This window comes from Pseudomonas sp. GXZC, assembly GCF_026967615.1.
Lineage (GTDB): Bacteria > Pseudomonadota > Gammaproteobacteria > Pseudomonadales > Pseudomonadaceae > Aquipseudomonas > Aquipseudomonas azotoformans_A.
The window spans coordinates 6085025-6199662 of the sequence record NZ_CP114115.1 but is presented as its reverse complement, the minus strand read 5'-3'; the positions used below and the strand labels follow the sequence as shown (position 1 = coordinate 6199662).

Annotated in this window: 99 protein-coding genes, 2 tRNA genes and 1 other RNA gene (1 of these 102 cut by a window edge); 65 read left to right on the top strand and 37 right to left on the bottom strand. The window is 59.9% G+C overall.

Translation table 11 applies throughout. The annotated features are described in order from the left end of the window. Window positions 1–45: 45 nt before the first annotated feature. The 3 genes from OZ428_RS29255 to OZ428_RS29245 are packed head-to-tail and all read left to right on the top strand — an operon-like array spanning window position 46 to window position 2107. Window positions 46–615: a GNAT family N-acetyltransferase gene (locus tag OZ428_RS29255; RefSeq protein ID WP_033897913.1), complete on the top strand. Its 570-nt coding sequence runs from the start codon at window positions 46–48 to the stop codon at window positions 613–615. A 38-nt stretch (window positions 616–653) separates the two neighbouring features. Then, window positions 654–1523, top strand: coding sequence for an acyl-CoA thioesterase II (gene tesB / locus OZ428_RS29250; protein ID WP_016976734.1), 870 nt, complete (start codon window positions 654–656; stop codon window positions 1521–1523). Beyond that, window positions 1520–2107 (top strand): HAD family hydrolase, encoded by a 588-nt coding sequence (locus OZ428_RS29245; RefSeq protein ID WP_269132093.1) that lies wholly within the window; start codon window positions 1520–1522, stop codon window positions 2105–2107. Before tesB ends, OZ428_RS29245 begins: the two co-directional genes overlap by 4 nt. A gap of 79 nt (window positions 2108–2186) precedes the next feature. Here OZ428_RS29245 and OZ428_RS29240 read toward each other — a convergent pair whose 3' ends face one another. The 3 genes from OZ428_RS29240 to OZ428_RS29230 form a co-directional block, all read right to left on the bottom strand. Further along, window positions 2187–3164 (bottom strand): alpha/beta hydrolase, encoded by a 978-nt coding sequence (locus OZ428_RS29240; protein WP_269132092.1) that lies wholly within the window; start codon window positions 3162–3164, stop codon window positions 2187–2189. Continuing rightward, the gene (gene ypfJ, locus OZ428_RS29235; protein WP_038847567.1) at window positions 3165–4052 is read right to left on the bottom strand and encodes a KPN_02809 family neutral zinc metallopeptidase; all 888 of its coding nucleotides are present in this window, start codon (window positions 4050–4052) and stop codon (window positions 3165–3167) included. It abuts the gene before it with no gap. 155 nt (window positions 4053–4207) lie between these two features. After that, window positions 4208–4624 (bottom strand): lipoprotein, encoded by a 417-nt coding sequence (locus tag OZ428_RS29230; protein WP_269132091.1) that lies wholly within the window; start codon window positions 4622–4624, stop codon window positions 4208–4210. A 178-nt stretch (window positions 4625–4802) separates the two neighbouring features. Here OZ428_RS29230 and OZ428_RS29225 point away from each other — a divergent pair, with 178 nt between their 5' ends. Next, the gene (locus tag OZ428_RS29225) at window positions 4803–5681 is read left to right on the top strand and encodes a DMT family transporter (RefSeq protein ID WP_033897907.1); all 879 of its coding nucleotides are present in this window, start codon (window positions 4803–4805) and stop codon (window positions 5679–5681) included. Between the two features lie 2 nt (window positions 5682–5683). Here OZ428_RS29225 and OZ428_RS29220 read toward each other — a convergent pair whose 3' ends face one another. Continuing rightward, window positions 5684–7018: an MFS transporter gene (locus tag OZ428_RS29220; RefSeq protein WP_016976741.1), complete on the bottom strand. Its 1335-nt coding sequence runs from the start codon at window positions 7016–7018 to the stop codon at window positions 5684–5686. Between the two features lie 210 nt (window positions 7019–7228). Between OZ428_RS29220 and quiC the strand changes: the two genes are divergently transcribed. Both quiC and OZ428_RS29210 read left to right on the top strand, forming a co-directional pair. Next, window positions 7229–9130, top strand: coding sequence for a 3-dehydroshikimate dehydratase QuiC (gene quiC, locus OZ428_RS29215; protein WP_269132090.1), 1902 nt, complete (start codon window positions 7229–7231; stop codon window positions 9128–9130). Between the two features lie 78 nt (window positions 9131–9208). Continuing rightward, complete coding sequence (locus OZ428_RS29210) at window positions 9209–9850, top strand: TetR/AcrR family transcriptional regulator (RefSeq protein ID WP_033897904.1); 642 nt, start codon at window positions 9209–9211, stop codon at window positions 9848–9850. Here OZ428_RS29210 and OZ428_RS29205 read toward each other — a convergent pair. Both OZ428_RS29205 and aroQ read right to left on the bottom strand, forming a co-directional pair. Continuing rightward, window positions 9835–10695 (bottom strand): shikimate dehydrogenase, encoded by an 861-nt coding sequence (locus OZ428_RS29205; RefSeq protein WP_269132089.1) that lies wholly within the window; start codon window positions 10693–10695, stop codon window positions 9835–9837. The two genes, OZ428_RS29210 and OZ428_RS29205, sit on opposite strands and share 16 nt — an antisense overlap. Beyond that, complete coding sequence (gene aroQ / locus OZ428_RS29200; protein WP_269132088.1) at window positions 10692–11141, bottom strand: type II 3-dehydroquinate dehydratase; 450 nt, start codon at window positions 11139–11141, stop codon at window positions 10692–10694. Before aroQ ends, OZ428_RS29205 begins: the two co-directional genes overlap by 4 nt. A 207-nt stretch (window positions 11142–11348) precedes the next feature. Between aroQ and OZ428_RS29195 the strand changes: the two genes are divergently transcribed. From OZ428_RS29195 to OZ428_RS29155, 9 genes are all read left to right on the top strand, one after another. Next, window positions 11349–11870 carry an RNA polymerase sigma factor gene (locus OZ428_RS29195; protein ID WP_028618031.1) on the top strand — a complete coding sequence of 174 codons (522 nt, stop codon included), beginning with the start codon at window positions 11349–11351 and terminating at the stop codon, window positions 11868–11870. A gap of 63 nt (window positions 11871–11933) precedes the next feature. Beyond that, complete coding sequence (locus OZ428_RS29190; protein ID WP_269132087.1) at window positions 11934–12932, top strand: FecR family protein; 999 nt, start codon at window positions 11934–11936, stop codon at window positions 12930–12932. Window positions 12933–13081: 149 nt separating this feature from the next. Beyond that, window positions 13082–15739 carry a TonB-dependent receptor gene (locus OZ428_RS29185; RefSeq protein WP_269132086.1) on the top strand — a complete coding sequence of 886 codons (2658 nt, stop codon included), beginning with the start codon at window positions 13082–13084 and terminating at the stop codon, window positions 15737–15739. A gap of 81 nt (window positions 15740–15820) precedes the next feature. After that, the gene (locus tag OZ428_RS29180) at window positions 15821–16441 is read left to right on the top strand and encodes a heme acquisition protein HasA (protein WP_033897897.1); all 621 of its coding nucleotides are present in this window, start codon (window positions 15821–15823) and stop codon (window positions 16439–16441) included. A gap of 161 nt (window positions 16442–16602) precedes the next feature. Then, window positions 16603–18339: a type I secretion system permease/ATPase gene (locus OZ428_RS29175; RefSeq protein WP_269132085.1), complete on the top strand. Its 1737-nt coding sequence runs from the start codon at window positions 16603–16605 to the stop codon at window positions 18337–18339. Next, a complete protein-coding gene (locus tag OZ428_RS29170) occupies window positions 18336–19661 on the top strand; it encodes an HlyD family type I secretion periplasmic adaptor subunit (RefSeq protein ID WP_269132084.1) in 1326 nt (441 codons plus the stop codon). Before OZ428_RS29175 ends, OZ428_RS29170 begins: the two co-directional genes overlap by 4 nt. Next, the gene (locus OZ428_RS29165) at window positions 19658–20974 is read left to right on the top strand and encodes a TolC family outer membrane protein (protein ID WP_269132083.1); all 1317 of its coding nucleotides are present in this window, start codon (window positions 19658–19660) and stop codon (window positions 20972–20974) included. Before OZ428_RS29170 ends, OZ428_RS29165 begins: the two co-directional genes overlap by 4 nt. 134 nt (window positions 20975–21108) lie before the next feature. Beyond that, window positions 21109–21537 carry a DUF4160 domain-containing protein gene (locus OZ428_RS29160; RefSeq protein WP_269132082.1) on the top strand — a complete coding sequence of 143 codons (429 nt, stop codon included), beginning with the start codon at window positions 21109–21111 and terminating at the stop codon, window positions 21535–21537. Further along, window positions 21534–22004 carry a DUF2442 domain-containing protein gene (locus OZ428_RS29155; RefSeq protein ID WP_269132081.1) on the top strand — a complete coding sequence of 157 codons (471 nt, stop codon included), beginning with the start codon at window positions 21534–21536 and terminating at the stop codon, window positions 22002–22004. Before OZ428_RS29160 ends, OZ428_RS29155 begins: the two co-directional genes overlap by 4 nt. Here OZ428_RS29155 and trmA read toward each other — a convergent pair. Next, complete coding sequence (gene trmA, locus OZ428_RS29150) at window positions 21987–23066, bottom strand: tRNA (uridine(54)-C5)-methyltransferase TrmA (protein WP_038847591.1); 1080 nt, start codon at window positions 23064–23066, stop codon at window positions 21987–21989. The two genes, OZ428_RS29155 and trmA, sit on opposite strands and share 18 nt — an antisense overlap. Continuing rightward, window positions 23063–24358, bottom strand: a complete 1296-nt coding sequence (locus tag OZ428_RS29145) for an NCS2 family permease (RefSeq protein ID WP_038847593.1) — start codon at window positions 24356–24358, stop codon at window positions 23063–23065. Before OZ428_RS29145 ends, trmA begins: the two co-directional genes overlap by 4 nt. 173 nt (window positions 24359–24531) lie before the next feature. Here OZ428_RS29145 and OZ428_RS29140 point away from each other — a divergent pair, with 173 nt between their 5' ends. The 4 genes from OZ428_RS29140 to OZ428_RS29125 all read left to right on the top strand — a co-directional run bounded on the left by OZ428_RS29140 (window position 24532) and on the right by OZ428_RS29125 (window position 28747). After that, window positions 24532–24978: a DUF4879 domain-containing protein gene (locus OZ428_RS29140; RefSeq protein ID WP_269132080.1), complete on the top strand. Its 447-nt coding sequence runs from the start codon at window positions 24532–24534 to the stop codon at window positions 24976–24978. Between the two features lie 96 nt (window positions 24979–25074). Next, window positions 25075–25581: a (2Fe-2S)-binding protein gene (locus OZ428_RS29135; protein WP_269132079.1), complete on the top strand. Its 507-nt coding sequence runs from the start codon at window positions 25075–25077 to the stop codon at window positions 25579–25581. Then, entirely contained in the window at window positions 25578–26567 is a 990-nt protein-coding gene (locus OZ428_RS29130; RefSeq protein WP_269132078.1) for an FAD binding domain-containing protein, read from the top strand. Before OZ428_RS29135 ends, OZ428_RS29130 begins: the two co-directional genes overlap by 4 nt. Beyond that, complete coding sequence (locus tag OZ428_RS29125; protein ID WP_269132077.1) at window positions 26564–28747, top strand: xanthine dehydrogenase family protein molybdopterin-binding subunit; 2184 nt, start codon at window positions 26564–26566, stop codon at window positions 28745–28747. The genes OZ428_RS29130 and OZ428_RS29125 overlap by 4 nt, the downstream gene beginning before the upstream one ends. On the opposite strand, the gene OZ428_RS29120 is transcribed toward OZ428_RS29125, so the two are convergent. After that, complete coding sequence (locus OZ428_RS29120) at window positions 28744–29985, bottom strand: MFS transporter (RefSeq protein WP_177004277.1); 1242 nt, start codon at window positions 29983–29985, stop codon at window positions 28744–28746. The two genes, OZ428_RS29125 and OZ428_RS29120, sit on opposite strands and share 4 nt — an antisense overlap. 318 nt (window positions 29986–30303) lie before the next feature. Here OZ428_RS29120 and OZ428_RS29115 point away from each other — a divergent pair, with 318 nt between their 5' ends. From OZ428_RS29115 to OZ428_RS29105, 3 genes are read left to right on the top strand one after another with little or no spacing between them, the layout of a single operon-like run. Further along, on the top strand, window positions 30304–31746 hold the full coding sequence (locus tag OZ428_RS29115; protein ID WP_033897875.1) for a cytochrome ubiquinol oxidase subunit I: 1443 nt from the start codon (window positions 30304–30306) through the stop codon (window positions 31744–31746). A gap of 1 nt (window position 31747) precedes the next feature. After that, the gene (gene cydB / locus OZ428_RS29110; protein WP_015885994.1) at window positions 31748–32755 is read left to right on the top strand and encodes a cytochrome d ubiquinol oxidase subunit II; all 1008 of its coding nucleotides are present in this window, start codon (window positions 31748–31750) and stop codon (window positions 32753–32755) included. Window positions 32756–32767: 12 nt separating this feature from the next. After that, the gene (locus OZ428_RS29105; protein WP_269132074.1) at window positions 32768–32935 is read left to right on the top strand and encodes a DUF2474 domain-containing protein; all 168 of its coding nucleotides are present in this window, start codon (window positions 32768–32770) and stop codon (window positions 32933–32935) included. 79 nt (window positions 32936–33014) lie between these two features. On the opposite strand, the gene OZ428_RS29100 is transcribed toward OZ428_RS29105, so the two are convergent. Both OZ428_RS29100 and OZ428_RS29095 read right to left on the bottom strand, forming a co-directional pair. Next, the gene (locus OZ428_RS29100) at window positions 33015–34139 is read right to left on the bottom strand and encodes a methyltransferase (protein ID WP_269132073.1); all 1125 of its coding nucleotides are present in this window, start codon (window positions 34137–34139) and stop codon (window positions 33015–33017) included. Between the two features lie 159 nt (window positions 34140–34298). Beyond that, window positions 34299–35009 (bottom strand): helix-turn-helix transcriptional regulator, encoded by a 711-nt coding sequence (locus tag OZ428_RS29095; protein WP_269132072.1) that lies wholly within the window; start codon window positions 35007–35009, stop codon window positions 34299–34301. Between the two features lie 383 nt (window positions 35010–35392). Here OZ428_RS29095 and OZ428_RS29090 point away from each other — a divergent pair, with 383 nt between their 5' ends. Beyond that, complete coding sequence (locus OZ428_RS29090; protein ID WP_269132071.1) at window positions 35393–36169, top strand: ferredoxin--NADP reductase; 777 nt, start codon at window positions 35393–35395, stop codon at window positions 36167–36169. A gap of 45 nt (window positions 36170–36214) precedes the next feature. Here OZ428_RS29090 and mscL read toward each other — a convergent pair whose 3' ends face one another. After that, entirely contained in the window at window positions 36215–36634 is a 420-nt protein-coding gene (gene mscL, locus OZ428_RS29085) for a large-conductance mechanosensitive channel protein MscL (protein ID WP_010206685.1), read from the bottom strand. Between the two features lie 287 nt (window positions 36635–36921). Between mscL and katB the strand changes: the two genes are divergently transcribed. The 3 genes from katB to radA are packed head-to-tail and all read left to right on the top strand — an operon-like array spanning window position 36922 to window position 40464. Next, complete coding sequence (katB, locus tag OZ428_RS29080; RefSeq protein WP_442964810.1) at window positions 36922–38463, top strand: catalase KatB; 1542 nt, start codon at window positions 36922–36924, stop codon at window positions 38461–38463. 58 nt (window positions 38464–38521) lie between these two features. Further along, window positions 38522–39061 (top strand): ankyrin repeat domain-containing protein, encoded by a 540-nt coding sequence (locus OZ428_RS29075; RefSeq protein WP_061434241.1) that lies wholly within the window; start codon window positions 38522–38524, stop codon window positions 39059–39061. Between the two features lie 35 nt (window positions 39062–39096). Next, window positions 39097–40464 (top strand): DNA repair protein RadA, encoded by a 1368-nt coding sequence (radA, locus tag OZ428_RS29070; RefSeq protein ID WP_016976768.1) that lies wholly within the window; start codon window positions 39097–39099, stop codon window positions 40462–40464. Here radA and OZ428_RS29065 read toward each other — a convergent pair. Then, window positions 40453–40818, bottom strand: coding sequence for a PilZ domain-containing protein (locus OZ428_RS29065; protein ID WP_269132070.1), 366 nt, complete (start codon window positions 40816–40818; stop codon window positions 40453–40455). The genes radA and OZ428_RS29065 overlap by 12 nt on opposite strands. A 174-nt stretch (window positions 40819–40992) precedes the next feature. Here OZ428_RS29065 and OZ428_RS29060 point away from each other — a divergent pair, with 174 nt between their 5' ends. From OZ428_RS29060 to yjiA, 3 genes are all read left to right on the top strand, one after another. Next, window positions 40993–43059: a carbon starvation CstA family protein gene (locus tag OZ428_RS29060; RefSeq protein WP_269132069.1), complete on the top strand. Its 2067-nt coding sequence runs from the start codon at window positions 40993–40995 to the stop codon at window positions 43057–43059. A gap of 15 nt (window positions 43060–43074) precedes the next feature. Then, window positions 43075–43272 (top strand): YbdD/YjiX family protein, encoded by a 198-nt coding sequence (locus tag OZ428_RS29055; protein WP_033901562.1) that lies wholly within the window; start codon window positions 43075–43077, stop codon window positions 43270–43272. A gap of 78 nt (window positions 43273–43350) precedes the next feature. After that, the gene (gene yjiA, locus OZ428_RS29050; protein WP_269132068.1) at window positions 43351–44310 is read left to right on the top strand and encodes a GTPase; all 960 of its coding nucleotides are present in this window, start codon (window positions 43351–43353) and stop codon (window positions 44308–44310) included. A 45-nt stretch (window positions 44311–44355) separates the two neighbouring features. Here the strand turns inward: yjiA and glyA are convergent, their stop codons facing one another. From glyA to OZ428_RS29035, 3 genes are all read right to left on the bottom strand, one after another. Continuing rightward, window positions 44356–45609 carry a serine hydroxymethyltransferase gene (glyA, locus tag OZ428_RS29045; protein ID WP_017737423.1) on the bottom strand — a complete coding sequence of 418 codons (1254 nt, stop codon included), beginning with the start codon at window positions 45607–45609 and terminating at the stop codon, window positions 44356–44358. Between the two features lie 248 nt (window positions 45610–45857). Continuing rightward, window positions 45858–49709, bottom strand: a complete 3852-nt coding sequence (locus OZ428_RS29040; protein WP_330911132.1) for a sensor domain-containing protein — start codon at window positions 49707–49709, stop codon at window positions 45858–45860. A 116-nt stretch (window positions 49710–49825) separates the two neighbouring features. Further along, window positions 49826–50437 (bottom strand): LysE family translocator, encoded by a 612-nt coding sequence (locus tag OZ428_RS29035; protein WP_269132067.1) that lies wholly within the window; start codon window positions 50435–50437, stop codon window positions 49826–49828. Window positions 50438–50596: 159 nt separating this feature from the next. On the opposite strand from OZ428_RS29035, the gene ettA reads away from it, so the two are divergent. Then, complete coding sequence (gene ettA / locus OZ428_RS29030) at window positions 50597–52261, top strand: energy-dependent translational throttle protein EttA (RefSeq protein ID WP_033901566.1); 1665 nt, start codon at window positions 50597–50599, stop codon at window positions 52259–52261. 246 nt (window positions 52262–52507) lie between these two features. Further along, entirely contained in the window at window positions 52508–53845 is a 1338-nt protein-coding gene (gdhA, locus tag OZ428_RS29025; protein WP_269132066.1) for an NADP-specific glutamate dehydrogenase, read from the top strand. On the opposite strand, the gene OZ428_RS29020 is transcribed toward gdhA, so the two are convergent. The 4 genes from OZ428_RS29020 to OZ428_RS29005 form a co-directional block, all read right to left on the bottom strand. Further along, window positions 53842–54330: a GreA/GreB family elongation factor gene (locus OZ428_RS29020; protein ID WP_269132065.1), complete on the bottom strand. Its 489-nt coding sequence runs from the start codon at window positions 54328–54330 to the stop codon at window positions 53842–53844. The two genes, gdhA and OZ428_RS29020, sit on opposite strands and share 4 nt — an antisense overlap. 70 nt (window positions 54331–54400) lie before the next feature. Then, complete coding sequence (locus OZ428_RS29015) at window positions 54401–54757, bottom strand: hypothetical protein (protein ID WP_269132064.1); 357 nt, start codon at window positions 54755–54757, stop codon at window positions 54401–54403. Between the two features lie 238 nt (window positions 54758–54995). After that, window positions 54996–56849, bottom strand: a complete 1854-nt coding sequence (locus OZ428_RS29010; RefSeq protein WP_269132063.1) for an Lnb N-terminal periplasmic domain-containing protein — start codon at window positions 56847–56849, stop codon at window positions 54996–54998. 93 nt (window positions 56850–56942) lie between these two features. Then, window positions 56943–57431, bottom strand: coding sequence for a DUF3015 domain-containing protein (locus OZ428_RS29005; protein WP_015885974.1), 489 nt, complete (start codon window positions 57429–57431; stop codon window positions 56943–56945). Between the two features lie 267 nt (window positions 57432–57698). On the opposite strand from OZ428_RS29005, the gene OZ428_RS29000 reads away from it, so the two are divergent. Then, on the top strand, window positions 57699–60137 hold the full coding sequence (locus tag OZ428_RS29000; protein WP_010206665.1) for a Lon protease family protein: 2439 nt from the start codon (window positions 57699–57701) through the stop codon (window positions 60135–60137). Between the two features lie 365 nt (window positions 60138–60502). After that, window positions 60503–60811 carry a PA4575 family protein gene (locus OZ428_RS28995; protein WP_269132062.1) on the top strand — a complete coding sequence of 103 codons (309 nt, stop codon included), beginning with the start codon at window positions 60503–60505 and terminating at the stop codon, window positions 60809–60811. A 3-nt stretch (window positions 60812–60814) separates the two neighbouring features. Here OZ428_RS28995 and OZ428_RS28990 read toward each other — a convergent pair whose 3' ends face one another. Continuing rightward, the gene (locus OZ428_RS28990; protein ID WP_269132061.1) at window positions 60815–62638 is read right to left on the bottom strand and encodes a hypothetical protein; all 1824 of its coding nucleotides are present in this window, start codon (window positions 62636–62638) and stop codon (window positions 60815–60817) included. Between the two features lie 165 nt (window positions 62639–62803). Between OZ428_RS28990 and OZ428_RS28985 the strand changes: the two genes are divergently transcribed. Then, complete coding sequence (locus OZ428_RS28985) at window positions 62804–63292, top strand: TIGR00645 family protein (protein ID WP_005791582.1); 489 nt, start codon at window positions 62804–62806, stop codon at window positions 63290–63292. Window positions 63293–63307: 15 nt separating this feature from the next. Here the strand turns inward: OZ428_RS28985 and OZ428_RS28980 are convergent, their stop codons facing one another. From OZ428_RS28980 to OZ428_RS28965, 4 genes are all read right to left on the bottom strand, one after another. Then, window positions 63308–64741 carry an ArnT family glycosyltransferase gene (locus OZ428_RS28980; RefSeq protein ID WP_269132060.1) on the bottom strand — a complete coding sequence of 478 codons (1434 nt, stop codon included), beginning with the start codon at window positions 64739–64741 and terminating at the stop codon, window positions 63308–63310. A 124-nt stretch (window positions 64742–64865) separates the two neighbouring features. Continuing rightward, window positions 64866–65891, bottom strand: coding sequence for a hypothetical protein (locus OZ428_RS28975; protein WP_269132059.1), 1026 nt, complete (start codon window positions 65889–65891; stop codon window positions 64866–64868). A 92-nt stretch (window positions 65892–65983) separates the two neighbouring features. Further along, complete coding sequence (locus tag OZ428_RS28970; RefSeq protein WP_269132058.1) at window positions 65984–66391, bottom strand: hypothetical protein; 408 nt, start codon at window positions 66389–66391, stop codon at window positions 65984–65986. Next, window positions 66388–66975: a DUF433 domain-containing protein gene (locus tag OZ428_RS28965; protein ID WP_269134233.1), complete on the bottom strand. Its 588-nt coding sequence runs from the start codon at window positions 66973–66975 to the stop codon at window positions 66388–66390. Before OZ428_RS28965 ends, OZ428_RS28970 begins: the two co-directional genes overlap by 4 nt. Window positions 66976–67381: 406 nt before the next feature. Between OZ428_RS28965 and OZ428_RS28960 the strand changes: the two genes are divergently transcribed. The 3 genes from OZ428_RS28960 to OZ428_RS28950 all read left to right on the top strand — a co-directional run bounded on the left by OZ428_RS28960 (window position 67382) and on the right by OZ428_RS28950 (window position 71374). After that, a complete protein-coding gene (locus tag OZ428_RS28960; protein ID WP_061434224.1) occupies window positions 67382–67891 on the top strand; it encodes a sigma-70 family RNA polymerase sigma factor in 510 nt (169 codons plus the stop codon). Beyond that, on the top strand, window positions 67888–68856 hold the full coding sequence (locus tag OZ428_RS28955; protein WP_269132057.1) for a DUF4880 domain-containing protein: 969 nt from the start codon (window positions 67888–67890) through the stop codon (window positions 68854–68856). The genes OZ428_RS28960 and OZ428_RS28955 overlap by 4 nt, the downstream gene beginning before the upstream one ends. A gap of 109 nt (window positions 68857–68965) precedes the next feature. After that, complete coding sequence (locus OZ428_RS28950; protein WP_330911131.1) at window positions 68966–71374, top strand: TonB-dependent siderophore receptor; 2409 nt, start codon at window positions 68966–68968, stop codon at window positions 71372–71374. A gap of 42 nt (window positions 71375–71416) precedes the next feature. On the opposite strand, the gene OZ428_RS28945 is transcribed toward OZ428_RS28950, so the two are convergent. The 5 genes from OZ428_RS28945 to OZ428_RS28925 form a co-directional block, all read right to left on the bottom strand. Continuing rightward, window positions 71417–71668: a DUF6124 family protein gene (locus OZ428_RS28945; RefSeq protein WP_061434217.1), complete on the bottom strand. Its 252-nt coding sequence runs from the start codon at window positions 71666–71668 to the stop codon at window positions 71417–71419. 382 nt (window positions 71669–72050) lie between these two features. Continuing rightward, window positions 72051–72447, bottom strand: a transfer-messenger RNA (tmRNA) gene (gene ssrA / locus OZ428_RS28940). A 104-nt stretch (window positions 72448–72551) separates the two neighbouring features. Then, window positions 72552–72830, bottom strand: a complete 279-nt coding sequence (locus OZ428_RS28935) for a hypothetical protein (RefSeq protein ID WP_033898249.1) — start codon at window positions 72828–72830, stop codon at window positions 72552–72554. 136 nt (window positions 72831–72966) lie between these two features. Continuing rightward, window positions 72967–75777, bottom strand: coding sequence for an FAD-binding and (Fe-S)-binding domain-containing protein (locus tag OZ428_RS28930; protein ID WP_269132056.1), 2811 nt, complete (start codon window positions 75775–75777; stop codon window positions 72967–72969). Window positions 75778–75834: 57 nt separating this feature from the next. Then, window positions 75835–77529, bottom strand: a complete 1695-nt coding sequence (locus OZ428_RS28925) for a lactate permease LctP family transporter (protein ID WP_038843793.1) — start codon at window positions 77527–77529, stop codon at window positions 75835–75837. 251 nt (window positions 77530–77780) lie between these two features. Here OZ428_RS28925 and OZ428_RS28920 point away from each other — a divergent pair, with 251 nt between their 5' ends. Continuing rightward, window positions 77781–78548: a GntR family transcriptional regulator gene (locus OZ428_RS28920; RefSeq protein ID WP_269132055.1), complete on the top strand. Its 768-nt coding sequence runs from the start codon at window positions 77781–77783 to the stop codon at window positions 78546–78548. Window positions 78549–78584: 36 nt separating this feature from the next. On the opposite strand, the gene smpB is transcribed toward OZ428_RS28920, so the two are convergent. Beyond that, on the bottom strand, window positions 78585–79067 hold the full coding sequence (smpB, locus tag OZ428_RS28915) for an SsrA-binding protein SmpB (protein ID WP_005791513.1): 483 nt from the start codon (window positions 79065–79067) through the stop codon (window positions 78585–78587). A 167-nt stretch (window positions 79068–79234) separates the two neighbouring features. Between smpB and OZ428_RS28910 the strand changes: the two genes are divergently transcribed. Next, window positions 79235–79669 (top strand): type II toxin-antitoxin system RatA family toxin, encoded by a 435-nt coding sequence (locus OZ428_RS28910; RefSeq protein ID WP_005791512.1) that lies wholly within the window; start codon window positions 79235–79237, stop codon window positions 79667–79669. Then, complete coding sequence (locus tag OZ428_RS28905; protein WP_269132054.1) at window positions 79662–79964, top strand: RnfH family protein; 303 nt, start codon at window positions 79662–79664, stop codon at window positions 79962–79964. The genes OZ428_RS28910 and OZ428_RS28905 overlap by 8 nt, the downstream gene beginning before the upstream one ends. Before the next feature lie 66 nt (window positions 79965–80030). On the opposite strand, the gene OZ428_RS28900 is transcribed toward OZ428_RS28905, so the two are convergent. Next, window positions 80031–80558, bottom strand: coding sequence for an outer membrane protein assembly factor BamE (locus OZ428_RS28900; protein ID WP_016976810.1), 528 nt, complete (start codon window positions 80556–80558; stop codon window positions 80031–80033). A 98-nt stretch (window positions 80559–80656) separates the two neighbouring features. Between OZ428_RS28900 and fur the strand changes: the two genes are divergently transcribed. Further along, window positions 80657–81061 carry a ferric iron uptake transcriptional regulator gene (gene fur / locus OZ428_RS28895; protein ID WP_003194220.1) on the top strand — a complete coding sequence of 135 codons (405 nt, stop codon included), beginning with the start codon at window positions 80657–80659 and terminating at the stop codon, window positions 81059–81061. A gap of 87 nt (window positions 81062–81148) precedes the next feature. Here the strand turns inward: fur and recN are convergent, their stop codons facing one another. Beyond that, on the bottom strand, window positions 81149–82822 hold the full coding sequence (gene recN, locus OZ428_RS28890; protein WP_033898255.1) for a DNA repair protein RecN: 1674 nt from the start codon (window positions 82820–82822) through the stop codon (window positions 81149–81151). Between the two features lie 254 nt (window positions 82823–83076). On the opposite strand from recN, the gene grpE reads away from it, so the two are divergent. From grpE to OZ428_RS28850, 8 genes are all read left to right on the top strand, one after another. Next, complete coding sequence (gene grpE, locus OZ428_RS28885; RefSeq protein WP_016976812.1) at window positions 83077–83637, top strand: nucleotide exchange factor GrpE; 561 nt, start codon at window positions 83077–83079, stop codon at window positions 83635–83637. 102 nt (window positions 83638–83739) lie between these two features. Continuing rightward, window positions 83740–85656 carry a molecular chaperone DnaK gene (dnaK, locus tag OZ428_RS28880; RefSeq protein WP_025857104.1) on the top strand — a complete coding sequence of 639 codons (1917 nt, stop codon included), beginning with the start codon at window positions 83740–83742 and terminating at the stop codon, window positions 85654–85656. 318 nt (window positions 85657–85974) lie between these two features. After that, a complete protein-coding gene (gene dnaJ, locus OZ428_RS28875) occupies window positions 85975–87099 on the top strand; it encodes a molecular chaperone DnaJ (RefSeq protein ID WP_016976814.1) in 1125 nt (374 codons plus the stop codon). A gap of 10 nt (window positions 87100–87109) precedes the next feature. Continuing rightward, window positions 87110–87916 (top strand): 4-hydroxy-tetrahydrodipicolinate reductase, encoded by an 807-nt coding sequence (dapB, locus tag OZ428_RS28870; RefSeq protein ID WP_033898256.1) that lies wholly within the window; start codon window positions 87110–87112, stop codon window positions 87914–87916. 258 nt (window positions 87917–88174) lie between these two features. Next, entirely contained in the window at window positions 88175–89311 is a 1137-nt protein-coding gene (gene carA, locus OZ428_RS28865) for a glutamine-hydrolyzing carbamoyl-phosphate synthase small subunit (protein ID WP_269132053.1), read from the top strand. 105 nt (window positions 89312–89416) lie between these two features. After that, window positions 89417–92638: a carbamoyl-phosphate synthase large subunit gene (gene carB / locus OZ428_RS28860; protein ID WP_269132052.1), complete on the top strand. Its 3222-nt coding sequence runs from the start codon at window positions 89417–89419 to the stop codon at window positions 92636–92638. Beyond that, entirely contained in the window at window positions 92635–93111 is a 477-nt protein-coding gene (gene greA / locus OZ428_RS28855; RefSeq protein WP_033898259.1) for a transcription elongation factor GreA, read from the top strand. The genes carB and greA overlap by 4 nt, the downstream gene beginning before the upstream one ends. 28 nt (window positions 93112–93139) lie before the next feature. After that, a complete protein-coding gene (locus tag OZ428_RS28850; protein WP_033898260.1) occupies window positions 93140–93544 on the top strand; it encodes a hypothetical protein in 405 nt (134 codons plus the stop codon). A gap of 23 nt (window positions 93545–93567) precedes the next feature. On the opposite strand, the gene yhbY is transcribed toward OZ428_RS28850, so the two are convergent. Continuing rightward, the gene (gene yhbY, locus OZ428_RS28845) at window positions 93568–93876 is read right to left on the bottom strand and encodes a ribosome assembly RNA-binding protein YhbY (protein WP_269132051.1); all 309 of its coding nucleotides are present in this window, start codon (window positions 93874–93876) and stop codon (window positions 93568–93570) included. A gap of 106 nt (window positions 93877–93982) precedes the next feature. Here yhbY and rlmE point away from each other — a divergent pair, with 106 nt between their 5' ends. The 16 genes from rlmE (at window position 93983) to OZ428_RS28765 (ending at window position 110208) form a co-directional block, all read left to right on the top strand. Next, window positions 93983–94633 carry a 23S rRNA (uridine(2552)-2'-O)-methyltransferase RlmE gene (gene rlmE / locus OZ428_RS28840; protein ID WP_032862906.1) on the top strand — a complete coding sequence of 217 codons (651 nt, stop codon included), beginning with the start codon at window positions 93983–93985 and terminating at the stop codon, window positions 94631–94633. 200 nt (window positions 94634–94833) lie between these two features. Further along, window positions 94834–96744, top strand: coding sequence for an ATP-dependent zinc metalloprotease FtsH (gene ftsH, locus OZ428_RS28835; RefSeq protein WP_033898262.1), 1911 nt, complete (start codon window positions 94834–94836; stop codon window positions 96742–96744). 8 nt (window positions 96745–96752) lie between these two features. Further along, on the top strand, window positions 96753–97604 hold the full coding sequence (gene folP, locus OZ428_RS28830) for a dihydropteroate synthase (protein ID WP_269132050.1): 852 nt from the start codon (window positions 96753–96755) through the stop codon (window positions 97602–97604). 16 nt (window positions 97605–97620) lie between these two features. Beyond that, on the top strand, window positions 97621–98958 hold the full coding sequence (gene glmM / locus OZ428_RS28825; RefSeq protein ID WP_028617970.1) for a phosphoglucosamine mutase: 1338 nt from the start codon (window positions 97621–97623) through the stop codon (window positions 98956–98958). A gap of 66 nt (window positions 98959–99024) precedes the next feature. Beyond that, complete coding sequence (gene tpiA / locus OZ428_RS28820; RefSeq protein WP_003194193.1) at window positions 99025–99780, top strand: triose-phosphate isomerase; 756 nt, start codon at window positions 99025–99027, stop codon at window positions 99778–99780. 4 nt (window positions 99781–99784) lie between these two features. After that, window positions 99785–100168, top strand: coding sequence for a preprotein translocase subunit SecG (gene secG, locus OZ428_RS28815; RefSeq protein ID WP_010206600.1), 384 nt, complete (start codon window positions 99785–99787; stop codon window positions 100166–100168). A gap of 22 nt (window positions 100169–100190) precedes the next feature. Continuing rightward, window positions 100191–100276, top strand: a tRNA-Leu gene (locus OZ428_RS28810). A 96-nt stretch (window positions 100277–100372) separates the two neighbouring features. After that, a tRNA-Met gene (locus OZ428_RS28805) sits at window positions 100373–100449 on the top strand. 140 nt (window positions 100450–100589) lie between these two features. Next, window positions 100590–101048 (top strand): ribosome maturation factor RimP, encoded by a 459-nt coding sequence (gene rimP / locus OZ428_RS28800; protein WP_003235029.1) that lies wholly within the window; start codon window positions 100590–100592, stop codon window positions 101046–101048. Between the two features lie 47 nt (window positions 101049–101095). Beyond that, window positions 101096–102577, top strand: a complete 1482-nt coding sequence (gene nusA, locus OZ428_RS28795; RefSeq protein WP_010206599.1) for a transcription termination factor NusA — start codon at window positions 101096–101098, stop codon at window positions 102575–102577. 27 nt (window positions 102578–102604) lie between these two features. After that, complete coding sequence (gene infB, locus OZ428_RS28790) at window positions 102605–105130, top strand: translation initiation factor IF-2 (RefSeq protein ID WP_016976824.1); 2526 nt, start codon at window positions 102605–102607, stop codon at window positions 105128–105130. A gap of 159 nt (window positions 105131–105289) precedes the next feature. Beyond that, a complete protein-coding gene (gene rbfA / locus OZ428_RS28785) occupies window positions 105290–105685 on the top strand; it encodes a 30S ribosome-binding factor RbfA (protein ID WP_016973761.1) in 396 nt (131 codons plus the stop codon). A gap of 3 nt (window positions 105686–105688) precedes the next feature. Next, complete coding sequence (gene truB, locus OZ428_RS28780) at window positions 105689–106606, top strand: tRNA pseudouridine(55) synthase TruB (protein ID WP_269132049.1); 918 nt, start codon at window positions 105689–105691, stop codon at window positions 106604–106606. Between the two features lie 114 nt (window positions 106607–106720). Beyond that, on the top strand, window positions 106721–106990 hold the full coding sequence (gene rpsO, locus OZ428_RS28775; protein ID WP_003177875.1) for a 30S ribosomal protein S15: 270 nt from the start codon (window positions 106721–106723) through the stop codon (window positions 106988–106990). Between the two features lie 196 nt (window positions 106991–107186). Further along, window positions 107187–109292, top strand: coding sequence for a polyribonucleotide nucleotidyltransferase (gene pnp, locus OZ428_RS28770; RefSeq protein ID WP_016976826.1), 2106 nt, complete (start codon window positions 107187–107189; stop codon window positions 109290–109292). A gap of 295 nt (window positions 109293–109587) precedes the next feature. After that, entirely contained in the window at window positions 109588–110208 is a 621-nt protein-coding gene (locus OZ428_RS28765) for a BON domain-containing protein (protein ID WP_269132048.1), read from the top strand. A gap of 150 nt (window positions 110209–110358) precedes the next feature. Here OZ428_RS28765 and OZ428_RS28760 read toward each other — a convergent pair whose 3' ends face one another. The 3 genes from OZ428_RS28760 to OZ428_RS28750 form a co-directional block, all read right to left on the bottom strand. Next, complete coding sequence (locus OZ428_RS28760) at window positions 110359–113277, bottom strand: DUF748 domain-containing protein (RefSeq protein ID WP_269132047.1); 2919 nt, start codon at window positions 113275–113277, stop codon at window positions 110359–110361. Window positions 113278–113364: 87 nt separating this feature from the next. After that, window positions 113365–114381: a class I SAM-dependent rRNA methyltransferase gene (locus OZ428_RS28755; protein WP_269132046.1), complete on the bottom strand. Its 1017-nt coding sequence runs from the start codon at window positions 114379–114381 to the stop codon at window positions 113365–113367. A gap of 57 nt (window positions 114382–114438) precedes the next feature. After that, window positions 114439–114638, bottom strand: the 3' portion of a protein-coding gene (locus tag OZ428_RS28750) for an oxygenase MpaB family protein (RefSeq protein WP_269132045.1). Its footprint extends 670 nt past the window's final position; only the last 200 of its 870 coding nucleotides appear in the window; its start codon lies beyond the right edge, outside the window — the gene reads right to left on this strand; its stop codon occupies window positions 114439–114441.

The window sequence follows — 114638 nt, the reverse complement described above, 5'->3', positions numbered from 1 at the left end:
CTTACCCGCGTTGTACACTCACGCACATGGCAAGGGAGGGGACCCATGGAGCCGATACTGGAATTGGAAAGCGCACGCCTGGTGCTGCGCCAATGGCGCGACAGCGACCTGGCGGAGTTTGCGCGCATGTGCGCCGACCCACAGGTGATGCGCTATTTCCCGGCCAAGCTGAGCCACCTGGAAAGCGCCGCGTTGATCGGCCGCATTCGTGGGCACTTTGCTGAATATGGCTTTGGCCTGTGGGCCTTGCAGCGCAAGGACACGGGTGAATTCATCGGCCTCACCGGGTTGCTGAATGTCAGTTTCGAGGCTGATTTTACCCCGGCGGTGGAAATCGGCTGGCGCCTGGCCCGTGAACACTGGGGGCTGGGCTATGCCAGCGAGGCTGCCTGGACCGCATTGCGCTGTGGGTTTGATCGTTTGAAACTGGACGAAATCGTCGCCTTCACCACGGAGGCCAATCTGCCCTCACAAAAAGTCATGCAGGCCATCGGTATGCATTACGATCCCCAGGCAGATTTCGAACACCCCAAGGTCGCAGCCGATGACCCGCTGCGCCCTCATGTTTTGTACCGCATCACCCGCGCCCAATGGTTGGACACGCTGCACGGATAAGCAGCCCGGAATGCCCCATAGATTGTAGGAGTTGCTCTATGAGCCAAGTATTGGAAGATCTGGTGGACCTGCTGACCCTGGAGCCGATCGAGGAAAACCTCTTTCGCGGCCGCAGCCAGGACCTGGGTTTTCGCCAACTGTTCGGCGGCCAGGTGCTCGGCCAGTCGCTGTCGGCCGCCAGCCAGACCGTAGAAGAAGCGCGGCACGTGCATTCCCTGCACGGTTACTTCCTGCGCCCCGGCGATGCGAAGTTGCCGGTGGTGTATTCGGTGGACCGTGTGCGCGATGGCGGCAGTTTCAGCACGCGCCGTGTGACCGCGATCCAGAAGGGCCACCCGATCTTCACCTGCACCACCTCGTTCCAGTACGACGAACAAGGCTTCGACCACCAGACCACCATGCCTGTGGTAGTGGGCCCGGAAAACCTGCCGTCGGAGCTGGAGCTGACCCAGCAGCGCGCGCACCTGATCCCCGAGCACATGCGTGACAAGCTGCTGTGCCCCAAGCCGATCGAAGTGCGTCCGGTCACCGAAAAAGACCCGTTCAACCCGCAGCCGTCCGACCCGGTCAAGTACGTGTGGTTCCGTGCCGACGGCGCCCTGGCCGACTCGCCGGCGCTGCATAAATACCTGCTGGCCTACGCCTCGGACTTCGGCCTGCTGACCACCTCCTTGCTGCCCCATGGCAAGACGGTCTGGCAGAAAGACATGCAAGTCGCCAGCCTCGATCACGCGCTGTGGTTCCACGCCGACCTGCGTGCCGATGACTGGTTGCTCTACGCCATGGACAGCCCATGGGCCGGCAATTCCCGGGGTTTCTCCCGTGGCAGTGTGTACAACCGCGCCGGGCAACTGGTGGCCTCGGTGACCCAGGAAGGCCTGATCCGCCATCGCAAGGATTGGGCATGAGCCTGTCGGAGGTAAAACACTGGGTGTTCGACATGGACGGCACCCTCACGGTGGCCGTGCATGACTTCGCGGCTATTCGCGTGGCCCTGGAGATTCCGCCCGAGGACGACATCCTCACTCACCTGGCGGCGTTGCCAGCGGATGTCGCGGCGGCCAAGCATGCCTGGTTGCTGGCGCATGAGCGCGAGTTGGCGCTGGGTTCGGTCGCGGCTAAAGGTGCGGTGGAGCTGGTGCGCGAATTGGCCGGGCGTGGTTACCGCCTGGGCATCCTGACCCGCAATGCGCGGGAGCTGGCGCACGTCACCCTGGAGGCGATCGGCCTGGCGGACTGCTTTGCCATCGAGGACGTGCTGGGGCGTGATGATGCGCACCCCAAGCCTGATCCGGATGGCTTGCTGAAACTGGCGGCCGCTTGGGACGTGGCGCCGAGCGAGATGGTGATGGTCGGTGATTACCGCTTCGACCTGGACTGTGGCCGGGCAGCGGGGACGCGGACGGTGTTGGTGAATTTGCCGGAGAATCCGTGGCCGGAGTTGGTGGATTGGCATGCTACCGATTGCGCGGTGTTGCGCCGGATGATTTAGATCGGTCTCTGAAGATCCAATGTGGGAGCGAGCAAGTCGAATCGTCGCACCGCCGCTCCCACAGTTTTATCCGGTTCCGTCAGTTATTTGGAAACAGTACCTTCTGGCCTTCCGGCGACGTAAACATCCCATCCCCGTTATGCCCCACCCCCGGCACTTCCACCAGCTTATGACTCAACTGCGGATGCCGCTGCTTGAGGTAGTCAAAATAGTTGTGCCCACGAATCAGGCGATACGCGCCCTGGGTTTCGGCCTCACAGCCTTTGTCCAGCGCGTGATGGTTTGGGTCGATGTCCTGTTGGCCCAGCAGGTAGGTAATGTTGCGTGACACATACGCCTGTTCAAGCTGTTCGGCGCTCTGGCCTTGGGCGTAGGCCGGCAGGTTTTGCAGGCCGTATTTCCAGTCGTTGAAGCCTGGGCAACTGGCCGCGTCGAACTTCACCGGACGCTGCGGCGTGAAGTAGGCGTAGGACGACGGGTTGGCCACCACGTAACGCAGGCGGATGCCTTCGGTTTGCAGTTTCGGATGGTCGTGGCTGGTGAGGGCAAACCGCTGTACCACCTGGCCACCCCCGGAATGCCCGGCCACCACGATTTCTTTCAACGCAGGGAACAGTTTGCGGTTGCCCAGGTGCTTGATGATCTGGTCGAGGGCGCCGTAGGAGCTGATTTGGCCTGGGCCGGTGGACGGCTCACCGGCCATCCAGCCGTTGTCGGTCCAGCGCAGTAGCTGATTGTCCAGATGCTCGTGCCGCGCATCCGACTCAATGAGAAACCTTGGCGCGATCACCAAGGTGTTGGCCGCTTGCCCAGCATTCTCGGCTGCTTTCTCGCCGCTTTCCAGATAGGTCTGCGCATCGCGCAGGCGCCCATGCACGATGATCAACGCACGGGTGACGTTGGGCAGTGGCTGGCGCCAATCCTGGCTCAACCCCAGGCTCAGATCCCCGGCCTTCAGGGGGAAGCGATCGAGGTTGGCCTCGTTGACGTTATGCCCGGCGGCCAAGGCGGAACCGGTGACCAACAAACCCAGCAGCAATCCCAATCGTTTATTCATCTAAAGGCTCTTGGCGGTAAAAGTATCGCATTGAGTGATCTGGCCCTGGGCAAAGCCGGTCTTGAACCAGCGAACCCGCTGTGCCGAGGTGCCGTGGGTAAACGAGTCCGGCACGACGCGCCCTTGACCCTGTTGCTGCAACCGGTCATCGCCAATGGCGTTGGCCGCATTCAGTGCTTCTTCAATATCGCCCGGCTCCAGCCAGTTCAGACGCTTTTGCGCACGGTTGGCCCACACCCCGGCAAAGCAGTCGGCTTGCAGTTCCTGGCGCACCAGCAGGCCGCCGTCACCCTGCATCTGCCGACCTTGCTGGCGCGCCGCCTGGATCTTCGACGAGATACCCAGCAGCGTCTGCACGTGGTGTCCGACCTCGTGGGCGATCACGTACGCCTGGGCAAAGTCGCCAGCAGCCTGGAAGCGCTGTGACATTTCCCGGAAGAAATCCAGGTCCAGGTACACCTGCTGGTCCGCCGGGCAATAAAACGGGCCGCTGGCCGAGGTGGCCCCCCCGCAGGCGGAATTCACCCGGCCACGGAACAAGATCAGTTTCGGGTTCTTGTACGCCAAGCCGTTTTCCTGGAATACCTGGGCCCAGGTGTCTTCGGTATCGCCCAGCACTGCGCGCACGAAATCCGCTTGCTCATCATTGGCCGGCGGCGCCTGGCGCGATTGCGTGCTCACCGACGGCGCCTGTTCCATCTGGCCGGTCAACTGGCCGAGGATCTGCAACGGGTCCTGGCCGGTCAGCCAACCGATGCCGACGATCAGCACAATGGCCGTCAGGCTCAGGCCTTTGCCGCCACCAAAGCGCATGCCACCACCGCCGCCGCCACTGTCATCGCGGGCATCCACCACGTTGTCGCTGCGTCGGCCTTTTTTCCATAGCATGGGGCAATCCTCTCGATGAACTGTGGAACAGTGTTGTTGGTGCGTAGGAATGGCGCCAGCCCGGCTGTCCGACAGGTACGAGAGCTGCGTAGTATCGCCGCTCTCGCCCCTTGCCGGCAGGGGCGCCAGATGAAACTTGTGTCAGCAAAACCGAGTCAGTCGCGGCAGTAACCTTCGCCGGTATCCACCACCAGGCAATCCTTTTTATCTGCCAGCCATTTCAAACCGGTGGCTTCACCGTTGCCGGCACTCAGCTGCTGCGGGCCGTCGGGGCGGGTAAAGGCGATGCCGTCTTCGTTCGCCTCGCCTTTGAAGGTGCCGACGGCGTCATCATCCAGGCTGTATTTCATGGTCAGCAGGTAGTGACCACGGCCGATGCTGTCGTCCTTGGCGATGGAGAGGTAGAGGCCTTCGACGCCGATCCATTTGCCGACCCATTTGTCGGTGGGCGGGGTTTCTGGCACTAGGGTGGCTTGTACGGAAGCCGGCGCGGGTTTAGGCGCTTCCTTGTTTTCCTGGTTGCAGGCGGTGAGCAGGGCAAGGGCAGAAAGAGCAAAGAGGATTTTTTTCATAGCAGCAAGGCCTTGGTTAAAAAGTGTGCAACTGGGCGGTCAACGTGCAGGGTTGGACTCGAAACCCGTGATTTAGTGCGCTGTTCGCACGGTGTTTGGTTATGCTCTTGGAGCAGGCTCCGACCCGGCTGCTAGATTACCGGGTTGAGCTCGACCGCGCGCCACACACGAGAATCCGATGACCGTCAGTACCCCTTTATCCGGCGTCAACCATCCCTTCAAGGGCATTTTGCTGATTGTTTTGGCGACGTTTCTGTTTTCCAGTCACGACGCCTTGTCCAAATACCTCGCGGGGTTCTACCCGATCGTGATGGTGGTGTGGGCGCGTTACCTGGTGCACACCTTGTTGATGGCCGGGATTTTCCTGCCGCAATCGGGCCTGCGGGTATTGCGCAGCAAGCGACCGGGGATGCAGGTGGTGCGGGCGTTGTGCCTGTTGGGCACCAGCCTGTTTTTTACCGCGGCGCTGCATTACATCCCGCTGGCGGAAGCCACGGCGGTGAACTTCCTGGCGCCGATCCTGGTGACGGCGCTCTCGGTGCCGCTGCTGGGTGAACACGTGACGCGTGGCCAATGGCTGGCGGTGATCTGCGGGTTTGTCGGTGTGCTGATCATCATCCACCCCGGCGGCGAATTGTTCACCCCGGCGGTGTTGCTGCCGCTGTGTTCGGCGTTGTTCTTCTGCTTCTACCAACTGCTCACGCGCATCCTCAGCCAATACGACACGCCCACCACCAGCAACTTCTTTGCCGGCCTGTGCAATACCTTGGTGATGAGTGCGATGGTGCCGTTCTTCTGGCAGGTCCCGACGCTGTGGCATGGCGCATTGATGCTGGCCCTGGGCACTTGCGGGATGACCGCGCACTTGATGCTGACCCAGGCGTTCCGCTTTGCGGCGCCGGCCTTGCTGGCGCCGTTCGGCTATTGCCAGATCGTGTTTGCGGGGTTGTTGGGCTGGCTGGTGTTCAGCCATACCCCCGACGTGACCACGGTGGTCGGCATCGGGGTGATCTGCATGAGCGGGCTGGCCGCTGCCTGGCAGCAGCGGCGTAGGTAGAGTTAGACGTCTACGGTAGGAATCTTGCGCGGCGCCATGAAGTACATCCACGTCAGCGCAATGAAGTACATCGCCGGGATCAGGGTGAACAACACGGTGTAGTTGTTGTTGGTCACGGTCAGGATGTGGCCGACGATCTGGGTCATGAACATGCCGCCGATGGCCGCGCACATGCCGCCGAAACCGAACACCGTGCTCATCATGTGCTTGGGCGTGTAGTCCATCACCAGGCTCCAGATGTTCGCGGTCCAGGCCTGGTGCGCGCCGATGGCCAAGGAGATGGCAAACACCGCGACCCACAGCTGGCTGGAGCCGGCCGCCATGATCACGCCGACGATGCAGCAGGCAAACAGCAGCATCGACAGCAACCGCGCCTTGATCGAGTTCATGCCACGACCGATCAGGAACGACGACAGAATCCCCCCACCCACGCTGCCAAAATCCGCCGTCAGGTAGATGATGATCAGCGGAATGCCCATCTGAGTCACGTTGATGCCCAGGTTGTATTGCTGGTTCAGGAACGGCGGCAGCCAATACAGGTAGAACCAGAACACCGGCGCGGTGAGCGCATAGGCGATGGCGAAGGCCCAGGTGCCGCGCATGCGTAGGATGCGGCTGAACGGTACGCCGGGTTGTTCCGGTTCGACTTGCTGCTGCACGTAGTCCAATTCGGATTGCTTAACCGTCGGATGATCTTCGGGGTTGTAGTACTTCAAGCCCCAGAAAACCAGCCAGATCGCGCCAAGCGAGGCCATGCACAGGAACGCCGCCTGCCAGCCCCACACGTGCAGGATCAATGGCAGCAGCATCGGCGTCATCATCGCGCCGACGTTGGTGCCGGCGTTGAAGATACCGGTGGCCACCGCACGCTCGCCGGCTGGGAACCACAACCGTGTGGTTTTCACGCACGCCGGGTAGTTGGCGGCTTCAGTCAGCCCAAGGATAAAGCGGCACACCATAAAGCCGACCGCGGAGGTCGCCAGGCCGTGAGCGCCGGTGGCCAGGCTCCACAGCAGCACGGCGCAGAAGAACACGCGTTTCACGCCCACCCGGTCGATCAAGCGACCCTGCAGCACAAAACCGATGGCGTAGCCGACCTGGAACCAGAAGTTGATGTTGGCGTAGTCCATCGCCGTCCAGCTCATCTCTTTGGCGAGGATCGGTTGCATGACGCCCAGCGCGGCGCGGTCGATGTAGTTGAGGGTGGTGGCGAAAAACACCAGGGCCAACATGCCCCAGCGCGTTTTGCCCACGGCGAGGGCGCCGCGGATCTTGTCGCCGATGCCGGCGTGCGGGGTGCCGTGGCGCGCGGCCAGGGCGGAGTTTTGCAGAGGCATGAGGTCGTACCCGTTTTTTGAAATTTTTATGGTGTGTTCTGGGTCTGTTACGTCATCGATGGTGCGCAGTGGCTAAAAAATCGTCAATTCGCCAAAGGGGCATAGTGTTCGATAATCGCACCAAAAACTAACTGGTTCGTACATTTTAATTGCTGCGGTTAGGCTAGGGGCGAATAATTTGCCACAAACAACAATTGCCGGGAGTCGCCCATGCAACGTTCCATTGCCACTGTTTCCTTGAGCGGCACCCTGCCGGAAAAGCTCGAAGCCATTGCTGCCGCCGGGTTTGATGGGGTCGAGATCTTTGAGAACGACTTGTTGTATTACGACGGCAGCCCCCGCGAAGTTAGGCAGATGTGCGCCGACCTCGGCATTGCCATCACCTTGTTCCAGCCGTTTCGCGACTTTGAAGGCTGCCGCCGCGACCGCCTGGCGCGCAACCTGGAACGTGCCGAGCGCAAATTCGATTTGATGCAGGAGTTGGGCACCGACCTGGTGCTGGTGTGCAGCAATGCTTCGGCCGACAGCGTGGGTGATGAACGCATTTTGCTGGATGACCTGAGCCTGCTCGCCGAACACGCCGGTCGTCGTGGCCTGCGTATCGGCTATGAAGCGCTGGCCTGGGGCAAGCATGTGAACACCTGGCAGCAGGTGTGGAACCTGGTGCGTCAGGTTGATCACCCCAGCCTCGGCGTATTGCTCGACAGCTTTCACACCCTGTCCCTCAAAGGCGACCCGAACGGGATTGCCGAGATCCCCGGCGACAAAATCTTCTTCGTGCAAATGGCCGACGCGCCGATCCTGGCCATGGATGTGCTGGAGTGGAGCCGGCATTTCCGCTGCTTCCCCGGCCAAGGTGAATTCGACCTGGCGGGGTTCCTTGCGCCGATCATCAAGAGCGGTTACACCGGACCGCTGTCCCTGGAGATTTTCAACGATGGCTTCCGCGCCGCGCCGACTCGCGCGAATGCGGCGGATGGCCTGCGCTCCTTGCTGTACCTGGAAGAGAAAACCCGTGAGCGCCTGAAGCAGGAAGCGCCAGCGCAGCCTGTCGAGGTTTTGTTCGATACTCCGGCCGCCAGCGAGTACGACGGCATCGAGTTCCTCGAATTCGCCGTGGATGAAAGCCTCGGCGCCAAGCTGACCGTCTGGCTGGAACGCCTGGGCTTCGTCAAGGCCGGGCAGCACCGTTCCAAGAGCGTGAGCCTGTTGCGCCAGGGTGATATCAACCTGATCCTCAACTGCGAACCCTATTCCTTTGCCCACAACTTCTTCGAAGCTCATGGACCGTCGTTGTGCGCCACGGCGATCCGGGTCAAGGACAGCGCCAAGGCCCTGGAACGCGCGGTGGCCTACAAAGGCCAGCCCTATCGCGGCCTGGTCGGGCCCAACGAGCTGGAACTGGCGGCGGTACGTGCGCCGGATGGCAGCCTGATTTACCTGGTGGACCAGAGTGAAGGCGGCCTCTACGACACCGACTTCAACCTGCAACCTGCCGCGTCGTCCAGCGGCGGCTTGCTGCGCATCGACCATATGGCCATGGCGTTACCGGCCGACAGCCTCGACAGTTGGGTGCTGTTCTACAAGAGCCTGCTGGATTTCGAAGCCGACGACGAAGTGGTGCTGCCGGACCCTTACGGTCTGGTGAAAAGCCGTGCCCTGCGCAGCCGTTGCAGTTCGATCCGCCTGCCGCTGAACATCTCCGAGAACCGCAATACGGCGATTTCCCACGCGCTGTCGAGCTATCGCGGCTCGGGCGTGCATCACATTGCCTTCGACTGCGCGGACATTTTCGCCGAGGTGCGCCGTGCCAAAGAGGCCGGCGTGCCGCTGCTGGATATCCCGCTCAACTACTACGACGACCTGGCGGCGCGTTTCGATTTCGATGATGAGTTCCTCAGTGAGTTGGCGTACTACAACGTGCTGTACGACCGCGACGCTCAGGGCGGTGAGTTGTTTCACGTGTACACCGAACCGTTCGAAGGGCGGTTTTTCTTCGAGATCATCCAGCGCAAAAATGGCTATGCCGGCTACGGCGCGGCCAATGTGGCGGTACGCCTGGCGGCGATGGCCAAATCGCGCAGCGGTGCGGTGCGTCAGGCGCGTTTATAACGGTGGGTCAGGTGCTTTCTTTCAGGCCGCATCGCGGCCCATAATCACGGCCTGCATAACACTGGCCGTGAGCGCACCATGACCACCGAGGCACCTCGCAAGAGTCGTAAGAACAATCCGGAAAAGACCCGCGAAAACATACTCCAGGAAGCCATCGTCGAGTTTGTCCAGCAGGGCCTTTCCGGCGCTCGCGTGGACGCGATCGCCGAGCGTATCCACACGTCCAAGCGCATGATCTATTACTACTTCGGCAGCAAGGAGCAGTTGTACGTCGAGGTGCTGGAGAAGCTTTACGGCGACATCCGCAACACCGAAACCCGTATGAATCTCACGGCGCTGGAGCCGCGCGAGGCGATCCGGCGGCTGGTGGAATTCACCTTTGATCACCATGACCAGAACGTGGACTTCGTGCGCATCGTTAGCATCGAAAATATCCACAATGCCGAGTACGTGAAGCGCACCGATACCATCAAGGCGATGAACAGCAAGATCCTTGAAGGGCTGGGCGAAACCTTGCGCCGGGGGGCCGAGTTGGGCTTGTTCCGGGAAGGGCTGGAGCCGTTGGACGTGCACCTGCTGATCAACTCGTTCAGCTTTTACCGGGTGTCCAACCGCCATACCTTCAGTGAGATTTTTCAGATCGACCTGTCGGATGAGGCGGTTAAACAGCGGCATCGGGACATGATTTGTGATTCGGTGATGCGTTACTTGCAGGCTTGATCCGTCATGCTCTGGAAATGCGCCAGCATGCGCTGCGCATCCGGCACTTCCCCACTGAACAGCTCAAACGCCTTCACCGCCTGAAACACCGCCATGTTGCCGCCATCCAAGGTGCGGCAACCCAAGGCGCGGGCGTCGCGCAGCAGTTCGGTTTCCAGCGGGAAATACACGATCTCCGCCACCCACAATTCAGCGCGTAGCCAGGTGGCCGGAACGGGTGTGCCCGGCAGCTTGGCCATGCCCATCGGCGTGGTGTTGACCAAGCCATCGGCCTCGGCCAGGGCATTTTCCAGTTGGCTGCCCACTTGGGCCCGACCGGCGCCGAAACGCTGGGCGAGGTTATCCACAAGGTCGCGGGCGCGGCTGCTGTCCACATCAAAAATACTCAACTGCTGCACACCTTCCGCCAGCAGCGCATGGGCCACCGCCGCGCCCGCACCGCCGGCACCCATCTGCACCACGCGTTGGCGTGCCACATCCTTCAGGTTGCGCCGAAAGCCTTCGGCGAACCCCAGGCAATCGGTGTTGTGGCCGATGCGCTTGCCGTCCTTGAACACCACGGTGTTGACCGCGCCAATGCCGCGGGCCTCGTCGGACAGTTCATCGAGCAGCGGTAGGATCGCCTGCTTGCACGGGTAGGTGATGTTCAGGCCGGTGAAGTGCATCAGCTCGGCGGCGTCGAGCAGGTCGGGCAGGGCGTTGGTGTCCAGGTGCAGGGGCTCAAGGTCGATCAGGTGATACAGGTAGCGCAGGCCTTGGGCATCGCCTTCTTGTTCGTGCAGGGCGGGCGTGCGGGAAGCCTGGATGCCAGCGCCAATCAGGCCAGCGAGGATGCGCGGTTTCATCGGGCCGACCCTTTGAGCAACTGGCTGAAATGTTCCAGGGCCAGGTGATAGCCGTGGCTGCCGAAACCTGCGAGGACAGCCTTGGCGATGGGCGACACAAACGAGTGATGCCGGAACGCTTCACGGGCATGCACGTTGGAGAGGTGCACTTCGATCACCGGCACTTCACTGGCCACCAGCGCGTCGCGAATCGCCACGGAGGTGTGGGTCCAGGCCGCCGGGTTGATCACGATGCCGGAGCAACGGGCGCGGGCGCCGTGGATCCAGTCGAGTAGTTCGCCTTCGTGGTTGGTCTGGCGAAATTCGATTTTCAGCCCGAGCTGTTCGGCGCTGCGGCCACACAGGGCGGCAACATCGGCCAGGGTTTCATGACCGTAAGTGGCGGGCTCACGGGTGCCGAGCAGGTTGAGGTTGGGGCCGTTGAGCACCAGCACGATAGGCGGCATTGGGAGTATCTCCACAGTTCTTGTTAGTTGTGCAGATAAAATGTACTGGTTAGTTAATTTGGTCAATTGATGGCGGCGGATGTGTTCGATTATCGAACTGTTAATCCGGCCATTCGCACAAGCGGATCAGATTAGATATCAATTGAAAATCATTCTCGACAACGCTTAATATGCCCGCCTGTTTCCTTTACATTCCAGGGAGTCGGTTTGTCGGACGTGGATCTCAAAGGCCTGTTTCTCAAGCATGCCGATACCCTGCGCGGGTATCTGGCGCGCAAGGTACGGGACCCGCAGTTGGCCGCAGACCTGGTGCAGGAGAGTTTCCTGCGCCTGGCCGAAAAGCCGGCCGGCGAGCGCATCGACAACTCCCAGGGCTATCTCTATCGAACGGCGAGCAATCTGCTGATCGACCATATTCGCCAGGAAGCGCGGCGCAAGACAGACTCCGTGCCCCATGAGGCGCTGGCCGAGATTGAAGATGAAGTGGCCGGGTTGGAGGCTCAGGCAATGGCGCAGCAACAGCGACAGGCATTGAAGCAGGCACTGGCGGAGTTGCCGGAACGCACCCAGCAGATTTTCCGTCTCAACCGCATCGAAGGCATGACCCACGCCCAGGTCGCCCGGCACTTGGACATCTCCGACAGCTCCGTACAAAAGCACCTGGCCAAGGCGTTGGCCTACGTGATGCAGCGCCTGCAGGACGGCGAAGTGGCGCCATCCGACGAATGAGTTACCGAAATGCGCCGCCTCAGACGTCACAGCGTTACATAACGAAAAATTCGAGATTCACACGTGAATAGCCAGGGTCCGCAACAGCACAGCATTACCGAGGCGGCCGCCGAGTGGGCGGTGCGCCTGCACGCCGGTGCCCTGACCGAACAGGAGCAGGCCGAGCTGCAGCATTGGATCGCCTGCGACAGCCGCCATGAAGCGGCGTTGCGTTTTGCCGAACAGACCTGGGCGGCGTTGGGCGATGTGTACAAGGAAGAGCCCGTGCACCGCCAGCGCCCGTCAGCGGCAACGATGCCGGTGCGCCGCACCCAACGGCGAAGGCCATGGCAACGCGCGGCCGCCGTCGCATTGGTCGTGGTGGTGGCGGGTATTGGCTGGGTGCGCGGGCCGGAGGTGTTGCTGCGCATGCAAGCCGATTACGTCACCGCGAAAGGCGAGGTGCGCACCGTGCACCTGGCCGACGGCAGCAAGGTCGAGCTGGATTCCGCCAGTGCCATCCGCCTGGACTACGACGGTGTGCAACGGCGCATCAGCCTGCTCCAGGGTTCGGCGATCTTTGACGTGGCGCCGATGGTCGGTGAGGAAACCCGGCCGTTTGTGGTGCAAAGCGCCGGCGGCCAGACCCGCGCGCTGGGCACGCGGTTTGTAGTGGAGCGCGAAGACGACAGTCAGGCGTGGGTTGGCGTGCTGGAACACAGTGTCGAGGTGTCCCTGAACGCGACGCCGAAAAAGGGTCCGTCCGACAGGGTGGTCCAGGAAGGCCTGGCCGTACGCTACAGCCCTCAGCAAGGCATCGTGCCCTTGGACCAATTCGATGTTGCGCGCGCCACCAGCTGGCGGCGCGGTGTGTTGATCTTTGATCGCCAGCCGTTGGCCACTGTCATCGAACAACTTAACCGCTACCGTCCCGGGCGCGTGGTGTTGACCGACTCGGCCCTCGGCGAGCGTGAAGTCAGCGGCGTGTTCCGCCTCGACATGCTCGACACCGCCCTTGCCACGCTGACCCAGGAACTCCAGGTGCAACGCCTGGATCTGGCAGGCCTCAGCCTGATCTATTGATGACCCGGTGGGGGCCTGCTCCCACCGCCTGAAATCCCCCCTCCTGAAAAACTTTCAAAAAATCTTACTGACTTCCTGCGCGTCGCACGTCTTGCTAGGTGAGAAGCATTCGCATAAACAAAAAACGCTTAGCGCAGGGAACAACAGAAATGTCAGCACTCAACAAGGGGCGTATCACCGTTAGCCGGTTAGCCCTGGCCATCCACTTGGGCCTGTTCGCCGTTGCGGCCCCGGTGTACGCCGCGCAACCCCAGGTGAAGGCTGCACAGCCAGCCGTGCTGATGATCGATATCCCTGCGCAATCCCTGGGCAGTGCCGTGCTGGCATTTGCCGACCAGGCCGGCCTGCAAGTGCTGTTCGATAGCCAGCGCCTGGAAGGCTTGCAGAGTACGGCGGTGAAAGGGCAGTACAGCGTGCAGGAAGGCTTGGCGCGGTTGCTGGGCAACGCCCCGGTGGAGTACCGCTTCAACGGCGAGCGTCAGGTCACCCTGACCCGCGTTGAGCAGAGCGGCGCCGCCTTGGCGCTGGGCACCACCACAATCACCGGCCTGCACCCCAACGATTGGGTGTACTCGTCGCCCCGCTCAGTGAGTGTGGTCGGGCGCGAGCAACTGGATCGCAACCCGCCCCGGCATGCCGCTGAAATGTTGGAGGAGGCGCCGGGCGTCTACTCGGCGGTCAGCCAGCAAGACCCCGGTTTGTCGGTGAATATTCGCGGCATTCAGGACTACGGCCGGGTCAACATGTCGGTGGACGGGATGCGTCAGAACTATCAGCAAAGTGGTCACCAGCAACGCAATGGCACGCTGTATGTCGACCCGGAGTTGCTGTCTGAGGTGGTGATCGAGAAGGGTGCCACTTCCACGATGGGTGGGGCGGGAGTGATCGGCGGGGTCGCCAACTTTCGCACCGTGGAAGCGGCCGACCTGCTCAAGGACGGCAAGGAAATCGGCGGGCGTATCCGCTTGACCACGGGCTTGGGCGGGCGCAGCAACGGCACGCACTTCATCGGCAGCTCGGCGTTTGCGGTGGGCACCGACGTGTGGGACATGTTGGTGGCGGCCAGCGAGCGTCACCTCGGTGACTACAAACCCGGCACCAAGGGCAGCATTGGCGAGCTGCGCACCGGCAGTTCCTTCCTGCCGACCAGTGAAGACCGGATCAAGAACTCCACTGTGGAATACACCGGTTCGGTGATGCGCTCGCGACTGCTCAAGCTAGGCCTCAACCTGCCGGTGGATCAGCGCCTTCAACTGAGCTACCTGACCACCGAAGTCGGCTATGACGACGTCAACATGATGACCGCCGAAAAAGCCCAGCTTTGGGAGAAACTCGGCAGCAGTGACGTCACGGCACAGAACTTCGCGCTGGACTACAGCTACACGCCGGACAACCCGCTGATCGATTTCAAGGCCAAGCTTTATTACGTCGATACCCGCAACGATCAGTCCACGCTGACCCGTGGCAGCAGCAAGGGCTACGAGGTCACCTACCAGACCAACACCTATGGTTTCCAGGCACAGAACATTTCGACCTTTGCCTTGAGCGAGCTGTCCGTGATCAAGGCCAACTATGGCCTGGAGTTTTTCTACGACAAGGTCCGCCCGGACTCCAACCAGATGGTGGCCGCCGATTCGGCCGTGACAGCCTCGGCGGCGGAAAGCATCACGCCCAGGGGCGACCGGGCGATGGGCAGCCTGTTCACTCGCCTGGACTACGACTACGACAACTGGCTGAACCTCAATGCCGGGTTGCGCTACGACCGCTATCGGCTGCGCGGCGAAACCGGTTTGAACACCCGTACGTTCATCATTGGCACCACCCGGCAAGTGGGCTTGCCCATGACCTATGACGTGGATCGGGAAGAGGGGCATTTCTCGCCGACCTTTGGCCTGTCGATCAAGCCGGGCGTGGATTGGCTTCAACTCTTCGCCACGTACGGCAAGGGCTGGCGCCCGCCGGCAGTCACCGAAACGTTGGTGAGTGGCCGGCCACATGGCGGGGGCTCGGAGTCGATTTTCCCCAACCCCTACTTGAAGCCTGAGACGTCCACGTCCTGGGAGGTTGGCTTCAATGTGTTGAAGGAGGACCTGCTGTTCTCCGAAGACCGCGTAGGCATGAAAGTGTCCTACTTCAACACCCGCGTGGATGACTTTTCCTATATGGCCCTGGGCGTGCAGCCGCCGGGTTATGGCATCGCCAATATCGGCAATGCGGCGTACGTGAACAACCTGGAGACCACGCGTTTTCGCGGCCTGGAATACCAGCTGGATTACGACGCCGGGTTCGCCTACGGCCAGTTCAATTACACGCGCATGCTCGGTAGCAATAAGTTCTGCAGCAAGACCGCGTGGCTGGGCGGTGTGACCAAGATCCAGAAAGGGCCCGGCAGCCGGGCGCCAGTCACTGCGATGGTGCCCGACGACGTGGCCAATGCGGGTCAGAGCTGCAGCGCGATCCTGGGCTCTTCCGAGCACATGCCGATGGACCGCGGCACCGCGACACTGGGCGCGCGCTTCCTTGAGCGCAAGTTGGATGTGGGCGTTCGCGCCCGTTACAGCGGCGGTTACTACGTCAAAGGCGGCGTTGGCGTGACCACTTCGCAAACTGGCGTGTACCCGGCCGACTGGAAGCCCTACACCGTCTATGACCTCTACAGCAGCTACCGCGCCACCGACCAGTTGACCCTGCGCCTGGCCATGGAAAACGTCACCGACCGCGCCTACCTGGTGCCGCTGGGCGACGTGTTGGCCTTCACCCTGGGGCGTGGGCGCACGTTGCAGGGCACCGTTGAATATCAGTTCTGACCGATTTTGCCCAGTGACGGGCAAAACCACAGCAGGCAGTGGCTTGCTGTGGAGATACCACCCCATGACTTGGAGTTTTGCATGAGCATTTCTATTTCATACAGCACGACCTACGCCACTAACACCGTTGCCGAGTACCTGAGCGACTGGTCGGCTTACTTTGGTGACCTGAACCACCGTGAAGGGTCGGTCAAGGAGGGTTCGAACACCGGTGGTTTCAATCCTGGCCCGTTCGATGGCACCCAATACGGTGTGTCGAGCACTGAAAGCAACGCGGCTGTGGTGGCTAACGGCGACCTGCATTACACCTTGTTCAACCCGCCGTCGCACACCTTGTGGGGTTCGATCGACTCCCTGAACCTGGGCACTATCCTGACCGGCGGCGGGGCCGGCGGCAGCTACAGCCTCGCCGAGCAGGAAGTCAGCTTCGCCAACCTGGGCCTGTCGAGCCTGCAATCCGAAGGCCGTGATGGCCAGGTGCACAAAATCGTGTACGGCCTGATGAGCGGTGACAGCTCGGCACTGGCTTCGGCGATCGACTCCCTGCTCAAGGACATCGACCCAAGCCTGTCGATCAACTCGACGTTCGACCAACTGGCGGCTGCCGGTGTGGCTCATGTGGACTCGGCTTCGGTCGCTGCGTCCGACGTGGCGCTGGTGGGCGTGCAAGACGTGCCTCAGGACTTCGCCCTGGCCGCTTAAGCAAAAAAGCGAATGGAAGATCGCTCTCCCATTCGCCGTTTTACACACCGCTGTCGCCAAGCCTTCTAACTCTTCAGCGACGGCGGTGCCGAATTCTGCGCAGCGTCGCTTTGCCTGTCAACGCGGCGGTGCTGCCCGCTCAACCCCATGAGAATCCCCAGATGCGCCACGTCGGCAACGAAACCCTGGCCGCCCTCACGGCCTATAAAAGTGGCTTCTTCAACATCGGCCTGTTCTCGGCGGTGATCAACTTGCTGATGCTCGCCCCGGCGCTGTACATGCTGCAGGTGTACGACCGGGTGCTGGCCTCGGGCAATGAGATGACCCTGTTGATGCTGACGCTGATGATCCTCGGCCTGTTCGGCCTGATGGGCGCGTTGGAATGGGTGCGCAGCCAGGTGGTGATCCGCCTCGGTACGCAGATGGACATGCGCTTGAACCAGCGGGTGTACGACGCCGCGTTTGAAGCGCAGCTCAAGGGCGGCACGCAGGCGGCGGGCCAGGCGTTGCATGACCTGACCACGCTGCGCCAGTTCGCCACCGGCCAGGCGTTATTCGCGTTCTTTGATGCGCCATGGTTTCCGGTGTACCTGCTGGTGATTTTCCTGTTCCACCCCTGGCTCGGTCTGTTGGCGCTGGTCGGCGCGCTGTTGTTGATTGTGCTGGCGTGGGTCAACCATCACGTCAGCCAAGCGCCGATGGCCCTGGCCAGCCAACTGTCCATCAGCGCCAGCCAGCAGGCCACGGCCAACCTGCGCAATGCCGACACCATCGAAGCCATGGGCATGCTCGCCACCTTGCGTGCGCGCTGGTTCGGCCAGCATCAGGCGTTTTTGGCGCAGCAGAACCTGGCCAGTGAAAAGACCGCGACCGTTACCGCCTGGTCCAAGGGCGTGCGCCTGGCGCTGCAATCCCTGGTGCTGGGCCTGGGCGCCTTGCTGGCGGTACAGGGTGATATCACGCCGGGCATGATGATTGCCGGCTCAATCCTGATGGGCCGCGTGCTGAGCCCCATTGACCAATTGATCGGCGTGTGGAAACAGTGGGGTTCGGCGCGCCTGGCGTTTGATCGGTTATCGCAGATGCTGGAGGCCAATCCCGCGCGTCCGCAGCGCATGGCGCTGCCGGTGCCCAAAGGCCAGCTAAGCGTCGAACAGATCAGCGCCTGCGCCCCCGGCAGCCGTCGACCCGCGTTGGCCAATCTGGGTTTCAATCTGGCAGCAGGGGAAGTCCTGGGCGTGATCGGGCCGTCGGGCTGCGGCAAATCCACCCTCGCTCGGATACTGGTGGGCGCCTGGGCGCCCCTGGCCGGCAAGGTGCGCCTGGATGGCGCCGACTTGGCCTTGTGGGACAAGCAGCAGTTGGGCCCGCACATCGGTTACCTGCCGCAAGACATCCAGCTGTTCGCTGGCAGCATCGCGGAAAACATCGCGCGGTTTGCTGAGGTCGACGCGGATAAAGTCCTCGCGGCTGCGCAGATGGCCGGCGTGCATGATCTGATCCTGCAACTGCCCCAAGGCTACGACACGCAATTGGGAGAAGGCGGTGCCGGGCTTTCCGGTGGCCAGAAGCAACGCGTTGCACTGGCCCGTGCGCTATACGGCCTGCCTGCGCTGATCGTGCTGGATGAGCCCAACGCCAACCTGGATGAAGTGGGCGAGCAGGCCTTGCTCCATGCTATCGCCCAGCTCAAGCAACAGCGTCGCACCGTGATCCTGATCACCCACAAACCCAACGTACTGACGCTGACCGACCAGTTGCTGATCCTCAAGGAAGGCCAGTTGCAGGCCTTCGGGCCGACGGCGCGTGTGTTGGAGGCACGGCAGAAACCGGCAGCGCCCAAACCGGTATCGACCATGAGCATGAGCTACCGCCTCGGTGAAGGAAAACAGGCATGAACCCGAGCAAACCTGTATTGATCAGCGATGCGCCCAATAATGTGTTGGCGTTGGATGACAAAAAGTACTCGCGCCTGGGCTGGCTGTTGGTACTCGGCGGTTTTGCCGGCTTCCTCGGATGGGCGGCGTTGGCGCCACTCGATAAGGGCGTGGCAGTGCCGGGCAAGGTCATGGTGTCGGGCCATCGCAAGACCGTGCAGCACCCGGCCGGGGGCATTGTCGAGCGTATCGACGTGCGCGACGGCGACGTGGTGAGCGCCGGTCAAGTGTTGTTGCGCTTGAAGGAAACCCCGTTGCGCGGGCAGATGCAGTCCCTGCGCAGCCAGTACTTGGCGTCGCTGGCCAGCGAGGCGCGCTTGAGTGCCGAAAGTGAAGGGTTGGCGGCGATCACCTTCAACCCTGAATTGCTTAACGATCCGGAGGCAGCGGGCACCTTGAGCCTGCAACGGCAGTTGTTCAATAGCCGTGCCCAGGCCTTGGCCACCGAGCAACAAGGCCTGCGTGAAACCATCGCTGGGGCCGAGGCGCAACTGCGCGGTACGCGGGATTCGCAGGCGAGCAAAGTCCAGCAGCGCGCAGCGTTGAACGAGCAATTGCAGGGCCTGCGCGAGTTGGCGCGTGAAGGTTATATCCCGCGCAATCGGCTGCTCGACAGCGAGCGACTGTACTCACAGATCGACGGCGCCATCGCCGAAGACTACGGTCGCATCGGCCAACTGCAACGCCAGGTGATGGAACTGCGCCTGCGCATCCGCCAGCTCGGCGAAGACTTCCAGAAGGACCTGCGCGGCCAGTTGGCCGAGACCCGCACCCGCAGCGATGACCTGCGCAATTGCCTGGCTTCGGCCGAGTTCGAATTGGCCAACAGCCTGGTGCGTGCGCCCGCAAGCGGCGTGGTAGTGGGGTTGGATGTGTACACCGAAGGCGGCGTGATCAAGCCTGGCCAGGCGCTGATGGACATCGTGCCCCAGGGCGAGCCCTTGCTGGTGGAAGCGCGGGTGCCGGTGCAGATGGTCGACAAGGTGCACCCCGGCCTGCCGGTGGAACTGATGTTCTCGGCCTTTAACCAGTCCACCACCCCCCGGGTGGCCGGCGAGGTGACGTTGGTCTCGGCGGACCGCCAGGTCGATGAACGCACCGACGAGCCCTATTACACGCTGCGCGCCCAGGTCAGCGCAGCCGGTATGCAGCAATTGGACGGTGTGCAGATCCGCCCAGGCATGCCGGTGGAAACCTTCGTCAAGACCGGCGAGCGTTCGATGCTCAACTACCTGTTCAAACCCCTGATGGATCGCACCCATATGGCCCTGGTGGAAGAATGAAGGCGCTGTTGTTTACCTTGTGTTTCGGTTGTTCCTCGGTGGCCCACGCCCTGGGTTTGCTGGATGCCTATGACTTGGCCTTGCGCAATGATCCGACGTTTCAGGCTGCCATCCAGGAGCGTGAAGGCGGTGAAGAAAACCGCGCGATCGGCCGTGCGGCGTTGTTGCCGAATTTGTCGTGGAGCTATAACAACTCGCGCAACGAGTCCGAAGTAACGGCGGGTGATGTCAAAAGCGACCGTGATTACCGCAGCTATGCGTCGACCCTGACCTTGCAGCAGCCGCTGCTGGATTACGAAGCCTATGCGCGTTTTCGCCAGGGCACCGCTCAGGCATTGATGGCCGACGAGCGCTTTCGCGGCAAGAGCCAGGAACTGGCGGTGCGGGTACTCAATGCCTACAGCCAGGCGTTGTTGGCCCAGGAACGCATTGAGCTGAGTCGTGCACAGAAGCGCGCGTATACCGAGCGCTTGCAACTCAATGATCGCCTTTTAAAAGGCGGTGAAGGCACACGCACCGATGTGCTGGAAACCCAGGCGCGTTTGAGCCTGGCCCAGGCCGAAGAGATTGAATCGCAAGACGCGCAGGACAGTGCCTTACGCGAGCTGGAAGCCATCGTCGGCCAACCGTTGCAGATCGAAGAACTGGCGCCGCTGACGCGCCAGTTCGAGATTGCGCCCCTGGAGCCCAATCGTTTCGAAACCTGGCGCGAACTGGCCATGGCCAACAACCCGGAACTCAAATCCCAGCACCATGCCCTGGACGTGGCCTCCTATGAAGTGGAACGCAAACGCGCTGGTCACCTGCCCAAGGTCAGCCTGTACGCCACCAGTCGCCAGACTAACTCCGACTCGGAAAGCAGCTACAACCAGAAGTACGACACCAACACTGTCGGCATCCAGGTCAGCCTGCCGCTGTTTGCCGGTGGTGGTGTGTCGGCGTCGACCCGCCAGGCGGCGAACCAGTTGTCCCAGGCCCAATACGAGCTGGACGCGCAAACCTCGGCCACGCTGGTGGAATTGCGCAAACAGTTCAATCTCAACACCAGCGGCGCGGCGAAAGTGCGTGCTTATGAAATGGCCGTCAGCTCTGCCACGGCTTTAGTCGCGGCGACGAAAAAGAGTGTGGCCGGTGGTGAGCGGGTCAACCTCGACGTGCTCGACGCCGAACAACAACTCTTCACCGCCCGCCGTGATTTGGCGAATGCGCGGCATGCGTATCTGCTGGCGAGGATTCAGCTGAAGTATTACGCGGGATTGCTGAGCGAACAGGACTTGCGGGCTTTGGCGGAGTATTTCCAGCCCTCGGCATGAGTGGTTACAACCCGGCATTCGCCGGGTTTTTTGTGCTGACTAATCTGTGAATCAGCTCTGGGAAATGGAGCCGGTTGTCGGGTGACAAGGAAAAATTGTTACCTGGCGGAAAATAACCTAACGGATGGGTTACGATGCGAGTAGGCACTTACAAAGGCTATGTGATTTCGGTGTTTATCAGGGATGAGCATTGCCCGCCCCATGTGCATGTGCGGGGGAACGAATGGGATGCGCGTTTTCGTTTCAGTTTTCTGGATGGGGACGTGGAGTTGTGGGACGTAGAGCCTGAGCGGCGGCAGCCACCCATGGCGGTTTTGAAAGAGATACGCGGGGCGATCATGCAGCGCCATTACCTGGCGCGGGCACGCAGGATCTGGTGGGAATACCTGCAAACGGTCTGCCTGGAGAATCATTCCTGGGATTGGGAGGCTCGCGAAGTGTTGCCTGGGCTGATCATTCAGCCGGGTGTTTATGTGATCGCGCGTGCCCGGCACGATGTCGTGGGGCAGAAAACCATTTTGAATCTGGTCAGGGCACCGGGTTATGTGGAGATTGAACTATGAAGCAAATCGTAAAAGCCAAAGCTGTACCCTATAAACCACTCACTGAGGCCGACGTCGAAAAGGCGATAGCCCGAGGGCGCAAGACACGGCACCTTTATGCCCGTGCCAGCTCTGTGCGTTATGAAGACAACTGCATCTCCATCGGTTTCAGCGACGGCAGTCGTGTTGTACTGCCAGTGGCTGGCCTGCCCGAGTTCGAGGGGTTTTCCCTGGAGGACTTTGCGCAACTGGAAGTCGGCTTTGGCGGCAAGGCGCTGTGCTGTGAGGCCCAGGACCTGGATGTTTCAGTCACGGGCCTGATCGCCACCAGCAAACCGCTGATGGACCTGGCCACCAGCCTGGTGGCTTCGCGCAACGGCCGCAAAAGCAGCGCCGCCAAAGCCGCCGCCGCCCGTGCCAATGGCAAGAAAGGTGGGCGGCCGCGCAAGAAGGAACCGGAAGACGCTGAGTTACCGCCGGGTCAATAACACCCCGGACTCCATATGGTGCGTCCACGGGAACTGGTCAAACATCGCACACTGGGTGATCTTGTGCGTGTCATGCAGTTGCGCAATGTTCGCCGCCAAGGTCTCCGGGTTGCAGGAGATGTACAGGATGTTATCGAAGCGCCGGGTCAACTCGCAGGTGTCCGGGTCCATGCCGGCGCGCGGCGGGTCGACGAAGACGCTGCCGAATTCATAGCTTTTCAGGTCGATGCCGTGCAGGCGACGGAACGGACGCACTTCGTTCAAGGCTTCGGTGAGTTCTTCGGCTGACAGGCGCACCAGGGTGACGTTATCCACCGCGTTTTCATCGAGGTTGCTCAGGGCCGCATTCACCGAGGTCTTGCTGATTTCGGTGGCCAGTACTTTGCGTACACGCGTAGCCAGGGGGAGGGTGAAGTTGCCGTTGCCGCAATACAGCTCCAGCAGATCATCCGGACGATCACCCAGGGCTTCATAAGCCCAGTTCAGCATCTTCTGGTTCACCGTGCCGTTGGGCTGGGTGAACGCGCCTTCGGGTTGGCGATAGCTGAAGGTGCGGCCGCCCACGTCGAGTTTTTCTACCACGTAGTCGTGGCCGATCACATCGCGCTTGCCCTTGGAGCGGCCGATGATGCTGACATTCAAGTCAGCTGCCAGTTGGTTAGCGGCGGTGTGCCAATGCTCGTCCAGCGGGCGGTGATAGCACAGGGTGATCATCGCGTCGCCGGCCAAGGTGGTGAGGAACTCCACCTGGAACAGCTTGTGGCTCAGGGCGGCGCTGGCTTGCCAGGCGGCCTTGAGTTGCGGCATCAACTGGTTGATGCGCAGGCTGGCGATGGGGAATTCTTCGATCAGGATCGGCGTGCGCTTGTCGTCCTGGGAGAACATCGCGTAGTGGCGCTCGCCGCCCTCGCGCCACAGGCGGAACTCCGCGCGCAGACGGAAGTGCTGCAGCGGCGAGTCGAAGACCTGCGGCGCTGGCGCGTCGAACGGGGCCAGCAGGTCACGCAAGCGCGTGACCTTGTCTTGCAGTTGAGCGGTGTAGCTTGCGGCGTCAAAAGTCATGCGTTGAACCAGCCCAGCTTGATCACAAACAGAATCGACAGAATCACCAGCGCCGGGTTCAGCTCACGGTAGCGGCCCGAAAGCAGCTTGATGGCGGTCCAGGCGATGAAACCGAAGGCGATGCCGTTGGCGATGGAATAGGTGAAAGGCATCGCCAGGGCGGTGATCACCACTGGCGCTGCAACCGTGATGTCGTCCCAGTCGATTTCGGCCAGGCCCTGGGTCATCAACACCGCCACGAACAGCAGTGCCGGCGCAGTGGCGAAGGCCGGTACGCTGGCGGCCAGCGGCGAGAAGAACAGGGCCAACAGGAACAGGATCGCGACCACGATGGCGGTCAAGCCGGTACGGCCACCGGCGCTCACGCCCGCAGCCGATTCAATGTAGCTGGTGGTGGTCGACGTACCCAGCAGCGAGCCGGCCATGGCGGCGGTACTGTCGGCGATCAGCGCACGGCCCATTTTCGGCATGTGGCCGTCTTTGCCCATCAGGCCGGCACGCTTGGCCACGCCGATCAGGGTGCCGGAGTTGTCGAACAGGTCAACGAACAGGAAGGCGAAGATCACGCTGACCAGGCCGATGTCCAGCGCGCCTTTGATATCCAGTTGCAGGAAGGTCGGGGCCAGGGAAGGCGGCATCGAGACAACGCCGCCGAAGGGGGTGACGCCCAGCAGGATCGAGACGATGGTGACCGCCAGGATGCCGATCAGTACGGCACCGCGCACCGCCAGGGCTTCCAGGGCGACGATCAGGATAAAGCCAAACGTAGCCAGGATCGGCGCGGGTTTTTTCAGGTCGCCCAGGCCCACCAGGGTGTTGGGATTGCCGACCACGATGCCAGCGTTGTGCAGGGCGATCAGCGCCAGGAACAGGCCGATACCGGCGGCAATCGCCGAACGCAGCGGCAGTGGGATGGCGTTGATGATCCATTCACGAATACGGAAGATCGACAGCAGGAAAAACAGCACCGCCGAGATAAACACCGCACCCAGCGCCACCTGCCAGGTGTGGCCCATGTGCAGGACCACGGTGTAGGTAAAGAAGGCGTTGAGGCCCATGCCCGGCGCGAGGGCGATCGGGTAGTTGGCGATCAGGCCCATCACGGTCGAACCGATGGCGGCCGCCAGGCAGGTCGCGACGAACACCGCGCCCTTGTCCATGCCGGTCTCGCCGAGGATGCTCGGGTTCACGAATAGGATGTAGGCCATGGCCAGGAATGTCGTGATGCCCGCGAGAATCTCGGTGCGCACGTTGGTGTTGTGTGCTTTGAGTTGAAACAGCTTTTCCAGCATGCCGGCTCCCTGTGACGCTCTGTGGCGTCGTGATTTGTTGACCTCTAAGTCAAAGCACAAACTGCGCCAAGCGCCTGTGGTTTCAGAGAGGATCGGAAAAAGCGGCGCATCATACCAGCAGCCGAGGCCTTGAGGCATACTGCGCCGACGTTTAAACCAAGGTCATCTGCAACATGAAAAACGCCAACCCGTGGAGTCTAGCCCTGATCCCCTGTATCAGCCTGTTGCTCGGCGCAGCACCGGCCTGGGGCGCGGCTGCACCGCCGTTGAGCGAAGTGCGGGTGTTCCAGGTCGAGTCGGCAGCGTGTAAGGAAAGCATCCCCGAGCGCGCGCAGAGCACACAGATGTGTACGCACCGTGGGCCTACCAAGGTTTCCGTCATGGAGGTGGGCCTGGGTAATAACCCCATGGGCCGCTTCGATGGCGCTGAATTGAATGGGCAACGCACGGCGGTTTGTCAGGTCGGCAACATCAGCGAAGTGTGCAACGGCGTGGGCACACTGATGGGCTACATCTATGTGTTTGACCTGAATGTCGAGGCCCAAGGCTGGTTCCAGTACAGCAATTCCTCGATCAACCCGCCGCAAAACACCCTGACCACGCAGCTCAATATCCGCTGATCAATCCGCTTGAACGCTCAATACCCTGGGAAGTCGTACCCCTTAAGACGGCGACTTTCCTAACGCCGCGGATGCACACCAACCCGTGAGGTGTTTATGAGCGCGACCCCCAATGGCGCGACGGCCCAGCCGTTCGTCAGCCACTCGATACGCCTGCGCCTCAACGGCCAGGACCGCCAGCTGGACGTGTTGCCCTGGACCACGCTGCTTGACCTGTTGCGCGAACAGCTCGACCTGGTTGGCAGCAAAAAAGGCTGCGACCACGGCCAATGCGGTGCCTGCACGGTGCTGCGCGACGGCAAGCGCATCAATGCCTGCCTGACGCTGGCGGTGATGTGCGACGGTGCCGAGCTGACCACCATCGAAGGCCTCGCCGACGGCGACCAACTGCACCCGATGCAGCAAGCCTTCATCACACACGACGCCTTCCAATGCGGTTACTGCACCCCCGGCCAGATCTGCTCGGCGGTCGGCCTGGCCAATGAAGGTCGTGCGCACGACACCGCCCAGATCCAGGAGCTGATGAGCGGTAACCTGTGTCGCTGCGGCGCCTACAGCAATATCCGCGATGCCATTGCAGACGTCGTGGGAGGTGAGCGATGAATCCCTTCCACTACAGCAAGCCGGCCGATGTGCAGGAAGCGGTGCACCTGAGCAGCGCCGCCTCGCGTTTTATCGCCGGCGGCACCAACCTGCTGGATCTGATGAAAGAAAACATCAGCCGCCCCGAGCATCTCATCGACATCACAGGGCTGCCGTTAAATGAGGTTCAGGCAACCGCCGAGGGCGGCCTGCTGATCGGCGCCCTGGTGAGCAACGCCGACCTGGCCTGGCACCCGCTGATCGAACAGCGTTACCCGCTGCTGTCCCAGGCCATCCTCGCGGGCGCCTCGCCGCAGCTGCGCAATATGGCCAGTACCGGTGGCAACCTGTTGCAGCGCACCCGCTGCTACTACTTTTATGACGCCACTGTGCCGTGCAATAAGCGCGAGCCCGGCAGCGGCTGCCCGGCACGCACGGGGTTGAATCGTATTCATGCCATCCTCGGCGCCAGTGAACAGTGCGTAGCGACCCATCCTTCCGACATGTGCGTGGCGTTGGCGGCGTTGGAAGCGCGAGTACATGTTGAAGGTCGTGCAGGCGCTCGTGTTATCGAGTTTGCCGACTTCCATCGCCTGCCCGGCGATGCGCCGCAGCGTGACAACCAATTGGCTGACGATGAGCTGATCACCGCCATCGAACTGCCCGCCGACAACCTGGCAAACCACAGCAACTACCTGAAAATCCGCGACCGCGCTTCCTATGCGTTCGCCCTGGTGTCCGTTGCTGCAGCGTTGGAGCTGGACGGCGACCGCATCGTCGACGCGCGCCTGGCCCTGGGTGGCGTGGCCCATAAACCCTGGCGGGACCGCGCAGTGGAAGCCGCGTTGATCGGCCAGCTCGTCAGCCGCGAAACCTTCAGCCACGCCGCCGACGCGCTGCTGCAAGACGCCGAACCCCTGGAACACAACGGCTTCAAGATCAAGCTGGCACGCCGGGGGATTATTCGTGCCCTGAGTGATGCGGCTGTCGCAGGAGAGCGCCCATGACCTCTATCGGCAAACCCTTGGATCGGGTTGACGGTCTGCTCAAGGTCACAGGTAAAGCGCGTTATGCCGGTGAGTTTCCCGAGGACGGCCTGCTGCACGGCAGCGTGGTGTCCAGTACCGTCGCCAAAGGCCGTGTGTTGCACATCGATGCTTCCAAGGCACTGGCCCTGCCGGGCGTGGTGGCGGTGATTCATCACCTCAATCGCCCCAAAATCGCCAGCTATGATGACGCTTTCCAGGATGCCGACGCCGCCGACGGCTCGCCGTTTCGTCCGCTCTACAACGATCGCGTGCTGTATAGCGGCCAGCCGCTGGCCCTGGTGATCGCCGACAACCTTGAACTGGCGCGGCATGCGGGTTCACTGGTGGACATCGAGTACGAAACCGAAGCCTTTGAAACCGACCTGCTGGCCCTGCAGGATCAGGCCCACGCCTCGCCGCAAACCCCGCCCGAACCGCGTGGCAACTTCCAGGCCGAATGGACCGCTGCCGCCGTCAGCCTGGATGTGCACTACAGCACGCCCATCGAACACCACAACCCGATGGAGCCCCACGCCAGCACGGTGCTGTATCAGCCGGACGGCACCCTGCATATCCATGACAAGACCCAGGGCCCGCAGAACTGCCAGGCCTACGTGCAAAAAGTCTTCGGCCTGGATAAAAGCCAGGTGCGCATCTTCGCCGCGTTTGTTGGCGGCGCGTTTGGTTCCGGCCTGCGCCCGCAGTACCAATTGCCGCTGGCCGTGATGGCCTCGTTGGCGCTCAAGCGTTCGGTGCGGGTCACGCTGACGCGCCAGCAGATGTTCACGTTCGGCTATCGCCCGCGCACTCTGCAGCGCCTGCAACTCGGCGCCGCCGCCAACGGGCGCTTGCTGGCATTGGGGCACACCGCCATTGGTCAGACTTCGCGTTTCGAAGACTTCAGCGAACACGTCGTGGAATGGAGCGGCATGCTCTACCACTGCGACAACGTGCAGCTTACTTATAAGTTGGTGCCCCTGGACGTGTTCACGCCGCTGGACATGCGTGCGCCCGGCGCGGCCCTCGGCGTGATCGGCCTGGAGTGCGCCATGGATGAACTGGCCTGCGCACTGGGTATGGACCCGGTACAACTGCGGCTGATCAACTACGCCGAGCGCAACCAGAACGAAGACAAGCCCTGGTCGAGCAAAGCCCTGCGCGAGTGTTACCGCGAAGGCGCCGAGCGTTTTGGCTGGAGCCAGCGCAACCCGGAACCGCGCAGCATGCGCGATGGCCGCCAGTTGATTGGTTGGGGCATGGCCGGCGGCGTGTGGGAAGCCATGCAGATGAAGGCCAGCGCCAAGGCGCGCCTCGATGCGCAAGGCAAGCTGACCGTCAGCAGCGCCACCACCGATATCGGCACCGGTACCTACACGGTGATGACCCAGATCGCGGCCCAGGCCAGTGGTGTGGCGGTCGACGACGTGGCGTTTCTGCTGGGTGATTCATCATTGCCCACCGCGCCGCTGCAGGGCGGTTCATTCACCGTGTCCTCCGTCGGCACTGCCGTGCAGCAAGCCTGCGAGGCCTTGAATGCCAAACTGCTGAACATCGCCCGGCAGACTTACCCGGTGTTCAAGGACGCCGAAACCGTGCGCTTCGAAGAGGGCCAACTGCATACCGGCGACGTGAGTGTGTCGCTGGCACAGTTGGTCAAGGACAGCGGCGAAGACGCCTTGGAAGTGCAGGTCGACAGTGAGCCCGACAAAAAACGCGAGGGCTACAGCACCGCCACCCACTCAGCTGTCTTCGTCGAGGTGCAGGTGGACGAAGACCTGGGAACGATCAAGGTCCGCCGGGTGGTCAGCGCGATTGCCGCCGGGCGAGTGGTCAACCCGAAGATGGCCCGCAGCCAGATCCTCGGCGGGGTGGTGTGGGGCATCGGCATGGCATTGCATGAAGAAACCCAGATCGACCATCAGTTGGGGCGCTATATGAACCACAGCCTGGCGGAGTACCACATTCCGGTTAACGCCGATATTGGCGACATTGATGTGGTGTTTGTCGAAGAACACGACGAGATCGTCAACGCCCTGGGGTCCAAGGGCGTCGGTGAGATTGGTATCGTCGGGGTCGCAGCGGCGGTGGCCAATGCGATTTATCACGCCACCGGCAAGCGGGTGCGGGAGTTTCCCATCACCCTCGACAAGGTGCTCTAGACCTTCGCGGGTTCTTCCACGGGCACATGCATGCGGTCACGGTTGGCCAGGGTCGGGAACAGCTTGATCCAGACTCCGGTCACCACCAGCGTACCGATCCCGCCCATGACCACGGCGGGCACGGTGCCGAACCAGTGGGCGGTAATCCCGGATTCGAACTCGCCCAACTGGTTGGACGCGCCGATAAACAAGCCATTGACCGCACTGACCCGCCCGCGCATTTCATCCGGCGTCTCCAACTGCACAAAGGAGGCGCGGATGACCATGCTGATCATGTCCGCCGCGCCCAGCACCACCAGCACCGCCAGTGAGAACCAGAACGAAGTCGACAGGCCGAAGGCGATGGTCGCCACGCCGAACACGCCGACGGCGGTGAACATCACGCGGCCCACATGGCGGTCCACGGAAAACCGCGCCAGCCACAGCGACATCAACAACGCGCCCACCGCCGGGGCCGAACGCAGCAGGCCCAGGCCCCAGGCGCCGGTCAACAGGATGTCTTTGGCAAACACCGGCAGCAACGCGGTGGCGCCGCCCAGCAGCACGGCGAACAGGTCAAGGGAGATGGCGCCGAGGATGTCCGGGCGGCTGCGGATGAAGCGGATGCCGGCGAGCAGGGAGTCCAGGGTGGCCTTGCCTTTGTTGAGTGGTGTCTGGCGGGCTGGCAGGTTGAGGGTCAGCACGCAGGCGATGAGGTACAGCACTACCGTGGGGCCATAGACCCAGACGCTGCCAAATGCGTACAGCAAACCGCCGAGGGCCGGGGCGACGATGGTTGCCAGTTGCTGGGCCGACTGCGACGAGGCCACGGCTCGCGGGAATAAAATGCTGGGGACGATGCTGGGCAGCATCGCCTGGGTGGTCGGCATTTCAAACGAACGCGCGGCACCGAGCAGGAAGGCGAGGATGAAGATCATCTCGCGGGTCACATTGCCGGTCAGCCCGCCGATGGCCAGGGACAGTGCGATCAACGCCTGCACGGTCTGGCAGATGGCGGCGACCTTACGCCGTTCATAGCGGTCGGCCACATGCCCGGTGTGCAGCATGAACAATACGCGCGGCACGAATTCCACCAGGCCGACCAGGCCCAGGTCCAGCACATTGCCGGTCAGTTGATAGAGGTTCCAACCGATGGCCACGGTAAGCATCTGAAAGCCGCTGGCAGTGAAGATACGCGCCAGCCAGAACGCGATGAAAGGGCGGTGGTGACGCAACAGCAACGCGGGTTCACTAGGCATCGGGGATTCAGGTCAGGGCCGGAGGGAGCGCCGAGATTATCATCAAGTTGTAACAGATAGTTGCAAGAACTGATCTGAGGCAGTCTGTCACGCGGCAAAAGACCACGCCGTCCTCCATCGAAAATGGGACTACTCTTTCAGCAATGCTTGATCCAGATCAATGTCCGCCCGGACATCGGCCTGGCGGCCGCAAGGCCAGATTCCCTACGCGTTTGGTTAAAAAAAGAAACGAATTGAAATTCGCCAGACTCCATATCCGTGGGGGCAGTGGGTGCAGGCTCCCGCCAGCAGCCGGTATTACCTGACAGAGGAAGACTTATGTTCGGTTTGGAGGCGCTAGATCTCGCCCGAATTCAATTTGCGTTCACCATCTCTTTCCACATCCTGTTCCCGGCGATCACCATCGGCCTGGCCAGCTACCTCGCGGTGCTGGAAGGCTTGTGGCTCAAGACGCACAACGACACTTACCGTGACCTCTACCACTTCTGGTCGAAGATCTTTGCCGTCAACTTCGGCATGGGCGTGGTCTCCGGGTTGGTCATGGCCTACCAGTTCGGCACCAACTGGAGCCGCTTCTCGGACTTCGCTGGCGCCGTCACCGGGCCGCTTCTGACGTACGAAGTGCTCACGGCCTTCTTCCTTGAGGCCGGTTTCCTGGGCGTGATGCTGTTCGGCTGGAACAAGGTGGGGCGCAACCTGCACTTTTTCTCCACCGTGATGGTGGCTGTCGGCACCTTGATTTCCACGTTCTGGATCCTCTCGTCCAACAGCTGGATGCAGACGCCCCAGGGCTTTGAAATCATTGATGGTCGCGTGATCCCGACCGATTGGTTCGCCGTGGTCTTCAACCCCTCGTTCCCTTATCGCCTAGCGCACATGGCCACGGCGGCGTTCGTAGCGACTGCGTTCTTCGTCGGCTCCTCGGCGGCCTGGCACTTGCTGCGTGGCAAGGACAACCCGGCCATCCGCAAAATGCTCTCGATGGCGATGTGGATGGCGCTGATCGTCGCGCCTATCCAGGCGGTGATCGGTGACTTCCACGGCCTGAATACCTTGAAGCACCAGCCGGCGAAAATCGCCGCGATTGAAGGCCACTGGGAAAACATCGGCAACGAACCGACGCCGTTGATCCTGTTCGGCTGGCCAGACATGAAAGAGGAAAGGACCAAGTACGCCGTCGAGATCCCGTACCTGGGCAGCCTGATCCTCACCCACTCCCTGGACAAACAGGTGCCGGCGCTCAAGGAGTTCCCGCCTGAGGACCGCCCCAACTCGACCATCGTGTTCTGGTCGTTCCGGGTCATGGTCGGCCTCGGCTTCCTGATGATCTTCACCGGCCTGTTCAGCCTCTGGCTGCGCCGCGGCGACAAGATGTACACGTCCAAACCGTTCCTCTACCTGGCATTGTGGATGGGCCCGTCCGGCTTGATCGCGATTCTCGCCGGCTGGTTCACCACCGAGATCGGCCGTCAGCCTTGGGTAGTCTACGGCTTGATGCGCACGGCGGATGCGTCCTCCGGGCATAGCCTGGCGCAGATGACCATCACCCTGGTGTTGTTCGTGGTGGTGTATTTCGCGCTGTTCGGCGCAGGCCTGGGCTACATGATGCGCCTGGTGCGCAAAGGCCCTGTGACCCACGAAGGCACCGAGCCAACCCACGGTGGCCCTGGCCAGAAACGCACACCGGCCCGTCCGTTGTCGGCTGCCGATGATGATGGCAACGATGACGACCACACCCACATCCAGCACAAGGGGCATTGAGATGGGTATTGATCTTCCGCTGATCTGGGCCGTGATCATCATCTTCGGCATCATGATGTACGTGGTCATGGACGGCTTCGACCTGGGTATCGGCATCCTGTTTCCGTTTATCCCCGGCAAGACCGACCGTGACGTGATGATGAACACCGTGGCTCCGGTGTGGGACGGCAACGAAACCTGGCTGGTACTGGGCGGCGCGGCGTTGTTTGGCGCGTTTCCGCTGGCCTATTCGGTGGTGTTGTCGGCGCTGTACCTGCCGCTGATCCTGATGCTGATCGGGCTGATCTTCCGTGGCGTGGCGTTCGAGTTCCGCTTCAAGGCCAAGGACCATAAGCGTCACCTGTGGGACAAGGCGTTTATCGGCGGCTCGCTGGCAGCGACGTTCTTCCAGGGCGTGGCACTGGGGGCGTTTATCGACGGCATCCCTGTGGTGAATCGCCAGTTTGCCGGTGGTTCACTGGACTGGGCCACGCCGTTCACGATGTTCTGCGGCGTGGCGCTGATCGTGGCCTATGCGCTGCTCGGCTGCACCTGGCTGATCATGAAGACCGAAGGCCCGTTGCAGGAAAAGATGCACAACCTGGCGCGGCCACTGGCCTTTGTGGTGCTGGCGGTGATCGGCATCGTGAGCATCTGGACGCCATTGACGCACCCGGAAATCGCCTCGCGCTGGTTCACACTGCCGAACCTGTTCTGGTTCCTGCCGGTGCCAATCCTGGTATTGGTGACCATGTATGGGCTGATCCGCGCGGTGGCACGCAATGCGCACTACACGCCGTTCCTGCTGACGCTGGTGCTGATTTTCCTGGGCTACAGTGGATTGGGTATCAGCCTGTGGCCGAATATCATTCCGCCATCAGTGTCGATCTGGGACGCCGCCGCGCCGCCGCAAAGCCAGGGCTTCATGCTGGTTGGCACCCTGTTCATCATCCCGTTCATCCTGGGCTACACCTTCTGGAGCTACTACGTGTTCCGCGGCAAGGTCACCCACGAAGACGGTTATCACTAGGAGGGTCGTTCCATGTCCGGCAAACCTTCGTTGCAAGAGATCGAACAGGCCGAGAAACAGCCGTTGTGGCGGCGCCTGGGGTGGCTGGCGATGATCTGGACCGGCAGTGTGCTGGCCTTGTTCATTGTGGCCAGCCTGATGCGCATGTTCATGAATGCGGCGGGCCTGACCACTCACTGATATCCCGATCCGGGCCTGACGGCCCGGTTTTTCAACCCTGCTTTTCGCGAGAGAAGCAGGGTTTTTTTATTGACGGGCTTTATTTACGGGCTTTGAGGATCACGAATTTTGGCGTGGTGGCGACTTGCTCGACACCCCGGAACAAGCGCGCCAGTTTGGTGTGATAACCCAGGTGGCGATTGCCGACTATATAGAGAGCGCCGCCGACCACCAGCGCTTCCCGGGCCTGCTGGAACATGCGCCAGGCGAGGAAGTCACCGACCACCTGTTGCTGGTGGAAGGGCGGGTTGCACAGCACCACGTCCAGCGAACCCGGCTCCTGGCCAGCCAGGCCATCGGCGGCACGTACGATCACGTCGCGATCACCGAGGGCGGCTTGCCAGTTTTCGGCGGCCGATTGCACGGCCATATAGGATTCGTCCACCAGGGTGTAATGCGCTTCGGGGTTTTGCAGGGCACTGGCAATCGCCAATACGCCGTTGCCACAACCCAAGTCCGCCACACGGGCGTTGCCCAGGTTTTTCGGCAGGTGGGGCAGGAACGCACGGGTGCCGATGTCCAGGCTTTCGCGGCAGAACACGTTGGCGTGGTTCAGCAGTTCGATCGCCGGCGTGTCCAGGGTGTAGCGGGTGGGGTAGGGCGAAATGGCTGCGGGGCGGTCTTCAACAGTGGCGATCAGCAGCCGCGCTTTTTTCACTGCGAGTGACGCCTGCATCGGTCCGATATAGCGCTCCAGCAACTCGCCTGCCGCCCGTGGCAGATGCTTGATCATAGCCCCGGCGATGACTTGGGCTCCTGGCGTGAGTTGACCTTGCAAGCGGATCAGTTGTTCTTCCAGCAGCGCCAGGGTTTTCGGTACGCGGATCAGCACGCAGTCGAAAGGCCCTGCCGGAACCTGGCTGGCGGGAATGAATGCCACTGCATCAAACGCCTTGCCGTTACGTACCAGGTTCTTTTCCAAGCCCTGGGCAGCCAGGAACGAGTCACCGCTGGACGTGACCTGCACCTGCCCCTCAAGGCTTGCGGCCAGGGCGCCGAAGCTGTCATTGAGCACCAGCACGCGGGTTGCATTCGTCGGCTTCTGTTCCGCCAGATGATTGAGCAGGTATTCGTCGGCGGCATCGAAGGCTTGCAGCGGATCGTTATGTTGCTCTGGCTGGCGGATCAGATCGAGCTGGGCGAAGGGGCTTTCGAGCAGGGGCATGGCGGGGGAGGCTCTGGGTCAACGATGGGTGGTCGGCAGTCATGGGCCGAACCGTCTGAGTGTACTGCGCGCGGCACCTGGGGGGCTGCTCAACACTCAGAATGGGTCGCAAATGTTACGTTTTTTTCAAAGGGAATACATGCAGTGTTTCTTGGGCGGTTAAATAATCCCTTCTTGCGCGGCACGAAGCACGGCGGCGATCTTGTTGTTGACGCCCAGCTTCTTGAGGCAACTGCACACATGAAAACCTACTGTCCGTTCGGACAAGCACAGGATGGCCGCGATGTCCGCCGCTGTCTTGCCCATGCCCGACCACATGAGCACTTCTATTTCCCGTGGGGTCAATTTGCTGGTGGGGTTGACGCTTTGGCCTGCGGCATACTTTTGCGCCAGTACCGCGTGCATCGCATGACAGAGCCACAGCAGCATGCCCGCCTTTTCGTACAGTTCCTCCGGACTCACTTCGCCCTTGTCGCGGCTGAGGGTCAACATGCTGAACACGCCCCGGAAATCATGCACGGTGAGGGTTACCGCCCTGTGCACCCCAACGGTTTGGGCTAAAGACCAAAGGCTTGGTATCTCTTTGAATAATTTCTCCTCCCAGACAATCGGCAATAAACTTGCTTTGCAGTGTTTAACAATGGGATCAACTTCAAAGAATTTTGCTTCGTCGTAGATTTTTTTCCACTCGTTTGAGTGGTTGGTAAATTCAATTGGCTTGATTTGATTTTTGGGTAATTGGGAACTCATCTTGAAAGAACAGTGTTTGAAACCCAGTTCATACGTTTTGTTGATCACCATTTCAAACACACTGGTGACCTCGTTTTCACCTTCCAGCTTGGGAAGGCGCGTGGTTTGCCATTTGAGCATAGGTCACTCTCCATGGGGTTCTCCGTGACTTGGGGTACGTCCTGAACCCCCAAAGCTGCACGAAAACCAGTGTAGGACAACGGCTACGCAGCGAGAGGAAAATTTTGCTCTTGCGAATTGATGTTTAATAGTTTTTTGCAAAACTGTTCGTTAGCTCTTTAACGACTTAGTTGAAAAAGTGACGGTTTATTAGTCAGTTGTAGGCCGTGTAACGATCGACTAACAGTCGTCTTCACACGTTTAAGTGAAGGCTAATAGCGAATGAGTTGGCGGTGCGACTACATAGCCACTACTGCGTATATTTGCCGATACCACTACCAATCGCAGGTGTTTCCCCACGCGACTTTGAGGGACACTAGGGCACCTGTAGAACGGAGCCCCCCATGACGGCCAGTGCTGAGAAATTTACCCGCCAGACCTTGCTCGACGTGCAATCGCTGACCCCCAGCCTGTTTACCCTGCGCACCACCCGCGATCCGGGCTTTCGTTTCACGGCGGGGCAGTTTGTGCGTTTGGGGGTGACCAAGGCGGATGGCAGTACCGTATGGCGTGCCTATTCGCTGGTGTCCTCACCGTTTGATGAGCATCTGGACTTCTTCTCGATCGTTGTCCCCGGTGGTGAGTTCACCAGCGAGCTGAGCCGCCTGCGGGTAGGCGATACCTTGATGGTGGAGCGCCAGGCCACGGGTTTCCTGACCTTGAACCGTTTCGTCGATGGCCGCGATTTGTGGATGCTGGGCACTGGCACCGGGGTGGCGCCGTTTTTGTCGATCCTGCAGGACTTCGAGGTGTGGGAGAAATTCGAACGCATCATCCTGGTGTACAGCGCACGGGAAGCCAAGGAGCTCGCGTATCAAACGCTGATCAATGATCTGGGTGAACGTGAATACTTGGCCGAGTACGCACACAAACTCACCTACGTTCCCATCGTCACCCGTGAGCAGCATCCCGGCGCATTGAATGGGCGCATCACCACGCTGATCGAAAATGGCGAGCTTGAGCGCGCAGCCGGCGTCGAATTGACCCCGGAACATTCCCGCGTGTTGATCTGCGGCAACCCGCAGATGGTCGATGACACGCGCCAGTTGCTCAAGCAGCGTGACATGAACCTGAGCTTGAGCCGTCGCCCCGGCCAAGTGGCGGTGGAAAACTACTGGTAATAAAAAAGGCGCCTCTAGCAGGCGCCTTTTTTCTCAAGCCGGTCTTTACAGGCGCGGCTTGTCGTTCTGTGCCTTGAGCAGATCACGGATCTCACCCAGCAACACTTCTTCCTTGGTCGGCGTCGGCGGCAGGCTTGGCGCCACGGCCTCTTCACGCTTCAGGCGGTTGATCGCCTTCACACCCATGAAGATCGCAAATGCGACGATCACAAAGTCGATGACGCTCTGGATGAACTTGCCGTAGGCCAGTACCACCGCAGGCACATCGCCCTGTGCCGCCTTGAGCGTTATCGCCAGGTCACCGAAGTCCACGCCACCGATCAACAGACCGATTGGCGGCATCACCACGTCGCCTACAAACGAGGAAACAATTTTGCCGAAGGCGGCGCCGATGATGATACCGACGGCCATATCGACCACATTACCTTTGACCGCGAAGGCCTTGAACTCACTGATCACGCCCATAGGTTATTCCTTGTTACAGATGAGAAGGGTGGGACTCAGTGTAAGTCAGTCGTAGCGGGCTTGCCCGACACAACCGTTAACACTGTTAGTTTTTATCGACACATTAAAACGCAAATAGTTTGCAAAGTGCCATCAATCGCGCGCGAAATACGCCTGATATCAGTTACTTAACAGATTATTTTGTTAATCGGGTTGTTGTGAGTTTTCTATTTATCTTCTGACTCTCGGGTCACTAGCCTCTGGCAAGCACAACTGAATGTGCATTAAAAAAACCAGAGGAAACCTCGATGAAGACCCCTATGAGTCGCGGGCCTGTTTCAGCGCGATACGCGCTGGTACTGGCGACCGCCAGCCTGCTTTCCCTGTCCGTACACGCCGCCAACCTGACCCGCGATAACGGTGCTGCGGTGGGTGACAACCAGAACTCGCAGACCGCCGGCGCCAATGGCCCAGTGTTGCTGCAAGACGTGCAGTTGATCCAGAAGCTGCAGCGCTTCGACCGCGAGCGCATCCCCGAGCGCGTGGTGCACGCCCGTGGCACCGGCGCCCACGGTACGTTCACCGTCACCGATAACCTCAGTGACCTGACCAAGGCCAAGGTGTTCGCGGCCGGCGAAGCCACCCCGGTGTTCGTGCGCTTCTCCGCCGTGGTCCACGGCAATCACTCCCCGGAAACCTTGCGCGACCCGCGTGGTTTCGCCACCAAGTTCTACACCGCTGATGGCAACTGGGACCTGGTGGGTAACAACTTCCCGACCTTCTTTATCCGCGACGCCATCAAGTTCCCGGACATGGTCCACGCCTTCAAGCCAGACCCGCGCACCAACCTGGATGACGATTCCCGTCGCTTCGACTTCTTCTCCCATGTGCCTGAGTCCACCCGCACGCTGACCGAGCTGTACTCCGACTCCGGCACCCCGGCCAGCTATCGGGAAATGGACGGCAACGGCGTGCACGCCTACAAGCTGATCAACGCCAAGGGCGAAGTGCACTACGTCAAGTTCCACTGGAAGAGCCTGCAAGGCATCAAGAACCTCGACCCCAAGCAGGTCACCGAAGTGCAGGGCCGCGACTACAGCCACATGACCAACGACCTGGTCACGCATATCAACAAGGGCGATTTCCCCAAGTGGGACCTGTACGTGCAGGTGCTCAAGCCTGAGGACCTGGCCAAGTTCGACTTCGATCCATTGGATGCGACCAAGATCTGGCCGAATGTGCCTGAGCGCAAAGTCGGGCAGATGGTGCTGAACCGCAACCCCGCCAACGTGTTCCAGGAAACCGAGCAAGTCGCCATGGCCCCGGCCAACCTGGTGCCGGGCATCGAGCCGTCCGAGGACCGTCTGCTGCAAGGCCGCGTGTTCTCCTATGCCGATACCCAGATGTACCGCCTGGGCGCCAACGCCCTGCAATTGCCAATCAACGCCCCACGGGTGACCGTCAACAACGGTAACCAGGACGGCGCGATGAACTTCGGCAAGACCACCACCGGCGTGAACTACCAGCCAAGCCGTCTGCTGCCACGGGACGAGCCGCAAGCCGCGCGCTACAGCCAGTCGGCCCTTTCGGGAAGCACCCAGCAGGCGAAGATCCAGCGCGAGCAGAACTTCAAGCAGGCCGGTGATCTGTACCGCTCCTTCACGAAGAAAGAGCGCCAGGACTTGATCGAGAACTTTGGTGGCTCGCTGGCGACCACCGATGACGAGAGCAAGCACATCATCCTGTCGTTCCTGTACAAGGCCGACCCGGAATATGGCACCGGCGTGGCCAAGGTTGCCAAGGGTGACCTGGCACGCGTGAAGGCGCTGGCGGACAAACTGACTGACTGATCCGTTGGTTCTGGTCGGCGCCCTTGATGAGGCGTCGACCTTTGGCAGGAGAACACCCATGCGAGTTTCTATCGGATTGCTGATGGCCATGCTGGCCTTTGTCGCCCATGCCGAGTCTCCCGACCCGGTCGCGCTCAAAGCCCAGTTGCAGGACTACTATTTCGACGCCGCCCGCCGAGGCGACCTCGACATGCTCGACACCTTTATCGACTCCGGCTACAGCCTCAACACCCAGGACGACAAGGGCTACACCGCGTTGATCCTCGCCGCCTATCACGGCCAGGGCCCGTTCGTTGAGCGCTTGCTCAGCGCGGGCGCCGACGCCTGTGTGCAGGACAAACGTGGCAACACGGCGCTGATGGGCGCGATCTTCAAGGGCGAGTTGAAAATTGCCCAGCGCCTGCTGGCGACCGACTGCAACCCCGATCAACGCAACGGCGCCGGGCAGACGGCGGCCATGTACGCCGGGTTGTTCAAGCGCGTCGAGTTGCTGGATGAGTTGAAGGCCAAGGGCGCCGACCTCAACGCTGAAGACCCGATCGGCAACAGCGCTTCACGATTGGCCAGCGGTGAAATCCGGACCCCGGCGTCGCGCTGAGCTATCATCGCGGTTTTTCGGTTGGAGGTTCTCAAATGGCAAAGGCCAAGCGCATGTACGGCTGCACGGAGTGCGGCGCGACCTTTCCCAAGTGGGCCGGCCAGTGCACCGAGTGCGGTGCATGGAACACCCTGACTGAGACCATGATCGAGAGCGGTGGCGCCGCAGCTCCCACCGGCCGTGCCGGCTGGACCGGGCAACAGGCGCAGATCAAGACGCTGGCCGAAGTCAGCGTCGAAGAGATCCCGCGTTTCTCCACGGCCTCCGGTGAATTGGACCGGGTGCTGGGCGGCGGCCTGGTGGACGGCTCGGTGGTGCTGATCGGCGGCGACCCAGGCATCGGCAAATCGACGATCCTGCTGCAAACCCTGTGCAGCATCGCCAGCCGCATGCCGGCGCTGTATGTCACCGGCGAGGAATCCCAACAACAAGTGGCGATGCGCGCCCGTCGCCTGGGGCTGCCCCAGGATCAACTGCGGGTGATGACCGAGACCTGCATCGAAAGCATCATCGCCACGGCCCGTATCGAAAAGCCCAAGGTCATGGTGATCGACTCGATCCAGACCATTTTCACCGAGCAATTGCAGTCGGCGCCGGGTGGCGTGTCCCAGGTGCGTGAAAGTGCGGCGCTGCTGGTGCGCTATGCCAAGCAGAGCGGCACAGCGATCTTCCTGGTCGGTCATGTGACCAAAGAGGGCGCACTGGCCGGGCCACGGGTGTTGGAGCACATGGTCGACACCGTGTTGTATTTTGAAGGTGAGTCCGATGGCCGTCTGCGTTTGCTGCGGGCTGTGAAGAACCGTTTTGGCGCGGTCAACGAACTGGGCGTGTTCGCCATGACGGACCGGGGGCTTAAAGAAGTCTCCAACCCTTCAGCGATTTTTCTCACTCGCGCCCAGGAAGAAGTCCCCGGCAGCGTGGTGATGGCAACGTGGGAAGGCACCCGCCCGATGCTGGTGGAAGTGCAGGCGTTGGTGGATGACAGCCATCTGGCCAACCCGCGCCGCGTGACGTTGGGCCTGGATCAGAACCGCCTGGCGATGTTGCTCGCCGTATTGCACCGTCACGGCGGCATCCCGACCCACGACCAGGACGTGTTCCTCAACGTGGTCGGCGGGGTCAAGGTGCTGGAGACCGCATCCGACCTGGCGTTGATGGCGGCAGTCATGTCCAGCCTGCGTAACCGACCGTTGCCCCATGACTTGCTGGTGTTCGGTGAGGTGGGCCTGTCGGGCGAGGTGCGTCCGGTGCCCAGCGGCCAGGAACGCTTGAAGGAAGCTGCCAAGCACGGCTTCAAACGCGCAATTGTGCCCAAAGGCAATGCGCCGAAGGAGTCGCCGCCGGGGATAAAGATCATTGGCGTGACGCGGTTGGAACAGGCATTGGATGCACTATTCGAGTAGGGCGCCCAGCTCGCGCTCCAACTCTTGCGGATCGCCCAGGTTCAACTCGATCAGCCGCCGCAGATGGCTGATCGAATCCAGGTCGATGTGCTCGCACACGAAGCCCAACTGCCCGTGATCCTCATGGGCCAGCTTCACCTGCATCTTTATATGCGCCCGTGGGTCCAGCCGGATGTCCACGTCAAATAGCCGCTTGCCATTACCCCGCCAGTCGTCAGGGCGCTCCACCAGCAAGCCTCGCAGCGATAAATCCAGCAGTTGCACCGGCCAATTCCAGCTGTCCTGGGCAATGGTCGTCTTGGCATCAAAGGCGATGCGACGGAAACGGCGGCGTTCAGACGGTTGCTCGGTCATGGTGAAACCCTCTGGAGATAGAAGGATTGTAGCCCTGCGCCATCATCGGCCCGGAATTTCTGCTTTTTTTGTGCGCAGGAGGCTCTAGACCAACGTAGGGGGGTGGCCTTTGAGGCCAACAGCGCTAAACTCGGGATGGCTGTCCTTTCTGTCCACCCTGGCTGGAATATAAAAATGAAAAATAATAATAGCCTGCTACGCCACCTACCCTGGCTGGTGCTGGCAATCGTAGGAGCGTGCGCCCTAGGCGTAGTGGCTTTGCGCCGCGGCGAGGCGATCAACGCCTTGTGGATTGTGGTCGCTGCTGTGGCCATCTACCTGGTTGCGTACCGTTACTACAGTCTGTTCATCGCTAACAACGTGATGCAACTCGATCCACGGCGGGCCACCCCCGCAGTGCTCAATAATGACGGTCTGGACTATGTGCCGACCAACAAACACATCCTGTTCGGTCACCACTTTGCGGCGATTGCCGGTGCAGGCCCGTTGGTCGGTCCGGTGCTGGCGGCGCAAATGGGCTACCTGCCCGGCACGCTCTGGCTGATTGCCGGCGTGGTGCTGGCCGGTGCGGTGCAGGACTTCATGGTCCTGTTCCTGTCCACCCGTCGCAACGGCCGTTCCCTGGGGGACATGGTTCGCGAAGAGATGGGCCGTATCCCTGGGACCATCGCGCTGTTCGGCTGCTTCCTGATCATGATCATCATCCTCGCGGTGCTGGCGCTGATCGTGGTCAAGGCCCTGGCCGAGAGCCCATGGGGCATCTTCACGGTGATGGCGACCATCCCGATCGCGATGTTCATGGGCATCTACATGCGCTACATCCGCCCGGGCCGCATCGGTGAAATCTCGATCATCGGCGTGCTGTTGCTGCTCGGTTCGATCTGGCTGGGCGGGCAGATTGCCGCTGACCCGGTCTGGGCCAAGGCCTTCACCTTCACCGGCATTCAAATTACCTGGATGCTGATCGGCTACGGTTTCGTCGCTGCAGTGTTGCCGGTTTGGCTGATCCTGGCGCCGCGTGACTACCTCTCCACCTTCCTGAAAATCGGCACCATCATCGCCCTGGCGATCGGCATTCTGGTCACCATGCCCGACCTGAAAATGCCGGCCCTGACCCAGTTCATCGACGGCACCGGCCCGGTGTGGAAGGGTGGCCTGTTCCCGTTCCTGTTCATCACCATTGCCTGTGGCGCGGTCTCGGGTTTCCACGCGCTGATCTCCTCGGGCACCACGCCCAAGTTGCTGGATAACGAAACCAACGCCCGCTACATCGGTTACGGCGGTATGTTGATGGAATCGTTCGTCGCCATCATGGCAATGGTTGCCGCTTCGGTGATCGAGCCTGGCGTGTATTTCGCTATGAACAGCCCGGCTGCCGTGGTGGGCAGTGATGTGGTGACTGTGGCGCAAACTGTCAGCAGCTGGGGCTTTGCCATTACCCCGGAAGCACTGACGGCGGTCGCCCGTGACATCGGTGAAACCACCATCCTGGCACGTGCCGGCGGTGCACCGACCCTGGCGGTCGGTATCGCGCAGATCCTGCACAGTGTGCTGCCGGGTGAAAACACCATGGCGTTCTGGTACCACTTTGCGATCCTGTTCGAAGCGTTGTTCATCCTGACGGCCGTGGACGCGGGCACCCGTGCCGGTCGCTTCATGCTGCAAGACCTGCTGGGTTCCTTCGTACCGGCGCTGAAACGCACTGAGTCCTGGACCGCCAACCTGATCGCGACCGCCGGTTGCGTGGCGATGTGGGGTTACCTGCTGTACCAAGGCGTGATCGACCCACTGGGCGGCATCAACACCTTGTGGCCACTGTTCGGTATCTCCAACCAGATGCTGGCAGGTATCGCGCTGATGCTGGCCACCGTTGTGCTGATCAAAATGAAACGCCAACGCTACATCTGGGTAACCATGCTGCCGGCGGTCTGGCTGCTGATCTGCACCACCACCGCGGGCTTCATCAAGCTGTTCGACGCCAACCCGGCGATTGGCTTCCTGTCGCTGGCCAAGAAGTACAGTGATGCGTTGGCCAATGGTCAGATCCTCGCCCCGGCGAAGAACATCGACCAGATGCAGCACGTGATCTGGAACGCCTACACCAACGCAACGCTGACGGCGCTGTTCCTGTTCGTGGTGTTCAGCATCCTGTTCTATGCGCTCAAGGTCGGCGTCGCCGCCTGGGGCAACAAAGAACGTACGGATAAAGAAGCCCCGTTCCAGGCTGTTCCGGACGCGTAATCGAGGATTGCAACCATGTTCAATGACATCAATCGCCTCGGTAAATACCTCGGTCAGGCCGCGCGCCTGATGGTCGGCATGCCCGACTACGATACGTACGTCGAGCATATGCAAACCAAACACCCGGACAAGCCGATGATGGACTACAAGGCGTTCTTCCGGGAACGCCAGGAAGCCCGTTACGGCGGCAAGGGTGGGCCCAAGTGCTGTTGACCTGCTAGGCAGGCCCCTGTGGGAGCCCATACCAATGGGCTCCCATTTTTATTTCTGTTTATTGAAGGAGAACTGCTTTTGTCCTCTCCCATTCCGGTCACCGTCCTCAGCGGCTTCCTCGGCGCCGGCAAGACCACCTTGCTGCGCCACCTGCTCAAGGCCGAACACGGCCTGAAGATCGCCGTGATCGAAAACGAATTCAGCGAGGCCGGTATCGACACCCAGCTATTGGGCGCCGAGCCGGTGCAAGTCATGACCCTTTCCAACGGCTGCGTGTGCTGCACCATCCACACCGACCTGACCAAAGCCCTGTACCTGCTGCTGGAGCGCCTGGACAGCGGCGAAATCGCCTTCGACCGCTTGGTGATCGAGTGCACCGGCCTGGCCGACCCGGCCCCTGTGGCCCAGACCTTCTTTATCGACGAGGAACTGCGCGAGCGCTATATCCTCGACGGCATCATCACCCTGGTGGACGCCGCCCACGCTGAGCACCACCTGACCCAGACCATCGCCCAGGCCCAGATCGGCTTTGCCGACCGCCTGCTGGTGAGCAAACGCGACTTGGTGGATGACGCTACCTTTGACGCGCTCAGCGAGCGCCTCACCCGCATCAACCGCCGTGCGCCGATTCGGGTGGTGGACCATGGCAACATCGACCTGGCTGAACTGCTCGATGTGCGTGGCTTCAACCTCAACGCTGGCATGAGCCTGCGCCCGGTGCGCGCCGCGCCGTCCATCGACCGTATCTCCAGCTTGGTGCTGCGCACCGACCAGCCGCTGGATATCGACCGTCTGAGCGAGTTCATGAACGAACTGCTCGAAGACCACGGCAAGCAACTGTTGCGCTACAAGGGCGTGCTGAATATTGCCGGTGAAGACCGGCGCATGGTGTTCCAGGGTGTGCTCAAGCTCTACGGCTTCGATTGGGACACGGAGTGGGAAGAGGGTGAGGCGCGGGAGAGTGTGATTGTGTTTATTGCCGATGAACTGCCGGAAGACAAGATTCGCGAAGGTTTCCAGCGCGTCTATCAGGCATAAAAAAGCCCGGCTCTAGAGCCGGGCTTCTTGTTCAAGCAACTGCAATCAAGCGCCGTACACCGGCAGCTTCTTGCAGATGGCCTTGACCTTCTCACGCACCGCGTCGATCACGGCTTCGTTGTTCAGGTCAGCCAGGATGTCGCAGATCCAGCCAGCCAGTTCCTTGCACTCTGCTTCCTTGAAGCCACGCGTGGTCACAGCCGGAGTACCGAAGCGCAGGCCGGAGGTGACGAACGGCGAACGTGGGTCGTTCGGCACGGAGTTCTTGTTCACGGTGATGAAGGCTTTGCCCAGGGCAGCGTCAGCATCTTTACCGGAAATGTCCTGCTTGATCAGCGACAGCAGGAACAGGTGGTTTTCAGTACCGCCGGAGACTACGTCGAAGCCGCGCTCGATGAACACGCTGGCCATGGTCTGGGCGTTCTTGACCACTTGTTGCTGGTAGGTCTTGAACTCAGGCTGCAGGGCTTCCTTGAAGCAGATCGCTTTGGCGGCGATCACGTGCTCCAGCGGGCCGCCTTGGGCGCCTGGGAAGACAGCGGAGTTCAGCTTCTTCTCGATGTCGGCGTTGGCGCGAGCCAGGATCAGGCCGCCACGTGGACCGCGCAGGGTCTTGTGGGTCGTGGTGGTCACGACGTCAGCGTAAGGCACCGGGTTCGGGTAGACGCCAGCGGCGACCAGACCGGCCACGTGGGCCATGTCGACGAACAGGTACGCGCCCACTTTGTCAGCGATTGCGCGGAAACGTGGGAAGTCCAGGATCTGCGAGTAGGCAGAGAAACCGGCCACGATCATTTTTGGCTTGTGCTCGACCGCCAGGCGCTCGACTTCGTCGTAGTCGATCAGGCCGTTGGCATCGATACCGTATTGAACGGCGTTGTACAGTTTGCCGGAGGAGGAAACGCTGGCGCCGTGGGTCAGGTGACCGCCGTGGGCCAGGCTCATGCCCAGGATGGTGTCGCCGCCTTGCAGCAGGGCCAGGTACACGGCGCTGTTGGCTTGGGACCCGGCGTGCGGCTGGACGTTGGCGTAGTCGGCGCCGAACAGTTCTTTGGCGCGGTCGATAGCCAGCTGTTCAACCACGTCGACGTACTCGCAACCACCGTAGTAGCGCTTGCCTGGGTAACCTTCGGCGTACTTGTTGGTCAAGACCGAACCTTGAGCCTCCATCACCGCTGGGCTGGTGTAGTTTTCCGAAGCGATCAGCTCAATGTGCTCTTCCTGGCGCACGGCTTCTTGCTCCATGGCGGCGAAGAGATCGGCGTCGTACTTGGCAATAGTCAAATCACGGCTGAACATGGCGGTCCTCAAGGATCGGGGGCAGAAAAGGAGGGCATTCTAACCCAATGGGTTTTAGATGGCATATGAAAGGACATCATGTCGCGGATAAGCGGGGCTCATCTGGGGATAAGCGGTGCTTGTTGTAGCTGTTGTGGCGAGGGAGCTTGCTCCCGCTGGACTGCGCAGCAGTCCCAAAAAAGAGGGGCCGCTTCGCGCCCCAGCGGGAGCAAGCTCCCTCGCCACAGGGAAGTCAGCCCACTAGAGGATCAGTCGAACATGAAGAGGGCATCGTTACTGAACTGCGCCTCGAACCGATTCGCCGGCATCGGCCGCCCGAACAGGTAGCCCTGCACTTCATCGCAGCCATGCTCACGCAGGAAGTCCAGCTGCTCATGGGTTTCCACACCCTCGGCGATCACCGCCAAGTTCAGGCTGTGGGCCATGGCAATAATGGCGCGGGCGATCTGTGCGTCTTGCTCGCCTGATGGCAGGCCATCGACGAAAGTGCGGTCGATCTTCAACACGTCGATGGGGAATTGCTTGAGGTAGTTGAGCGACGAGTAACCGGTACCAAAGTCGTCAACCGCAATGCTCAAGCCCAGGTTTTTCAGGCTGTCGAGGATCTGCATCGCCTCGTTGACTTCACGCATCAGGATACTTTCGGTCAGCTCCAGCTCCAGGCACGCCGGCGGCAGGCCCGTGTCCTTGAGGATGGTGGCGATGCGGGTGCCCAACTGGCCGTCGGAGAACTGCCGCGCCGAGATGTTCACCGAGACTTTCGGCACGCGCACCTTGTTCTGGTGCCAGGTCTTGAGCTGTCGGCAGGCTTCGCTGATCACCCAGTCGCCCACGTCCACCACTAGGCCCAATTCCTCCAGCACCGGGATGAAATCCCCCGGCGGCACCAGGCCACGACGCGGGTGGCGCCAGCGCAGCAGGGCTTCGGCGCCGGTCAGGCGTTTACCGTCGCCGCTGAACTGCGGTTGGTAATAGAGCACGAATTCATTCTGGTCCAGAGCGTGGCGCAGGTCGCTTTCCAGCTCCAGGCGCTCCAGGGCGCTGGCGTTCATATCGGCCTGGTAGAACTGGAAGTTGTTCTTGCCGCGTTCCTTGGCGTGATACATCGCCGTGTCGGCGTTTTTCATCAACTGGCTCAGCTCGTTGCCGTCCTGGGGGCTCAGGGCGATGCCGATACTGGCGGTGACAAAAAACTCGCGGCCCTCCAGTACAAAGGGCTTCACCAGGCTGGCGAGGATCTGCTCGGCCACATGAATGGCACGGTTCAGCGCCATTTCGCGGCTGATCCGCGGTTGCAGGAGCAGGGTGAACTCGTCGCCGCCCATGCGCGCCACGGTGTCGTCTTCGGCCACGCAACCCAGCAGGCGCGTGGCCATTTCCTTGAGCATGCGGTCGCCAGCGGCGTGGCCCAGGGAGTCGTTGATCGGTTTGAAGCGGTCGAGGTCAAGGAACATCAGCACCACCCACGACTTCTGCCGTTCGGCCGACTGCAACGCGGTGTGCAGGCGATCCTGGAACAGCGTGCGGTTGGGCAGGTGGGTCAGGGCGTCGTAGTAAGCCAGGCGGTGGATGCGCTGCTCGCTGGCCTTGCGCTCACTGATGTCACTGAAGAAGCACACATAGCTGGCCAGGTCGCCTTCATCGTCGAACACGGCGGTAATGCCCACCCACGCCGGGTAATGCTCGCCGTTGCGGCGCTTGAGCCACACTTCGCCTTCCCAGGTGCTGTGCTGGTGCAGTTGCTTGAGCACGTAGCGCAGATGGGCTTCCTGCTGTTCGTCGACGGTGAGCATGTTCGGCAACTGGTCGAGTACATCGCTGACCGCATAGCCGCTGACCCGGCTGAACGCCTCGTTGGCCTGCACGATATAGCCCGCGGGGTCGGTAATCAGGATCGCCGAGGTCGAGTGTTCGAATACCGTGGCCGCCATGCGCAGGTCTTTCTCGGCGCGGCGTTGCTGGCTGATGTCGCGGCCCACGCCAAGGATGCCCTCGAAGGCGCCGTGTTCGTCCCACACCAGCACCAGTCGCAGCTCGATCGGCACTTTGCGACCGTCTGCGCGCAAGCAGTCGAACAGGAACAGTTGGGTCTGGATCTCATCACGCAGCCGGTTCAGCGCCTCAGGATCGCCCAGCGAGCGGCTGACCTGTTCCACCAGGCTGTAAATGCCGGTCAGTTGCTGCGGGTTGGCGATGATCGACTGCCAGCCGTTCTTGAACACCCAATCCACGTCATAACCGAGCACGGCGTTGACCGAAGGGCTGATGTAGTTGAGCGCCAACTGGCTGTCGGTGGAGCAGATCACGTCGCTGATGCTTTCGGCCAGCATGCGGTAGCGCTGTTCGCTGTCACGCAGGGATTCGCTGGCCTCGATCTGGTCGGTGATGTCCTTGGCCACGCCGATGATGCGGGTGATCTGCGCCGTCTTGTCGCGGGCCAGGGCCTGCTCGCGGATGTCAAAGCGCCGCCATTGGTTATTGCGGTGACGAAAGCGCAGCTGGCATTGCAATTGGGTGGTGTAGCCGATCTGGCGCTGCTGCTGGCGCAGGTCGTGGTAATGCTCGGCGTCTTCGGGGTGCAGCAGGATTTCCCAGAAGTACTCGCCCATTTGCTGCAGTTCGGCCTTGTTGTAGCCGAGGGTATGGCCCAGGTGATGGTTGCTGAAAATCATGCGCTGGCTGATCACGTCCTGCACATACAGGTGGTCGGGGACGGTGCGTACCACGTCGGACCAGAAGCTCTCGCGCTCCACCAGCGACAGCTCGATCAACTTGCGGCTGGTGATATCGCTGATGCTGAGGATCACTGCCTTGAAATCGTCCTGCTGCTCCGGCAGGCGCATCACCAGCCACAGGTACTGCTCGTTGCCGGCCACGTCCTTGAGCTGGATTTCCAGTTCCAACTGGTTCTGCTGGGTCAGTACCGCCTCAAGAATCTGGTAGCCGATGGACGTGGCATTGCGCGGGCAATCATCGATCAAGCGCTCCCAGGCCTCTTCACAGGAACCCACGTTCAGCAGGCGCACCGCCACCTGGTTGACCTCGGTGATGCGCAGTTCCTTGAGCAGTTGCTGGCGCTCGTTAGGGTTGTCCTGCAGCCAGGCGTGCAGTTGCTCGCGGGTCTCCAGCCGGGTCTTGTCGAAGAAGGCATTCAGGCCCGACAGGTCGAGCACGCACAAGGCCACGCCGGTGCCTTCGAAAATGTCCTGGTAGCGCCGCCGGCCTTCATGCACCTGGCGCTGGCGGCGACGCATGTTCAACAGCACGATCACCGGGATCAATGAAAACGCCAGGCCCAGCAGGCATTTACCGATAAAGGCCGGCAGCAGTTGTTCCAGCACCGCCGTGCGGTCGAACAGCCCGCGCAGTTGCCAGTCGCTCTTGCTCAGGGGCGTGACCAGTACGCTTTTATTCAGCTCGTCCGGGGTCAACGCAGACGCCCACTGCGCTGGCATGCCGCTGTCTCGGCTGACAACCCGATGGTTGATGCGATTCTCGATGACCCACAGCGGGCGCTGGCCCTGGCCGTCTTGGCGGGTGAGATTGCTCAGGTAGTTGGGGGCCAGGCGCAGCGCCCAATACATCCGCGAGCCGCCGCTGGGTTGGTGCAGCAACAGATAGATAATCGTGCCGTCGTTGCTGTTGCTCAGGTAATAGGATTGGGCGTGGCTGCGTTGCACCAGTTCTGCCAGCCAGGCGGCGTCCTGGCTGTCGGTGGCGCTGTCACTGACCATCGCGCCGCTGGGGGCGAGCAGGGCGATGCTGCGCAGCTCCGGCAGCGAGCGTTGCAAGGTGCGCATCAGGGCCTGTTGCTGTTCGCTGTCACGCGGTGGCTCGACCATCGGCAGCAAGTTCAGGGCGATTTTTGCGCTGAGGGCCATGTTCAGGCTGATCTGTTCAGCCAGGTCGGCGCTGTAGTCGATGGTGTATTGCTGCTGGTTCTTCTGGTTTTGCTGGAGCTGGTCGAGCAACTGCCAGAACAATAACGCGAGCAGCATGAGGACGAGCGTCGCCAATGCGCCTTTGAGGGTGCCGTGCAGGGGCGCTCCCGGCGCTATATGAGCGGCGCGCAGGGGAGTTGGCGGCGTGACTTTGGACAAGCTGTGATCCTGCGGTTTGGCTGGACTGGCGCGCGACGTGCACTATAAGCCGGACGCCCGGAGGGCGGCTAGCATGCCTTGACTTGTGGCAAAGTGCCAGCCCCGCCTGGCGGGCACTAGAGAGCGCTGCTGGTATGGATCAGGCTGTCCGCCAGCCGCGTCAGAATCGCCAGCGTGAACAGGCTGATAACCACGCAAGCCGTGCGGTTGATGGTGTGCGGCGTCAACCACGCGTATCCGCCGCGTTTGATGCGGGCCCCCAGCAGCACCCAGGCACAGCCCACCGGTATCACAACGGCGGTGAACTGCGCGACGAAATGCACGTACAGGTTTAAGTCTGCGAACGTCTGCATCGGGACGATAAACGACACGATCAGTAATCCCTTGGGGTTGATCAACGTGAGCAAAAAGAAATTCAGCGTGGAGACCCTTGCCTCCGGCCCAGTGTGGAGTGTTTCGTCGGGATGGCACCACAGCAGGTAGCAAGTCCTGATCAAATAGCAGACCGAGGCGAACTGCATGAGCTTCAGGCCCCAGGGCGCGTTGTCGCCGATATGGCCGAGCAGGTAGCCCCAAAAGGAGATCTGCGTCAGGTAGGCCAGGCATTCCAGCAGGCTCAGCGGCCAGGCGCGCCGGAATCCTACGAGTAACCCCGAGCGCAGCAGCAGCGTGTTGGTGGGCCCCGGCATTAATAGCAGTAGCCCGAGTGCGGATAGGACGCCAAGCATGAAGGGTGTCTCCTGGAACCCCTGAGGGTTTTGGCCGGCTAATCTAACAGATAGGCTTCGATACGCTCGGTCACTTAGGTTAACCTTGAGGATTCGCAACACTATGTACAGCGCCATGACGCTACGTAGGCCTGTTCTTACTTTTATGAGGTCCACATTTTGGCTCAATACGTCTTCACCATGCATCGGCTGGGCAAAGTTGTCCCTCCGAAGCGGGAAATCCTGAAAAACATTTCGCTGTCCTTCTTCCCAGGCGCCAAGATCGGCGTGCTCGGCCTCAACGGTTCGGGTAAGTCCACCCTGTTGAAAATCATGGCCGGCGTCGACACCGAGTTCGAAGGCGAAGCCCGCCCGATGCCTGACCTGAACATCGGCTACCTGCCGCAAGAGCCGATCCTGGACCCGACCAAGACCGTGCGTGAAGTGGTGGAAGAAGCCGTCAGCGTGATCAAGAACGCCCAGGCGCGCCTGGACGAGGTCTACGCGGCGTACGCTGAAGAAGATGCCGACTTCGACAAACTGGCCGCCGAACAGGCCAAGCTCGAAGCCATCCTGCAAGCCAGCGATGGTCACAACCTGGAGCGCCAGCTGGAAGTCGCCGCCGACGCACTGCGCCTGCCGGCGTGGGACGCCAAGGTCGAACACCTGTCCGGTGGTGAAAAACGTCGTGTGGCCCTGTGCCGCCTGCTGCTGTCGGCCCCCGACATGCTGCTGCTCGACGAACCTACCAACCACTTGGACGCCGATTCCGTCGCCTGGCTGGAACACTTCCTACACGATTTCCCAGGCACCGTGGTCGCGATCACGCACGACCGGTACTTCCTGGACAACGTGGCCGGCTGGATCCTCGAGCTCGACCGTGGCGCCGGTATCCCTTACGAGGGCAACTACTCCGGTTGGCTGGAAGCCAAGTCCGACCGTCTGGCCGCCGAATCCAAGCAGCAATCGGCCCATGAAAAGGCCATGAAGGAAGAACTGGAGTGGGTGCGCAAAGGCGCCAAGGCCCGCCAGTCCAAATCCAAGGCACGTCTGCAACGCTTTGAAGAAATGCAATCCCAGGAATTCCAGAAGCGTTCGGAAACCAACGAGATCTACATCCCGGCCGGTCCGCGCCTGGGTGACAAGGTCATCGAGTTCAAGAACGTTTCCAAAGGCTATGGCGACCGCGTGCTGATCGACAACCTGTCGTTCTCCATGCCAAAAGGCGCGATCGTCGGCGTTATTGGTGGTAACGGTGCGGGTAAATCCACGCTGTTCCGCATGCTGATGGGCAAGGAAACCCCGGATTCGGGCACCATCGAAGTCGGCGAAACCGTGCAGCTTGCCTGCGTGGACCAGAGCCGTGAAGACCTGGATGGCAGCAAGACCGTGTTCCAGCAGATTTCCGACGGTTCCGACCAGATCCGCATCGGCAACTATGAAATCCCGTCGCGTACCTACGTCGGCCGTTTCAACTTCAAGGGCGGCGACCAGCAGAAGTTCGTCAAGGACCTGTCCGGTGGTGAGCGCGGTCGCTTGCACCTGGCCCTGACCCTGAAAGAGGGCGGCAACGTCCTGCTGCTCGACGAACCGTCCAACGACCTCGACGTTGAAACCCTGCGTTCCCTGGAAGAAGCGCTGCTGGACTTCCCGGGCGCCGCCATTGTGATCTCTCACGATCGGTGGTTCCTTGACCGCGTCGCGACCCACATCCTGGCGTACGAAGACGACTCGCAAGCGGTGTTCTTCGAAGGTAACTACACCGAGTACGAAGCGGACCGTAAAAAGCGCTTGGGCGACGCTGCTGCCCAGCCGCACCGTGTGCGTCACAAAAAACTGGCCTGATTCGGGTTGGTGGTTTGAAAGAGCGGAGCCTTCGGGCTCCGCTTTTTTTGCCTGGGATTTGATGGTGCGCTCGGTTCGGGCTTGCTCCCTGAAAAGGTGCATAAAAGCCCCTGAAACTGGATACAGTTATATAAAGCGCACCATTTAAATTCATAAAGGCGACATTTTGCCCTGTCGCAGTGCGGAATGAATTGATAAAGTCCGGCTCAATCTCCGTTAACAACTAAAAATTTGCCGAGACTTTTCATGATCGAATCCGTCGAATCCTTCCTTGCCCGCCTCAAGAAACGCGACCCCGACCAGCCGGAATTCCACCAGGCCGTAGAAGAAGTCCTACGCAGCCTGTGGCCGTTTCTGGAAGCCAACCCCCACTACCTGACCTCGGGCATATTGGAGCGCATCTGCGAGCCGGAGCGCGCGATTACCTTCCGGGTGTCGTGGGTGGATGATCATGGCAAGGTCCAGGTCAATCGCGGTTTCCGTATCCAGATGAACAGCGCCATCGGCCCGTATAAAGGTGGCCTGCGCTTCCATCCATCGGTGAACCTGGGCGTGTTGAAGTTCCTCGCCTTCGAGCAGACCTTCAAGAACTCCCTGACCTCGCTGCCCATGGGGGGCGGCAAAGGCGGCTCGGACTTCGACCCCAAGGGTAAGAGCGATGCTGAAGTCATGCGTTTCTGCCAGTCCTTCATGAGCGAGCTGTATCGCCACATCGGCGCGGACGTGGACGTGCCGGCCGGCGATATCGGCGTGGGCGCCCGTGAGATCGGCTTCCTGTTCGGCCAGTACAAGCGTCTGAGCAACCAGTTCACCTCCGTGCTGACCGGTAAGGGCATGACCTACGGCGGCAGCCTGATCCGCCCGGAAGCCACGGGTTTCGGCTGCGTGTACTTCGCTGAAGAGATGCTCAAGCGCAACAACCAGCGGGTGGAAGGCAAGCGTGTAGCGGTGTCCGGCTCCGGCAACGTGGCGCAATACGCGGCGCGCAAGGTCATGGACCTGGGCGGCAAGGTGATTTCCCTGTCCGACTCCGAAGGCACTCTGTACGCCGAAAGCGGTTTGACCGAAGAGCAATGGTCGGCCCTGCTGGAGCTGAAAAACGTCCAGCGCGGCCGCATCAGCGAACTGGCCGAGCGTTTCGGCCTGGAATTCCGCAAAGGCCAGACCCCATGGGAACTGGCTTGCGACATTGCGTTGCCCTGCGCGACCCAGAATGAACTGGATGCCGACGCCGCCCGCGCTTTGCTGCGCAATGGCTGCATCTGCGTGGCCGAAGGCGCCAACATGCCGACCACGCTCGAGGCTGTGGATATCTTTATCGAGGCGGGCACCCTGTTCGCGCCGGGTAAAGCTTCTAACGCTGGCGGCGTGGCCGTGAGCGGCCTGGAAATGTCGCAGAACGCCATGCGCCTGCTGTGGACCGCCGGTGAAGTGGACAGCAAGCTGCACAACATCATGCAGTCGATCCACCATGCCTGCGTGCATTACGGCGAAGAAAATGGCCGGATCAACTACGTGAAAGGCGCGAACATCGCCGGCTTCGTCAAAGTCGCCGACGCGATGCTGGCCCAAGGCATCGTCTAAGCCTCGGGTTCGATCCGCAGCACTTCGATCAACTGATCGCCGACGGGGCGCTGCCACAGCACCTCGTCACCCACCTGGGCGCCCAGTAAGGCGCGGCCCAGGGGCGAACCCCAGTTGATCAAGCCTGCGCCCGCATCGGCCTGGTCTTCACCGACCAACTGGATGCGTTGTTGTTCGTCCTGCTCATTGGCGAAGGTCACCCAACTGCCGATCTGCACCTTGTCGGTGGAGGTGGCCGGCGCGACCACCTGGGCGCTTTGCACCCGCTGGTTGAAGTAGCGCAAATCCCGCTCAAGGTCGGCCTGGCGCTGTTTATCGCCCTTGGCAGATTCGAGACTGTATTCGTGCTGCAACTGCGCAACCTTGGCCTGCAATTGCGCCAAACCATGCGCAGTCAGGCGATTGGGCTGCTCGCTCACCTGACGTTCCACCGGCTGATCAGCCTGGGCGGCGGCGCTGTCCTCGTTTACAAAAGCTCGGCTCATGACGTTCTCCCTCTCTGGAGTTTGGGCCATGGTCGCCGCGCTTTAGTTTCGCTGGATGTCTGGAAACGACCTATTGCGAACGATAGGCCCTGGCGGCGTCGCGGTTTTTCTCCTGTTGCCAGGCGCGCTCGCGGTCATCCCAGTGGTTGTCCTTGTAATCACGCAACTCTTCGTTCTCGCGCATGGCCTTGCACTGACGGAAACCGTCCTCCCAGCCTTCGGCGTATTCACGGTCCTTCAGATAACGCGGCACATTCTTGCGAAACTCCCCGCTGATTACCCCAGCAGCCTGGCGACCGCTGCTGCAACCGTCATCAAAACCATCGGCAAACGCCGGTGGATAACCTTTGGCCAGCAAATCCTGGTGAGTGGATTGGCAACCGGCCAACCACGCTACTGCACACAGCATTACCGCATACCGCCACATGGCGTACTCCCTGGCCGTTTCACGGCTGATAGGGAAGAGTCTAGAGGGAGATTTGTCGGGGAGGTGTGAAAGGGAGGTGAGAAAGGTGTTGGGCTGCGGTGAGTGTCTGAATAGACGCGCGCCAAGTGTGGGAGGGGGCTTGCCCCCGATGGCAGTGTGTCAGTTAGTACATCTGATTCTGACACTCCGCTATCGGGGGCAAGCCCCCTCCCACATTTTGATCTCGGCCAGGCTTTAGTCAATAGTGATACCACTTCACCTCAAGCATCACTTCATTCACCGGCGTCGACAAGTGGCTGTACTCACGCTGTGCGCTCAGGCGCAGTCCCAGGTTGCGCGATAATTCCCACTGCTGATTCAGGCTGATGCTACGGCGCACTTCGCCATTGGTGAAGAAATCACCCTTGGCTTCCAGGCTCAGGTTACCCAGCGGGTTTTTCCACAGTACGCCGGTATTGAACCCGGCCGCGGGGGAGATGGCTTCGTTGAAGTCGTTGTTGTGCTCCACGCGCACGGTGCCGAGGGCGAAGCCGAGCATGTCGTCGCGCAGTTGCCAGGTGCCGCCTGCGCCGCCGTTGACGTGGGCGACCAGGGTTTCGTCGTCGTGTTTGCCCGGTACGCGTTCCAGGCCGCCGGTGACTTGCCATGACCATGGCTGCAACAAGGCGTTGCGCGGGGTCAGGGAGCGGATGGTGGCCAGGTCCAGTTGCTGCAGTTGCCAGTGGTTGCCTTCGTACTGGCGCAGTTTCATCTGCAGGATTTCGATCTGCGCGCCCAGGGGGAAGCCTTCGGCGTTGTCGTTGAGGTCGTGGTAGGCCATGCGCAGGCCGTATTCACCGAAGGCTTTGTCGCCACGGGTGCCGATGCCGGCTTGCCAGGTGCGTGATTCATGGCCGTTTTCCGGCAGGCCGGGCGGGGTGATCTTGAGGTCGGGCGCCGGGTTCTGGTTAATTGCGCGCAGCAGTTCGAAGCTGCGCTGGGAGCGGGCGGTGTCGCGCTCCAGGCCGTTGGCGCGGTAGCGGCCAAGGCGGTAGGCGGCGTCGATGATCAGTGCCTGGCGATCTTTAGCGATGGCCTTGAAGGCGGGGTCCTGCAATTGCTTCTGATCGTCGCTGACCTTCAATACCCATTGCTGTTCGTCGCTGTCCAGCGGCTTGGCGCGCTCCAGCAACTCGCGTTCACGGGAAGGACGGTAGTCGATCTTCTCTACCAGACCTGCGTCTTTCACGGCCTTTACGGTGTCGGTCGGGATGGCGGTCAGCGGGAACTGTTCGGTCAAGCGCAGGCCGGGACGCGCCACTTGCAGCAGTTCCAGCAGGCGATAGGAGCAGTTTTCGTCAAAGAAGAAGTAGTCGAACTGGATCTGCTTGAGCTCCCACACGTGCTCGACCATGCGCTCGGTCTCGACTTGCGTGAGGTTGAGGCGATATTCCCACAGGTCGCGGTTCTCAAGGCTGCGGTACTCCGAGAGCTTTTCCTGATAAGGCACCAGGGCGAACAGGCCGGGATAACCGCCCATCAGGCCTTTCCAGGCGTAAAGAATGCTGTTGTCGGAGCCTTCGATGTAGGCGCCGAAGTTGATCGCATAGCTGAGCAGGGCAGTGTTGTTGCTTTGCACGTCGGCCTGGTCGATGCGTAGCAGCGTGTGGCCGAACATCGACGACGGGCTGTTGAGGTAGGCCGCCGGGAAGATCATCACCGCGCTATGGGGGGCGACGTCCTTGAACCATTGCTTGAATTCTGTGCAGTCCACGGCAGGCAGGTCAGTGAGGTGCAACTGATCCTTGAGCCAGCGGGTCCGTGCGGGATAAACGCATTGGGCGTGTTTTTCACCCAGGCTGGCCGGTGCGTAGAGCGCATCAACGGTGGCCTTGAGTTCGGCGTCCGGGTGGTGGGCGCCATCGGCTGCGAGGAAGAATTTTTTGTCGCTGACATAACTGCGCCAGCCACTGATCTTGCCGGCTTCGTAATGGCCAAGCGAAAGCCAGAACGGATCATTGGCCAATTGCTGCAAACGTTGATCATCAAGGTGCGGGGCCGCGTACAGCGGGGCGCAGGCGAAGAGTGCCATCCAGGCAAAGCGTTTGAGCATAGGGGCAACTTAAGTCGGATATAAAAGAGACCCAAAGGGGAGGCGGGTCCAAAAAATAGTGCCCGCGCCTGGGTAGGCGCGGGCGGGTCGAGCTTAAGCCTGGGTTGCGTATTTCGCCAGACGGGCATCGCTTTTCAGTACCGCAATGGTGTTGTTGTGCACATCGTCAGCGGTCACGTCAGCTTTGCTGAAGATCTGCTGGAAGTGCTCGTGGGTCACGGCCGCGAAGTGCTCGCGATCTTCCGGTGCCACACCCAGTACCACGGCGTAGGTGGTCAGCGCTTCGCCGTTACCCTTGGCCATGTCTTCGGACAGCTCGTTCATCATGCCATTCATGGCAATCCAGGACTTGCCGCCGTAGGTCAGGGCGCTGTTGGTGCTGCAACCGTTGGTGCCCGAGGTCATGCCGAAGGTGGCGTTACCCGAAGTACCGTTGGTGGTGGAAGCCAGGAAGTGAGCTGGCGTGCCGCGCTGGCCTTCGAACAACATGTTGCCCCAACCGCAGTTCGGGCCACCTGGTGCTTCTGCCATTGCATTGAGGGAGACGACGGTGAAGAGAGTACCGAGAAGGATCCGTTTCATAGCTTTGTTCTCTTTGTGTGCAAACCAATGGACAAGGGTTCAGGCGCGTCGCAGCGCCCTAGGGGCCAGTTATTAGTCCAACCCGCGCAGTTTGGAGTTTAGGCACGTTCCAAGGGTTCCGTGCATTTTTATAAAACAATCAGCGATGTCGCGATATTTCTGCAGGTCATCTCCCACGTCTATGCTTTCCCGAAAGCGCGCCTTGCCAGAGCGCGTGACCGGGAGCCAGAATGCCGTCATCTGCCCCGCCTGATGTAAGGAAGCCCGATGCCTGATCCTGTTGCTGCCAGCTTGCGTCTAGCGCCCGAAGCGCTGACTCGCCCTTTCTCCGCTGAACAGTTCAGCTTCTCGACCACCAATGATTTGGAGCCCTTTCGCGGTGTGCTTGGCCAGGAACGTGCGGTTGAAGCCTTGCAGTTCGGTGTGGCCATGCCACGCCCCGGTTACAACGTGTTTGTCATGGGCGAGCCGGGTACCGGCCGCTTTTCGTTCGTCAAACGCTACCTGAAAGCCGAAGGCAAGCGCCTGCAGACCCCGGCGGATTGGGTCTATGTGAATAATTTCGATGAGCCTCGCGAACCCCGTGCCCTGGAATTACCAGGCGGTGCTGCGGCGGCGTTCATCAACGACATCAACGGGTTGGTCGACAACCTCGTCGCAACCTTCCCGGCGGTCTTCGAACACCCGACGTATCAACAGCGCAAAAGCGCTATCGACCGTGCCTTCAACCAGCGCTACGACAAAGCCTTGGACGTGATCGAGCGCCTGGCCCTGGAAAAGGACGTGGCGCTCTACCGTGACAGCACCAACATCGCCTTCACGCCGATGCTCGACGGCAAGGCGCTGGACGAGGCCGAGTTCTCGCAGTTGCCGGAAGCCGATCGCGAGCGTTTCCACACCGACATTTCCGAGCTGGAAGAGCGCCTCAACGAAGAACTGGCCAGCCTGCCGCAGTGGAAGCGTGAGTCAAACAACCAACTGCGTCAGTTCAACGAAGAAACCATTACCCTGGCGCTGCAGCCGTTGCTTGCACCGCTGTCGGAAAAGTACGCAGAAAACGCCGCTGTCTGCGGTTACCTGCAAGCCATGCAGGTGTACCTGCTCAAGACCGTGGTCGAGCAATTGGTGGACGACGCCAAGACCGACGCCCAGGCGCGCAAGCTGCTGGAAGAACAGTACTGTCCAAGCCTGGTGGTGGGCCATCCGGTCAACGGTGGTGCCCCGGTGGTGTTCGAACCGCACCCGACCTACGACAACCTGTTCGGCCGCATCGAATACAGCACCGACCAGGGCGCGCTCTACACCACTTATCGCCAGCTGCGTCCGGGCGCGCTGCACCGTGCCAACGGCGGCTTCCTGATCCTGGAAGCCGAAAAAATGCTCAGCGAGCCGTTTGTGTGGGACGCGCTCAAGCGTTCCCTGCAGTCGCGCAAACTGAAGATGGAATCACCGCTGGGCGAACTGGGCCGCCTGGCCACCGTGACCCTCAACCCGCAGATGATCCCGTTGCAGGTCAAGGTGATCATCATCGGTTCGCGCCAGTTGTACTACGCGTTGCAGGACGCTGATCCGGATTTCCAAGAGATGTTCCGCGTACTGGTGGACTTCGACGAAGACATCCCGATGGTCGACGAAAGCCTGGAGCAGTTTGCCCAGTTGCTCAAAACCCGCACCTCGGAAGAAGGCATGGCGCCGCTGACGTCGGATGCGGTGGCGCGGTTGGCCACTTACAGCGCGAGGCTGGCAGAGCACCAAGGCCGTTTGTCGGCGCGCATTGGTGATTTGTTCCAGTTGGTCAGCGAGGCGGATTTCATTCGTCACCTGGCGGGCGACGAGATGACCGATGCCGGCCATATCGAGCGCGCCCTCAAGGCCAAGGCCACGCGCACCGGGCGCGTGTCGGCGCGGATTCTCGACGACATGCTCGCCGGGGTCATCCTCATCGACACGGCCGGTGCGGCGGTGGGCAAGTGCAACGGGCTGACGGTGCTGGAAGTCGGTGACTCGGCCTTTGGCGTACCGGCGCGGATTTCCGCCACGGTGTATCCGGGCGGCAGCGGTATTGTCGACATCGAGCGTGAGGTCAACCTCGGCCAGCCGATCCACTCCAAGGGTGTGATGATTCTCACGGGTTATTTGGGCAGCCGGTATGCCCAGGAATTCCCGCTGGCGATCTCGGCGAGTATCGCGCTGGAGCAATCCTACGGCTATGTGGACGGCGACAGTGCGTCCCTGGGCGAGGCGTGCACCTTGATCTCGGCGTTGTCGAAGACGCCGCTCAAGCAGTGCTTTGCTATCACCGGCTCCATCAACCAGTTTGGTGAAGTGCAGGCGGTGGGCGGGGTCAACGAGAAGATCGAAGGTTTCTTCCGCCTGTGTGAAGCTCGCGGTTTGACCGGTGAGCAGGGTGCGATCATTCCCCAGGCCAACGTTGCCACGTTGATGCTCGATGAGAAGGTGCTACAGGCCGTGCGCGCCGGGCAGTTTCATATCTATGCGGTGCGCCAGGCCGACGAGGCGCTGAGCCTGCTGGTGGGCGAGGATGCGGGTGAGCCGGATGCCGAGGGGCAATTCCCGGAAGGCACGGTGAACGCGCGCGTGGTCGAGCGGTTGCGCGCGATTGCCGAGATGATCAGCGAAGAGGATCTGAAGGAAGCGGAGAAGGAGTTGGCACAGCAGGCGCTGGCCGAAGCCAAGCCGACTTGATGACGTAGTGGCTTATTGGGCTGAGCGGGCTACTGTGGTGAGCGGGCTGTTGTGGTGAGCGGGCTTGCCCCGCGCTGGGCTGCGAAGCAGCCCCAAAACCAAACAATTCAATCTCACTGGCACACCGCAGCGGTCCTATTGGGGCTGCTGCGCAGCCCAGCGCGGGGCAAGCCCGCTCACCACAATATGAGCAAAACCGTCACAAATTTGGCGCGGATGTAGGGCCAGCGCCCGTTGGTCTCTACAACCTTGGTTTGTCGTGGTTTTCTTCTATTCTGTGCTCAAGGGATATCCACAGGAGTCGCTGGATAGAAACAGCCTCGCCCAGGCGCAGGTTGAACACCGATCTACCGAGGGTCGCCGCCATGCCGCGCAACCTTTGCCTCACCCGCCAGTGCTTCGGCCTGGTCACCCGTATCGAATGTTCCATTCGCCCTCTCGCGGGGGATAACGGGATGTGGACGTTGTTGTTTGCCGCTGGAATGACCGGTGAACAGCCTTCCACCATCAAGTCCCAAGGCCCATTTCCAGGGCCTTTCGTGGCGGAAAATATGCTGGAGTCCATCGTCGACAGCCTGACGCAGCACGGCTACGAGACGGCGGCTGACCCGCAGATCTGGTGCCTGCACATGCAGGCCCATCTGCGACAGCTCAACGGTGACACCCACCACTGACCGCTATTTGCTCTCGGGCTTGTCCAGCTTGACCTCAAAGCCGTATTGCACGGTGCTCAGGTCGGTGCGTTGGTAGCTTTCCAGGGTGGTCGGCTGGCCGTAGAAGTAATGCACGTCAAACATCGCCGTACCGTATTCCTCGGCACGGTGGCTGACGCCGAGGATTTCCTTGAGGTAATTGCCGCTGGCGTCCTTGGCGTAGAAGCGCCAGCTGTCGGCGGGGAAGGCCTTCTGGTCGACGATCAGCGCGTTGTCTTTGAGTTCGAGCCCTTTGGGCAGCTTGCTTGCATCAATCTCGTTCTTATCGATGGTCGCCAGGAACAGCGGAATCGAGCCCACCACAAAGGCTGGGTTTTCCGGGAACAGGTTCAGGTCATAGGTCAGGGTGCCACGCGCCGGGTTCAGTTCGAAGGCCTCGGTAGGCAGCTCAATCGGCTCGCCCCGCTCGCCTTTTTCGTCGGCGGTGAAGAAGGTCACCGGTGATTCACTGCTGTTTCGCTCGCTGCCCACCAGGTCGTCATTGAAGGTGAACGGGTGGTCAAACACGATGTGCGCCGCGCTAGCGTCTTCGACCGATTGGCTGATGGTCACGCTGTTTTTCAACTGGTCTTCGGTCATGCTCGCGTCTTTGAGCCAACTGGCGGCGCTGTCGTCATACACGGTGACCGGCATCGGCAGGGCCTGTACGGTTTTCTGCAGGCTGTTCTTGTCGAAGCGCAGCACTGGCAGGTCGAGGTCTTTGTGGGTACGTGTGGCAGTGGAGAAATCCAGCACGTTGACTTGCAGGTTGTCGATCACGCCATTGAAGTACACCTTGGCGTAATGGCTGCTCTGCTTGTGTTCGAAGGCTTTCTGCTCGTCGGTCAGCTGTTTTTCGAACGCTTCCGACCAGGCCTTCTGCTTTTGCATCTCGGCCAGTTGTTTTTCGTAGAACGCGACCTGGGCGCTGCTTTCGTTGATCGAACCCGAGCGCGTGAGAAATTGCCCAGTGGTGTCCCGCGCCTGCACCAGCAACGGATTAGGCGATTCGTCGCCGACTTCCGGCGCCAGTGGCTGGCTGTTGGTCAGCTCGATCTCGGCGTAGTTTTTTTCCAGCAAGACCAGGTTGAGGGTGATGTTGCCTTCGGTGCGCTTGTGGCCCACGTCCTTTTTCGACAGGTCAAAGGTCAGCACCTTGCCCGGCGCGACCACTTCAACCGTGCCCTTGAGGCTGACAGGCTGTGGCTGGCTCTTGTTTTCCGTCTCGATGCCCTCGATGAACGGGTAGGTCACCGTCAGGTCATCGGGGTTGGTCAGGTTTGAACTGCTGGGGCTCAGTTGGATGCCCGGATCGGTTTCCGACCATTCCGGCTGGAAAGGGATGACCTTGTTGTTGCTCAGGGTCACCGACTGCCATTCCAGTCCGTGGGGGAACGGGAACTGGTCGGGGACGTTGAAGTTGAAGGGGAAAACCGGCTGTAGGTCGGTCAGGTAGTCGGAATGGGAGGTCTTGCGCAGCACGAACAGGCCATTGATGTAGGTGTCCACCAGCGCCTGGGGCGTGGGGTAGTGCTTGAGCAGGGCCAGGGTGTCCTCGCCGTATTCGGCCTCGATGGGCTTGGTGGCGAGTTTGACCCGCGCCCGCTCCAGCAACAGCAGAGAACCGCCGAGGTCAGCGACGGCGTCGAGTAGCTTGGGGTCCTGGATGCTGTCGAGGGATTGTTCGAACTTGGCGGTTTTCTCTTCGAGGGTGGTTTGCTTCTGCTCGTCGCTGGGGGAGCAGCCGCCAGCCAGCAGCAATGCCGCGCACAGGCCGATACAGGCCAAAGGGGATCGCACATCCATCATCTGAGTTTTTCCTGTCCGACGTCATCGAGCCGAGTTGTTATTGGGCTCGACACTAGCAGAAAAATTCTCTTACAGATGCCGCACAGGTCAGTTTTCCAGCGATTACAGGTGTCTTGTGGCGGCTGGTATACTCGCCGCCATTTTAAACAAGCTGTGTGAGATCCCATGGAACGCTTCATCGAAAATACTATGTACGCCTCACGCTGGCTGCTGGCGCCTATTTATCTCGGGCTGTCATTGGGCTTGTTGATCCTGGCGCTGAAGTTCTTCCAGGAAATCATTCACGTCATTCCCAATATCTTCACGATGCTGGAAGCAGAAGTGATCCTGTTGCTGTTGTCGTTGATCGACATGGCGCTGGTCGGCGGCTTGTTGGTGATGGTGATGATCTCCGGCTACGAGAACTTCGTCTCGCAGCTGGATATCGATGAGAACAAAGAAAAACTCAACTGGCTGGGCACCATGGACTCTTCGTCGTTGAAGATGAAAGTGGCGGCCTCCATCGTGGCGATTTCGTCCATCCACTTGCTGCGTATCTTCATGGACGCCAAGAACGTCGATCCGCAGCACCTGATGTGGTACGTGATCATCCACATGACCTTCGTGGTGTCGGCGTTTGCCATGGGTTACCTGGACAAGCTCACCAAGCACTGATGCCCCGCGCCAGCCTTACTGCTCGACGAAGTAGTAAGGCTGGCGATTGATCGACATCTGCCTGATCACCTTCACCGGGGCGGCCAGGTCGTTGGTATGGTCCAGCAACGCAATGTTGCCGGGCTTGGCACCGAGATAGCGGTGCAACTCGGCTTCGGTTTGCAGGATCGGCAAATAGGCCTGCAGATAGAACACGCTGGCCCCGGCGATGCGCTCGTTGGGCTGGAACAACACCACTTCCTTACCTTCGTCTCTGAATGCCTGGGCCTGGCTGATCACCGGTACGAACGACTGGCGTACGTCGGCTTTGGGCGCGAACCAGAAGGCGGCGATCAAGTAGCAACCCACGGCCAGGGTAAACAGCCCGCCCACCACGGTTCTGTGATGTTTATGCAGCGCGGGTTTGTGGGTTTTCAGCCAGTCCAGCAACACCCGTGCATATTCTGCGGCCAGGACGGCGGCGGCGGGGGTGAGTGCCATCAGGTAAACGGTGCGTTTACTCGACGCCAGGGTCAGCAGGGTGAACTGCGCCACCAGCCAGACGCTGAAGAACAGGTGGTAGCGATTGCGCACCAGGCTTTTGCGGAAATGCCACAGGCCCAGATACACCAGGATATTCCACGGCAGGAACGCCTCGGGCAGCTTGGCGATGTAGTAGTAGAACGGCTCGTAATGCCCCGCCTCGACAAACGAGCCGCTGAAACGGCCGACGCTGTTGGTCAGCAACACTTCGGCCACCGCCTGCATACCACCGCGCTGGAACAGGAACCCCAGCCAGATCACCAGCGGTATCAGCGCCAGCAAGGTAAACAGCGCGGGCTTGAGCCAGTCACCAATCTGCAGGCGTTTGTCCATCAGGCTGGTGCTGGCCAGGTACACAAAAATCACAATGCCCGGCATGGCCAGGCCCAGTACGCCTTTGCTGAGGGTGGCGATCACCATCCCGGCGGTAAACAGTGCCCATGCGCCGGTGCTGGAGCCTTGGCGATCGGGCCGCACGGCCTGGTAGAACGCCAGCAACGCGGTGGTCACGCCGAGGGTGAGCAGCGAGTCCTCACCGACGCCGCGCGCGTTGCTCCAGTAACTGGCCATGGTCGCCAGGATCAAGGCCGCGCTGAACGCCAGCGTCTGCGGGCGGCCGAACCGGCGCAGCATGGTGTAAAGCAGCATCACGCTGAACAATCCAGCAAACGCCGAAGCCAGGCGCACGGCCCACGTGGTGCCGCCAAACAGGCGAATCGCCCCGGCGTCGATCCATAGGCTCAGGGGCGGTTTTTCCAGGAACGGCTCACGAAACAACTGAGGCACTACCCAGTTATTGTCCAGGTGCATGGCCATGGCGATCCCGGCGACCCGGGCTTCGGTGGAGCCTTGCAGCTCATGGTTGCCCAGGGCAAAGAAGAACAACAGACCAGCAAGCAGGAGCAGCAGGGGAGCAGGACGTGTCATGGAGTGTGGCTACCAGGGCAGGAGGACCGTCCGGGGGAACGGTCATTGCAATGGGCTAGTATCCGTGGACGTTTCTGAATATTTCGTGAACGAGTGTTGGATTTTTGTAAGGCTGAATGCTTGCTTAGGGTGCTTTCAAGCTGGGCACAGCAGCTTTGCCTTGGGCCGTCAGCACCGGTTCCAATTGTTCCCACGTGAAACTCAGTTCGTTGTCACAGCCATCGCCTTGGGCGGGTGTGGAGAGTTGCAGGCCCTGGGTGTTGAAGCTCAAGTCGAAGGTGGAGTAACTGGTCACGGCCGGGCACCCTTCGTCGACGGTGGTTTGCTTGGCCAGCCAGGCGCTGAAGGTGGCGGGCAGTTTGACCTGGCCGGAATAGGGGGTATCCCATTGCTCATGGCCGCCCAGCCAGGTCCAGGGGTCGACCTTTTCACCGGTTTGCAGGTTCCAACTGTGCAGGCCCCAACTGATTCCCCCGCGCCCGTAACCCGCCGACCAACGATAGAAACGCACGGTGATCCAGTGCGATGACCAGTAGAACGGTTCCACCGTGATCTCGCTGGTGCTGGTGCTGCCGCTTTGATCCAGTGAGTTACGCCGCTCTCTATAAAAATCGGTCTGGCCATCCGGATTGATGGCCATGCGCGCGAGATCCCGGTTGATCTTATCGATGGCTTCCCCGTCGCCTTCGAGTTTCAGGATCACCTGCCCGCCTTGGGTCTTCACCTGATAGGCGTGTTCGGCGAAGGTCTTCTTCTCGACCTTCACCGCAGGCGGCGTGGCCTCAAGCGGGTTGTTATAGGTGTCGCTGGCACAACTGTCCGTGTCCGCGCGTTTGAGCATCAGCGCCAGGCTTTTGCCGCCAATGGCTTTGCTCCAGGTGCCGGTCAACGTATCGCCTTGCGGGTCGTCCAACTGCCAGAAACCGGTTTGCCCTTCTTCCACCCAGGGCTCGCTGGCATTGGCTTGGGTCAGTTGAATGGGCGTGAGAATGCGTTGGTAGTAGTAACTGCCATTGGCGCCGTGGGCACCGTTGAAACAGACGGTGATCGCGGATTTGCCCAAGGTGCCCATCCAGACACCGGCCAGGTCGGCGGCGGTGGCAAGCAGAGGAGCGCAGGCGAGGGTGAGAACGGCGAGTGGCTTGAACACGGGTATCGGACTTCCGGATGTCTGATAGAGGAGAGCAGGGTAATGGGAAGTGCGGGGGGATTCCAGATAGGGGCTGTTTTACGCTCAAGGCTTCACATCTTTATCTGGTCAAATTTACCCGGAGCCGAAAACCGCCACGGCACGCTGAACGCGGCGCCTCCTCTTATCAACGCTGATTGCTTCATGATGGCCGGCCACCAGCGAACAAGGTTGTGTGCCTTATTCCAATAGGTCTCGCTGCTCCAATGTTTCGCCAGGCAAAAAATGGGTAGCCCGCAGTCTCGGAATGCCTGCTTTTCAGCATGCCCTTTGGCAAATCGGTCTTGAGAGATAACGACCCAGTCGCCTTCGTCGCGAAGCACTGATATCCAGGTAATGTCACTCGCACTCTGAGGGAATTTATCCTTGAGTGGAACTACGCCATGCTCATGGATGTGGGAAAGCTCGTTCAAAGCTCGCGCTAGTGCAGGTGGCAGGTTGTGGTCCAGAAGGAAGTTCAAGCCGCATGCCTTTGTTCGAAGTTGATGGCGGCTTTTACGGCAGATGTAGAAATCTCATAGAGCAGGGCAACACGTTTCGTATCCTGTCCTTCCGCCTCATAAGCACTGAACAGTGCGGCAGTGTCGATACCGGCCCCCGCCAGGACGGGTTTGCCGAAATTTCTGGCGGGGTCCAGGACGATGGCCTTGCTGCGTTTTATCGGATACCAGCGTTGGGCCGATCCTTTGCCGGTGTAGTCGATCCCTTCGTATAACGATGGGCTGATCACCTGCTTGAACGCGTACTGTTTTTTGATCAGGTCCAGCAGCGTTTCGTCGCCCGTTTCATCCAGAACAGTGGCGAAGATGTTGCGGCCGTCTGTTTGGAAGCGTTTGCAGGTAAATGGATAGGACTGGCCAAACAGTTCAGAGGCTTGCCAAGAGGCGCAGCGAATGGCTTGCAAGCTCACGCCATGCTGACGAAATGCGTGCACAAAGCGGATTTCGAGCAGGTCGTGGAAGCTCAGTATGCAATCGTTCACATCCCTCAGTTCCGATTGCCAGAGCCCTGGATGAAGAGTGCCCTTGGCACGATAGCCAAACAACCATCTACGAATATCTGACGCAGGAATGCCGGTGTACAGGGACGCTTCACTGGGCGTATAGAGACCCACGCCCACCAGGGGGCTGGGCGAAACAGTGCTTTGCATGAGCGGCCTCCTTGTCGTGGGTTGGCGTGCTGGAGTGTGGGGGCTCGAGTGATCGTGTTCAATCATCGGCAGACGAGCAGTCGTTGAAGCGTATTCGAGCCTTTCAATCCGCGCCAGTTCATCCCAGTCGCGCCAACGTGCAGGACTTTTCCGGCGACTTGCGCTGGCGCAAGTAGTCCGTGTCGATAATCCGTGACAGCTAAAAACCTACTTAAGGCAGGTAAGAAACTCCTAACCTGTCTCTAATGAGAAGTATTATCATGTGTGACTTTTCGCAGCCGTCCTCCTGGATATCACACTGATGGCCTCATCTTCTTCTGCCCATCAGGTCGTGGGCGAGCTCTATGCCCAGCATCACAGCTGGGTAGTGCAGTTGCTGCGGCGCAAGTTGGGCGGGCAGGAGCAGGCTCTGGATCTGGCGCAAGATACCTTCGTGCGGATTTTGAGCAGCGGTACCGTGCCGGTTTTCCGTGAGCCGCGTGCTTACCTCACCACGGTTGCCAGCCGTTTGTGTGGGCAGTATTTCCGTCGTCAGGCGCTGGAGCGCGCCTATGAGCAATCACTGACGATCCTGGAACCCGAGCACATGCCTTCACCGGAAACCCGCTTGCTGGTACTCGAAGCGCTGGATGCCGTAGGCCAGGTGCTGGACGGGCTGGGCAGCAAGGTGCGCGAGATTTTCCTGCTGTCCCAGTTGGATGGCCTGACTTATCCACAGATCGCCGAACGCATGAACCTCAGCGTGAATGTGGTGCAAAAAGCCATGCTCAAAGCCTATCGCCATTGCTACCTGGCGGTGTACGCGGCATGAACCGCTTCAAGTCTGCCAACGATCAACCCTTGGACGAATGCGTGCTGGACCAGGCCTTGAACTGGATGGTCGCCCTGCAATCGGGCACCTGCGGCGCCGCTGAGCAGCATGCCTGCCAGCAATGGCGTAATGAGAACCCGCAACATGAACTGGCCTGGCAGCGTTTGGCCGGGCTCAGCCGCGATATGCGCCTCAACACCCAGGCGCTGCCTGCGTCCAATGCCCGACAATTGCTACGGGCACGCAGTGTTCCGTCGCGGCGCACGGTCCTCAAGGGGCTCGCCGGCTTGAGCGTAGCCACCGCGCTGGGTCTGAGCGTGCGCGAACGGGTGCTGTTGCCGGAGCTGTTCAGCGATTACCACACCGCTACCGGGGAGCGACGGCATCTGCGCCTGGCCGATAACGGCGAGTTGCAATTGGATACCCGTACCGCTGTGGATATTCGTGGTGCGCACCTGGCACTCAACCTCGGCAGGTTGTTGTTGAGCACCGGAACAAGCGCTGGCACCTCAGTCCAGACGGCTAATGGATGGGTACGCCCGGCGGCGCTGTCGCGGATGATCATCAGCCACGACCTGCCCCGCCAGCAGGGTACGCAGGTGCAGATGCTGTCGGGCAGCGCTTCCATCGAACCTTCGCACGGCGCCAGCCTCCTGCTCGGCATGGGCCACCAATTGAGTTTCGACCGTCAGCAGGGCGGGCCGCTCGCCACCCTGTCATCCAGCGCCGAAGCCTGGACCCAAGGCCTGTTGATTGCCGAACGCATGCCTCTGCGCGAGGTGCTTGAGCAACTCGATCGCTACCGACGCGGCGTGCTGCGCTGCGATCCCGCAGTGGCGGGCTTGCAGGTATCGGGTTCGTTCTCGCTGGACCAGCCCGAGGCCAGCCTGGACCTGCTGGCCAAAGTGTTGCCTGTACGCGTGCAGCGGGTGTTTGGCTACCTGACCACGGTCGTGCCGGCCTGACCTGAAATTATTTTTACATCGCGTGGCAGTTTTTTGAGTCTCGAGCATCAAGACGGGTAAGACGCAGAAAAAAGCGTCCACCCAACCCTTTCACGACAGGACAGTCTTTATGCTCAGCCGCGTCAGCGCTTTGCGCACCGTTATCCTCGGCTTATCGGTGGCAACCGCCAGTCACAGTGTCATGGCCGCCACGGCGGCGCCCGCCCAGGAACAATCCCAGCCTCAAGCGTATGACATTTCGCCCGGCAGCCTTGACCGTGTGTTGGGTGCGTTTGGGCAGCAAGCGGGTGTGATGATCGGTATCGATTCCGCGCTGGCTGCCGGCATTCAGAGCAAGGGTTTGAAGGGCAGTTTCTCTGTGGATGAAGGCCTTGAGCGCCTGCTGGCCCCAGCGAATTTACAGGCAGAGCGTGAGCCGGGCGGCTATCGCGTGGTGGCCAAACCGGTCTCCCAGGACGGCAAGGTGGAATTGCAAACCACCCAAGTCAGCGCCAACCAACTGGGCACTGTCACCGAGGGCACGGGCTCGTACACCCCTGGCACCATTGCCACGGCCACGCGCCTGGTGCTGACACCGCGGGAGACTCCGCAATCGATCTCGGTGGTCACCCGCCAGGTCATGGATGACTTCGGCCTCAAGTCCATCGACGACGTGATGCGCCACACGCCGGGCATCACCGTGTCGACCTACGACACCGAGCGCACCAACTATTACTCGCGCGGTTTCTCTATCGAGAACTTCCAGTACGACGGCATACCGACCCTGCGTGATGCCCAATACTCAGCGGGCCAGACCATGACGGACATGGCGATCTACGACCGCGTCGAAGTGCTGAAGGGCGCTACCGGCCTGCTCACCGGTGCCGGCGGCCCTGGCGGCACCATCAACCTGATCCGCAAAAAGCCGACTTCCGAGTTCAAGAGCAGCATTGAACTGGGCGCGGGCTCCTGGGATAACTATCGCTCACAGGTCGACGTCAGCGGTCCCCTGACTGAAACCGGTAACGTGCGCGGTCGCGCAGTGGCCGCCTATCAGGACAAAAAATCGTTCCTCGATCACTATTCGCGCAAGACCAGCGTGCTCTACGGCATCCTCGAAGTCGACCTGACCCCGGACACCCTGCTGACCCTGGGCGCCGACTACCAGGACAGCGACCCCAAAGGTTCCAGCTGGACCGGCACCCGCACCATCTTCGACGCCACCGGCAACAAGCTCGACCTGCCGCGCTCGTTCAACAACGGGCCGAAATGGGGCTCATGGCAACAATACAGCCACACCGTATTCGCCACCCTGGAACACAGCTTCGACAACGGCTGGGTCACCAAAGGCCAGTACAACCATCAGGTCAACGGCTATGACGCACCGCTGGGCTACATTTCCCAGGATTCCGCGACAGCCAGTTCGATCTATGCAGCCAAATACACCGGCGACACCACCAGCGACAGCCTGGATGTGTACGCGTCGGGGCCGTTCGAGCTGTTCGGGCGTGAGCATGAACTGGTGATCGGGCAGTCCGTTTCCAGCTCACGGTGGAAGGGCAAGGACTACCGTAACCCCGTCTACTTCGACAACTCCTATGATTTCTACAACTGGCACGGCGAGGCTATCGAGCCTGCGTGGGGCAAGGCCTCCCGCTTCAGTGACGAAATCACCCGCCAGTCCGGCACCTATGTCACCGGGCGCTTCAGCCTGACCGACGCGCTGCACCTGTTACTGGGTACGCGGGTTGCCAACTATCAGGTCACCGGCACCAGCGACACCGAAGAAAGCGGCAAGGTAGTGCCGTACGCCGGCCTGACGTACGACCTCAACGAAAACTTCACCGCCTACGCCAGCTACACCGAAATCTTCAAGCCGCAGACCCAGTATCGCGATCGAACCAACACCATGCTTCAACCCGATGAGGGCAAAAACTACGAGATAGGCCTCAAGGGCGAATTCTTCGATGGCCGCCTGAACGCCAGCCTCGCCTACTTTGAAGTACACGAGACCAATCGCCCCATCGCCGATACCGCCTGGAACTCGCAGCCCGCCGTCGACTACGCGTACATGGGCACCGAGAGCAAAACCAAAGGCTACGAAGCCGAAATCTCCGGCGAGCTCGCGCCAGGCTGGCAGTTGCAAGCCGGTTACACCCACAAGATCGCCCGCGATGCCGACGGCAAAAAGGTGGCGACCTGGGAGCCCGAAGATCAGGTCACCTTCTACACCAGCTACAAACTCCAAGGCCGCCTGGACAAACTCACCCTCGGTGGTGGCACACGCTGGCAGAGCGCCGGCTGGCAAACCGTGCGCAACTGGGGTTATCCCGGTGGCGGCCGCTCAGAAAAATTCACCCAGGACCCATACTGGCTGGTGGACGTGATGGCGCGCTATCAACTGACCCAGAACCTGTCGGCCACGCTTAACGTCAACAACCTGTTCGACAAGAAGTACTTCACCAACATCGGCTTCTATGACTCAGCGTATTACGGTGACCCGCGCAACGTGATGGTCACGACGCGTTGGGATTTCTGAAGCAGATGACAGCAAAAGGCCGAGTTTCCTCGGCCTTTTTTGTCATTGGAATGCTGGTGTGTCTTGGGTGAGGACCAGTACTCGCTCTACCAACAGTTCGCTCAGCACGATCAACTGCTGGCTGGCCAGCAGCTTGTGACGGCTGGCACCTTCGAGTTCGAAGGCCAGGTCGGTGGTCATGGCGTTGAGTGAGGCGAGGGTTTCGCTGGCTTGGATCAGCAGGGTTTCGCAGGTGATGTCCGGAGAGATTGTAAAGAGATTTGCGGAGGGGGGATTGGGGGTGATCTTTTTCATGATGAAGCTCCCACACTGTTTAAGGAGCTACCGCCCCCTGCTGTCAAACAGGAATGGGTGGCAGCTGTACGCGGGTTGACAGACCGGAAGTGTAGGAACCCGGCGCACCCGAAGATGCCCCACGCACAGCCGCCATGAACGAAACGGGACGCGCAAAGCATGCCGTCTTATCAAGGGGTGTGAAAGGTTACACTTTTCGGCCTGTCAAAGCCGGTCGCTGATGAGCAGCGGCTGGAGGAAGTTAGCGTTGTGGCGGGGGTTGCGCCAGTTCATCAAGGGCGCGATAGCTTGAAGGAAAATTCTGAAGGTTCATCCTGTCGGGCTTTCCAAGCCCCAGAAACAACAAAACCCGCACTAGGCGGGTTCTGTCGATGCTTCGAATTGGTGGAGCCGGGGGGATTTGAACCCCCGTCCGCCAGTACTCCGCTGTCGGTACTACATGCGTAGCCGTTTCTATTAAGTTAACCCTCAGCGACCCGAAGGGCAGGGTGCTTTGGGCGAGTTGTGTAAGTTTTAGCCGCTTCGTCCACAACGTACTGCACGGCGATTCTGTTCTATATGACAATCACTTTGGGTTTACAGACATCCCCTGGTGATTGCTGGACCCGAAGGTACCAGAAGCTCAGGGCTAAGGCTGCTTACGCAGCGAGAGCGAATTCCTGGCCGTAGTTTTCGTCATTGGCAACTATAAGAAGTTGCAACAGTGGATTTACGAGTTCTGTTACCAACTCGGCATGCACCTAAAGTTTCGCGACCGGCGTCGAATCCTAAACGGCCCCGTGCTTGTAACTCGTTGTTTCATAGTGAGTGACAAGCCTTTGCAGTGTACGCCAAACCGTCACGGAAGGCCAACCCGAAGGTTTGCCTTCCGTGACTGATCGGGCTACTGGCCGCCTTTTTCGCTGTTTTGCAGGTCTTGCAGTGCCTTCGAGGTGATCTCGATGCACTTCTTGTCATCCCCAGCGGCGTGGGCGGCCTTGGCCGAGGAGACGGCAGTGTCTATCTCGCCGCTTTTGCCGCTGGTGTCAGTGGCGAGCAGCGCTTTACCGTTGTTGATTTTGTCCAGATTGATCTGGCACAGGTCTTTATCGCCCGCCGCAAAAGCAGGGGAGGCCAGCATCGCAGCGGTAATGAACAAGCCAGCAAGAGCGGAACGCTTCATAGAGTATCTCCTTGCGCAAAAGGGCTCGACGCTGCTGGCGTTTAACGGCTGCCAGCGACATCACTGATGAGCCTCGTTTGTCGAGGCCTATGCAGATGACTACGCCAGCGCGCAGGGGTTCTGTTTTTTTGCAGGATTAATGAGCGCGGGCTTGGGTGACGCGGTCAACCAGGTAGACTAACCCGTGATAATCAATACCGCCGTGCTGGCTCAGGCCGATCTCGCAAGTGCGGCTGGTGGAGATGCCTTCGCTGCAATATTGCACCGCGTCCTTGAGGGTGCGCAGTGAGTGGGCGTTGAGTTCCGGCGTGGTGAAGCCCTTGTCACCGGCAAACCCGCAGCAATGAATGCCTTCCGGGATGACCACGGTGTTGGAGCAGCGCCGGGCCAGGTCGATCAGGGCCTGGCTTTCGCCCAGGTGCTGGGTGCTGCAGGTGACGTGTACGGCGATGGGTGCTTCCTGGGGCGTGAAGTCGAGGCGGTTCATCAGATGGGTGCGGATAAAACGTACGGGGTCGTAAAGGTCCAGGCGCGTTTCGCCCAGGTCCTGCACCAGGCGCAGGGTGCAGGGGCTGGTGTCGCAGTAGATCGGGTCGAGCCCGCCACGGCTGGCGTGCAGCAGGGCGCCGATCAGCTCCTGGCGCTTGTGTTCGGCCTGTTCGGCGTAGCCTTTGGAGGCGAAAGGCTGGCCGCAGCACAGGCTGTCCTGATTGTCGGGGAACACGACTTGGTAACCGGCTTTTTCCAGCAGGCCGCGGGTTTTGTCGTACAGCGACATTTGTTCTTTATCCCCCGCTGACGGACCCATGGCGCGTGAAACGCAGGCGGCCAGGTAGACCACCCGTGGTCGTTCGTCCGTCACCGCCGGGCTGAAGCGGATGGCTTTTTCCGGCTGCGGCATGGCGTTGGTCCACTGCGGGATTTGCCCCTTGGACAGCTGGGTCACGCGGGCCGATAGCTTCGCCAGACGCGGTGCGCCGAGCAGCATCCGAGCGCCATTGGCCACATGCAGGGTAAAGCGCGCGCCTTGCAGCGCGGTGGAGAAGTGGGTGGCGAGCCACTCGGCGGTTTTCGTACGGTCGGCGTCACGGCTGCGCAGTTTTTTCACCAGATCGCCGGTATTGATTCCCACAGGGCAGCGCTGGGCGCAGAGGCCGGTCGCGGCGCAGGTGTCGATGCCCTGGTAGTGATATGCCGCTTCCAACTCAGTGGTGTCGACACCGGCGCGTTTCTTCGCCTGGATGTCGCGCCAGATCACGATGCGCTGGCGCGGGCTCAAGGTCAGGCCTTTCGACGGGCACACCGGTTCACAGAAGCCGCATTCGATGCACTTATCCACAAGCTCATCAGCGGCGGGTAGCGGCTTGAGGTGCTTGAGGTGGATTTGCGGGTCTTCGCTGAGCACCACGTCCGGGTTGAGGATGCCGTTGGGGTCGAGCAGGCGTTTGAGTTGCCACATCAATTGATAGGCGTCGCTGCCCCATTCCAGCTCCACGAACGGCGCCATGTTGCGCCCGGTGCCGTGTTCGGCTTTAAGCGAGCCTCCAAACTCGACGGCCACCAGTTGCGCCACGTCGTCCATGAACGCTTGGTAGCGTGTGACTTCTTCCGCGCTGTTGAAGCCTTGGGTGAACACGAAATGCAGATTGCCTTCCAGTGCGTGTCCGAAAAGTATCGCTTCGTCGTAGTGATGTTTGTCGAACAGTGCGATCAGGCGATTGACGCCGATTGCCAGTTGTTCAACCGGGAAGGTCACGTCTTCGATGATCACGGTGGTGCCGGTTTTGCGCACGGCGCCGACGGCAGGGAAGGTGTCTTTGCGGATTGCCCACAGGCGAGCGTTCTCGGTGGGGTCTTCGGTGAAGTCGACCTGTTTTTCTACCGGGAATGGGGCCAGGGAGGCCATGATCAGCGCCAGTTGCTCACGCAACAACGTCGATGATGCTGCGCGGGACTCGATCAACAGGGCGCAGGCATTTTCCGAAAGTTGCTGTACGAAAGCAGGCATGCCTGGCTTGTTTTGTACCGAGCGCATGCTGCGTCGGTCCAGCAGCTCGACGGCCGAGACTGGCTGGGTTTTGAGCACGGTGACCGCGTTGCAGCAGGTCTCGACATCTGGAAACACAATCAACGCCGAGGCTTTGTTCGGGTGGTCTATGACGGTGTCGTAGGTGACCGCGCTGATAAACCCAAGGGTGCCCTCGGAGCCCACCAGCAGATGGCTGAGGATATCCAACGGCTCATCGAAATCCACCAGGGCATTGAGCGACAGCCCGGTGGTGTTTTTCAGACGGTACTTGTGGCGAATCTTGGCTGCTAATTCGGCATTGGCCCGCGTCTCGCGACCCAATGTCGCCAGCCGCTCCAGCAGCGCGCTGTGTTGTTCACGAAACGCTTTGACGCTGGTGGCGTCTTCGGTATCCAAGCGGCTGCCGTCAGCCAGTACCAGGCGTATGCCGGCCAAGGTGTGGTAGGTGTTCTGCGCGGTGCCGCAGCACATGCCGCTGGCATTGTTGGCGACGATACCGCCGATCTTGCAGGCGTTGATCGACGCCGGGTCCGGCCCGATCTTGCGCCCGAACGGCGCCAGCCACGCATTGGCCTGGGCACCGATCACTCCCGGTTGCAGGCGGATTTGCGTGCCTTGCCCACGAATCTCGCGGCCATTCCAATTGTCGCCCAGCACGATCAGCACCGAATCGCTGATGGCTTGCCCGGACAGGCTGGTGCCGGCGGCGCGGAAGGTCACCGGTACGTGGTCGCGCTGAGCCAGTTGCAGCAAGGCAACGACTTCGTCTTCTGACTCCACGCGGATCACCAGTTGTGGGATCAGTCGGTAAAAGCTGGCGTCGGTGCCGAAAGCGAGGGTGGAAAGGGGGTCGTCGAAACGTCGATCTTTCGGGATCAGTTGTGCGACGTCGCTCAGGAAAGCAGCAGGCAGGCTCATCGGTCCTCCAGAAATAGCTGACGCCGGAATCGTATCCGGCGGCATTACGTGCAGGTCTTAGTGCACCAGCATACCGGTGAACCAGTAGGCCTGGGCCAAGGTGATCAACCCGACGATAGTGGCAAAGAACAAGCTGTGCTTGAGGGTGAAGCGGAACAGGTCGGACTCCTTGCCCACCAAGCCGGTAGCGGCGCACGCCACGGCGATGGATTGAGGCGAGATCATCTTGCCGGTGACGCCGCCGCTGGTGTTGGCAGCGACCAGCAGGGTGTCATTGACGCCGATCTGGTGCGCGGTGGTGGCCTGCAACGAGCTGAACAGGGCGTTGGACGAAGTGTCGGAGCCCGTCAGGAAAACCCCAAGCCATCCCAGGAACGGCGAGAAGAACGGGAAGGCTGCGCCAGTGCCAGCCAATACCAGTGCCATGGTCGAAGACATGCCGGAGTAGTTGGTGACGAAGGCGAAGGCCAGCACCATCCCGATCGACAGGATCGGCCAGCGCAGTTCGTAGAAGGTCTCTTTTAAAGTGGTAAGACCAGTCTTGATGTCGATTTTCAGTACCAGCATCGAGACCAGCGCAGAGAAGAAAATCGCAGTGCCGGTTGCCGAAATCGGGTCGAGTTTGAATACGGCCGGGATCGCGGTGGGGTTGGTCACGATTGGCGCGACCTTGATCACCAGTTGATCCAGGTGCGGGATTGCGAAGTTGAACACCCAGCTGTACATCGAGCCCCCGGCAGCAAACATCGCCTTGAACGGCTTGAGGGTCCAGATGGTGACCAATACGGTGAGAATCAGGAACGGCGACCAAGCCTTGAAAATCTGCCCGAGGCTGTAGGGCGAGACGATGGTGTTGCGTGGCAGGCCGAAACCGCCGGCGCTGGCAGTGACTGCGGCGCTGGAAGTGGCGCCTGCAATCTGGGCACCTGCGGTGCGTTTGGGCTGCCAGATTTTCAGGAACAGCGTCAGGGAAATCAGGCTGGCCAGGGCCGAGGTGATGTCCGGCAGTTCCGGGCCGATGAAGTTGGAGGTGAAGTACTGGGTGATGGCAAAGCTCAAACCGGCGACCAGCGCAGCGGGCCAGGTTTCACGTACGCCACGCACGCCGTCCATCATGAACACCAGCCAGAACGGCACGAACAGCGACAGCAGCGGCAGTTGGCGACCGGTCATGGCGCCGATCTTGAACGCGTCGATGCCGGTCACCTGGCCCGCAACGATAATCGGGATGCCCAGTGCACCAAAGGCTACGGGAGCGGTGTTGGCAATCAAGCACAGGCCGGCGGCGTACAGCGGGTTGAAGCCCAGGCCGACCAGCAGTGCCGCGGTGATTGCTACGGGCGCACCGAAACCGGCCGCACCCTCGAGGAAGGCGCCGAAGCAGAAGCCGATCAGCAGCACTTGCAGACGTTGGTCGTCAGTGATCGACAGGACCGAGCTGCGGATGATCTCGAACTGGCCGCTTTTGACCGTGAGTTTGTAGAGGAACACCGCCGCGACGATGATCCACGCGATAGGCCACAGGCCGTAGGCAAACCCGTAACCGGCGGCGGCCAGTGCCATGTCCACGGGCATCTGGAAGGCAAAGATCGCCACCAATATTGACAGCGCCAAGGTGATGCTGCCAGCCACATGGCCTTTGAGGCGGAACACAGCCAAGGCCAGGAAGAAGAATACGATCGGAATAACGGCCGCCAATGCGGACAGGCCGAGACTGCCGAGTGGGCTGTAGAGCTGTTGCCAGGTTTGCATAGTGGGGTGGCCCCTGATTGTTGTTGTTTGGTCAGCTTGGATAATTGGTAATACCAATTTACAACCGCTGTGGGCTAGAGTAAAAGCCTTGGCAGGGGTGTGTCAATTTGCCGCCCGCGAAACTTTGGTCGTAAGTGGGTGGGCAGGGTGTGCTGATCGGGCGAAACGAGGGCGTTCTGATAGGTGCTGCAAGCGCTGCGATAGGCGAGAATAGAGGCCCGGCGCGTGGTCGGGATGGTGGAGAATAAGTGATGGGGTTTGATCAGGTGCGTCAGCGCCGTTTGTCCGATGACATCGTCGAGCAGCTTGAGGGGATGATCCTTGAGGGCACGCTGAAGTCGGGCGAGCGCTTGCCGGCCGAACGCGCGTTGGCTGAGCAATTCGGGGTGTCGCGCCCTTCTTTGCGGGAGGCGATCCAGAAGCTGTCAGCCAAAGGTTTGCTCGTCAGCCGCCAGGGCGGTGGTAACTACGTGGCCGAATCTTTGGGTTCCACGTTCAGTGATCCGCTGTTGCACCTGCTGGAGAACAACCCCGAGGCTCAGCGTGATCTGCTGGAGTTTCGTCAAACCCTTGAGGCCTCCTGCGCCTACTACGCTGCGTTGCGCGCGACGGAGGTTGATCGTGAGCGGCTTACGGCGGCCTTCGAAGCGCTACAGGATTGCTACACCCGGTTCGATGAGGTGAGTCGGGCCGAGGAGGGCGCAGCAGATGCGCGGTTTCACTTGGCGATTGCCGAGGCCAGCCATAACGCCGTGTTGCTGCACACCATTCGCGGTCTGTTCGACCTGCTCAAGCGCAACGTGGTGACCAACATCGGTGGCATGTACCAGCAGCGTACGGAAACCCGCGACATGCTGATCAGCCAGCACCGGGATCTGTACCTGGCGATTATCGAGGGGCGGGCCGAGCAGGCGCGGGAAGTCTCAACACGTCATCTGCTGTATGTGCAGGAAGTGTTGGAAGAAGTGCGTCAGGAAGTTCAGCGCGTGGCGCGTGCGGAGCGGCGCAAGGGGATGTAGCCAAGGGCGGCTCCCAAGGCTACATCACAGCAAGGATCAGTCTTCCTTGCCCTTATTGCGCACGGCGCGATGCAGTTCGCGATTGGAGTCGCGCTCACGCTCGGTATCGCGCTTGTCGTATTCCTTCTTGCCCTTGCCCAAGGCGATCTCGCACTTGACCAGGTGCTTGCTCCAGTACCAGGACAGGCAGACGCAGGCATAGCCCTTCTGCTGTACGGCGGCAGCGAGCTTTTCCAGTTCGCGGGCATTGAGCAGCAGCTTGCGCGTGCGCACCGGATCGGCAATCACGTGGGTGCTCGCGGTGGTCAGCGGGGTGATATGACTGCCAAGCAGCCATGCCTCGCCGTCCTTGAGCAGCACATAACTGTCGACCAGTTGCAGCTTGCTGGCACGCAGACTCTTTACTTCCCAGCCGGCCAGGACCAGACCAGCCTCGAACCGATGTTCGATGAAGTAATCGTGTCGCGCCTTTTTATTTTGCGCGATGGTCCCTGTAGGGTGTTTCTTTTGTTTAGCCATAGGGGCGGCATTATAGGGAGTTGCGAGGCTGTCGGCTACGGTCAACCTGCGTGCTTGAGCGTGTTGGACGAATCCCGGACAATGCGGGCAGTTATCTGGTTTTTTTCTTTCGCGGATCGGGCTCTTCTTTCGCGATGTTTTGCCTCAGCAGTGGAAATAACGCACACATGACGACGCATATTCAACGTTCGGCGCTGCTGCCCTATCCGGCACAGGCGCTCTATGACCTGGTCAACGACGTGGCGCGTTACCCGGAATTCCTGCCGTGGTGCTCAACGGCCGAGGTGCTGGAAAGCAGTGATGAGCACATGGTCGCTAGTGTCGGGGTGGCGAAGGGCGGCCTGAGCCAGCACTTTGTGACGCGCAATGTGCTGGTGCCTGGGAAATCCATTGAAATGAATTTGCAGGAGGGGCCCTTTACCCAACTGCATGGTGTATGGGTGTTTAAGGCGCTGACGGACAAAGCCTGCAAGATCAGCCTGGACCTTTCCTTTGATTACGCCGGGCCTATCGTGCGCGCGACCTTGGGGCCTTTGTTCAATCAGGCGGCCAATACGCTGGTGGATGCATTCTGTCAGCGAGCCAAGCAACTGCATGGTTGAGATTGAAGTGGTGTACGCCGCAGTAGATCGCCAAGTACTGCTGGCGGTGACGGTGCCGGCTGGCACCAGTCTGCGTTCTGCGGTGCAAGCGTCAGGCATTGCAGCGCAATTCCCCGAGTTGGATCTGGCTGACTGCGTTTTAGGTATATTCGGCAAAGTGGTCGCGGACGCTGAAGTGCGTTGTGTGCAGGCGGGTGATCGCATTGAGATTTACCGTCCCTTGCTGGCAGACCCTAAAGAAATACGCAGGTTGCGCGCAGCCAAGGCGGCGCTGGCCAAGCAACAGAATTCATAGGTCGGCCACCAATTGGCAGGCAACAAAAAGCCCGGCGTGCCGGGCTTTTTGTTGAGCACCGCACACTTACTGCGGGCTGGTGTCCAGAGGCTGTGGCGTCGGGACGGGAACCGTTTCCACACCGTCGACGTCTTTCTGGATCTTGTCGAGCAGAGAGCCTGGCTTGGCCGGCACTTCGGATTTCGGCTTCTCGCCTTCCTGCGCAGGTGCAGTGACGTTGGTGCCGTTGTCCTTACCGAGCAAGGCTTCATCACGGCTCACGCCGGGCATGAAGTCACCGGACAGGCTGACAAGCTGGTCATTGCCATTGAAAATGACACTGACGCGCTCCTGTTGGCGTTCACCGCCACCAGGCTGCAGGCTGTAGAGATAATCCCAGCGATCGGCATGGAAAGTGTCGGTCAGCAGGGGGTTACCCATGATAAACCGTACTTGCCGTCGGGTCATTCCGGGGCGTAACTGGTCTATCATGTCCTGCGTGACGACATTGCCCTGCTGGATGTCGATTTTGTAAACCCCGGGGAATGAACAACCGGCGAGTGCGAGCAGTCCCACAAAGGTGAAACTGGTTAGCAAGAGCTTGGTGTTTTGCATCGGTGGGCGACTTCCACTATCTTGGCTGGGACAACGTAAACGCCGATCATACCCGTATTAAGAGAAGCTGCGAAGCAGCATCCGCGAGAAAGCTAACCATGGTTGAAAATAGCGAACTACGCAAAGCCGGTCTCAAAGTGACTCTGCCACGAGTCAAGATTCTACAAATGCTCGATTCTGCTGAGCAGCGTCACATGAGTGCCGAGGATGTCTACAAGGCGCTGATGGAGTCTAACGAGGACGTCGGCCTGGCCACGGTTTACCGTGTACTGACCCAGTTTGAAGCCGCAGGGCTGGTGGTTCGTCATAATTTCGACGGCGGTCATGCAGTATTTGAACTGGCTGACGGTGGTCATCACGATCACATGGTGGACCTGGATACCAATGAGGTTATCGAGTTCACCAGCCCGGAAATCGAAGCGCTGCAGCACAAGATTGCTGAGGAACATGGCTTCGATCTGGTTGACCATAATCTGGTCCTGTACATCCGTAAGAAAAAGTAACAAGCGCTGCAGATTCTCTCTGCAAAACGATCGAAGGCGACCCTAGGGTCGCCTTCGTGCTTTCTATAAGAAGCGAAAATTATCCGATCAGGCTTTTGCCGCCACGACCATTTTCTTCGCGTGCGCCAACGACTCCTTGGTCAAATCGATCCCGCCGAGCATGCGCGCCACTTCTTCAACGCGTTCCGACTTATTCAGCTTGGACACGGCTGTGTGTGTTGCATCGCTGCCGCGTACCTTGTGTACAAACAGGTGCTGATGCCCCTGGGCCGCCACTTGCGGCAAGTGGGTGACTGTCAGCACCTGGCCTCTATCCCCCAGGCGTCGCAACAATTGGCCAACAATTTCTGCCGTCGGCCCACCAATCCCCACATCAACTTCGTCGAATACCAGCGTTGGCACCCGAGAGGTTTGCGCAGTGATTACCTGGATGGCCAGGCTGATGCGCGACAGCTCACCGCCGGAGGCCACTTTTGCCAGCGCTTTGAGCGGCTGCCCAGGGTTGGCGCTGACCAGTAGCTCGACCTGCTCCAGCCCGTGGGGCTGCAGTTCGTTACTCGCGTTGGTGCGCAATTCAATGGTGAAGCGCCCGCCAGGCATGCCCAGGCGTTGGATCTCCAACTCCACTGCGCTGGCCAGGCCCGTCGCTGCTTGCTGGCGCAAGTCGCTGAGTTCGCGCGCCTTCTCCTGATAGTGGCGAGCAAAAGAGGCAAGCTCGTCGCCCAGGCGCTCGATGGATTCATCGTTGGCGTTCAGGGTCTCGATTTCATCCAGCAGTTTTTGCTGCATCGTCGCCACTTCGGTGGGCTGGATGCGATGTTTGCGCGCCAGGGTATAGATGGTGTCGAGGCGTTCTTCTATCTCCTGCAGGCGCGCCGGGTCGGCATCGAAGTGGTCCAGAAAGCGATTCAACTCACCGACGGCTTCCTCTACTTGAATCTGTGCGCTGGTCAGCAAGGTGGTGGCCTCGCTCAGTGAGCCGGAGGCGCTGTTCACACTGGACAGGCGATTGAGGCTGGCGGTCAGTGCGTTGAGCACATTGCCGGAGTCACTCTCACTGCATTGCTCTACCACCTGGCGGCAAATGCCCAGCAGGGTTTCCGCGTTGGTGAGGTTCTTGTGTTCCTGCTCAAGCTGCTCCAGTTCGGTTTCGCCCAGGCCCAGGCTTTCCAGCTCTTCGAGTTGATAGCTGAGCAATTGATGGCGGGCGCGTTGTTCATCGCCGGAGTTGGAGAGTCGCTCCAGCTCCTGGCGAGTCTGGCGCCAGCGCTGGGCGGCGAGTTGCACCTGGCGGGCCAGGTCTGTGGCGCCGGCGTACTCATCAAGCAGGCGGCGATGGGTGTCGGTTTTCAGCAGGGATTGATGTTCATGCTGGCTGTGGATATCGATCAACAGTTCGCCCAGGGCCTTTAAGTCGCCAAGCGGGCAGGGCGTACCGTTGATATACCCACGTGAGCGGCCTTCCGCCGTGATGACCCGGCGCAGGATGCACGGCCCTTCATTATTAAGGTCGCGCTCGGCCAGCCAGGCCTCCGCCTCGGGAATATCCGCCAGGTCGAAGGTGGCCAGGATGTCGGCCTTGTCTGCACCGGGGCGCACCACGCCACTGTCGGCGCGATCACCCAGGGTCAAGCCCAGGGCGTCGAGCATGATCGACTTGCCGGCGCCGGTTTCGCCTGTGATTACGCTCATCCCGCGATCCAGTTCGAGATCCAGGTGTTCAACGATGGCGTAGTTATGTACGGACAGGTGCACGAGCATGACGGCCGCTCCCAGGCTTTAGGTCTGGTTATTTATACAGTGTTTTGTTCGGCGCTGACAATCCTGGCGCTTAGCTCGATTTGCTTGAATCTGGATATTTTTAAGCGCAACCAGGAATGACCACGCAGGAATTGATGAAGGTCAGTCGAAAGACTTTTGGTAACGCCTGCGCCCTTGAACCTGGAAATTGTGGCCCCATATACCGGAACAGAAGCGCGAGGTGAGTTCGCGCATGATTTTGAAAGGAGAAAACTATGGCTGACGAACAGACGCAGGATACGCAAACTCCAGACGCCAATTCGGCTGTCGGCGATGAGCTGGCGACTCGTGTGCAAGTGCTCGAAGAGCAATTGGCCGCTGCGCAGGACCAGTCTTTGCGTGTTGCCGCTGATCTGCAGAACGTCCGCCGCCGTGCTGAGCAGGATGTAGAAAAGGCTCACAAATTCGCGTTGGAAAAATTCGCCAATGACTTGCTGCCGATCATCGACAGCCTGGAGCGTGGCCTTGAATTGTCCAACCCGGACGACGAAAACATCCGCCCGATGCGCGAAGGGATCGAACTGACCCTGAAAATGTTCCAGGACACCCTGAAGCGTTATCAGCTGGAAGCGATCGATCCACAAGGCGGCGAGCCGTTCAACGCTGAGCATCACCAAGCCATGGCCATGCAGGAAAGCCATGACCTGGAGCCGAACAGCGTGCTCAAAACGTTCCAGAAGGGTTATCTGCTCAATGGTCGCCTGCTGCGCCCGGCGATGGTCGTCGTGAGCAAGGCGCCTGCACCGGTTTCGCCTTCTATTGATGAGCAGGCTTGAAATACGCTGCAAAGCCCCCATCTATAAGTCAAGCGTTTAAGTGCTACCGCAGTTAGCCACCACTGCTGCGGCAACCAAATTCAAGTTTCGGGAGAGTAAATCATGGGTAAAATTATCGGTATCGACCTGGGGACCACCAACTCCTGTGTCTCCGTCATGGAAAACGGCAAAGCCAAAGTAATCGAAAACGCCGAAGGCGCGCGCACCACGCCGTCGATCATTGCTTACGCAAATGATGGCGAGATCCTCGTTGGTCAGTCGGCCAAGCGCCAGGCTGTGACCAACCCGCACAACACCCTGTATGCGGTAAAGCGTCTGATCGGTCGTAAGTTCGACGAAGAAGTCGTACAGAAAGACATCAAGATGGTGCCTTACAAAATCGCCAAGGCTGACAACGGTGACGCCTGGGTTGAAGTAAATGGCAACAAAATGTCGGCACCGCAGATCTCGGCTGAAGTCTTGAAAAAGATGAAGAAGACCGCCGAAGACTACCTGGGTGAAACCGTGACCGAAGCGGTGATCACCGTTCCGGCCTACTTCAACGACAGCCAGCGCCAGGCGACCAAAGACGCCGGCCGCATCGCGGGCCTGGACGTAAAACGTATCATCAACGAACCTACCGCAGCTGCCCTGGCTTACGGTATGGACAAGGCCAAAGGCGACCACACTGTGATCGTTTATGACCTGGGTGGTGGTACGTTCGACGTGTCGGTCATCGAGATCGCTGAAGTTGACGGCGAGCATCAGTTCGAAGTGTTGGCCACCAACGGCGACACTTTCCTGGGCGGTGAAGACTTTGACATTCGTCTGATCGACTACCTCGTTGACGAATTCAAGAAAGAAAGCGGCATGAACCTCAAGGGTGATCCGCTGGCGATGCAGCGCCTGAAAGAAGCTGCTGAGAAAGCCAAGATCGAGCTGTCCTCGAGCATGTCGACCGACGTGAACCTGCCGTACATCACTGCAGATGCCACCGGTCCTAAGCACTTGAACGTGAAGATTTCTCGCGCCAAGTTGGAAGCGCTGGTTGAAGACCTGGTTCAGCGCACCATCGAACCTTGCCGCATCGCGCTGAAAGACGCCGGTATCGACGTTGGTTCCATCAACGACGTGATCCTGGTGGGCGGTCAGACCCGTATGCCACTGGTTCAGCAGAAAGTGACCGAGTTCTTCGGTAAAGAAGCACGTAAAGACGTGAACCCGGACGAAGCGGTTGCCATGGGTGCTGCCATCCAGGGTGCGGTATTGGCTGGCGACGTGAAAGACGTGCTGCTGCTGGACGTCAGCCCGCTGACCCTGGGTATCGAAACCATGGGCGGCGTGATGACCGCGCTGATCGAGAAAAACACCACGATTCCTACCAAGAAATCGCAAGTGTTCTCGACTGCCGATGACAACCAAGGCGCCGTGACCATTCACGTGCTGCAAGGTGAGCGTAAGCAGGCTGCTCAGAACAAGTCCCTGGGCAAGTTCGACCTGGCCGAGATTCCACCAGCACCACGTGGCGTGCCGCAAATTGAAGTGACCTTCGACATCGACGCCAACGGCATCCTGCACGTCGGCGCGAAAGACAAGGCAACTGGCAAAGAGCAGAAGATCACCATCAAGGCCAACTCCGGTCTGTCTGATGAAGAAATTCAACAGATGATCCGTGATGCTGAAGCCAACGCTGATGCGGATGCCAAGTTTGCTGAACTGGCTGGCGCCCGTAACCAGGGTGATGCACTGGTTCACTCGACACGCAAAATGGTCGCTGATGCGGGCGATAAAGTGACTGCTGAAGAGAAGACTGCAATCGAAGCTGCTGTGGTTGCCCTGGAAGCCGCTGTCAAAGGCGACGACAAGGCCGCTATCGAAGCCAAGATCGAAGAGCTGTCGAAAGTCTCCGCTCCAGTGGCGCAGAAAATGTACGCCGAACAAGGTCAGCCAGCTGACGGTGCTGCGCAACAGGCTGAGCCTGAAGCCAAGCACGACGACGTTGTCGATGCCGAGTTCGAAGAAGTCAAAGACCAGAAGTAAGTTGGTCGCCCGGTTGACCGCTATCAAGCGGTGACTGGTAGGATGTCGCCGCGCGGGAGCTTGCTCCCGCGTTGGCGTGTCTGGGGTATGCGAATTTTTACAGCATGCGACAGCGTTCGGATGCTGGCGGTGTGATCGGGAATGCTCCTGCTTTCCGAGCAGTAAATACCGCATTTTTGGCCGGGTACCTGGCTAAAAGTAGTAATGACCAGGATCGTTGAATTGACGTGAGTTGGGTCCGGGCCTGTATTGGGGCTCAACGAGTTTGGCAAGGCTCAGGAGGGTCTGGCTGAACGTCCTATAAGAGTGCAAAGACTTATGGCAAAGCGTGACTATTACGAAGTATTGGGTGTGGAGCGCGGCTCCAGCGAGGCGGACCTGAAGAAGGCCTACCGTCGCCTGGCGATGAAGCACCACCCGGACCGTAATCCGGATAGCAAAGAATCCGAAGAAATGTTCAAAGAGGCCAATGAGGCCTACGAATGTCTGTCTGATCCCAACAAGCGTGCGGCCTACGACCAGTATGGCCATGCCGGTGTCGACCCGAGCATGGGTGGCGGCGGTGCGGGGTTTGGTGGTCAGAACTTCTCCGATATTTTCGGTGACGTATTCAGCGACTTCTTCGGCGGTGGCCGCGGTGGTCAGCGTGGCGGCGCCCAGCGTGGCAGCGATTTGCGCTACACCCTGGAATTGAACCTGGAAGAAGCCGTGCGCGGCACCAGCGTCAATATCCGTGTGCCGACGCTGGTGAACTGCAAGCCGTGTGATGGTTCGGGTGCCAAGAAGGGCTCCTCGCCGATCACGTGCCCGACGTGCGGCGGTATTGGCCAGGTCCGCATGCAGCAGGGCTTTTTCTCGGTGCAGCAGACCTGCCCGCGCTGCCATGGACAGGGCAAGATCATTTCCGATCCGTGCGACTCGTGCCACGGCGAAGGCCGTGTCGAAGAGTACAAAACCCTTTCGGTGAAAGTGCCGGCGGGCGTGGATACCGGTGATCGCATTCGTCTGTCGGGTGAAGGCGAGGCCGGTACTCAAGGCGGTCCGACGGGCGACCTGTACGTGGTGATCAATGTGCGCGAGCACTCGATCTTCCAGCGTGACGGCAAGCACCTGTTCTGTGAAGTGCCGATCAGCTTTGTCGATGCCGCCTTGGGTGGCGAGCTGGAAATTCCGACCCTCGACGGTCGAGTCAAGCTCAAGATCCCTGAAGGCACCCAGACCGGCAAGCAGTTCCGTATCCGTGGCAAAGGCGTTGCGCCGGTGCGCGGCGGCGGAGCTGGTGACCTGATGTGCCGTGTGGCGGTGGAAACGCCGGTCAACCTGAATCGCCGTCAGCGCGAATTGCTTGAAGAGTTCCGCAGCTCGATGGAAGGTGATGACTCTCACTCGCCGAAGACTGCGGGCTTTTTCGATGGTGTGAAGCGCTTCTTCGGCGACCTGTAAGGAATTGAGTATGCGACGTATAGCCGTAATGGGCGCTGCCGGGCGCATGGGTAAGACGCTGGTCGAGGCGGTGCAGCAGCGCTCACCGGCCTCCGGGCTGACCGCGGCGATCGTTCGCCCGGGCAGCACGTTGATTGGTGCGGATGCCGGTGAGTTGGCCTCGTTGGGGCGCATCGGCGTTTCGTTGTCCGGCAACCTGGAGCAGGTGGCGGACGAGTTCGACGTGCTGATCGACTTCACTCTGCCGGACGTGATGCTGAAAAACCTGGCCTTCTGCCGCAAGGCGGGCAAGGCCATGGTTATCGGTACCACGGGTTTGACGGCTGAGCAGAAGCAGTTATTGGTGGAAGCGGGCAAAGATATTCCTGTTGTCTTCGCTGCTAACTTCAGCGTCGGTGTGAACCTGTCGCTCAAGCTGCTGGATCTGGCTGCTCGCGTGCTGGGGGATGAGGCGGATATCGAGATCATTGAGACTCACCATCGCCACAAGATCGATGCGCCGTCGGGCACTGCGCTGCGCATGGGTGAGGCGATTGCCGATGCGCTGGGCCGAGACCTGTCGAAAGTGGCGGTGTACGGTCGCGAAGGCCATACCGGTGCGCGTGCGCGTGACACCATTGGTTTTGCGACGGTGCGTGGCGGCGATGTAGTGGGTGATCACACCGTGTTGTTCGCCACTGAAGGTGAGCGCCTGGAAATCACGCACAAAGCCTCCAGTCGCATGACGTTTGCCAAGGGTGCGGTACGTGCTGCGCTCTGGTTGGAAGGTCGTACGCCTGGTCTGTATGACATGCGCGATGTGCTGGATCTGCACTGATCTGTAGCTAAAACGGGGCCTCAAGCTTATGCTAGGGCCCCGTTTTTACCCGCTAAGCGACGTCCTGTCGCATTCACCTGCCTTTAAGGCTCATTAGCGGTGGACCAAAAAAGCCTTTTTCTGTAAGCTACAGCTTTAGTGTGTTCACTAAAAGCGCGCAGAATAATTCAGTGAATAAGCGGAGTGACGTGTCCATACGTCACTCCGCTTTTTTACACCTGCGATCGCCCTTTCAGGCTTTATTTACGGGAGGTCTTCTTGACTAAGCCAGCCATACTCGCCCTTGCTGATGGCAGCATTTTTCGCGGCGAAGCCATTGGAGCCGACGGTCAGACCGTTGGAGAGGTAGTGTTTAACACTGCCATGACCGGCTATCAGGAAATCCTTACCGATCCTTCCTACGCCCAACAGATCGTTACCTTGACCTATCCGCACATCGGCAATACCGGTACTACACCGGAAGACGTCGAGTCTGATTGCGTCTGGTCGGCCGGTCTGGTGATTCGTGACCTGCCACTGGTCGCGAGCAACTGGCGTAACACGATGTCGCTGTCCGATTACCTGAAAGCCAACAATGTTGTGGCGATCGCCGGTATCGATACCCGCCGCCTCACGCGCATCCTGCGTGAAAAAGGCTCGCAGAACGGCTGCATCATTGTCGGTGACAATATCTCCGAAGAGGCGGCGATTGCCGCAGCGCAAGGTTTCCCAGGCCTGAAAGGCATGGACCTGGCGAAAGTCGTCAGCGTCAAAGAGAAGTACGAATGGCGCTCGACTGTCTGGGACTTGAAGACCGACAGCCATGCGACCATCGAAGCTGCTGACCTGCCTTATCACGTTGTGGCCTACGACTACGGCGTCAAGTACAACATCCTGCGCATGCTGGTCGAGCGCGGCTGTCGCGTGACCGTGGTGCCGGCGCAAACGCCTGCCAGCGACGTACTCGCCTTGCAGCCGGACGGCGTGTTCCTGTCCAACGGCCCAGGTGACCCTGAGCCATGCGACTATGCCATCCAGGCGATCAAGGACGTGCTGGAAACCGAGATTCCGGTATTCGGTATCTGCCTCGGTCACCAACTGCTGGCCCTGGCCTCCGGCGCCAAGACCCTGAAAATGGGCCACGGCCACCACGGTGCCAACCACCCGGTACAAGACCTGGACACTGGCGTCGTGATGATCACCAGCCAGAACCACGGTTTTGCGGTGGATGAAGCCACCCTGCCGAGCAACGTGCGCGCCATTCACAAGTCGCTGTTCGATGGCTCCCTGCAGGGCATCGAGCGCACCGACAAGAGCGCGTTCAGCTTCCAGGGCCACCCTGAAGCGAGCCCGGGCCCGAACGACGTAGCGCCGCTGTTCGACCGTTTCATCAATGAGATGGCCAAGCGACGCTGACTGAGCGGCTTGCGGGCGGCCCCTAATGTCGGCGGCCCCCGCAGGCTCTTCAAAGATTGTTCAAGACGGCTTGCCGACTGACCTGCGGATTTGAGTGACAAACCCATGCCAAAACGTACAGACATAAAAAGCATCCTGATTCTCGGCGCTGGCCCGATCGTGATCGGCCAGGCCTGCGAATTCGACTACTCCGGCGCCCAGGCCTGCAAAGCCCTGCGCGAAGAGGGTTACCGCGTCATCCTGGTGAACTCCAACCCGGCCACCATCATGACCGACCCGGACATGGCCGACGCCACCTACATCGAACCGATCAAGTGGCAGACCGTTGCCAAGATCATCGAGAAAGAGCGTCCGGACGCGCTGCTGCCAACCATGGGTGGTCAAACTGCTCTGAACTGCGCCCTGGACCTGGAGCGCGAAGGCGTCCTGGAGAAATTCGGCGTAGAAATGATCGGCGCCAATGCCGACACCATCGACAAGGCTGAAGACCGTTCGCGCTTTGACAAGGCGATGAAGTCCATCGGCCTGGACTGCCCGCGCTCGGGCATCGCCCACAGCATGGAAGAAGCCAACGCAGTGCTCGAGAAGCTGGGCTTCCCGTGCATCATCCGCCCGTCCTTCACCATGGGCGGGACCGGTGGCGGTATCGCTTACAACCGTGAAGAGTTCGAAGAAATCTGCTCTCGTGGCCTGGACCTGTCGCCGACCAAAGAGCTGCTGATTGACGAATCCCTGATCGGCTGGAAAGAGTATGAAATGGAGGTTGTCCGCGATAAAAAGGACAACTGCATCATCGTCTGCTCCATCGAAAACTTCGATCCGATGGGCGTGCACACCGGTGACTCGATCACCGTTGCGCCGGCGCAGACCCTGACGGACAAGGAATACCAGATCATGCGTAACGCCTCCTTGGCGGTACTGCGTGAGATCGGCGTTGAAACCGGCGGTTCCAACGTTCAGTTCGGTATCTGCCCGGACACTGGCCGTATGGTCGTGATCGAGATGAACCCGCGTGTATCGCGTTCTTCGGCGCTGGCATCGAAAGCTACTGGCTTCCCGATTGCGCGTATCGCTGCCAAGTTGGCGATCGGCTATACCCTGGACGAGCTGCAGAACGAAATCACCGGCGGCGCTACTCCGGCGTCCTTCGAGCCGTCGATCGACTATGTCGTCACTAAGCTGCCACGTTTCGCTTTCGAGAAATTCCCGAAAGCCGACGCACGACTGACCACTCAAATGAAGTCGGTGGGTGAAGTCATGGCCATCGGCCGGACCTTCCAGGAATCCCTGCAGAAAGCCCTGCGCGGTCTGGAAGTGGGCGTTTGTGGCCTGGACGAGAAGCTCGACTTGAGCAACCCGGAAAGCATGAGCGTGCTCAAGCGCGAACTGACCGTGCCGGGCGCCGAGCGCATCTGGTACGTGGCTGATGCGTTCCGCGCCGGCCTGTCGGTCGAAGACATCTTCGGCATGAACATGATCGACCCGTGGTTCCTGGTGCAGATCGAAGACCTGATCAAGGAAGAAGAGAAGGTCAAGACCCTGGGTCTTGCCAGTATCGACCGCGACTTGATGTTCAAGCTCAAGCGCAAAGGTTTCTCCGACATGCGTCTGGCCAAGTTGCTGGGTGTGACCGAGAAAGCGTTGCGTCGCCACCGCCACAAGCTGGAGATCTTCCCGGTCTACAAGCGCGTTGACACCTGCGCGGCCGAGTTCGCCACCGACACCGCCTACATGTACTCAACCTACGAGGAAGAGTGCGAAGCCGCGCCGTCGGGCCGCGACAAGATCATGATCCTTGGTGGCGGTCCAAACCGTATCGGCCAGGGTATCGAGTTCGACTACTGCTGCGTACACGCGGCATTGGCCCTGCGCGAAGACGGTTACGAGACCATCATGGTCAACTGCAACCCGGAAACCGTTTCCACCGACTACGACACCTCCGATCGCCTGTATTTCGAGCCAGTGACCCTGGAAGACGTGCTGGAAATCTGCCGGGTCGAGAAGCCGAAGGGCGTGATCGTCCAGTACGGCGGCCAGACTCCGCTGAAACTGGCGCGTGCCCTGGAAGAAGCCGGCGTGCCGATTATCGGCACCAGCCCAGACGCTATCGACCGTGCAGAAGACCGTGAACGCTTCCAGCAAATGGTTGAACGCCTGAACCTGCGCCAGCCGCCAAACGCCACCGTGCGCAGTGAAGACGAAGCTATCCGTGCAGCCAGCAAGATTGGCTACCCGCTGGTGGTGCGTCCGTCCTACGTACTGGGCGGCCGTGCGATGGAAATCGTCTACGAAGAAGAAGAACTCAAGCGCTACCTGCGTGATGCGGTGAAAGTGTCCAACGACAGCCCAGTGCTGCTCGACCACTTCCTCAACTGCGCCATCGAAATGGACGTGGACGCCGTGTGCGACGGCACCGACGTGGTGATCGGCGCGATCATGCAACACATCGAACAGGCGGGCGTTCACTCCGGTGACTCCGCTTGCTCGCTGCCGCCGTACTCGCTGCCGGCGCACATCCAGGACGAGATGCGTGAACAGGTCAAGAAAATGGCCTTGGAGTTGGGCGTGGTCGGTCTGATGAACGTACAGTTGGCGCTGCAAGGCGAAGACATCTACGTCATCGAAGTCAACCCGCGTGCTTCGCGTACCGTGCCATTCGTTTCCAAGTGCATCGGTGTGTCCCTGGCCATGATCGCTGCCCGCGTGATGGCCGGTAAGACCCTGAAGGAAATTGGTTTCACCAAGGAAATCATTCCTAACTTCTACAGCGTGAAAGAGGCCGTGTTCCCATTCGCCAAATTCCCTGGTGTGGACCCGATCCTGGGCCCAGAGATGAAGTCCACCGGTGAAGTCATGGGCGTGGGTGATACCTTCGGTGAAGCTTTCGCCAAAGCCCAGATGGGCGCCAGCGAAGTGCTGCCGACCGGCGGTACTGCGTTCATCAGCGTGCGTGATGATGACAAACCACTGGTTGCAGGCGTGGCCCGTGATCTGATCAACTTGGGCTTCGAAGTCGTGGCCACCGCCGGGACCGCCAAGCTGATCGAAGCTGCCGGCCTGAAAGTGCGTCGCGTGAACAAGGTGACGGAAGGCCGTCCGCACGTGGTCGACATGATCAAGAATGACGAAGTCACCTTGATCATCAACACCACCGAAGGTCGCCAGTCGATCGCGGACTCCTACTCCATTCGTCGTAACGCCTTGCAGCACAAGATCTACTGCACCACCACCATTGCTGCTGGCGAAGCCATCTGCGAAGCGCTCAAGTTCGGTCCGGAAAAGACCGTGCGTCGCTTGCAGGATCTACACGCAGGATTGAAGGCATGACCAAATACCCAATGACCGTCCAGGGCTTCAAGGCCCTGGAAGAGGAGCACGCCCACCTGACCAAGGTCGTACGTCCAAAGCTGAGCCAGGACATCGGTACGGCCCGCGAGCTGGGTGACTTGAAGGAAAACGCCGAATACCACGCTGCTCGCGAGCAGCAAGGTATGGTCGAGGCGCGGATCCGTGATATCGAAGGCCGCCTGCAGAACTCGGTGGTCATCGACGTGACGACCATTCCGAAGACCGGCAAGGTGATTTTCGGCACGACCGTGGAAATCGCCAACGTCGAGACGGACGAAAGCGTGGTCTACCACATCGTTGGTGAAGACGAAGCTGACTTCAAACTCGGCAAGATCTCTGTCGGTTCTCCGCTGGCCCGCGCCTTGATTGCCAAGGAAGAGGGTGATGTGGTGTCTGTCAAAACGCCTGGCGGCGTGACCGAGTACGAGATTGTTGAAGTTCGTCACATCTGAAAGAAGGCGCCCGCTTCGTGCGGGCGCCATGCTTTGGCAGCTCTCCCAGATGCTTTGGGTGGGTGGCCTGTGGCTGTTGCACATTGGCGTGTTGCCGGCGCTGGGCCTGATTGGCCTGGCACCGTTGCTGATCGATGAGATCGATGGATTACTGAGTGCGTTGCTGGTGGCTTTTGCGGCGGCGTGCGTGACGCTCCAGGCGTTGGTGCTGGTCAAGGCTGAAGGCTTGGGAAGTTTGTGGCGGGATATTCGCGGGCAACTGCTGTTGATGGCACTGTATGCGTGTGCAATGTATTGCATTGTGCATGTCTGGCTGCCGGAAGCGTTGCGCTGGCAGCTATTCAGCTATCTTGTGCTAGGGTTTTCCGGCCTGGTGCTGGTGTTACAGCCTGCACCGGGATGGAGTGGCGGGGCGCGCGAAGCACGCCCGTGACCCTTGCTGTTATTTGAAAGTCATCATTTGAAGCGATGTACGTTCGACAGTTGCTTGTTGACGCTGAAGTTCTTGCGATACAGCAGCGCCATCTTGCCGATGACCTGGACCAGGTCCGCTTTGCCTGCCTTGCACAGTTCTGCAATGGCAGCCAGGCGCGCTTCGCGGTCAAGGATGTTGATCTTGATCTTGATCAGTTCATGATCGTTCAGCGCACGTTCGAATTCGGCTAACACACCTTCAGTCAAACCGTTATCTGCCACAATCAGAACTGGTTTCAGATGGTGGCCAATGGATTTGTACTGTTTCTTCTGCTCTTGAGTGAGCGGCATAATCTGACCCCTGCGTCTGATCTTGTAAAAAGCGGCGGCCAGTTTACCCGAGCGAGTCCGGGACCGCCCAGTTAATCACGACCCGTTTTATTTTTCGAGGTGGCCCGTGGCCCGTTCCAAAACCAGCCTTAAGTGGCTACAAGAACATTTCAACGATCCTTACGTCAAAAAGGCGCAGAAGGACGGCTACCGTTCCCGGGCCAGCTACAAGCTGCTGGAGATTCAGGACAAGGATAAGTTGATCCGCCCAGGCATGAGCGTTATCGATCTCGGTGCAGCCCCAGGTGGTTGGTCCCAGGTGACCAGTCGTCTGATTGGTGGGCAGGGCCGCTTGATCGCTTCCGACATCCTGGAAATGGACAGTATCCCGGATGTGACCTTTGTTCATGGTGACTTCACCCAGGATGCCGTGCTCGCTCAAATCCTCGAAGCTGTGGGAAATTCGCAGGTAGACCTTGTGATTTCCGACATGGCCCCCAATATGAGTGGATTACCGGCCGTCGATATGCCGCGCGCGATGTTCCTCTGTGAGCTGGCGTTGGATTTGGCGGGTCGGGTTCTGCGCCCAGGTGGTGATTTTCTGGTGAAGGTCTTCCAGGGTGAAGGCTTTGACGAGTACCACAAGAACATCCGCAAGCTGTTCGACAAGGTGCAAACGCGTAAGCCTGACTCTTCCCGGGACAGGTCTCGGGAGCAGTACCTGCTGTGCCGCGGCTTCCGCGGGGTGGAAGGCGCTGCGAGTGAAGAGCGTTTTTGAGGAATTCGAGGAGGGCGATAGGTTTTTTTATATCGCTTTCGTCACGAAGCTTTACGAATATTGTGTAGTCAAAGTTTCACAAAGGGTTACAGACGGCGCCTGCCAGAGTTGTAGGTAATGTAGTAAGTTAGGCCGGTGAATATCATGCGAAGCGCGCGCCAGTAGCGGAGCTTGCTTCAGAGGGTAGTTAATTGAACGATATGGCAAAGAATCTGATCCTGTGGTTGATCATCGCGGCTGTCCTGGTGACGGTGATGAACAACTTCTCCAGCCCTAACGAGCCGCAGACCCTCAACTATTCCGACTTCATCCAGCAAGTTAAGGATGGCAAGGTCGAGCGCGTAGCGGTTGATGGCTACGTGATCACCGGCAAACGCAACGATGGCGACAGCTTCAAGACCATTCGTCCGGCGATCCAGGACAACGGTCTGATCGGCGACCTGGTGGATAACCACGTGGTGGTCGAAGGCAAGCAGCCTGAGCAGCAAAGCATCTGGACCCAATTGTTGGTAGCCAGCTTCCCGATCCTGGTGATCATCGCCGTGTTCATGTTCTTCATGCGCCAGATGCAAGGCGGTGCAGGGGGCAAGGGCGGGCCTATGAGCTTCGGCAAGAGCAAGGCACGCCTGCTCTCCGAAGATCAGGTGAAAACCACCCTGGCTGACGTTGCCGGTTGCGACGAAGCCAAGGAAGAAGTGGGCGAGCTGGTCGAGTTCCTGCGTGATCCAGGCAAGTTCCAGCGCCTCGGTGGCCGCATTCCTCGCGGTGTACTGATGGTCGGTCCTCCGGGTACCGGTAAAACCTTGCTGGCCAAGGCGATTGCCGGCGAAGCCAAGGTGCCTTTCTTCACCATTTCCGGTTCTGACTTCGTCGAGATGTTTGTCGGTGTCGGCGCCAGCCGTGTTCGCGATATGTTCGAGCAGGCTAAAAAGCATGCACCATGCATCATCTTCATCGACGAAATCGACGCCGTTGGTCGCCATCGTGGCGCCGGCATGGGCGGTGGTCATGATGAGCGTGAGCAGACTCTTAACCAGTTGCTGGTTGAGATGGACGGCTTCGAAATGAATGACGGCATCATCGTGATTGCTGCAACCAACCGTCCGGATGTACTGGACCCTGCGTTGCTGCGTCCGGGCCGTTTCGACCGTCAGGTTGTGGTTGGCTTGCCGGATATCCGTGGTCGCGAACAGATCCTGAAAGTACACATGCGCAAAGTGCCAATGGGCGACGACGTGGCTCCGGCCGTGATTGCCCGTGGTACGCCTGGCTTCTCCGGTGCCGACCTGGCCAACCTGGTCAACGAGGCTTCGCTGTTTGCGGCTCGTACCGGCAAGCGCATCGTTGAAATGAAAGAGTTCGAACTGGCAAAAGACAAGATCATGATGGGCGCCGAGCGCAAATCCATGGTCATGTCCGAGAAAGAGAAACAGAACACCGCTTATCACGAAGCCGGTCACGCTATCGTTGGTCGCGTCGTGCCTGAGCATGACCCGGTCTACAAAGTGTCGATCATCCCTCGTGGTCGGGCACTGGGTGTGACCATGTTCCTGCCGGAAGAGGACCGTTACAGTCTCTCCAAGCGCGCACTGATCAGCCAGATCTGCTCGCTGTACGGCGGTCGTATTGCTGAAGAAATGACCCTGGGCTTCGACGGTGTCACCACCGGCGCTTCCAACGACATCATGCGTGCCAGCCAGATTGCACGGAACATGGTGACCAAGTGGGGCTTGTCGGAAAAGCTCGGCCCGCTGATGTATGCCGAGGAAGAAGGTGAGGTGTTCCTGGGTCGTGGCGGTGGCGGTCAAAGCGCCAGCTTCTCCGGTGAGACCGCCAAGCTGATCGACTCCGAAGTGCGCAGCATCATCGACCAGTGCTACGGCACGGCCAAGCAGATCCTCACGGACAACCGCGACAAGCTGGATGCCATGGCGGATGCGCTGATGAAGTACGAGACCATTGATGCCGACCAGATCGACGACATCATGGCCGGTCGCGCTCCACGTGAGCCTCGTGATTGGGAAGGTGGTTCGGGCACCTCTGGCACTCCGCCAGTGGTTCAGAACGAACGCCCTGAGACCCCGATCGGCGGCCCGGCAGCTGACGTCTAAGGTTTGAAATGACTTCTGTGTTGTCCTCCACCCGGTTGCCTTGCGGCAATCGGGTTCTTGATTTGGCCCATACGCATGTAATGGGCATTCTCAATGTCACTCCCGATTCCTTTTCCGATGGCGGCCGCTTCAGCCAGCTTGATGCAGCCTTGCGTCATGCTGAAGCCATGGTTGCGGCGGGAGCGACCCTGATTGATGTCGGTGGCGAATCGACTCGACCTGGCGCTCGCGTTGTCTCTCCCTTGGAAGAGTTGGAGCGGGTGGCGCCGATCGTCGAGCGTATCGCGCGTGAGCTGGATGTGATCATCTCGGTTGATACGTCGACACCGGCCGTGATGCGCGAAACTGCGCGCCTTGGGGCGGGGCTGATCAACGATGTGCGCTCGCTTCAGCGCGACGGAGCGCTTGATGCGGCTGCGGCGACCGGTCTGCCGGTGTGCCTGATGCATATGCTGGGTGAGCCCGGCAACATGCAGGACAGCCCTCACTATGATGATCTCGTCGGCGAAGTCAGCGGTTTTCTCGCTGAGCGGGTTGCTCAGTGTGTTGTCGCGGGGATTGCTGAGGAAAAAATCATCCTCGATCCCGGCTTCGGTTTCGCCAAGACCCTGCAGCACAACCTAAGCCTGTTCAAGCATATGGAATCCCTGCATGCCCTTGGTCGTCCCCTATTGGTGGGCGTTTCGCGCAAGAGCATGATAGGGCAGGCCTTGAATCGTCCAGTAGGTGAGCGGCTGTATGGCGGCCTTGCACTGGCTGCGCTGGCGGTGACCAAAGGTGCGCGTATCTTGCGGGTGCATGATGTCGCCGAGACCGTGGATGTAGTGCGTATGATTGCCGCTGTAGAATCAGCCGAATAAGAATGATGGAGCACTTATGACTAAAAAATACTTTGGCACCGACGGTATCCGTGGTCGGGTCGGCGAATTTCCGATTACTCCTGATTTCATGCTCAAGCTGGGGTGGGCGGCGGGTATGGCGTTCCGCAGCATGGGCGCTTGCCGCATCCTGGTGGGCAAGGACACCCGTATTTCCGGGTACATGTTTGAGTCGGCGCTGGAGGCGGGCCTGTCTGCCGCAGGCGCGGATGTCATGTTGCTGGGGCCGATGCCGACGCCGGCGATCGCTTACCTGACGCGTACCTTTCACGCTGAAGCCGGTATAGTGATCAGCGCCTCGCACAATCCCCACGATGACAACGGCATTAAATTCTTCTCAGGGCAGGGCACCAAGCTGCCTGACGAGATTGAGTTGATGATCGAAGAGTTGCTGGATGCACCGATGACGGTGGTTGAATCCAGTAAGTTAGGCAAGGTTTCGCGTATCAACGACGCCTCCGGTCGCTATATCGAGTTCTGCAAGAGCAGTGTGCCGAGCAGCACCAATTTTGCCGGTCTGAAGATTGTGGTTGATTGCGCCCACGGTGCGACCTACAAAGTCGCGCCGAGCGTGTTCAAGGAGTTGGGCGCAGATGTGACGGTGCTGTCGGCGCAGCCGAACGGGCTTAACATCAACGAAAACTGCGGTTCCACTCATATGGAGCAACTGCAGGCCGCCGTCCTGGCCGAGCATGCCGACTTGGGTATTGCCTTCGACGGCGACGGTGACCGTGTGCTGATGGTGGATCACACGGGCGCGATTGTTGATGGTGATGACCTGTTGTTCATCATTGCGCGTGATATGCACGAGCGTAACAAGCTGCAGGGTGGTGTTGTCGGTACGCTGATGAGCAACCTTGGCCTGGAACTGGCCTTGGCGGACCTGGGTATTCCCTTCGTGCGCGCCAATGTCGGTGATCGCTATGTGATCGCCGAGCTGCTTGAGCGTAACTGGCAGGTGGGGGGTGAGAATTCCGGGCACGTAGTCTGCTTCCAGCACACCACCACAGGTGACGCGATCATCGCTGCGTTGCAGGTCCTGCTGTCCTTGCGTCGTCGCGAAGAGAGTCTGGCCCAAGCGCGCCAGGCGCTGCGCAAATGTCCGCAAGTGCTGCTCAATGTGCGTTTTGGCGGCGGCGAAAACCCGATCGAGCACCCGGCTGTCAAAGAGGCGTGCGAGCGCGTAACCCTTGCTATGGCGGGGCGTGGTCGCGTGTTGTTGCGCAAGTCCGGCACAGAGCCTCTGGTGCGCGTCATGGTCGAAGGCGATGACGAAACACAGGTTCGCGGCCATGCCGAAGACCTGGCAAAACTGGTAACTGAAGTTTGCGCCTGAATTCGGCTTGCCAGTGATGATGTGGTTGGGTAACATCTGCGCCCACTTTGACCGACGAGGTACAGCATGCGTCGCACTATGGTAGCTGGTAACTGGAAGATGCACGGTACCCGCGCCAGTGTCGCTGAGCTGATCAATGGCCTTCGTCACTTGGCCTTGCCGAGCGGTGTTGATGTTGCGGTGTTCCCGCCTTGCTTGCATATCAACCAAGTGGTTGATGGCCTGAAAGGCAAGTCGATCCAGGTCGGCGCGCAGAACTCTGCGGTGGAGCCGATGCAAGGTGCATTGACCGGTGAGATTTCGCCGAGTCAGTTGGTCGATGCGGGTTGTTCCTATGTGCTTGTCGGGCACTCCGAGCGCCGTCAGATGATGGGCGAGCGTGATGGGACACTCAATCGCAAGTTCGCAGCGGCACAGGCTTGTGGCTTGATTCCGGTGTTGTGCATAGGGGAGACCCTGGAGCAGCGCGAATCAGGCAAGACTCTTGAAGTTGTCTCGCGTCAGCTGGGCAGCATCATCGAGGAGCTGGGTGTTGGTGCGTTTGCAAAGGCAGTAATTGCTTACGAGCCGGTCTGGGCCATTGGCACCGGGCTGACTGCTACACCGCAACAGGCGCAGGATGTGCACGCAGCCATCCGCGCGCAGTTGGCGGCAGAGAATTCTGAAGTCGCACAAGGTGTGCGTCTTCTATACGGCGGCAGCGTGAAGGCGGCCAATGCGGTCGAACTGTTCGGCATGCCGGATATCGATGGGGGGCTCATTGGTGGAGCTTCCCTGAATGCAGATGAGTTCGGTGCGATCTGTCGCGCCGCGGGAAACTGAAAAAATGCTGGAAACAGTCGTAGTCGTTTTTCATCTGTTGGCTGCCCTGGGCGTAGTTGCCCTGGTTTTGTTGCAACAGGGTAAAGGTGCGGATGCTGGTGCGTCTTTCGGTGCAGGTGCTTCAAATACTGTGTTCGGAAGCCAAGGTTCCTCTACCTTTCTTAGTAAGTTTACTGCTATACTTGCCGCCGGTTTCTTCATAACCAGCTTGGGGTTAGGTTACTTTGCTAAAGAGAAAGCTCATGTGCTGACTCAAGTAGGTCTCCCAAACCCAGCAGTGTTGGAAGTACCAAAAGCAAAGCCGGCTTCTGATGATGTCCCGGTGCTTCAAGAGCAAAAGTCGGCTACTCCAGCGACTGACGTACCTCCAGCTCAAGAGCAGAAGTAAGAAGGGTTGTAAACGCTGTATTGCCGAGGTGGTGGAATTGGTAGACACGCAACCTTGAGGTGGTTGTGCCCATAGGGTGTAGGGGTTCGAGTCCCCTTCTCGGTACCAATTATCAGGAGAGCCCGCTGTTGCGGGCTTTCTTGTAGGTGGAAGGTTACATTGACCCTGTAAGGGATCGGTCGTATACTTCCGCCCCAGCTTTGTCGCGGGGTGGAGCAGTCTGGTAGCTCGTCGGGCTCATAACCCGAAGGTCGTCGGTTCAAATCCGGCCCCCGCAACCAGTTTTAGCGGAGCCCCTTTTAAGGGGCTTTTTGTTAGCTGGACACTTTCAACGCCGCTGTTCGACGGCGTTTCAAGGATGGGCGTTTCGCCCATTTTTTTATTTTGCACAGCATGCACATACATGCACGAGGGGGTTCAGGTGTCGAGCAAGCTAGAAGAGTTGCAGGCCTTGCTGGCCCCGGTGGTCGTGGCCCTAGGCTATGAATGCTGGGGTATTGAGTTTTCGGCTCAAGGTCGCCACTCAATGTTGCGCGTTTATATCGATAAAGAGGGCGGCGTGCTGGTGGACGATTGTGCCATTGTCAGCCGTCAGATCAGCGGTGTGCTGGATGTTGAAGATCCGATCTCCGTTGAATACACCCTCGAAGTTTCCTCGCCTGGCATGGAACGCCCACTGTTCACTATTGATCAGTTTGCAAAATTTGCCGGTGAACAAGTGAAGATCAAGCTGCGATCTCCCTTTGAAGGGCGACGCAACTTTCAGGGCCTTCTGCGCGGTGTAGAAGAACAGGATGTCGTGGTGCAGGTAGAAGACCATGAGTTCCTGTTGCCGATCGATATGATCGACAAGGCCAACATTATTCCCAGTTTTGACTGAGACGCGGATCCCGCGGATCCAATGGCTTGCGAAAGGCGAGGCGTACGATGAGCAAAGAAGTACTGCTGGTTGTTGAGTCGGTATCCAATGAAAAGGGCGTACCGGCAAACGTGATTTTTGAAGCGCTGGAGCTGGCCCTGGCCACTGCTACCAAAAAGCGTTTTGAAGACGAAGTTGATCTGCGTGTGGAAATCAACCGCCACACCGGTGCCTATGAGACTTTCCGTCGCTGGACGGTCGTCGAAGAAGCCGATCTTGATGATCCGGCCATCGAAACCTGGCCAAGCAAGGTTGCGCAAACGCATCCTGGTGCCAAGGTCGGTGATGTCGTCGAAGAAAAGATCGAATCGATCGAATTCGGCCGTATTGCTGCACAGACCGCCAAGCAGGTCATCGTGCAGAAGGTTCGCGAAGCCGAGCGCGCTCAAGTCGTTGACGCTTATCGCGAGCGCCTGGGTGAAATCATCTCCGGCACCGTAAAAAAAGTCACCCGCGACAACGTGATCGTCGACCTGGGCAACAACGCCGAAGCGCTGCTGGCCCGCGAAGACATCATTTCTCGCGAAACCTTCCGTGTCGGCGTGCGCCTGCGTGCGCTGCTCAAGGAAATCCGCACCGAGAACCGCGGCCCTCAGCTGATCCTGTCGCGTACCGCGCCGGAAATGCTGATCGAGCTGTTCCGTATCGAAGTGCCGGAAATCGCCGAAGGCCTGATCGAAGTCATGGCTGCGTCCCGCGACCCGGGTTCGCGCGCCAAGATCGCGGTCCGCTCCAAGGACAAACGCATCGACCCGCAAGGCGCTTGCATCGGTATGCGCGGTTCGCGCGTCCAGGCAGTGTCGGGCGAATTGGGCGGTGAGCGTGTGGACATCGTCCTGTGGGACGATAACCCGGCGCAGTTCGTGATCAACGCCATGTCGCCGGCTGAAGTGGCGGCAATTATCGTTGACGAAGATGCCCATGCAATGGACATCGCCGTTGGCGCAGACAATCTGGCTCAGGCCATTGGTCGTGGTGGTCAGAACGTGCGTCTGGCCAGCCAACTGACCGGTTGGACCCTGAACGTGATGACCGAATCGGACATCCAGGCTAAGCAGCAAGCTGAAACCGGTGACATCCTGCGCAACTTCATCGAAGAGCTCGAAGTCGATGAAGACCTGGCACAGGTGCTGGTAGATGAAGGCTTCACCAGCCTGGAAGAGATTGCCTACGTACCGTTGGAAGAAATGCTCAACATCGACGGCTTTGACGAAGACACCGTCAACGAGCTTCGCGCTCGGGCCAAGGATCGTTTGTTGACTAAAGCCATCGCTACTGAGGAAAAGCTGGCAGACGCCCATCCGGCCGAAGACCTGCTCTCGCTTGAGGGTATGGACAAGGATTTGGCGATGGAACTGGCGGTGCGCGGCGTAATTACCCGCGAAGACCTGGCCGAGCAGTCTATTGACGATCTGCTCGACATCGACGGCATTGACGATGATCGTGCCGGCAAGTTGATCATGGCCGCCCGAGCCCATTGGTTCGAGTAACTAGGCGCGGCCTGAGGAGAGAAGTGCATGACGCAAGTCACGGTGAAACAACTGGCCGATGAGGTCAAAACACCGGTAGAGCGCCTGTTGCAGCAGATGCGTGAGGCAGGTCTGCCGCACACCGCCGCCGATGAAGGTGTGAGCGACAGTGAGAAGCAGTCTTTGCTGACTCACTTGAAGAGCAGCCACAAGGCGAAAGTGGAAGAACCGCGCAAGATTACATTGCAGCGCAAAACCACCAGCACCCTGCGTGTTGCGGGTAGCAAGAGCATCAGCGTTGAAGTACGCAAGAAGAAAGTCTTCGTACAGCGCAGCCCGGAAGAAATCGAAGCCGAGCGCAAACGCGAACTGGAAGAACGTCGCGCAGTAGAAAATGCTGCACGTCAGAAGGCTGAAGAAGAAGCCAAGCGTCGCGCCGAAGAAGAAGCGCGTCGCCAGCCTGCTGCTGCGCAACCTGCTGCCACTGAAGCGGTCGCCGCGCCTAGCGCTCCTGTAGAAGCTGTGCGTGAGGCCGCTCCGGTTGCCGCTGCACCAGCACCTGCTGCTGACGCTCGTAAGCGCGACGAACCTCGTCGTCCGGACAAGCCGCGTGCTGACGATAACAATCGTCGCGGTGGTGGTGGCGATGGCGAGCGCAAAAACGCTCCGCATCGTGCTTCGGTCAAAGAAAAAGCGCCTGCTCCACGCGTTGCCCCACGTACTACCGACGAAGAAAGCGATGGCTTCCGTCGTGGTGGTCGCGGCAAGGCCAAGCTGAAGAAACGCAACGCTCACGGTTTCCAGAGCCCAACCGGCCCTGTCGTGCGTGAAGTGAAGATCGGCGAGACCATCACTGTGGGCGATCTGGCCCAGCAGATGTCGGTCAAGGCAGCTGAAATCATCAAGTTCATGTTCAAGCTGGGCACTCCGGCCACCATCAACCAGGTACTGGACCAGGAAACTGCCCAGTTGGTTGCTGAAGAGCTGGGCCACAAAGTGACCCTGGTCAGCGACACCGCCCTGGAAGATTCCCTGGCCGAGTCCCTGAAGTTTGAAGGTGAGGCGGTTTCCCGTGCACCGGTTGTGACCGTAATGGGCCACGTTGACCACGGTAAGACTTCCCTGCTCGACTACATCCGTCGTGCCAAGGTGGCTGCGGGCGAAGCCGGCGGTATCACCCAGCACATCGGTGCGTACCACGTTGAAACCGACCGTGGCATGGTGACGTTCCTCGACACCCCTGGTCACGCCGCGTTTACCGCGATGCGTGCCCGTGGTGCCAAGGCGACCGACATCGTGATCCTGGTGGTTGCAGCGGACGACGGCGTGATGCCACAAACCATCGAAGCCGTTCAGCATGCCAAGGCAGCTGGCGTTCCGTTGGTAGTAGCCGTGAACAAAATCGACAAGCCGGGCGCCGATCTCGATCGCATCCGTAGCGAACTGTCGGTTCATGGCGTGACCTCCGAAGAGTGGGGTGGCGACACTCCATTCGTACCGGTCTCCGCGAAGATGGGTACCGGCGTTGACGAACTGCTCGAAGCCGTTCTGTTGCAAGCCGAGGTTCTGGAACTGACCGCTACTCCATCGGCTCCTGGCCGTGGCGTTGTGGTTGAGTCCCGTCTCGACAAGGGCCGTGGCCCGGTTGCGACCGTCCTGGTTCAAGACGGTACCCTGCGCCAAGGCGACATGGTGCTGGTCGGTTCGAACTACGGCCGTGTACGTGCCATGCTCGACGAGAACGGCAAGCCAATCAAGGAAGCAGGTCCTGCTATCCCGGTCGAGATCCTCGGCCTGGACGGTACCCCGGACGCTGGCGACGAGATGAGCGTGGTTGCCGACGAGAAGAAAGCCCGTGAAGTGGCTCTGTTCCGTCAAGGCAAGTTCCGTGAAGTCAAGCTGGCCCGTGCTCACGCCGGCAAGCTGGAAAACATCTTCGAGAATATGGGCCAGGAAGAGAAGAAGACGCTTAACATCGTCCTCAAATCTGACGTACGTGGTTCCCTCGAAGCGTTGAACGGCGCCTTGAATGGCCTGGGTAACGACGAAGTGCAAGTGCGCGTTGTCGGTGGCGGTGTCGGTGGTATCACCGAATCCGACGCCAACCTGGCACTGGCTTCCAACGCTGTACTGTTCGGCTTCAACGTGCGTGCCGATGCTGGCGCTCGCAAGATCGTCGAGCAGGAAGGCCTGGACATGCGTTACTACAACGTCATCTACGACATCATCGAAGACGTCAAGAAAGCCCTCACCGGCATGCTTGGCAGCGACGTCCGGGAGAACATCCTGGGTGTGGCCGAGGTGCGTGACGTGTTCCGCTCGCCGAAATTCGGCGCGATCGCCGGTTGCATGGTTATCGAAGGTGTTGTGCACCGTAACCGTCCAATCCGTGTACTGCGTGAAGACATCGTTATCTTCGAAGGCGAGCTGGAATCCCTGCGCCGCTTCAAGGATGACGCTTCCGAAGTGCGTGCCGGCATGGAATGCGGTATCGGCGTCAAGAGCTACAACGACGTCAAGGTGGGCGACAAGATCGAAGTCTTCGAGAAGGTTCAGGTTGCTCGCAGCCTCTAACTCGCGCACTTCCGGAGCCACGCCGCGTGTGGGCATGCAAATGCCACGCGCAGCGTACGGACTCTAAACGCAACGCCCGGTCTGGCTTTTGTCAGGCCGGGCGTTTGCCGCTTTCAGACCCCACGGGTTTCACCGTGTGGCAGTAACAGGTAACAAGACATGGCAAAAGAATACAGCCGTACCCAGCGTATCGGCGATCAGATGCAGCGCGAGCTGGCCCAACTGATCCGTCGCGAAGTCAAAGACCCTCGCGTTGGTCTGGTCACCATCACCGCCGTAGAAGTGAGCCGTGACGTGGGTCACGCCAAGATCTTCATCACCGTGATGGGGCAGGACAGCAGCGAAGAGATCGCACAAAGCATCAAGGTGCTCAACTCGGCTGCGGGTTTCCTGCGGATGCAGTTGGCCCGTGAAATGAAGCTGCGCAGTGTTCCCCAGTTGCATTTCCACTACGACGAAAGCGTCGTGCGTGGTGCGCACCTGTCGGCACTGATCGAGCGCGCCGTGGCTGAAGACAGCCAGCACCCGTCCACACCTGAAGACGCCAAGGAGTAAGCGGTGGCTCAGGTCAAACGTATCCGTCGCAACGTCAGCGGCATCATTCTGCTCGACAAGCCCATTGGCTTTACCTCCAATGCTGCGTTGCAGAAGGTCCGCTGGCTGCTCAACGCCGAAAAGGCCGGGCACACCGGCAGCCTCGATCCTTTGGCCACCGGTGTACTGCCGTTGTGCTTTGGCGAGGCCACCAAATTCTCGCAATACCTGCTCGATTCCGACAAGGGTTACGAAACCCTGATGCAATTGGGCAAGACCACCACCACGGCCGACGCCGAAGGTGATGTTCTGCAGGTTCGCGATGTGACCGTTGGTCGTGCTGATATTGAAGCGGCTTTGCCCGGTTTTCGTGGGCAAATCAGTCAGATACCGCCGATGTACTCGGCGCTCAAGCGTGATGGCCAGCCTCTTTACAAGCTGGCACGTGCGGGCGAAGTAGTGGAGCGCGAACCGCGTTCTGTTACTATTGCGCGCTTGGAGTTACTCGCCTGTGAAGGCGACACTGCCCGCCTGGCCGTGGACTGCAGCAAAGGCACCTATATCCGTACTCTCGTGGAAGATATCGGTGAACAGCTCGGCTGCGGCGCGTACGTTGCAGAATTGCGACGCACCCAGGCCGGCCCTTTCAGCCTGGCCCAGACGGTCACGCTGGAAGAGCTGGAAGCCGTACACGTCGAAGGCGGCAACGAAGCGGTTGATCGCTTCCTGATGCCCTCGGACAGCGGTTTGCTGGATTGGCCATTGCTGCACTTTTCGGAGCACAGCGCGTTCTACTGGCTCAACGGCCAGCCGGTACGTGCCCCGGATGCCCCGAAGTTCGGCATGGTGCGGGTACAGGATCATAACGGTCGCTTCATCGGTATCGGTGAAGTGAGCGAAGACGGGCGCATCGCGCCGCGTCGACTGATTCGGTCAGAATGACCGAACGAGTGTGGCTGTTAACAGGCACGGTCAACACTCATTTTTAGATACAGGGATTTGTCCCTGGCCTGTTGAAACTGCCCTTTGGGTGGTTTCCTGAAAAAGGATTGCCTCATGGCTCTCGACGTTCAAGAAAAAGCACAAATCGTTGCTGACTATCAGCAAGCTGTTGGTGACACTGGTTCGCCAGAAGTGCAAGTTGCACTGCTGACCCACAACATCAACAAGCTGCAAGGTCACTTCAAGGCCAACGGTAAAGATCACCACTCCCGTCGTGGTCTGATCCGCATGGTAAACCAGCGCCGTAAGCTGCTGGACTACCTGAAAGGCAAGGATCTGGGTCGTTATCAGACTCTGATCGGTCGCCTGGGTCTGCGTCGCTAATAAGCGATTGCGCTAGAGGTTGGTTGTCTGCCGTGTGTCAGTGGGATTCCCGCTGGCGCATGGTAGGCTCCCAGCCTCAAGTTTTATCTGGATACACGTTTTACCCCTGGACCAGGCTCGGGCCGATTCCCGACATTGCCCAAGAATTTCGCAAGAAGACAAGTTCCCCCAAGAGCCACAAAGAAGGTAGGACACCGTGAACCCGGTTATCAAAAAATTCCAGTTCGGTCAGTCGACCGTTACCCTCGAGACAGGCCGTATTGCCCGTCAAGCCTCCGGCGCAGTGCTGGTTACCGTTGACGACGACGTGACCGTTCTGGTGACCGTTGTTGGCGCCAAGACCGCTGACCCGAGCAAAGGCTTCTTCCCTCTGTCCGTTCACTACCAGGAAAAGACTTACGCTGCCGGTAAGATCCCTGGCGGTTTCTTCAAGCGCGAAGGCCGTCCTTCCGAGAAAGAAACCCTGACTTCCCGACTGATCGACCGTCCGATCCGTCCGCTGTTCCCAGAAGGCTTCATGAACGAAGTGCAGGTTGTCTGCACCGTCGTTTCCACCAGCAAAAAGACCGATCCGGACATCGCTGCGATGATCGGTACCTCGGCTGCCCTGGCCATCTCCGGCATTCCTTTCGATGGCCCGATCGGCGCAGCCCGCGTTGCTTTCCACGAAAGCACCGGCTACCTGCTGAACCCGACCTACGAGCAACAGAAAGCGTCGAGCCTGGACATGGTCGTTGCCGGTACCTCGGAAGCCGTGTTGATGGTTGAGTCGGAAGCCAAAGAGCTGACCGAAGACCAGATGCTGGGCGCCGTGCTGTTCGCCCACGACGAGTTCCAGGCCGTTATCAAGGCTGTCACCGAGCTGGCTGCCGAAGCTGCCAAGCCAACCTGGACCTGGGCTCCACAAGCCGAAGCCACCGAGCTGCTGGGCGCTATCCGCTCCGAGTTCGGCGCTGCCATCTCTGACGCCTACACCATCACTGTCAAGGCCGACCGTTACGCTCGCCTGGGCGAGTTGAAGGATCAGGTTGTGGCCAAGCTGTCCGGTGAAGAAGGCCAGCCTTCCTCCAGCGACGTCAAAGCGGCTTTCGGTGAAATCGAATACCGCACCGTTCGCGAAAACATCGTTAACGGCAAGCCACGTATCGACGGTCGCGACACCCGCACCGTACGTCCGCTGAACATCGAAGTCGGCGTTCTGCCGAAGACTCACGGTTCGGCGCTGTTCACCCGTGGTGAAACCCAGGCTCTGGTAGTTGCGACCCTGGGCACTGCCCGTGACGCACAGCTGCTGGACACCCTGGAAGGCGAGAAAAAAGACCCGTTCATGCTGCACTACAACTTCCCTCCGTTCTCGGTGGGCGAGTGTGGTCGCATGGGTGGCGCTGGTCGTCGCGAAATCGGTCACGGCCGTCTGGCCCGTCGTTCGATCGCCGCCATGCTGCCTGCTGCTGACGTGTTCCCGTACACCATCCGTGTTGTGTCGGAAATCACCGAATCCAACGGTTCCAGCTCCATGGCTTCCGTTTGCGGTGCTTCCCTGGCGCTGATGGACGCGGGCGTGCCGATGAAGGCGCCAGTTGCCGGTATCGCCATGGGCCTGGTTAAAGAAGGCGAGAAGTTCGCCATCCTGACCGACATCCTGGGTGACGAAGACCACCTGGGCGACATGGACTTCAAAGTAGCCGGTACCGCCAAAGGTGTGACCGCGCTGCAGATGGACATCAAGATCAAGGGCATCACCGAAGAAATCATGGAAATCGCCCTGGGCCAAGCCCTGGAAGCGCGCCTGAACATCCTCGGTCAGATGAACCAGATCATTGGTCAGTCCCGTACCGAACTGTCGGAAAATGCTCCGACCATGATCGCGATGAAAATCGACACCGACAAAATCCGTGATGTCATCGGTAAAGGCGGCGCGACTATCCGTGCGATCTGTGAAGAGACCAAGGCTTCGATCGACATCGAAGACGACGGCTCGATCAAGATCTTCGGCGAAACCAAGGAAGCGGCTGAAGCAGCACGTCAGCGCGTCCTGGGCATCACTGCAGAAGCCGAGATCGGCAAGATCTACGTCGGTAAGGTTGAGCGCATCGTCGACTTCGGCGCATTCGTCAACATCCTGCCGGGCAAGGACGGTCTGGTTCACATCTCCATGCTGAGCGACGCTCGCGTTGAGAAAGTGACTGACATCCTGAAAGAAGGCCAGGAAGTGGAAGTGCTGGTACTGGACGTGGACAACCGCGGCCGTATCAAGCTGTCCATCAAGGACGTAGCAGCAGCCAAGGCGTCGGGCGTTTAACTACCCCCAAGCGTTGCGCTGAAAAAAAGGACTCCTCGGAGTCCTTTTTTATGGGCGCTGGAAAGTGACGGGAAATCAGCCGCTTAGCTGAAGCCAAAAGCCGCAACTTGCATGCAGGCACGATGACGTTCATGCAACTTGCACGATTCCGAAAAATGCCTGTTTTTATAACTTGTTGTTTTATATAGACTTTGTTGTCTTCTAAGACTTGGCACACTGCCTGCAATATCCCTGTTAACGCTGCAGCATCAAGGTTTACGTACTGCAGACTTTTAATAAAACAGGAGTTACTCGTATGAAGAAGTTCGCTCTCGCTACTGCTACCGCTCTGACCCTGGCCATGGGTGCTAACGTAGCCTTTGCTCAGACTTCCCAAGCCCCTATGACTTTGGCGGCTGGTGAAGCGACCAAGGCTAAAGAAAGCGTTTCGGATACTTGGATCACCACCAAAGTTAAATCCGATCTGCTGACTGAAAAAGGCATTCCTGGTTCGGACATCAAGGTTGAAACCAACAAAGGCGTGGTTTCCCTGTCCTCGACAGTCGCTATCTCTGACGCACAGAAAGCCACTGCTGTAGCAATCACCAAGAAAATCAAAGGCGTGACCGCCGTTTCGGCTGACGGCCTGATGGCTGGCGGCGCTACCAAGGCTGACAATGTCGACAAAACCAAAAGCGCAGCAGCCGGTGCCAAAGAGTCCACTTCGGACACTTGGATCACCACCAAAGTAAAAGCTGACCTGGTTACCGAGAAAGGCATTCCGGGCACCGACATCAAAGTCGAAACCAACAAAGGCGTAGTGTCCCTGTCTTCGACCGCACCGGTCACTGAAGCTCAGAAAACTACCGCGGTGAACATCACCAAGAAAATCAAAGGCGTTAAAGCTGTATCGGCCGACGGCCTGAAAGCAGAGTAACGCACCCGTTTCGTCTGAACGTAATGGCGGCGGCTTAGGGTGAGCTAGATATCCACCCGATGCACCTCTGGAGTTCATGCGACCGACCACACGGATGTGGTCATTACAGGCCCCGGCACTTGTGTCGGGGCCTGTTCTATTCTGGGCGGGTTATTCCGCGTCCAGATGCATCGGCGTCACGACCCGGCCATCCTTCTCGGCCTGGCCCAAGTTGGCATCAATGAAGTACACCCGATCATCTTCCAGCTGGCCTTTGTCCACCAGGTAGTCCTTGATGGTGCTGGCACGGTCCTGGCCCAGTTGGCGCAGCAGCACATCACTGCCGCTCCAGAACTTGATCACGCCGTCACGAAGCTTGGCGCTACGATCATCGCTGCTCAGGTCTTTCCATTCGGCCGGTGGTTGCTGTTTCAGGCGGGTGCGGTAGATGCCTTCAAGCAACGGCGCCTTTTCCTTTTCCGGTACGACAAGCAGGGACGCCTGGGCTGGAACCTTGTCGCCACGACGTTGAAGAATCTTGTAGTAGTTGTACTGGTATTCACGTTCCAGTCGCTGAGCGGCAAGGAACGGTCCATCGCTGCTGGCAGCCGCTGTGCCTTCGATCTCCAGGCGCAACGTAGGGCGCTCTTTCAGTGCTTTAGCCAAGGTGTTCAGGGCGCCTTCGGCATCCTTGTTCAATTCACTGGACCCAGCGGCGAACGATACATTGCCAAGGTCTTCCGAGCCGCCACCCGTCACCAGCCCACCGATAAACTTGAAGGGCGCCGTCGCTGCACGCACCACCAGATTGCGCAGGGTCTGCCAGACAATCGGCATCACACTGAACTGCGGGTTATTCAGATCGCCTGTCACCGGCAGTTCGATGGAAATCTTGCCGTCGGAATCCTTGAGCAAGGCGATTGCCAGGCGAATCGGCAGGTCCACGGCATCGGCGCTGTCGACCTTCTCGCCCAGTTGCAGCTGCTCGACCACCACTTTGTTCTCGGCCTTCAGTTGGCCCTTGGTGATCACGTAATGCAGGTCGAGGTTCAGGCGACCCTTGCGGATACGGAAACCGGCGAACTTGCCGGAGTAGGGCGTCAGGGTGGTCAGCTCTACGCGTTTGAAGCTGGTTGCGATATCCAGCGCCGCCATCGGGTCGAACGGGTTCACGCTACCCTTGATGGTCACTGGCGCATAACGGTCAACCTTACCCTTGATATCGACGCTGGCCGGTTTGGCCTGGCGGCTGTCGATGGTGCCGATCTGCCCGTTTAACTGTTGAATCGCCGTGGCGAAGTTGGGTGTCAGGCTGAAGTCGGCAAAGTTGGCCGAACCGTCATTGATCGCAATCTGCCCGATGCGAATGCCCAAGGGCTTTTCCTTACTGGCAGGCTTGGGTGTTTTGTCGGCGGGCTGCGGGATCAACAGGTCGTCCACGTTGGTGGTGCGGTCATCGTTGATCATGAAGCGTGCATAGGGCTGAAGCAGGTTGACCTTGTCGATCGACAGGCTGTCACCGTGCTGATAGTTCACGCCTTCTAGCACCAGGCGCTGCCATTTGAGGAAGTCGCGGGTCTTGAGGGTGTCCAGGGTGTGCAACTGGTCGACTTGCGCTCTGCCTGTGACCTGGAGCTTCAAAGGATCGGTGCTTTTCAGGTTCACATCGAGATTGCTGCCGAGCATGCCGCTACGCAGTTCCAGGCGGATGAACGGGCTGATATAGGACTGGGCGACCCGCAGGTCAATGTCCTGGGTATTCACTTTCAGCTTGGCGCTGACCGGGTTGAGGTTGACCTCGCCAGTCGCCTGAACCTTGCCCTGCTTGCCCAGGCCGGTGTCGACTTTCAACGTGAAGGGGCTCTGGTTGAGGCTGTCGAAATTCTGCACATCGACGTTCAACGGGCCCACTTCCAGCGCGACCGCCGGCTTGGCCTGACGGTCAGCCAGGTGCACCTGATAGTTGCGCAGTTGCACGTCCTTGAGCAGTACTTGCCAAGGCTTGCTTGGCGCCGCAGGCTCGGCTTTTGGCGAGTCGGCGGTGGCGGGTGCATTTTTGGGCTCGGGGGTCTTGGCCGGTTTGCTCGGCTGGCTGGCGAACAGTTTTTGCCAGTCCAGTTGCCCGTCGGACTCAAGCGCCGCCCAGGTTTCCAGCTTGTTGCTGCGGATCTTGCCGACGACGACCTGCTGCTTGGCCAAGTCCACCGTGGTTTCGCTGACGTCCAGGCGTTCCAGGCGCACCAGTGGGCGGCCATCCGGTGCCTTGATGGCAAATGGCGCGATGCTGGCGGCGGTGTTGGTCAGGTTCAGTTCTGTCTCTTTGGCCAGGCTGAATTTGTAGTCGGTGCTGAAGTTGAGCACACCGTCTTCCAGCACGAATGGCAGCGCGTCACGTACATATGGCCACCAGGCTTTCATCTTGCCATCGGTGACTTTCAACGTACCTTCGGAGGTGATCGGCACCAGGCTGAAATTACCTTTCCAGTCGATCTGTCCGCCTGCAGGCCCGGCTGCCACCAACGTCATGTCGGCGTTGTCTTCAGGCAGGGTACTGAGGTTTTTCAGCTCGAAGTCGAGCTTGTCGTAAAGGAATTCGATGGGTTCGCTGGGGCGCAAGTCTTCAAAGTGCACATAGCCGCCAGCCAGCTTGATGTTGTCGATGCGCAGCGGAAACGGCTTGGCATTCGGATCGGTCGGGGTGGGCTCGCTGGGCGGCAGCTTGAACAACTGCGCGAGGTTCAACTGGCCGGACTTGTCGAACAACAGCTCAGTCTTGGGTTTGTCCAGTTGCACATCGGCCAGGTGCAGGGCGCGAGTCCAGAGGCTGTCGATCTGCAGGTTGGCGTAGAGACGCTCGAAACCCACCTGTTCCTTGCCCGGCTCACCGATTTTCAACCCCCATGCCGTTACCTCCAGGCTGAACGGGTTGAGCTCGATCCGCTCGATCCGCGCCGGCACCGTGGCGTAATTGGCCAGTTGCTGGTTGGCAATGCGAAGGGCAACGCCGGGGAGAATCAAAAAGCCCAGCAAGCTGTACAGGGCAAGGGCGGTCAACAAGGCGCCAGCGGCGCGAATCAATCCTTTGGGCATGGGGCGGCGCCATCTATGTCAAACAGGAGTGCCTTGGAGTATGGCACGGGTTTTCGGTTCCGAAGAACGGGTCCTTTGGGAAACGTCTTACAGCTGCAGTATCAGGGTTTTCAGCGGAGGTTGTTGGTCCTGCGAGGGAAAGTCCGCGCCTGGCGTCATGACTTTGCAGTCACGCACGGGGCGCCCGGCCTTCTCCGCGCAACGCAGCACCTGTTCGCGCCAGTCCTCCATGCTGACTTTCGCCAGGTTGTTGCAGCAAATCAGCACGCCATTGTCGGCGGTGGCCAACAGTGCGGGCTTGAGCAGGCTCTGGTAATCGCGCAGCAGGTCGACGGTGCCGAAAGCACTCTTGGCCCAGGCTGGCGGGTCGAGCAGTACCAAGTCGTATTGACGTTGTTCCAGGCGCGGGTAACTCGGCAGCTTTTGCCCGCGGCGCTGGGTGATCGGCAGGCCGGCCAATTGGCGGATCGCCGGGAAGTAATCCGACTGCACGAACTGCATGGTCGGCAATTGCGGGTTGAGCAGCCCATTTTCGCGCCCGACCGCCAGGTTGCCCTCGGCGAAGTCCAGGTTGCACACCTCACGCGCACCACCGGCTGCCGCGCTCAGGCCGACGCCGCAAGTGTAGGCGAATAGGTTCAGCACGCTTTTGCCGGCGCTGTGGGCCTTGACCCAGCCGCGGGTGTTACGCAAATCCAGGAACAGAAGCGGGTCCTGCCCGGCATGGCGGCCGCGCACGCGGTAATTGAGGCCCCACTCATGGCCGATCAGGTCTTCCAGTGCAGCGGGCTCGGCACGATAAACCGTGTCTTCGCGGTCGATGCGTGAGTTGCCACGGGAACGGTCGTTGTACACCAGCAACAATTCCAGGCCCATGTACTGGTTGACCTGTTGATGCAGGTCCAGCAGTTCTGCGGTTTCCAGGGATTGGTGAAAACTCTGCACCAGCAATTGCGGGCCGTAGCGGTCGATGGTCAGGCCGCCGGCGCCTTCCTGGCTGCCATGGAACAGGCGGTAGCAGTCGGTGCCTTGGGCGTGCAGCTCATGGATCAGGTCTTGGCGATGATCGAGGGCGGCGCGCAGCGCCTGATTCAGAGGAGACATGGAGCGCGCCTTGCTGGGGAAATGAGGGCGCGAAGTTTAACAGCTATGCGCCGTCGCCTACATCAACCCCATCCGCCGATGGGCGCGTTGCACCGAACCGTTGCGCATCGCCCATCGCAGCATCGGCGCACTGCGCTTGACCCCGGCACGGATCATCTGGCGTTGCAGCGGGCTTTGGTGTTGGTCGAGCATGGCGCTGGCCCAGTCCGGCAGCAGGTCGATGCCGGCCTGCATCATCAGGCTGCCAAAAGGTTTGG

What these genes read in the sequence shown, in the direction of transcription:
- OZ428_RS29255 (WP_033897913.1), top strand. Translation starts at nt 46, where the DNA reads ATGGAGCCGATACTGGAATTGGAAAGCGCACGCCTGGTGCTGCGCCAA.
- tesB (WP_016976734.1), top strand. Translation starts at nt 654, where the DNA reads ATGAGCCAAGTATTGGAAGATCTGGTGGACCTGCTGACCCTGGAGCCG.
- OZ428_RS29245 (WP_269132093.1), top strand. Translation starts at nt 1,520, where the DNA reads ATGAGCCTGTCGGAGGTAAAACACTGGGTGTTCGACATGGACGGCACC.
- OZ428_RS29240 (WP_269132092.1), bottom strand. Translation starts at nt 3,164, where the DNA reads ATGAATAAACGATTGGGATTGCTGCTGGGTTTGTTGGTCACCGGTTCC.
- ypfJ (WP_038847567.1), bottom strand. Translation starts at nt 4,052, where the DNA reads ATGCTATGGAAAAAAGGCCGACGCAGCGACAACGTGGTGGATGCCCGC.
- OZ428_RS29230 (WP_269132091.1), bottom strand. Translation starts at nt 4,624, where the DNA reads ATGAAAAAAATCCTCTTTGCTCTTTCTGCCCTTGCCCTGCTCACCGCC.
- OZ428_RS29225 (WP_033897907.1), top strand. Translation starts at nt 4,803, where the DNA reads ATGACCGTCAGTACCCCTTTATCCGGCGTCAACCATCCCTTCAAGGGC.
- OZ428_RS29220 (WP_016976741.1), bottom strand. Translation starts at nt 7,018, where the DNA reads ATGCCTCTGCAAAACTCCGCCCTGGCCGCGCGCCACGGCACCCCGCAC.
- quiC (WP_269132090.1), top strand. Translation starts at nt 7,229, where the DNA reads ATGCAACGTTCCATTGCCACTGTTTCCTTGAGCGGCACCCTGCCGGAA.
- OZ428_RS29210 (WP_033897904.1), top strand. Translation starts at nt 9,209, where the DNA reads ATGACCACCGAGGCACCTCGCAAGAGTCGTAAGAACAATCCGGAAAAG.
- OZ428_RS29205 (WP_269132089.1), bottom strand. Translation starts at nt 10,695, where the DNA reads ATGAAACCGCGCATCCTCGCTGGCCTGATTGGCGCTGGCATCCAGGCT.
- aroQ (WP_269132088.1), bottom strand. Translation starts at nt 11,141, where the DNA reads ATGCCGCCTATCGTGCTGGTGCTCAACGGCCCCAACCTCAACCTGCTC.
- OZ428_RS29185 (WP_269132086.1), top strand. Translation starts at nt 13,082, where the DNA reads ATGTCAGCACTCAACAAGGGGCGTATCACCGTTAGCCGGTTAGCCCTG.
- OZ428_RS29180 (WP_033897897.1), top strand. Translation starts at nt 15,821, where the DNA reads ATGAGCATTTCTATTTCATACAGCACGACCTACGCCACTAACACCGTT.
- OZ428_RS29175 (WP_269132085.1), top strand. Translation starts at nt 16,603, where the DNA reads ATGCGCCACGTCGGCAACGAAACCCTGGCCGCCCTCACGGCCTATAAA.
- OZ428_RS29170 (WP_269132084.1), top strand. Translation starts at nt 18,336, where the DNA reads ATGAACCCGAGCAAACCTGTATTGATCAGCGATGCGCCCAATAATGTG.
- OZ428_RS29165 (WP_269132083.1), top strand. Translation starts at nt 19,658, where the DNA reads ATGAAGGCGCTGTTGTTTACCTTGTGTTTCGGTTGTTCCTCGGTGGCC.
- OZ428_RS29160 (WP_269132082.1), top strand. Translation starts at nt 21,109, where the DNA reads ATGCGAGTAGGCACTTACAAAGGCTATGTGATTTCGGTGTTTATCAGG.
- OZ428_RS29155 (WP_269132081.1), top strand. Translation starts at nt 21,534, where the DNA reads ATGAAGCAAATCGTAAAAGCCAAAGCTGTACCCTATAAACCACTCACT.
- trmA (WP_038847591.1), bottom strand. Translation starts at nt 23,066, where the DNA reads ATGACTTTTGACGCCGCAAGCTACACCGCTCAACTGCAAGACAAGGTC.
- OZ428_RS29145 (WP_038847593.1), bottom strand. Translation starts at nt 24,358, where the DNA reads ATGCTGGAAAAGCTGTTTCAACTCAAAGCACACAACACCAACGTGCGC.
- OZ428_RS29140 (WP_269132080.1), top strand. Translation starts at nt 24,532, where the DNA reads ATGAAAAACGCCAACCCGTGGAGTCTAGCCCTGATCCCCTGTATCAGC.
- OZ428_RS29135 (WP_269132079.1), top strand. Translation starts at nt 25,075, where the DNA reads ATGAGCGCGACCCCCAATGGCGCGACGGCCCAGCCGTTCGTCAGCCAC.
- OZ428_RS29130 (WP_269132078.1), top strand. Translation starts at nt 25,578, where the DNA reads ATGAATCCCTTCCACTACAGCAAGCCGGCCGATGTGCAGGAAGCGGTG.
- OZ428_RS29125 (WP_269132077.1), top strand. Translation starts at nt 26,564, where the DNA reads ATGACCTCTATCGGCAAACCCTTGGATCGGGTTGACGGTCTGCTCAAG.
- OZ428_RS29120 (WP_177004277.1), bottom strand. Translation starts at nt 29,985, where the DNA reads ATGCCTAGTGAACCCGCGTTGCTGTTGCGTCACCACCGCCCTTTCATC.
- OZ428_RS29115 (WP_033897875.1), top strand. Translation starts at nt 30,304, where the DNA reads ATGTTCGGTTTGGAGGCGCTAGATCTCGCCCGAATTCAATTTGCGTTC.
- cydB (WP_015885994.1), top strand. Translation starts at nt 31,748, where the DNA reads ATGGGTATTGATCTTCCGCTGATCTGGGCCGTGATCATCATCTTCGGC.
- OZ428_RS29105 (WP_269132074.1), top strand. Translation starts at nt 32,768, where the DNA reads ATGTCCGGCAAACCTTCGTTGCAAGAGATCGAACAGGCCGAGAAACAG.
- OZ428_RS29100 (WP_269132073.1), bottom strand. Translation starts at nt 34,139, where the DNA reads ATGCCCCTGCTCGAAAGCCCCTTCGCCCAGCTCGATCTGATCCGCCAG.
- OZ428_RS29095 (WP_269132072.1), bottom strand. Translation starts at nt 35,009, where the DNA reads ATGCTCAAATGGCAAACCACGCGCCTTCCCAAGCTGGAAGGTGAAAAC.
- OZ428_RS29090 (WP_269132071.1), top strand. Translation starts at nt 35,393, where the DNA reads ATGACGGCCAGTGCTGAGAAATTTACCCGCCAGACCTTGCTCGACGTG.
- mscL (WP_010206685.1), bottom strand. Translation starts at nt 36,634, where the DNA reads ATGGGCGTGATCAGTGAGTTCAAGGCCTTCGCGGTCAAAGGTAATGTG.
- katB (WP_442964810.1), top strand. Translation starts at nt 36,922, where the DNA reads ATGAAGACCCCTATGAGTCGCGGGCCTGTTTCAGCGCGATACGCGCTG.
- OZ428_RS29075 (WP_061434241.1), top strand. Translation starts at nt 38,522, where the DNA reads ATGCGAGTTTCTATCGGATTGCTGATGGCCATGCTGGCCTTTGTCGCC.
- radA (WP_016976768.1), top strand. Translation starts at nt 39,097, where the DNA reads ATGGCAAAGGCCAAGCGCATGTACGGCTGCACGGAGTGCGGCGCGACC.
- OZ428_RS29065 (WP_269132070.1), bottom strand. Translation starts at nt 40,818, where the DNA reads ATGACCGAGCAACCGTCTGAACGCCGCCGTTTCCGTCGCATCGCCTTT.
- OZ428_RS29060 (WP_269132069.1), top strand. Translation starts at nt 40,993, where the DNA reads ATGAAAAATAATAATAGCCTGCTACGCCACCTACCCTGGCTGGTGCTG.
- OZ428_RS29055 (WP_033901562.1), top strand. Translation starts at nt 43,075, where the DNA reads ATGTTCAATGACATCAATCGCCTCGGTAAATACCTCGGTCAGGCCGCG.
- glyA (WP_017737423.1), bottom strand. Translation starts at nt 45,609, where the DNA reads ATGTTCAGCCGTGATTTGACTATTGCCAAGTACGACGCCGATCTCTTC.
- OZ428_RS29035 (WP_269132067.1), bottom strand. Translation starts at nt 50,437, where the DNA reads ATGCTTGGCGTCCTATCCGCACTCGGGCTACTGCTATTAATGCCGGGG.
- gdhA (WP_269132066.1), top strand. Translation starts at nt 52,508, where the DNA reads ATGATCGAATCCGTCGAATCCTTCCTTGCCCGCCTCAAGAAACGCGAC.
- OZ428_RS29020 (WP_269132065.1), bottom strand. Translation starts at nt 54,330, where the DNA reads ATGAGCCGAGCTTTTGTAAACGAGGACAGCGCCGCCGCCCAGGCTGAT.
- OZ428_RS29015 (WP_269132064.1), bottom strand. Translation starts at nt 54,757, where the DNA reads ATGTGGCGGTATGCGGTAATGCTGTGTGCAGTAGCGTGGTTGGCCGGT.
- OZ428_RS29010 (WP_269132063.1), bottom strand. Translation starts at nt 56,849, where the DNA reads ATGCTCAAACGCTTTGCCTGGATGGCACTCTTCGCCTGCGCCCCGCTG.
- OZ428_RS29005 (WP_015885974.1), bottom strand. Translation starts at nt 57,431, where the DNA reads ATGAAACGGATCCTTCTCGGTACTCTCTTCACCGTCGTCTCCCTCAAT.
- OZ428_RS29000 (WP_010206665.1), top strand. Translation starts at nt 57,699, where the DNA reads ATGCCTGATCCTGTTGCTGCCAGCTTGCGTCTAGCGCCCGAAGCGCTG.
- OZ428_RS28995 (WP_269132062.1), top strand. Translation starts at nt 60,503, where the DNA reads ATGCCGCGCAACCTTTGCCTCACCCGCCAGTGCTTCGGCCTGGTCACC.
- OZ428_RS28990 (WP_269132061.1), bottom strand. Translation starts at nt 62,638, where the DNA reads ATGATGGATGTGCGATCCCCTTTGGCCTGTATCGGCCTGTGCGCGGCA.
- OZ428_RS28985 (WP_005791582.1), top strand. Translation starts at nt 62,804, where the DNA reads ATGGAACGCTTCATCGAAAATACTATGTACGCCTCACGCTGGCTGCTG.
- OZ428_RS28980 (WP_269132060.1), bottom strand. Translation starts at nt 64,741, where the DNA reads ATGACACGTCCTGCTCCCCTGCTGCTCCTGCTTGCTGGTCTGTTGTTC.
- OZ428_RS28960 (WP_061434224.1), top strand. Translation starts at nt 67,382, where the DNA reads ATGGCCTCATCTTCTTCTGCCCATCAGGTCGTGGGCGAGCTCTATGCC.
- OZ428_RS28955 (WP_269132057.1), top strand. Translation starts at nt 67,888, where the DNA reads ATGAACCGCTTCAAGTCTGCCAACGATCAACCCTTGGACGAATGCGTG.
- OZ428_RS28950 (WP_330911131.1), top strand. Translation starts at nt 68,966, where the DNA reads ATGCTCAGCCGCGTCAGCGCTTTGCGCACCGTTATCCTCGGCTTATCG.
- OZ428_RS28945 (WP_061434217.1), bottom strand. Translation starts at nt 71,668, where the DNA reads ATGAAAAAGATCACCCCCAATCCCCCCTCCGCAAATCTCTTTACAATC.
- OZ428_RS28935 (WP_033898249.1), bottom strand. Translation starts at nt 72,830, where the DNA reads ATGAAGCGTTCCGCTCTTGCTGGCTTGTTCATTACCGCTGCGATGCTG.
- OZ428_RS28930 (WP_269132056.1), bottom strand. Translation starts at nt 75,777, where the DNA reads ATGAGCCTGCCTGCTGCTTTCCTGAGCGACGTCGCACAACTGATCCCG.
- OZ428_RS28925 (WP_038843793.1), bottom strand. Translation starts at nt 77,529, where the DNA reads ATGCAAACCTGGCAACAGCTCTACAGCCCACTCGGCAGTCTCGGCCTG.
- OZ428_RS28920 (WP_269132055.1), top strand. Translation starts at nt 77,781, where the DNA reads ATGGGGTTTGATCAGGTGCGTCAGCGCCGTTTGTCCGATGACATCGTC.
- smpB (WP_005791513.1), bottom strand. Translation starts at nt 79,067, where the DNA reads ATGGCTAAACAAAAGAAACACCCTACAGGGACCATCGCGCAAAATAAA.
- OZ428_RS28910 (WP_005791512.1), top strand. Translation starts at nt 79,235, where the DNA reads ATGACGACGCATATTCAACGTTCGGCGCTGCTGCCCTATCCGGCACAG.
- OZ428_RS28905 (WP_269132054.1), top strand. Translation starts at nt 79,662, where the DNA reads ATGGTTGAGATTGAAGTGGTGTACGCCGCAGTAGATCGCCAAGTACTG.
- OZ428_RS28900 (WP_016976810.1), bottom strand. Translation starts at nt 80,558, where the DNA reads ATGCAAAACACCAAGCTCTTGCTAACCAGTTTCACCTTTGTGGGACTG.
- fur (WP_003194220.1), top strand. Translation starts at nt 80,657, where the DNA reads ATGGTTGAAAATAGCGAACTACGCAAAGCCGGTCTCAAAGTGACTCTG.
- recN (WP_033898255.1), bottom strand. Translation starts at nt 82,822, where the DNA reads ATGCTCGTGCACCTGTCCGTACATAACTACGCCATCGTTGAACACCTG.
- grpE (WP_016976812.1), top strand. Translation starts at nt 83,077, where the DNA reads ATGGCTGACGAACAGACGCAGGATACGCAAACTCCAGACGCCAATTCG.
- dnaK (WP_025857104.1), top strand. Translation starts at nt 83,740, where the DNA reads ATGGGTAAAATTATCGGTATCGACCTGGGGACCACCAACTCCTGTGTC.
- dnaJ (WP_016976814.1), top strand. Translation starts at nt 85,975, where the DNA reads ATGGCAAAGCGTGACTATTACGAAGTATTGGGTGTGGAGCGCGGCTCC.
- dapB (WP_033898256.1), top strand. Translation starts at nt 87,110, where the DNA reads ATGCGACGTATAGCCGTAATGGGCGCTGCCGGGCGCATGGGTAAGACG.
- carB (WP_269132052.1), top strand. Translation starts at nt 89,417, where the DNA reads ATGCCAAAACGTACAGACATAAAAAGCATCCTGATTCTCGGCGCTGGC.
- greA (WP_033898259.1), top strand. Translation starts at nt 92,635, where the DNA reads ATGACCAAATACCCAATGACCGTCCAGGGCTTCAAGGCCCTGGAAGAG.
- OZ428_RS28850 (WP_033898260.1), top strand. Translation starts at nt 93,140, where the DNA reads ATGCTTTGGCAGCTCTCCCAGATGCTTTGGGTGGGTGGCCTGTGGCTG.
- yhbY (WP_269132051.1), bottom strand. Translation starts at nt 93,876, where the DNA reads ATGCCGCTCACTCAAGAGCAGAAGAAACAGTACAAATCCATTGGCCAC.
- ftsH (WP_033898262.1), top strand. Translation starts at nt 94,834, where the DNA reads ATGGCAAAGAATCTGATCCTGTGGTTGATCATCGCGGCTGTCCTGGTG.
- folP (WP_269132050.1), top strand. Translation starts at nt 96,753, where the DNA reads ATGACTTCTGTGTTGTCCTCCACCCGGTTGCCTTGCGGCAATCGGGTT.
- glmM (WP_028617970.1), top strand. Translation starts at nt 97,621, where the DNA reads ATGACTAAAAAATACTTTGGCACCGACGGTATCCGTGGTCGGGTCGGC.
- tpiA (WP_003194193.1), top strand. Translation starts at nt 99,025, where the DNA reads ATGCGTCGCACTATGGTAGCTGGTAACTGGAAGATGCACGGTACCCGC.
- secG (WP_010206600.1), top strand. Translation starts at nt 99,785, where the DNA reads ATGCTGGAAACAGTCGTAGTCGTTTTTCATCTGTTGGCTGCCCTGGGC.
- nusA (WP_010206599.1), top strand. Translation starts at nt 101,096, where the DNA reads ATGAGCAAAGAAGTACTGCTGGTTGTTGAGTCGGTATCCAATGAAAAG.
- infB (WP_016976824.1), top strand. Translation starts at nt 102,605, where the DNA reads ATGACGCAAGTCACGGTGAAACAACTGGCCGATGAGGTCAAAACACCG.
- rbfA (WP_016973761.1), top strand. Translation starts at nt 105,290, where the DNA reads ATGGCAAAAGAATACAGCCGTACCCAGCGTATCGGCGATCAGATGCAG.
- rpsO (WP_003177875.1), top strand. Translation starts at nt 106,721, where the DNA reads ATGGCTCTCGACGTTCAAGAAAAAGCACAAATCGTTGCTGACTATCAG.
- OZ428_RS28765 (WP_269132048.1), top strand. Translation starts at nt 109,588, where the DNA reads ATGAAGAAGTTCGCTCTCGCTACTGCTACCGCTCTGACCCTGGCCATG.
- OZ428_RS28760 (WP_269132047.1), bottom strand. Translation starts at nt 113,277, where the DNA reads ATGCCCAAAGGATTGATTCGCGCCGCTGGCGCCTTGTTGACCGCCCTT.
- OZ428_RS28755 (WP_269132046.1), bottom strand. Translation starts at nt 114,381, where the DNA reads ATGTCTCCTCTGAATCAGGCGCTGCGCGCCGCCCTCGATCATCGCCAA.